The organism is Streptomyces sp. NPDC001922 (genome assembly GCF_042891165.1).
Lineage (GTDB): Bacteria > Actinomycetota > Actinomycetes > Streptomycetales > Streptomycetaceae > Streptomyces.
Genome location: NZ_JBIASV010000007.1, coordinates 52849 through 165868 on the forward strand (window position 1 = coordinate 52849; position 113020 = coordinate 165868).

The following is a 113020-nucleotide window of genomic DNA, read 5'->3' on the forward strand; positions in this document are numbered from 1 at the left end:
CGTTCCTCCCCCCACCGGCCCGGGGGCAACTCTCGGGTGGGGGGGGGGGGGCGGGGGGGGGGGGGGGGGGGGGGGGGGCCCCCGCCGCGCCGGGGGGGGGGGGCGGGGGGGGCCCCGCCCCCCCCCCCCCCGCGCCCGCAGGGTTTCCTGCGTTCCGCAGGAGGCTGGGGTCACCTCCGGGCTGCGGTGTCGGAGGGGAGTTCGGCGAAGCGGTCGCGATACGCGCTCGCGAAGCGGCCGAGGTGGGAGACGCCCCACCGGTAGGCGATCGTGCCGATGGGGTCGGCGGAGGCGAGGATGTCCTCACGGATCCGGTCGAGCCGCAGGTTGCGGACGTAGGACAGGGGCGAGAGGCCCAGCCGGTCGCGGAACGCCGAGCTGATGGTGCGAGGGCTGCAGTGGGCGGCCTGAGCGATGTCACTGAGGCTGATGTGCTCGGTGAGGTTCGCCTCGATGAACGCGAGGGCTGCGCGCACAGCACGCGGGTGGCCGGGTGGAGGACCCTCGCGCAGCTCGGCCGTGTGCGAGTGCGGCTGGGTCAGGAGCAGGGCGGTGACGATGGACCGCAACTGGCTGCGCTGTACGTCCGGGCGCTGGAAGAGGGGGTCTCCCGAGTCCAGCTGTTCGAGGAGGGAACGGACCAGTAGCCGCACCGCCCGGCCCTTGGGGGTGGCCAGGTCCAGGGCGAAGCCGAAGCGTATGGGGGACAGCGGCGGGTGCCCGGTCAATGCACTGAATTCCTGGTCGACCAGGGCGGCGTCGATGCGCAGTCCCAGGAACCGCGTCCGGCGGGCCTGTACGGGCCGCAACTCCTGGGAGTCTCCGGGGTTGACGACTCCCGCGGTCGACTCGTCCAAGGACGCCCGCAGGCTGCCGCGCGCTGCCGAGATCGCGCCGGAGACGCCGATGTTGACGAAGTAGGACCTGCGGCCCTCGGCCGAGGCGACGCGCACGTCGAGCGGCGAGGCGAAGTAGCCCACGGCGAAGTCGTCGGCGGCCACGCCGCGCAGTTCGTGATCGCCGCTGCACAGGCCGTCCAGCGGCGAGGTGGCGATGGAGCCGCCGAAGAGCAGCGTGGCGGCGTTCAGTAGGTCGACGGGGTTCCGGGATTTGCTGATGAGGTAGGCGCGCAGCGGCTCCGGCACGGCGTTCACCTCCCTTGGTGCGCCCGTCGCGGTGCTGTGGAGCGTATGGGGCGGGCGGCCCGAGTCCGGCGTCAGTGTCTCAGCCATGGTGGTCCGTCCTGTGCCCGGCCGGCGGTCCGGCATCCAGCAGGGACGAACAGGACGGTGCACGGCGCATCGGACCGAGGGGGGATCTTCTTCAGCGAGTTCTTCTGTGAGGTGCTCTGCGGTCGCGCTCACATCGGTGGGGCGACGAACAGCCCCGGGTCCACGTCGTTGTGGGACTTGGCGGCGATGAACTCGTCCATCTCGTCGGCCGTGCCCCACTGATCCGCGTTGGCGGGATCGCGCAGGTCGTAGAGGTGGGGGTGCCAGGTGTCCTCGTCCAGGATTTCCAGCTCGGTGGTGTACTCGACGGTGTTGCCGGCCCGGTCGAGGAAGTAGCTGAAGGAGTTGTCACCGGCACGGTGCCGCCCCGGCCCCCACAGCCGCTCGACGCCCGAGCGCCGCATCCGGCCGGTGCCGCGCATGAACGCGTCGATCCCGCGCATCTCGAAGGAGGCGTGGTGGAAGGCCGCGTGCGGCCCGCGCACGATGCCAAAGCTGTGGTGGAAGGTGTTGCACCGCAGAAACCACATGATCTCGCCGCCGCCCAGGCACATGGTGTCCGAGAGGCGGAACCCCAGGTGCCTGATGTACCAGGCAACCGTGGCCTCGGGGGTGGGAGAGTTCATCAGGACGTGGGAGAGGCGCACGGGGACCGGCTCGCGGGCCTCGATCCTGCGGTGCCGGCGCGCGGCGACGCCGGCGGAGACCTCCACCACGCGGCCCTCGTTGTCGAAGAAGCGCACCGCGTAGCCGGCCCCGGGTGTGTCCAACGGCTTCGGTTCGTGGACCAGCCGCACGCCCTGCGCGATCAGCTGTGCGGCCAGGGTGTCGACATCGCCGGCGCCCGCAGCGCCGAAGGCGATCAGGTCGGTGCGCTTGTGGGCGTCCTCGCGTAGTCGCACCACGTACTGCTCCGGGGAGCCTTCTGCTGCCAGGAACGAGACACCGGTGTCACCGGCGGTCTCCGTCAGCCCCCACAGCTCGGTGTAGAACCGACGCTGCTCGGCGAAGTTCGGCATGGCGACATCGATGTGCCGCAGGTGGGTGATCGGACTGCTGTTGTTCACGGTGAACTCCGGTTCATCTGCTCGAGGTGCTCGCGCGGCCGGTGCTGCGGCACAGGCGGGGTTCGGGGAGAGGCAGCGGGCATCTTCTCTCTCCCGGTCCATCGCGGGTCTCTCCATGTCCGACGCGCGAAGGGCGGACCGCCGGAACTCCCCCGTCTCGTTTGCTCATTTCGTGCCGGATGGTCACGCGGGCTCGGCCATGAGCCGGTGACCGGCATCGGTCAGCGGATGCGCTTCGCGATGGCGCCGCGCATGTTCCAGGCCGACGATCGCCACCGAGGTCTCCACGAGCGTTCGGCACCGCTGCCTGCGCCTCCTCACGAACGCCTCGAGCCCCGCCCCGACCGACCTGTGCCGCCCGAGCTCTTCGGCCAGCACGAGCCCGTCCTCGATGGCCAGAGCCGCGCCGCCGGCCATCTGCGGTGCGGGTGCGTGCGCGGCGTCACCGATGACGACGCAGTTGCCCCGGTTCCAGGCGCCCTCCAGGAACGCCGTCAGCACCGGGCGGCGCACCACCGACTCCGACGCGGACACCAGAGGGCGGATCTCCTCCACCCGGCCCGGGAAGGCCTCCAGTATCCGCCGCAGGCGCGGGGCGAGTTCGGCCTCGGGCAGGACGCTCTGCTCCACTCCGTTCTCCGTCAGGAACACGTACGCCTGGCCGGCCGAGATGGGCACGAGGCCCGCCGTGTCGGTCTTCCCGGCAAACCGGTGGATCCCGGTGGCCCATCGCGGGCGGGGCACCAGAGCCCGCCAGACCATCTGCCCGTGATAGTCGAGCGAGGCCTCGAGGCCCAGCAGACTCCGCGCCGATGAGCGGATCCCGTCCGCGCCCACCAACAGCGCGACCTGCCGGACTGTCCCGTCCGACAACTGCACGTGGACCAGCTCTCCCTCCTGGTCCACCGCCGTGACGGTCAGTCCCTGGTGGACGACTGCGCCGCGCTGTTCGGCCGCCGCGTGCAGGATGCGGTGCAGCACGGGGCGCGCGATGCCGGCCATCGCCGGTCGCCGCGCGCCGATGAGGCGCGGCAGCCGGATCCGGCGCGCGGGTTCGCCGTCCACGTCCACGTGCGTGATCCCGTTCATGCCGTAGCCCTCGGCCAGACAGTCGTCCGCGAGACCCAGCTCGGCCAGGGCACGCAGCGCGGGACCGGCCAGGCACAACCCCCAGCCGGAGGTCGCCGTTGACGGGTCGACCTCGGCGATCTCCACCTGCCATCCCGCGCCTGCCAGGGCAGCGGCCGCTGTCAGGCCGGCGATTCCCGCGCCCACGATCATGGCCGTACGCCCACCGCGACAGCTGTTCATGTACGCCTCCGGAGCATCTGATGTCTTCGAAACCGTAAGTTCCGTCGGCGCTCCGCCTTATCCGAATCAGGCGGCGACCATCCGCTGTCCGCAATCGTCTGCCTGACCGGCGACCGCATCCGGTGTGGAGGTGCCGAAGCCCAGCCTGTCCCGGTTCGGTCACCCGCGCTGCGGCGTGGACATCACTGAGCCGGCTTGCACTCCTCGGCGTAGCGGGCCGGCCCATCCGCGTCGTGTCCAGACTGTCCACCTTGGACCACAGCGGCCGGCTCGCGGCGTCGACGAGCAGCTTCCAGACGATGTCCGGCGAGGCGCCGGTGGTCACGGTGACGTCGTACCTGTGCATGGTGGAGGGCTCCTGTGAGGGGATGTGAGCACTGTCCCGGACGTCGGCGAACTCGTGTCGGACGGTGTTTCTCGAACCGGGGACCGTCCTGGGCGGATCAGCGGCCGGCCGCGCCGTCGATGAGTTCGCGCAGGATGTCCGCATGGCCTGCGTGCCGGCCGGTCTCCTCGATCATGTGAGTGAGTGCCCAGCGGACGCTGGGAGCGGGGCGGTCCGGCCGCAGCCGGGGGACCGGTGCGCCGAGATCGGTGCACCCGTCGAGAACGTCGTTCGCGCGCTCGACCGCGTCTCGGTAGCGGGCGACGACATCGGCCACGCTGTCCGCCGGTGCGGCTCGGAACGTCGCCTGCCAGTCGGTGACGTCGTCCCCGAGGAACATCGAGCGTTCGACGAACGTCAGGTGGTTGAGCAGGCCGAGCAGGTTCGTGCCCGACGGCACTGCGGCTGTTCGCACCTGCGGTTCGGGGGCGCCGTCGACCTTCGCGGCGATCGAGGTCCGGAGGTAGTCGAGGAATCCGCGCAGGACCTCGGTCTCGTCGTTTCCGGTCCGCGGCGGCGGGGTGTCGCGGCGGCCGTTGCGGGGCGTGGTGCTGGGCACCGTGGTCTCCCTGATCCTTTGTCGGGGGCGGGTGCCGGGCCGCTGTGTCAGGCGGTGCGGCGGATGAGGAGGACGTGGTCGGTGACCTCGGCGGTGCGCCCGTCCGGTCCGGTCGCGATCCGGTGGGGTGCGTAGGCCCGCTCGACCGTCCATGCCTGCGGCGCCAGGCCGATCTCCGCGGCGACTTCCAGCGGGCTCGGGTAGCGGATGTCGGGATCCTGGTCCCACGACCACGGCGCGGCCGAGCCGTGGTCGACGACCAGCAGCCGCCCGCCCGGGCGCAGTGCGTGCGCGGCCGAGCGCAGCACGGTTGCCCGGTCCAGGCCGAAGGGGGTGTGGAGGTAGTGGGCGCAGACCAGGTCGAAAGTCCCGGGCGGGAAAGTCGTGTCCAAGTCGGCCCGCACGGTGGTGACGCGGTCACCCAGGCCGTGCGAGCGGGCGAGGGCGGCGAGTCGCTCGACCGCCACGGCCGAGATGTCGACGGCGGTGACCTGCCACCCCAGGCGGGCGAGCCACAGCGCGTCGCCGCCGTTGCCGCATCCGAGGTCCAACGCGTCACCGGGCGGCAGGCCCGTCCCCGTCTCGGTGAGGCGGGTATTCGGCTGCGGGTCGTCGGCTGCCGGTCGGGCCGCGTAGACGCCCTCCCAGAAGGTGACCGCATCGGTGGTGCTCATCAAGGCTCCTTGTGTCGGGATGCGCTCAGTCTTGCCAGGCTCCTTACGGTCCGGCACGGAATCTTGCGGTTACGGCAAGATGGCCTGATGGATCGCAAGACGGACGACGACGTGCTCGACGCCGTGGGGCCGCGCCTTCGTGCGCTGCGTCGTGACCGCGGCATCACCCTCGCCGGCCTCGCGGCGACGACCGGCGTATCGGAGAGCACGCTGTCCCGGCTGGAGAGCGCTGCAAGGGGTGCGTGCGCACGTACGCACCGACCCTCATCGATCCGATCAGGCCGGGGGACGGCGGTGAACTCGGCGGGGATGCTGCGTGCGCGCCGGGGCCCCGGCCGCCTGGGGTGATGGCGGCCGGGGCCGGGTACCGCTCGGGCAACGGCGCTCGAACCGAGCGGAGTTCACGGACTGCGGGCAGGGGATGGATTTCCCGGTGGGCCGGCATGTGGCTGACGGCACCGATCACGCGGCGTGTACCGGGGCTATCGGGGCCCGTGGTTGGAGTGACGGGGCAGTGAGGAGGACGCGGCCCGCCATTGGTCCGGCTGGGCCTACTCCAGTGGCTTGGCTCGTGTCTCGGGGCCGGTGAGGACGAGCAGGGCGCCGACGAGCAGCAGAGCGATGTTGTAGCCGGTGAAGTAGTTCTGTGCGTTGTGGCTGGCGAGCCAGGTCTGAAGGTAGGGAGTGGTTCCTCCGAAGAGTGCCACGGCGATCGCGTAGGGGACGCCGGTGCCGGTGGTACGCACGTGGGTGGGGAACAGTTCGGCGAAGATCGCGGGCGCGATGGACGCGCACATCGCGGTGAAGAGCAGGGCGATGGTCATGGCCAGGCCGAGCTGCCAGACTTGGCCCGCTCGGGCCAGGAGCAGCAGGGGGTAGGCGAGCACTGCCATGCCCAGAGCGAAGATCAGCATATTGGGCCGGCGTCCGAGCCGGTCGGACAGCGATCCGCACAGCGGCAGCGCCGCGATGAAGATCAGGAGTGCGACCATCTCGGCGAGCAGCACTGCGGTCGAGTCCAGCTTCGTCACGCTGATGGCATAGGTGGGGGCAGCGGTGGTCCAGGCCTGGTAGGTCACCGTGAAGCCTGCGGTCAGGCCGATCACCCGCCCGGCAGCGGCACGGTTCTGCCAGATGCCGCGCAGCACGGACACGCGCTGCGGTGCCGCACTGCGGGAGGTGTGCTCCTTGTCGAAGGCGTGCGTCTCCGTGAGTTTGCGCCGCAGGAACAGGGCGTAGACGCCGAGCAGTCCGCCGATGACGAACGGTACCCGCCAGCCCCATGCCTCCAGGGCCTCCGTGCCGTACAGGGCCCCGAGGCCGGCGCCCAGCAGGGTGGCGATCAGTATGCCGCAGGCTCCGGAGACGTAGATGGCGCTGGTCCACCGGCCGCGGCGCTCGGGTGGGGCTGTCTCGGCGAGGTAGGTCTGGGAAGAGGGCAGTTCGCCGCCATGTGCCATGCCCTGTACGAGCCTGGCCAGGAGCAGAATCAGCGAGGCAACGGCGCCGACGCTCGCGTAGGTGGGGGCGATGCCTATCGCCAGGCTGCCCGCCGACCCCATGCTGATCGAGATCACCATGGCCAGGCGTCGGCCCTTGCGGTCGGCGAGCCGGCCGAAGACGAAGGCGCCGATCGGCCGCATCGCGAAGCCCACGGCGAAGATGGCCAGTGTGGACAGCAAGGCCGACAGTTCGTTGTCCGGATTGAAGAACTGCTCGGCGAAGAACGGCGCGAAGATGCCGTAGACGTGCCAGTCGTACCACTCGAGCGCATTGCCGATGCCGGTGCCGATGAGGGCACGCCGTTGTTCCCGGCTGGAGCGTCTGTGGCCCGGCTCGGTGACGGGCACCGGGCCGGTGGAGGGTGCGTAGGACAAGGGGGACCTCCAAGGTGAGCGACGGGGGGCGGTCAAGGTGAGCGACGGGGGCGGTCAGGAGGCGAGAGCCGGCACGGCTCCGCCGGCCGCCTGTGCCGACAGTCGGCGGGTGGCGAGATCGGTGTAGAGAGCGGCGCCGTCGCACAGCACGCCCTCGTCGAACTCCGCATACGGCGAGTGGTTGTTCGCCACGGTCGAGGGGTCTGCACCGGGCGGAGCGGCGCCCAGCATGACCAGGCTGCCGGGCACCTCGCCCAGGATGCGCGAGAAGTCCTCGGCGCCGGTGAGGGGGTGGGCCAGCGGCCGGAAGCGGTGCTCGCCGAAGGTCTCGGTGACGGTGGACCGGACGAAGGCGGTCTCACGCTCGTCGTTGACCGTCACCGGGTAGCGCTTGGTGAACTCGACCTCCGCCCGCAGACCGTGGGCGGCGGCGATCCGGCGTACGAGGGTCACCACCGCGTCCTGCATCCGGTTCTGCGCCCGGGTGGAGAACGTGCGCACGGTGCCCTCCAGCCGCACCGTTTCGGGGATCACGTTGCGGCGGGTGCCGGCGTGGAAGGAACCGATGGTCAGGACGACCGGGTCGAAGGGGTCGCAGGTTCGGGAGACCATGGTCTGCAGCGCGGTGACCATCTCGCAGGCCACAGGCACCGGGTCCTTGGCGCGGTGCGGCGCCGAGGCGTGTCCGCCGGCCCCGATGACGGTGACATCCACGTCGTTGGTCGCCGCCATGGTCGCACCACTGCGCGCCATGAAGACGCCCGAGGGAAAGTCGGTGGTGAACACGTGCAGTGCGTAGGCCGCGACCGGCCGGGGTCCCGCCGCCTCCAGGATGCCTTCGGCCAGCATCGCGCCGGCTCCGTCGCAACCCTCCTCGCCCGGCTGGAACATCAGCACCACGTCGCCGGCGAGGTCCCGCTGCCGCGCGGCGAGCAGATGGGCGGCACCGACCAGCATCGTGGTGTGCAGATCGTGGCCGCAGGCGTGCATGACGCCCGGTGTCGCGGAGGAGAATTCCAGACCGGTGCGCTCCGTCAACGACAGGGCGTCCATGTCCGCCCGGAGCAGCACCGCGGGTCCCGGACGCCCTCCGCGCAGCACTGCCGTGACCGAGGACAGCCGGCTGCCCGTGGAGATCTCCAGTGGCAGGCCGTCCAGCGCCCCCAGCACCTTCTCCTGGGTGCGCGGCAGGTTCAGCCCCACCTCGGGGTCGGTGTGCAGGCTGCGGCGCAGCCTGACCAGCTCATCGCGCAACGTAGTCGCATCCTCACAGGTCGCCATGACGGTGGGTGCACCTCCAGAGACTTGGGCATGGTGCCGAACGGCGGATGTCCCTAGAGTGGACAGACGCGCGACAGCAGCGCCGAAATCAGCGGGAACGTTCAGAGGGTGCGATCCAATGCACGATTCGTTCAGCCTCGACGAAACCGATCTGTCGCTGATCAATGTGATGCAGATAGCGCCGCGGGCCACCTGGACCGAAGTGGGAAAGGTGCTCGGCCTCCACTCGGCCACTGTGGCGCGGCGCTGGGAGCGCATGACCGAACAGGGCGTCGTCTGGGTGACCGCTTACCCGAACCTGGCGCTGTGGACCGAACAGTGCTGTCTGGCCTTCATCGAAGTCGACTGCCGGCCCACCGCCCGGAAGCAGGTGGTGGACGCGCTCGCCGGCGTGCCGCAGGTCGCCTCGGTCTCCCAGGTTGCCAGCGGCCGCGACCTGTTCCTTGTGGCCCTGTTCCCCGACCTTCAGGCGCTGTCGCGGTTCGTGCTGGACCATGTCAGCCTGCTGCCCGGCGTGCGCGGCACCCGCACCCGCACCGCAACCCGCTTCTACAGCGAAGGCAACAAGTGGCGGCTCCAGGCCCTCTCGCCCGACCAGCGCGCCCACCTGACCCGCCACAACCCGCAGACCTCTCCAGGAAGCCGGACGTCCTACGATCGGTTCCGCGATCTGCTGCTTCCCCTGTCGTCCGACGGCCGCCGGACAGCCGCCGAACTTGCCGCCCTCACCTCGACAACCGTGTCCACCACCCGCCGGCGCCTGGAACGCATGGTCCGAGAGGGCCTGGTGTCCTTCCGCTGTGAGGTGTCCGACATCATCAGCGGCTGGCCCGTGCACGCCTACTTCTGGGCTCGTGTCCCCGCCCACGAACTCGACGGGATCGCTCAGACGCTGCTGACCCTGCCGGAGATCAGGATGTGCGCCGCGATCACCGGAACGGACAACCTGCTCGTCATCGTCTGGCTGCGCTCCCTTGGCGACAGCCAGCGTCTGGAGACCGGACTCGCCGAACGGTTCCCCACACTGACACTGACCGAACGCGCCATCGTCCTGCGCATGAGCAAACGCATGGGCTGGCTTCTCGACGGCCACGGTCGACGCGTCAGCCCGGTGTCCGTCAATCCCTGGGCGGACATCCCCCACGGCACACCCAGCAACGCGAATCCGGACGAGCAGCCCGGACCGTAGGCAGCCCCGCTCCTCCGTCTACGCGTTGCCGCCATTGGTTGCACGGCATTCTCCGCCGTCCCCGACCACCCGGCCCGGTTCGTCCAGAACGCGATCGCCGCCGCCTCGGACACAGTGTGGGAGGCCCTCGAGAACGGCGCGTACATCTACGTCTGTGGTGACGGCCGCCGCATGGCACCGGCCGTACGCGAGGCGCTGGCCGCCATCCACCGGGCCCGCACCGGAAGCGACGACGACACCGCCCGGGAATGGCTCGCCCGGCTCGAGGCCGACGGACGCTACCAGCAGGACGTCTTCGCCTGACCCCTTCGGGGGCGACGGATTCATCACCGGGACCCGGCCCGCCTCGGCGCTGGGTACCGGAGGCCGGAGAGTCCGTCGTGACCTCGGCACGGTGGCTCGGAAACTCCTCGCCCGCGATCACCCGCGGTTACTATGCTCACTTCATGCCGGAGGCCGGATGCAGGGGGCGCACCGCCATCGACGGAATGCCCGGGAAGCAGGGAGAGCTGCATGCCATGCGAAACTCTCCAGATTCTCCCCAGGGGCCGTTGACGGGCGCTGTGCGCCACTGCACCCCTCCGAAGTCGATCGTGGATGGCAAGGCTGAAGAGACGGGTGGCCTGGGAAGTGCTTGCAGAGGTGACAGCGACTCGCTACGTCACGCCCTTGCGTGAGGGCGGTTCGCTTCCGGGGATCGTCGAGGCCGACGACCTCGGTACCTACGTCATGAAGTTCACCGGTGCCGGCCAGGGCCGCAAGACCCTGGTTGCCGAGGTGATCTGCGGCCTGCTCGGGCAGCGGCTCGGGCTGCGGGTCCCCGAGCTCGTGCAGATCCAGCTCGACCCGGTCATCGGCCTGGGTGAGCCGGACCAGGAGGTGCAGGAGCTGCTGAAGGCCAGCGGCGGCCTCAATCTCGGGATGGACTATCTGCCCGGCTCGCTCGGTTTCGATCCGCTCGCCTTCTCGGTGGACCCGGTGGAGGCCGGGCGGGTGGTCTGGTTCGACGCGCTGATCAACAACGTCGACCGCTCGTGGCGCAACCCCAATCTGCTGGTGTGGCACGGCGGGATGTGGCTCATCGACCACGGCGCCACGATGATCTGGCACCACAACTGGCCGTCCGCCCGGACCGCCGCCGTCAAGCCGTACGACGCCTCCGACCACGTCCTGGCCTCCTTCGGCCCGGACCTGGACGCCGCCGATGCCGAACTGGCCCCGCTGGTGACGGAGGAGCTGCTCACCGGTGCCGCGGCCGAAGTCCCCGACGTCTGGCTGGCCGACGAGCCCGGCTTCGACTCCCCGGACGCGGTGCGCCGGGCCTACGTCGAGGCACTGGCGGAGCGGGCCGCGGGCCTGCGTGACCGGATCGCCCTCGGCCCCCGGCCGGCCGAGCAGCCCTCGCAGGCTCCGGAGTGGCTGCGGGTCCGGGTCGATGGAAAGGCCGCACGGTGAACGGGCTCCACAACGGACGCGATGTCTTCGAGTACGCCCTGCTCCGGGTCGTCCCCCGGGTGGAGCGCGGTGAGCTGATCAACGCCGGTGTGGTGGTGTACTGCCGCGCCCGGTCCTGTGTCGTCGCCCGCACCCATCTGGACGAGGACCGGCTGCGGGCGCTGGATCCCACGGCCGACGTGTCCGCCGTCCGCGCCGCGCTGCACGCCGTCGAGGGCCTGTGCCGGGGCGGCGAGCACGCGGGCCAGGCGGGCGGGGACGACGCGGGGCGGCGGTTCCGCTGGCTGGTGGCGCCGCGCAGTACGGTCGTCCAGCCGGGTCCGGTGCACACCGGGCTGACCGCCGATCCGGAGGCGGAGGCCGAACGGCTCCTGGACGTGCTCGTCCGCTGAAGCGTCGGTCGGGCGGGTCCCTCGGTCCGCCCGACCGGTGGTCGGGGCCTGTGACATGGGGCGCGGCCGGTCATGGCCCGTTGACACCGGGTGCCACGGCTTCTAGCGTTTTGGCCGACCGACCTACTAAGCGGTTGCTCATCCGCAGCCGCTCCCGGACGGATCCGCATCCCAAGCGGCCCGAACGCGAGGAGAATCCGCATGTCCACCACCGAGCAGCGTGTCGCCGTCGTGACGGGCGGCGCCCGGGGCATCGGCCAGGCCACCGCCGTGCGCCTGGCCGAGGAAGGCCGCGCCGTCGCCGTACTGGACCTGGACGAGGCCGCCTGCAAGGACACCGTGGAGAAGATCACCGCGGCGGGCGGCAAGGCCCTCGCCGTCGGCTGCGACGTCTCCGACTCCGCCCAGGTCGAGGCCGCGGTCGCGCGGGTCGCGGAGGAGCTCGGCGCGCCCACCATCGTCGTCAACAACGCGGGGGTCCTCCGGGACAACCTGCTGTTCAAGATGAGCGACGCCGACTGGGACACCGTCATCAACGTGCATCTGCGCGGCGCCTTCCTGGTCACCCGCGCCTGCCAGAAGCACATGGTGGACGCCGGGTTCGGCCGGGTCGTCAACCTGTCCAGCAGCTCGGCCCTCGGCAACCGCGGCCAGGTCAACTACTCGGCGGCCAAGGCCGGTCTGCAGGGCTTCACCAAGACCCTCGCGATCGAGCTGGGCAAGTTCGGGATCACCGCCAACGCCGTCGCCCCCGGCTTCATCGCCACCGACATGACCGCCGCCACCGCCGCCCGCGTCGGCATGGGCTTCGAGGACTTCCAGGCCGCCGCCGCGAGCCAGATCCCGGTCCAGCGCGTCGGCACCCCCGGCGACATCGCCAACGCCATCGCCTTCTTCACCGGCGAGCAGGCCGGCTTCGTCTCCGGCCAGGTCCTGTACGTGGCCGGCGGCCCGCTCGACTGACGCCCGGACGCGCGGAGACACAGGAGACATCATGACTGCACCGCAGGACAGCGGGCGCGTCGCGCTCGTCACCGGAGCGAGCCGTGGCATCGGCTACGGCATCGCCGAGGCGCTGGTCGCCCGCGGCGACCGGGTCGCGATCACCGGCCGCAACGAGGACAGCCTCAAGGAGGCCGTCGAACGGCTCGGCGCGGACCGGGTGATCGGCATCGCCGGCAAGGCCCACGACGAGGCGCACCAGGCGGCCGCCGTGGAGCGCACCGTCGAGACGTTCGGCCGGCTCGACTACCTCGCCAACAACGCCGGGACCAACCCGGTGTTCGGCCCGATCGCGGATCTCGACCTCGGGGTGGCCCGCAAGGTCTTCGAGACCAATGTGATCTCGGCGCTCGGCTTCGCCCAGCAGGCCTGGAAGGCCTGGCAGAAGGAGAACGGCGGCGCGATCGTCAACATCGCGTCGGTGGCCGGCCTCTCGGCCTCCCCGTTCGTCGGCGCGTACGGCATCAGCAAGGCCGCGATGATCAACCTCACCCTGCAGCTGGCGCACGAGCTGTCGCCGGGCGTCCGGGTCAACGCCATCGCCCCGGCCGTGGTGAAGACCAAGTTCGCCCAGGCGCTCTACGAGGGCCGTGAGGAGGAGGTCACCGGGGCCTACCCGCTGGGCCGGCTCGGGCAGCCCGAGGACATCGGGGGCGCCGCGGAGTTCCTGCTCTCCGAGCGCTCCGGCTGGGTCACCGGCCAGACGCTCGTCGTCGACGGCGGGATCTTCCTCAACGCCGGGGTCGGCTGAGCCGGAGCCGTCCGCCGTGGTTCCCCGACGACGCCCCTTCCTCCCCGGGAGGGGCGTCGTCAGTGGTCGCCGGTAGGTTCTCCGGAGAAGAACGGATCACACCCCGGAGGTTGTTGACGTGACCGACATGCTGCCCGAGTCCTGGCGCGGCGTCCTCGGCGAGGAGCTGGACCGGCCCTACTTCACCGAGCTCCTCGACTTCGTCGAGAAGGAGCGGGCGAACGGTCCGGTCTACCCGCCGCGCGCCGAGGTCTTCGCGGCGCTGGAGGCCACCCCGTTCGACCGGGTGAAGGTCCTCGTCCTCGGGCAGGACCCGTACCACGGCGAGGGCCAGGGGCACGGTCTGTGCTTCTCGGTGCGGCCCGGGGTGAAGACCCCGCCCTCCCTGCGGAACATCTACAAGGAGATGCAGCAGGACCTCGGCCACCCGGTCCCCGACAACGGCTATCTGATGCCCTGGGCCGAGCAGGGCGTCCTGCTGCTCAACGCGGTGCTGACGGTCCGCGCCGGGGAGGCGAACTCGCACAAGGGCAAGGGCTGGGAGAAGTTCACGGACGCGGTGATCCGCGCCGTCTCGTCCCGGCCGGACCCGGCGGTCTTCGTCCTCTGGGGCAACTACGCCAAGAAGAAGCTCCCGCTGATCGACACCGAGCGGCACACCGTCGTGGAGGGCGCCCACCCCTCCCCGCTCTCCGCGAAGAAGTTCTTCGGCAGCCGCCCGTTCTCGCAGATCGACGCGGCGATCGCCGCGCAGGGCCACGCGCCGGTCGACTGGCGGGTCCCGGACCTGGGCTGACGCCGGCCTCGCCGGAGCGGCACGCGCCCGCCCCGGCGCCGTGACCGGGCGGGGCCGTCCGCACGGGCCTGCCCGCTCCGCCCCGGGCAGCCGGTCACCGGCCTGGCAGCGCTCCACGGGCGGGCGGGGCCCGGCCCTGAGAGCCTGGGGGCGGCGGCCGGGTGCGGCGGCCGGCGCCGTCCCGCAGCGGCTGCCGCCAGAGCGCGGGAGGTCAGATGGTCCGTGAGCAGCAGGGGGAGGCGTCCGAGGACGCCGTCCTGACCAGGATCGGGCAGACGGTCATGCTCCACCGCGCGGGCGACCGCGAGGAGGCGAGGAACCGCTTCGCCCAGCTGTGGGCGGAGATCGGGGAGGCCGGCGATCCGCTGCACCGCTGCACGCTGGCCCACTACATGGCCGACACCCAGGACGATCCGGCGGACGAGCTGGTCTGGGACGTCCGGGCGCTGCGCGCGGCCGACAGCCACGCCGGCTCCCGGTCCCCGTCCGCCTCCCGCACCGCCGTCGCCGTCCGTGCCTTCTATCCGTCGATCCACCTGAACCTGGCCGCGGACTATGTGAAGCTGCGCCGGCCCGAGGCCGCGCGCCGGGCGCTCCGCCGGGCCCGGGAGAGCGCCCGGGTGCTCGGCGACGACGAGTACGGCGACGGCGTCCGGGCGGCCATCGCGCGGCTGGAGCTACGGCTCGGCGGCTCCACCGGTGACCCGGCGCCGCCCGGCGGTCATCTGCCGTAGACCCTGCGGCAGATCCGGGCCTCCGGGCTGCCCGGCCGCCACTTGCCGTACGTCTCGCCGAGGTCGCACACATTGGCCGTGCGCGCCGGAGCGGGGATGCGGGTGTACCGGGGCGGCCTGGCGGGTGCCACGGGACCGGCGTCCCGCTGCCGGGGAACCGCGGGCCGCGGCCGGGCGTCGGGTCCCGGCCGCTCGGCACGCGGCACCGTGGCGGGCGGCTGCGTGCGCGGCGGGGGAGTGCGGAGCTTGCCGGTGGTGTGCCGGGTGGCCTCGGGCCGGATGCGCTCGATGCGGTCGACCGAGCGGGGCTCGGCGATCTGCGGCGCGGCGGACTCCGAGGCGGGCGACGGAACGGGCGGTTCCTTCACCGGATGCTGCCGGGGGACGGTGACGCAGCCCGCGAGGGCCGGGGAGGCGAGCAGGACCACTGCTGCGGTGAATCGGTGCACCCGGGGCATTTTGCTGCTCCCGGGTGCCGTTGGACAGCGATTCGCCCTCCGACTGCTCCGTTGGGGTGACGGGGTCACATTCCGGTGGAACCGTCGATCCGCTCGCGGATGAGGTCGGCGTGGCCGTTGTGCCGGGCGTACTCCTCGATCATGTGGACGTAGATCCAGCGCAGGGAGAAGGTCTTCCCGCTGTGGTGCTCCCCGGCCCCGATGTCGTCCAGCCCGCGCCCGGCGGCGGCCTCGCGGGCGCGTCCCATCTCCCGCTGCCAGATCTCCTGGGCCTCCTCCCAGCTGTCGTCCGGGGTGAGCCGGAGGTCGCGGTCCTGGTCCTCGTCGGTCCAGAAGAGCGGCTGCGCCGCGCCGGCCTCCCCGGCGAGGATGTTGCGGAACCAGTGCCGTTCGACGTCCGCCATGTGCCGGACCAGGCCCATCAAGGAGAGGATCGACGGCGGTGCGGAGGCCTCGCGCAGCTGCTTCTCGTCCAGGCCCGCACACTTGGCGGCGAGCGTCTCGCGGTGGAACTCCAACCAGCTCTCCAGCATGGTGCGTTCGTCGGCAACGGTGGGGGGCATGGTGCGTTCAGCAGTCGTCATGCGGGTCATCATGTCCGGGCGCCGGGGAGTGTGCCAGGGAATTACCCGCCACCGTGCCCGGCGTCGCCGAGCATGCCGCGCAGCAGTTCCCTGCAGCCGGCCCGGAGCTGGTCCGGGGTTACGTCCGCCGCGTGGTACGGGCCCGCCGCGCAGGCGAACATGACGCCGCGGCGCGCCTCGACGATCCCGTCGGCCCCGGCAGCCCCGCCCGGGTCACCACCGCCCGCGGCGAGTCCATCGAGGCCGGCCTCGTCGTGGGCGCCGACGGCATCCACTCCCTGGAGGTGGTGCGCCGCTCGGCACGGCTGCGCCGCGCCGTCAGCCTCGCCGCGCCGCCCGCCGTGGCGCTGCGGAGCGCGTTCGTCGCCACCGCCGACCGCCTGGGCGCCCGGTTGGCCCTGCGGGCCTTCGACGGCATCGCCGACTGGCGGCCGCCGGCGCCGACGTATGCTGCCGTCGGCGGGACGACACCGCCGGCGGACGGCGGGGACCCCGCACGGAACCGAGGTGAGCACAGGTGAAGGTCGGCTGCATCGGACTCGGCGACATCGCCCGGAAGGCGTATCTGCCGGTCCTCGGAGCCCGGCCCGGCCTGGAGCTCCATCTGCAGAGCCGCACCCCGGACACGCTGGAGCGGCTCGGAGCCGCCCACCGCATCCCCGGGGACCGGCTCCACCGCGACCTCGACGGGCTCCTCGCGGCCCGCCCCGACGCCGCGTTCGTGCACGCCCCGACCGCCGTCCACGCCGAGATCGTCGGCAGGCTGCTGGAGGCCGGGGTGCCCACCTACGTGGACAAGCCCATCGCCTACCACTACGCCGACACCGAGCGGATCGTCCGGCTCGCCCAGGAGCGCGGCGTCGGCCTGGCCGTCGGCTTCAACCGCCGCTACGCCCCCGGCTACGCCCAGTGCCGGGACCACCCGCGGGATCTCATCCTCATGCAGAAGAACCGGGTGGGGCTCGCCGAGGACCCGCGCACCGCGGTCCTCGACGACTTCATCCATGTCGTGGACACCCTCCGCTTCCTGCTGCCCGCCCCGGCCGAGCACATCGACGTGCGCGCCCGGGTGCGGGACGGCCTGCTGCACCACGTCGTGCTCCAGATGTCCGGCGCGGACTGCACCGCCATCGGCACCATGAACCGGATGAGCGGGTCGGCCGAGGAGATCCTCGAGGTCTCCGGGCAGGACACCAAGCGGGAGGTGCGCAACCTCGCCGAGGTCATCGACCACAAGGGCCAGCCGAGCGTCCGCCGCCGGGGCGACTGGGTGCCGGTGGCCCGGCAGCGCGGCATCGAACAGGCCGTCCTGGCCTTCCTCGACGCCGTCCGCACGGGTGCGCCGCTCACCGCCGAGGACGCGCTGCGGACCCATGAGCTGTGCGAGCGGGTGGTGACCCGGGCCCTGGAGCAGGCCTCCTGACCGAGCGTGCCACCTCGGCGGCGCCGTACAGCACGAGCGCCGCCACCGAGCCGTACACCACCCAGTCACCGAACCGGACGTACGGGCTGCGGCCGGTGGCCAGCGGCACGTCGTAGACCGCCGCCGTGCTGCTGTCGGTGCCCAGCCGGCCGCCCACCGGCTCACCGCCGGGGCCGTGCACCGCGCTCACCCCGGTCAGTGTCGCGTGCACCATCGGGCGCCAGGTCTCCGCCGCCCGCAGCGCGGCCAGCGAGGCGTGCTGCTCCGGTGCCCAGCTGTGCTGGAAGGTGGAGGTCGAGGACTGGGCCGTCAGCACCGACGCACCTTCCTTCACCAGATGCCGGCTCATGTCGGGGAACGCCGTCTCGAAGCAGATCAGCGGCCCGATCCGCAGCCCCGGGGCACCGGGCACCGTCATCACCACCGGAGCCGTGCCCCGGCGGCGGTCCTCGTCCGCGGCCTTGCCGACCGAGGTGGCCCAGCCCAGCAGCGACCGGGCGGGTATGTACTCGCCGAACGGCACCAGGCGCATCTTGTCGTACCGCCCGCCGGCCGGCCCGTCCGGGCCGAGCAGCACCGAGCTCTTGTAGATGCCCGGCCGGTCCGAGCGGGGCGCGTCCACGTTCACCAGCAGCGCCGCCCCGGTCTCGCGCGCGAGGGCCGTGAGCCGTCGCTGCAGGTCCGGGCGGTCGGTCAGATCGGTACCGACGCTGCTCTCGCCCCACACGATCAGATCCGCGTCACGGCCGGCCAGCTTCCGGGTCAGCGCCTCCTCCCGGTCGAAGCGGGCGTCCGGACTGCCGACCCCGTCCACCACCCCGGGCTGCACCAGCGCGATCCGCACCGTGCTCGTACGGTCCGGCAGCGGAGCCCAGGCCCACGCCGCCCCGGCGGCCGCCGCGCAGACCGCCACCCCGCACACGGCGGCCCGCCGGGCGGCGGGCAGGGCGATCAGCAGGGCGAGGGCCGTGTTCACCGCCACGATCAGGAAGCTCACCAGCCACACCCCGCCCAGCGAGGCGAGCCGCAGGGCGGCGGGCACCTGCCACTGGCTGGCGCCGAGCAGGCCCCACGGCCCGCCCAGGTTCTCCCAGGAGCGGACCAGCTCCACCATGAGCCAGCCGGACGGCACCAGCACCAGCGCCGCGGCCGCCCGCCACGGCCCGGGCGCGCCGCCCAGCAGCCGCCGGACGAGCAGCCCCCAGGGCAGCCACAGGGCGCCGAGCAGCAGCGCCACCACCAGGGTGAAGACGTGCAGGCTCGGCAACAGCCAGTGGTGCACCGCCAGCATGAAGCCGGCGCCGCCCAGCCAGCCGTCGAACGCCGCACGGCGGCCGGTCGGAGCGGAGCGGACCAGGAGCAGCCACGGCACCAGGGCGACCGGGGCGAGCCACCACAGGGACGGCTCGGGGAAGGCCAGTGCGGGCAGGGCGCCCGCCAGGGCCGCGACCGCGCCGCGCTGCCACGGCGAGGCCAGTGCCCGCCGCCACCGGTCGACCGACACGCGCATGTCGTGACTCCCTCGTGCTGGCCGTCAGTCCTGCGGCCCTGTGTTCGACCAGTGTGCGCGAGTACGACGATCAGCGACAGACGGCAGGGTCGCGCCGGGGCTCCGCGCGGCCGTTCCCTGGGGCCGGGCAGCGGAGCCGAGCAGCAGCCCCGGGCCGCCCGGCCGGTGCCGGGCGCCGACGGGGGTGCTCCGTCCCGCCGGTCCCCGCGGTGCGGCGGTCCGTGCCGGGCGCTCCGTGCCCGTACGGCCGGTGGGCCGCGGCCGGGGCCCGGCCGGGTGTCCGCGCCCGTACGGTCCGCGGATCGCGGCCGGGCCCCGCCGGGTCCCTACCGGCCGCGCGGGAGAACGGCGGAGAGGACACCGGGCAGCGGATACCAGTCGCTGGTGGCGAAGCTGGCATGGTCGGCGGCGAGCTCCGCGACGCGCGCCCGCGCCTGGGCCTCCGTGGGCCGCACGGCGTCGATCGCGGGCGCGACACCGTGCGCCCCGGACATGGTCACCAGATAGTGGTTCCGGTCGTACCAGGCGGTGTCGATGCCGGAGTCCGTCACATACGACGACGCGTCTCCGTCGAAGGTGACGAACCACGGGCGGATCGTCGTGTCCTTGTACCGGGTCCGCGGGTCACCGGCGGCGGCGTGGTGGACGGCCGGGAACGCGGTGGCGCGGGAGAAGGTGCCGGCGGCGGCCAGGTCCCGCAGGTGCTCCCCGTACTCGCGGTCGGTCCACAGCGAGTCGAACGGATTCTTCTCCTCGACGGTGCCGGGGATCAGCTCGATGAGGAACTTGCCCGCCAGTTCGGACCGGGACGGCCAGCCCTCGGCCCGCACCGCCTCGTCGAGGGTGGCGTGCCGGCCGAGCAGACCGGCGGGCCGGTAGAGCGCGTCGCCGAGCTGCGCGGAGACCAGCGCGTCGAACTCGGCGGGGCCCTTGCCGCGTTTGCTGTTGAAACCGTCCTTCATCTCGATCTTCAGCATGACCGGCCGGTGGCCGGGGTGCGCGTCGTGCCAGGCCTTCATGTCGGCCAGGCAGCCGTCCAGGCTCTGGTTGCGCGCCTTGGTGCGCAGTTCGGCCGCGGACCCGGCGTTCTCGCAATTGTTGTTGTTGCCCACCGGGTTCTGGTGCGAGACCCGCCACTTCTTGCTCAGCCCGTTCGTCCACACGTCGAACTCCAGCAGCCCGGCTCCGGAGTCCAACGCGTCGGCGAGATAGGGGTACTTGTCCTTCTCGTAGGCGTTGTGCACGCCCACCGTGGTGCTGGCGGAGTACGCCGGGTCACCGGCGCCGGACGGCCCTGCGGCGGCCGGACCGGCCGAGGCGAGGAGCCCCGCGGCCACCAGGGACGCGGTGGTGCCGGCCGTGCGAAGTGTGCGCATGCGATGCCACCTTCGGTGTGAGGGGGGTGGTGAAAGTGGCAGCAGCGTAAAGGAGTTGAGCGGTCGTCAGGAACCTTCGCGGTGCGGCCGGGAGTGCGCGGTGCCGGTGATGGTGCGAAAAATCCCTTGCTGTCCGGACCTGTTGTGACGATCATGAGCCGGTGCAAGCCGTTCACTGGACCGAAGGAGCCGAGCCCCGGTCCGCCTGCTGGCGGTCGGCGGCCGGAGCACCCCCGCCGCGGCGGGTGACCGTCGCGGACGACCGGATGCGGGCCGCGCTCGCCCACCGGCTGGCCTGCGAGGGCACCGCCCTGCTGTGGCGCGGGGACTTCCACAACGCGCGGCAGCTGCTGCGCGCGATGGGGCGCCGCATGGAGTCCCGGGGGCGCCGTGCCGCGGCGCCCCCGCCGGACCTCCCTCCGGCCGAGGCCTTCCGCCGGTACCGGCAGGAGCAGTCCCGGCGGGCGCGGGTCCTCGGCATGCTCCTGGTGCCGCTGGACCCCGGCTACGACATCCCGCTGCGCCGGGCGCCCGATGTGCGGCGGGCGTGTGCCGAGGCGTACGGGGAGCCGGGCACCGGCCCGTCGGTGGTGCCGCTGCGCGAGCTGCTCGGGCTGATCGGGGCCCACGAGTGGCGCCGCCGGGGCGTCGACGTTCCGGCGCTGGGCGACCGCATCCACCCGCACCACGGGGTGTTCTCGCCGGTGCGCGGCGAATACGTGCGGCTGGTGGCCGAAGCGCCGTTACCCGCGCGCACCCGGGCCTTCGACATCGGCACCGGGACGGGCGTGCTGGCCGCGGTGCTCGCCCGCCGCGGGGTGGAGCGGGTCGTCGCGACGGACCGGGACCCACGCGCCCTGGACTGCGCGCGCGAGAACCTGGCCCGGCTGGGCTGCGCGGACCGCACCGAGGTGCTGGAGGCGGACCTCTTCCCGTCCGGCCGGGCCCCGCTCGTCGTCTGCAACCCGCCGTGGCTGCCCGCCCGGACCGCAACCCCGCTCGAACACGCCGTCTACGACCCCGGGAGCCGGATGCTGCGCGGCTTTCTGAACGGGCTGACGGCGCACCTGGAGCCGGGCGGCGAGGGCTGGCTGATCATTTCGGACCTCGCCGAGCACCTGGAGCTGCGGACCCGCGCCGAACTGCTCGACGCGATCAGCGGCGCGGGCCTCGCGGTGGCGGGCCGCCTGGACGCCCGCCCCGTCCACCGGCGGGCGAGCGACCCCACGGATCCGCTGCACGCGGCGCGTGCGGCGGAGGTGACGTCGCTCTGGCGGCTCGTCGCCCGGTAGGGCCTGTCCGGACCGCAGGGCAGGCTGGACGGGTCGGACAGGCCCCAGCCCGCCGCGGGATGACCCCGCCCGTCCGTTACGGCCGCGGGTCCTCCCGCGGCGGGCTGTCGTCGTTGGCCCGCCGGAGGGTGCGCAGCGGAGCGCCGGGCCGCCACACCTGCACGACCAGCTCCTCTCCGTCGACGAAGGTCCGCACCACTTCGGTGAGGTCCGCCCGGAAGAGGTGGAACGGCCCGGGAGGCACCTCCACCTCCTCGGTGAAGCGGACCTTCACGTCGGGATCCGTCACCTCGACGGCACGGCCGCCGACCCGTACGTCACCCCCGCCCATCGAGGTGTCCGGCCCGGGGTTCGCCATCACCGCGAACCGCGGATCGCGGCGCAGGTCGAGGGCCTTGCGCGAGTCCGGCATCATGCCGAGCCACATCCCGCCGAAGCGGAATTCCACTTCGCTGCCGGAGGTGCGGGGGGAGCCGTCCCGGCGCACGGTGGCCAGGACATGGTGCTTGTGCTGCTGGAAGCGGGTGCGGACGGTCTCGGCGAAGCCGGGCTCCGCCGCCTGGAAGTCGGTCCAATCGGTCGTCATGGCTCCAGGATTGCCGGGATACCGGACATCTTCTGTCGTTGATTCGCGGCGAGTCCTCCGGGGGCTTCGGGCGAGTGCTCCCGCAGGGTGCCGGGGGCAGCCGAGCCGGGTGGACGGGCCCTCGTGCCACGGTGGGCGCCGGAACGCCCGCACGCTCGGGGAGCGCCGGAAAGCAGTCGCTTTCCCGCATATGAGCGACGATGCTGGGCCACATGCTGATCAGAGAAGCGACGTCGGACGACTGGCCCGCGATCTGGGCGTTCCTGCGGCCCATCGTCGCCGCCGGGGACACCTACACCTGGCCCCGGGACGTGAGCGAGGAGCAGGCCCGGGAGATGTGGTGCCTGGCCCCGCCGAACCGCACCGTGGTCGCCGTCGACCCCGACGGCACCGTCCTCGGCTCGGCCAAGATGAACCCCAACCACATGGGCCCCGCCTCGCACGTCGCGAGCGCGAGTTTCATGGTCGCCCCGGGCCACGCCGGACGGGGCGTGGGGCGGGCGCTGGGGGAGTACGTCCTGGACTGGGCGCGGGGGGCGGGGTACCGCTCGATGCAGTTCAACGCGGTCGTGGAGACCAACACCCGGGCGGTCGCGCTGTGGCGCTCCCTCGGTTTCGAGGTGGTGGGCACCCTGCCGGAGGCCTTCCGGCACCCCGAGAAGGGCTATGTGGGCCTGCACATCATGTACCGCCGCCTCTGACCGCCTCTGCCCCCTCCGATCGCCCGGCGCGAGGGCCGGCGGAGGTCCCGTCGCCGGTCCCCGCGGTCGGCCGGCGGGGCCGGTGACGACGGGAACGGAATGGGGCCGAGGCCCGTGCCGACGCCGGCCCGAGGCCCCCGCGCCGCGGGGCGGCGGCCCGGGCGAGGTCATCGGTTGACACGGTTCCGCGGTGAGCACACGATCGGGAGAGACCCGGGAGCAGAGCCGCCGGGCCCCGGCCGCAGGTGCGGGAACCTCGCCCGCAGCCGGGGAGTGGGCTTCGGGCTTCCGCGGATCCGGGTCCGGGGCGTTCCGCCACGGCGGGGCGGGCCTTCCAGAGGAGTGATGGCGATGACCACCCTGCAGCATTCCGCCCACGTCAGCGTCCACCTCACCGACTGCGCTCCCGAGGACGCGGACCTGGTGTTCGACGCCCTGCGGGCCGCCTTCCCGGCGCCCATGGACCGGGAGGCCGAGGAGCACTGCGTGAAGAGCCACACGCGGGCCAACCCGATGGTGTGGATCGGCACCTTCGACGTACGCCGCCACGGCGAGCCGGGGCCCCCGCCGGCACTGCACGGCACGGTCACCGCCGACCTCTTCGGGAGCGAGCGGGCCGTGCACGACATCCGGGAGTCCCTGGGCAGGGCGTTCGGGGTGACCGAGGAGGGCCACACCGTCCCCGGCGACCAAGAGGTGCAGCTGCGACTCGAACTGCGCGGCACCACCCGGCCGAGGCCGCACGCGGTCGCCGGCTGAGCGGACACCTCCTGCGACCCCGGCACGCTGCGACTTCGGCACGCCGCGACCCCGGCACCGGTGCCGGGGTCGCAGCAGGTGACACGCCTCGGACGCGGGGCGGCACCGACGGCGCCGTGTCCACGGCCCTGTGCCGGCGCCGCTCGACGAAGTGCCCCTGGGGAGGCGTCGTCGGCGCCGCATCAACGGACTGCGTCAACAGGCTCAACGGCCCTGCGCCAACGGGCTCAACGGCCCCGTGTCAACGCGGCCAGGGCACCCGCAGATGCTCCGGTGCTGCCGCGGTCCCGGGCAGGCCCGCCGGCACCCGCCGACGGGCCTCGGACGCGCTGCCCGGCCGGTCAGGGCAGCTGGAGGTAGGGGCTGCGCGGAATCGCGTTGGTGGTGGCCGGCACGCCGCGGATCCGCACCACGACGGTGTACCGGGCGTTCCTGGACGGGTTCGAGTGGTAGTCGAACCCCTTGATGTAGCGGTTCTTCACCCGGCCCCGCGGGCACCAGCGCCAGGCGTGCTTGTACACCCGGCTCCCCGAGCCCGCCTTGAGCAGGCTGAACTCCACCTGGCACCGGGGGTGACCGGCCTGCAGCCAGATCCGGGCCGAGGTGCGCAGCCAGCCGACGTAGGGGTCCTGCCGCTTGATGCACGACTTCCAGGAGACGTACTTCAGCGGGTCGTCGTGGACGTTGTGGTAGCTATAACAGCCGCCGTTGTGCCCTTCGGCCTGGGCCGCGGGGGCGAGGGACACCCCCGTCAGGGTGGTCGCCGCGCACAGCGCGGCGACCGTGGCGGTCCGGAAGATTTTCACGTGCTGAGCACCCCGTTCGTTCGTCCTGCTCCTGGGACGTCCCCCCTCCCCGGGTGGCCGGGGGAGCGGGGACGGACCTCATCCTTCCGGGGGTCCGCCGCCCTGTCGTGAGCACGGAGTCCACACCTGCTTGGCGATGCGTCCACGGGCGCCCGGCCATCGTTCGGCGGCTGCCACCGCGCGCTGCCGCATGCGCCGTGGCAGTTTGACGCCATGAAGGTGCTGCAGCCATGCCGTCGTTCCCCCGGCGGCCGCGGGAGGAGCTCCGCACCGGTGAGGGGTGTGCTGACCGTCTGCCTCTGCGGCGCTCTCCTCGCGGCGTGCTCGTCGGGGGAGAAGAAGCCTCCGACGCCGGATTCCGCCCGAGAGGCGCTCGAAGAGCGTCTGCGCGCCACCGAGCAGCGCCTTCCGGACGACGAGGTGCTTCCCGCCTTCCAGAAGCTCGCCGACGCCATGGCCACCGCCCGGGACGCCGGGGTGGACCAGGACGCCATCCTCGGCGAGGTGCTCGCTTCGCACGTCCGGCAGTGGAAGCGGCCCGGCGGCATGGCGGAGTCACAGGCGAACGACCGGGCGCTGGGCGAGCGGGCGCGGGCCGGTCAGGTGGTGACGGTCCCCGCTCCCACCGGGCAGAACGACAAGGCGCCCGGTGGAGCAGGTGGTGCCGGGGCGCGGCACCCGGGGCGGGCCGCCCAGCCGAGTCCGGGCGCGTCGCGGGAGGTCACGGCGATCTTCGGCAATGGGGTTCTCAACACGGGGCAGGAGGCCCAGGACGCCGCCACCGCACTCGGCGGTGCCGTCGGTCAGCAGGTCGACCAGGCCTACAACATCAGCGCGATGGACGCGGCTCTGCGCTTCGCCAACGGTCAGGCGATGGGCCGCGTGGTCAGGGACCAGCAGCAGATTCCGGAGGTCAAGAACTACATCGACATGCTGGTCCGGCGACAGGGCGTCCCCGCGGGCGGAACCGCCGAGGCGATGGGCGCGGACGTGTTCCTCAGGAAGCTGCCCGGACTGCTGTACCAGTACGGGGGAAACGAGGAGAAGGCCCAGGAGAACACGGCCTACCCCGCCCTGATGAAACAGGCGCGGGAGGCACTGCAGGCCGGGAAGCCGGTCATCCTCATCAGCCACAGCGAGGGCGGCTTCCCGGTCCGCCAGGCCAAGCACGACCTGGACAAGGAGATCGTGGCGGCGCGCGAGCGGGAAGGGCTGCCTTCCGCGCCCTCGCCGGTGGGGGCGCTCTACATCGCGCCACCTTTCGGGGGCGAGACCCGATCCTCGCTGGAACGTGACGACAGCAAGTACGTGCTGCTCCGCGGGGACGCCATCAACATCATCAGCCCGTTGCTCAGGTCCACCGTGGACTCCACCGGAAAGCAGCCCTCGGCGGACTCACTGGACCCCCGGGACGCCATCACCCTCCACCTGCTCAGCTCCTACCTGCAGAACGGCACCGAGTCACGAGCGCAGATCATCAAGGCCTTCAACGAGCTCAAGGCCCATGTCTGCAAGCAGCCGGCCGTGACCGGCCTGAAGAGCCGGACCGTCCGCCGGGCCGAGTGCCCGGAGCCCCCGTCGTCGCGCGCGCCGTCCGAGAGCACCCCGGGCGGGCCGTCGGGGAAGCCGTCCCCATCCGCTCCCGGCGACACGCCCGAGAGCACCCCGGGGCGTTCGCAGGAGGAGACCGGGGAGCCGCCGACCTCCGAGGAGACCTCCCGGACCCAGCAGCCGCAGACTCCGGGCACACCCGAGGAGCCCACCGGCGGGACACCCGAGCAGCCGCAGCACCCCCAGACCCACACGTCGTAGGCGGCCTGCCCGGCTCCCGGAGCCCCGCGCCCGGCCACCCCGGGTGGACGCGGCCGTTCCGCGGGCGGGCACGGGCTATGGGGCTCCACGGCCGGGCAGCGCGGCCTCGGCTCGGTGACCGGCTGACCGACACCGGGACATCTGCTGGACAGTCCCCGGGAGGCGGCGCGAGGCTGGGGCGGCGTGCCGCGCCCCGCGGGCGTCCCCGCTCGAAGAGAGGCATCAGCTCATGCAGACCCGCCGCATCGGTGACGTCGAGGTCAGTGCGATCGGCCTGGGCGCGATGCCCATGTCGGTGGAGGGCCGGCCCGGTGAGGAGCGCTCGCTGGCGACGATCCACGCGGCCCTGGACGCCGGGGTGACGCTCATCGACACCGCGGACGCCTACCAGCTGGGCACCGATGCGGTGGGACACAACGAGTCGCTGATCGCCAGGGCGCTGGCCGGGCACGCGCGCGGGGGTGAGGTCATGGTCGCCACCAAGGGCGGCCACGTGCGCCACCCGGACGGCTCCTGGACCCTGGACGGCACCCCGGAGCACCTCCGGCGGGCCTGCGAGGGCTCACTCCGGCGGCTCGGGGCCGAGGCCATCGACCTGTACCAGTTCCACCGGCCGGACCCGCGGGTGCCGTACGCCGAATCGATCGGGGCGTTCCGCGATCTGCTCGACGCGGGGAAGGTGCGGATGGTCGGGATCTCCAATGCCGGTCCGGAGCAGATCCGGCTGGCCGACGACATCCTGGGCGGCCGGCTGGCCGCCGTGCAGAACCAGTTCGCCCCCGACTTCCGCTCCAGTGAACCCGAGCTGGCGCTCTGTGCGCAGCGCGGCATCGCCTTCCTTCCCTGGCGTCCGCTGGGCGGGATCGCGCGGGCGGGGGAGCCCGGATCGCCCTACGCGCCGTTCGCGCGGGTCGCCGAGGCCCGCGGCGTCAGTCCGTACCGGGTCTGCCTGGCCTGGATGCTCGCCAAGTCGCCGGTCGTCGTGCCGATTCCGGGCGCCAGCCGGCCGGCGACCGTGCAGGACTCCGCCGCGGCGGCCGGCCTCGTGCTGGACGGAGCGGAGACGGCGCTGCTGGACGCCGCGGGCGACACCGGCTCCGGCGGGACGCGGTGACGGACCGGGCCCGCCGGAGCTGAGGGGTGAGGCCGTGACCGGGCAGGTGCTCAGGGCGTCACCGTGTAGGTGTTGAGCCGGTCCACGGCCGACTGGGCGGAACCCCGGTCGTAGTGGTCCACGGCCAGGAAGTTCGGCTTCTTCCGGGCGGCCGGGGCGCAGAAGTTCTCGGCCCGGTTCAGCAGCCGGCTGTTGTCCAGCGAGGCGGTGGCGGTGACGGGGACGTCCCGGAAGTGGTTCATCACGAAGAGCGGCCGGAACGCGCCGTCCTCCCGGGTGAGCGGAACGTTCAGGTCACCGCCGTACCAGCGGCTGTAACAGGCCCAGTTGGACGAGCCCACCCCCGGCCCCATCGACCAGTGGTTCTCGACCGTCCACTCCTGTTGGTAGAGCACCCCGAAGTCGCCGCGGGCCGGGCCTCCGGCGTCCTGCGCGCGGGTCCGGTCGGTGAAGATCAGCAACTGCTTGCCGCGCCGGGCGAGGTCCGCCATCCGCGGCCAGCCCTGTTGGTGGACGCCCTCCCGGTCCGGCCGGTAGAGCACGTCCGACAGGCCGTCGACCCGGTCCAGTTCGCCGCGCAGCACCTCCGCGGAGACGTAGTCCTCCAGGAACGCCGTGGCGAACTGCCCCGGGTTGCGGCGCAGGAAGTTCACGATGCGTTGCAGATCGACCCGGAGAGCGACCGGGCGGGAGACCAGCGTGCAGCTGTTGTGGCACAGGATCGCGCCGTCCGGCGTCTGATGGATGTCCAGCATGAAACCCCGGACCCCGTCCGCGAGTTGCTGCTCGATGCCGCGCTTCTGGTTGGGGAAGGCATTGACGATGGGCGGCGCGAACCCGCCGTCCACACCGTTCGCATAGGCGTTGTGCGCGGTGAGGAAGGTGACCTGGTCGAGGGTGCGCCGGTCGGCCGGCGGCATGGCGGCCGTGGGGAGCGGCGCCGGGGTGAGGAACCAGCGGGCGAGGTCCCCGTCGCCGCCGATGCGCGGCTGGTCCGGGTAGCTGCCGCCGCTGGGCCGCTCGCCGAGCGCGAGCCGGTTCCCGGTGCCGGGCACGGCGAGGGAGAACCGGCCGTTCCCGGCCGGTGCGATCTCCCAGCCGGCGTCCGCCCCGCCGCACGCGACGGTCACGGCCCGGTCGCCGCTCCGCCCGAGGCAGCGGGCCGGGTCGTCCGCGCTGCGCAGTTCATGGCGTCCACCGCTCACCGGAGCGACGTTCCACTGCTGGCGGTCCTCGTTGCCCTGCGGCCGGTGAAGGGCGATCGTGCCCCCGCTGTTGGAGGCGTTGAGCCCGTTGACCGCGCTCTGGACGTACACCGTCCCGGCCGGCGGGCCCGCCGGCCGGGCTGCCGCCCCCGGCGCCGTCATCAACGACGCGGCGGATACGGCCGCCACCGCCCCGCACACCGCTCGCAGTAAGCGCACACCGACTCCTTCGGTAGTTCGACGGGAACATGACACTCGATCGGGGGCCGGAGCGCCAGAGACCGGCACCGAAAACCCGGGACCGGGTGCCGGTGGCCGAGGTGCCGGAGACGGGGGCTCAGCCGATGCCGAACAGCCCGGCGGCGTTGTCGTGACACACCGCCCGCAGCCAGTCGTCGCCGAGGTCCAGCCGGGCGAGGGCGTCCAGGGCGTGGCCGTACGGGTAGGGGATGTTCGGGAAGTCGGTGCCGAGCAGGACGCGGTCCTGCAGTTCCCGCAGCCGCGGCAGCAGCCCGGCCGGGAACGGTGCGGTCTCCTCGCTGAAGTCCGTGAAGGCCATCGTGGTGTCCAGATGGACGGACGGATGGCGGTCGGCCAGATCCAGGAAGTCCCCGTACTCCGGCATGCCCATATGGGCCACCACGATCCGCAGCCGGGGGAAGCGGGCGAGCAGGGCGCCGACCGGGCCGGGCCCGGTGTGCGGGCCGGGAACGGGCCCCGAGCCGCAGTGCGTGACCACCGGGATGCCCGCGTCCTGGAGCAGCCCCCAGACGTCGTCCAGCAGCGGGTCGTTGGGGTCGTACGCCCCGACCTGGAGGTGGGACTTGAACACCCGGGCGCCCGCCTCGACCGCCTCGGCGGTGTAGCGGGCGGCGTCCGGCTCGGGGAAGAAGGTGGCGGTGTGCAGGCAGTCGGGGGTGCGGGCGGCGAAGCCGGCGGCCCAGCCGTTGAGCCACTCCGCCATCCCCGGCTTGTGCGGATAGACCATCATCGAGGTGAACGCGCGGACGCCGAACGACCGCAGCCGGGCCAGCCGTTCGTCCTCGTCGCCGCGGTAGGTGATCGGCCAGGGGCGGCCGGTCAGCGGCCCGGCCGCGTCGAAGTAGGCCCAGACCTTGGCCAGGACGCGCTCCGGCATGAAGTGCGTATGGACGTCGATCAGGCCGGGGAGCCCCAGCGCGCGGCGGAACGCCGTCACCCGCTCGGCCTCCCCGCCGTCCGCCGCCCCGCTGCCGGGAACGCCGCCGCTCCGGTGGCCGTCACGGGCCGCCGCGCCACCGGTGCCGCACTCCTGCACTGACTCTCCGGGACAACACACGTCCAGCCCCCCCCCTCTCGTCGGGTCGGGCCGACAGTCCGACCCCATGATCGGTCCGGAAGCCCGACCCCGGATCGGTCCGAAAGAGCCGACCCTAGAGGAGCCGTCGCGCCGAGCCGCCTCCCGGGTCCTGAGGTCTCAGCGGTCGCGGTGCCGCAGCCTGCCCAGCAGCCGCGGTCCCTCCTCGTACAGCAGCCGGCCGACGAGGGACCCGCCGAAGACGACGACCCCCACCCCGACCAGCCAGGACTGGATCACCAGCACCGTGCCGATCGGCCCGTAGCTGACCGCGTTGGAGGCGATCAGCGGGGAGAAGACCAGCCGGGAGAAGACCCGCAGCCCGAGCAGGCCGATCACGGTCGCCACCGCGCCCGGCAGCAGCGCACCCCAGCCCACCCGCCCGCCGAGCAGCAGCCGCTGGGACCACCAGAAGAAGAGCACCGCGCTCGTGACGGCGACGAGGAACCGCCAGAACGTCTCCGCCACCCCACCGGACGACTCGGGCTCCAGCGTGAAGTGCGCGGAGAGGAAGAGATAGCCGATCAGCATGGCGACCCACACCAGGTGCCGCCACATGGTGTGCCAGCGGGCCGGAGGCAGCTCCCACACCCGCTCGTACCCGGTCTGTACCGCCGACCCGAAGGTCAGACCGAACACGGCGAGAGCCGCGAGGCCGAACGCCGTGGTGGACTCCAGGGCCTGACGCGGCTTCGTGAACAGCTGCTCGACCTCCTGCTGCGCGCCCTTCGACACCCCCAGGCCGTCGCCCAGCCACTCCGCGAAACCCCGCCCGTTCGCCGGGTCCGCCGCGGCGACCACGATGAGCAGCGGCACCAGGGTGAGGAAGCCGAGAGCGGCGAACCCCATCGAACGCTGCATCAGCTCCAGCTCGCCGGCGTGCCGCCAGCCCCGCCCGGCGGGCGAGAGATGGAACGCCCGGTACAGGCGTTCGGTGAACGACCCGTGACCCGCGTCGCCGGGAGTCTTCTCGGGCATGAGTGTCGCTCACCTCCTCACGGTTCTCGGGGAGCCGGGTTCCGTCCGGAGCCCCCGAACGACGGCCGGGGGAGGGGCTGTGGGGGCGTCACGCAGGTACCGGGACACGGCGTTCAGGACGTGGCCGTCTGCTGCTCCGCCTCGCCGAAGCGGGCGAGGGCGAGTGCGCTGCCGATCGAGAGCACGAAGCCCAGGGCGGCCAGCGGGGCGTACCCGTGCCGGGTCGAGTCCCCGAGCCAGGCGACCCCGAACACCGCCGGCCCCACGCTCTCCCCGATCACCATGGCCGCCGTGGCCGCGGTCACCGACCCCGACTGCAGCGCGTCGACGAGGTACAGGAAGCCGGTGATCCCGGAGATGATCACGGTGTAGGTCGAGGGGTCGGTGAGCAGTTCGACGACGCCGAATCCGGGCAGCATCCGCACCCCCAGGGCGACGAGCCCGAAGCTCAGCCCGGCGATCAGCCCGAGGACGGCGGCCCGGTTGTGCTGGAGACGGCGCGACACCACCCAGCCCACCACCGCGAATCCGACCGACGCACACAGGGTGGCCAGCCGGAGCGTCTCGTCGCCGTCGCCCTTGCCCTCCCGGCCCGCCGCGACGGCCAGCAGCGCCAGGCCGCAGCACACGGTGACCACGGCGGTCCACTCGGTCCGGCGCAGACTGATGTGCAGGAACCGCGACGCCACGACGGCGGTCACCGCGAGGGACGAGGCGAGCGCCGCTTCGACCACGAAGATCGGCAGCGTGCGCAGGGACACCAGCTCCGCGGCGAATCCCAGCATGTCGAGTCCGATTCCGGCGATGAACGGCAGCCGCCGCACGGCCAGCAGCAGCGTGCTCACGCCGCTGCCGGAGGACTCGTCGGCAGCCATGCGCGCGCCCATGGCCTGCATCACCGTCGCGGTGCCCATGCAGACGGAGGCGCAGAGCGCGAACACCACTCCGACTCCCATGTGCCGACCGTAGAGCCATTGCCCCGGTGTGCGGCGGAGGCGGGGCGGTCGGCCCCCGCCACGCCACCCCGGCTGCGCGCCCCATCGCCGCGGTCCGCCCGGCCACCTGCGAACGGCCGCGGCCCCCGACAGCTGGCCAGGTCGCGGGGAACGCACCGCCGAACAGGGGTGCGCTTCCGGGGCGGTGGTGCTACAGTCCATGACTGTTAGAGCTTATAACGAAAGCGATTGGCCGTAACTCTGCGGTGGCGGTCACCGCGGACCGCAGGCGAGCGCGGGACGGGATGTCCCGCCCGGCCCGCACGCGGTCCGCCGGACGCGCCAGCCCGCCCCGACGAAGGAGACCCCATGTCCGCTGCCCGTGAAGAACTGCACGTCGTCCTCGGTTCGGGGCCGGCCGGAACTGCCCTGGCCGGGGAGCTCGTCCGCCGGGGCCACCCGGTCCGTCTGGTCGACCGCCGGGCCGAAGGCCCCGCCCTGCCGGGTGTCGAGCGGCGTGCCGCCGATGTCCGGGACCCCGGGCAGGCCCGGGCCGCGGTCGCGGGAGCCGCCGTCGTCCACCACTGCGTCAATGTCGCCTATCACCTGCAGACCGAACTGCTGCCCGGTATCCAGGAGGCGATCCTGGCCGCGGTCGAGGCCGAGGGCGCCAAGCTCGTGGTGCTCGACACCCTCTACCCGTACGGCAACACCGGGGGAGCGGTCATGACCGAGGACACCCCGTGGCGGGCCACCACCCGCAAGGGCCGGATGCGGGCCCGGCTGGACGAGAACTACCTCGCCGCGCACCGGGAGGGCCGGGCCCGCGTGGTCCTCGGCCGGGCGGCGGACTTCGTCGGCCCCGGGGTCCTCAACTCCACGCTCGGCGGCGCGGTGTTCCCCGGCGCGCTCACCGGTGGGGACGTCCTCGCCCTCGGCGACATCGACCTGCCGCACAGCCACACCTACATCGGTGACGTCGCCGTCGGCCTGGCCACCCTGGGTGAACGCGACGACGCCGACGGCCGGGTCTGGCACCTGCCCACCGCACCCGCCCGCACCACGCGGGAGATCCACGCCCTCATCGAGCAGCGGACCGGGCGCCCGCTGCGGACCGTGGTGCTGCCCGAGGCGCGGCCGTTCGGGCCGTTCGACGAGGTGTTCATGAACGAGTACGCCGAGCTCTTCTACCAGCACACCGAGCCACAGATCATGGACTCCTCCGCCTTCGAGGCCGCCTTCGGCGCGCGCCCGGTGCCGCTGGAGGACGCCCTGGACACCACACTCACCTGGTACCGCAGCCTGCTCGCCGAGGCCTGACAGGTGGTCGGGGCCTCACGGACGGCCGGGGACTGACGGAGGCCGGGGCGGCCGGGCCCGACCCGCGCGCCATCCGCGTCCGGCCACGGCCCGGCTGCCACCATGGTCGGTCCGGACACCCCACGGCCGGGTCCGGGTGGGCGGCCGGCGTCGGCCCACCGCGCGACGCCACCGGCCGCACGAGAGGAGAGCACCATGGCGGGCAACCGACCGGTCGCCGAGCTGGACGCCCGGTACAGCATCCCCGGCGCGGTCCCGACCCCGTGGGCGGAGGCCCTGGAGGGCCTGGAGAGCGCGGAGCTGTTCTGGCTGTCGACGGTACGCCCGGACGGACGCCCCCATGTCACCCCGCTGCTGGCCGTCTGGCTCGACGACGCGCTCTGCTTCTGCACCGGCACCGAGGAGCGCAAGGCGCGGAATCTCGCCCGGAACACCCGCTGTGCCCTCACCACCGGGTGCAACGCCCTGAACGAAGGCGTCGACCTGGTGGTCGAGGGCGAGGCCGTACAACTGGGCGACGACACCCGGCTGCGGCGCGTCGCCGACGCCTACGAGGCGAAGTACGGCAGCGAGTGGCACTTCGACGTCCGGGACGGGGCGTTCGTCGGCCAGGGCGGCCGGGCCCTGGTCTACGAGGTCGCCCCCGCGACGGTGTTCGCCTTCCGCAAGGGCGAGTACAGCCAGACCCGGTGGCGCTTCGAACGGGGTTGAGGAGCGGGGGCGGGGCCGGATCCGTCCCGTGCCCCCGCCGCGTCACATGTTGATCATGTGACCCGCCAGCCCGTGCACGGCTTCCTTCACCGCCTCGCCGAGCGTCGGGTGCCCGTGCACATTGCGGGCCACCTCATGGACGGTCAGGTCCCACTGCTGGGCCAGCGTCAGCTCCGGGAGGAGCTCCGTCACCTCGGGCCCGATGAGATGGGCGCCGAGGAGTTCCCCGTACCGGGCGTCGCTGAGGATCTTCACAAAGCCCGCGGTGTCGCCGAGACCGTGCGACTTGCCGTTCGCGGTGAAGGGGAACTTGGCCACCCGGACGTCGAACCCCTGCTCGCGCGCCTGCGTCTCCGTCCAGCCGAAGCTCGCGATCTGCGGCTGGCAGTAGGTGGCGCGCGGAATCATCACATAGTCGAGCTCCATGGTCTCGGCGCCCGCGATGGTCTCCGCCGCGACGATGCCCATCGCCTCCGCCGCGTGCGCGAGCATCAGCTTCGCCGTGACGTCGCCGATGGCGAAGATGTGCGGCACATTCGTGCGGCAGCGGGCGTCGACGTCGATCGCACCCCGCTCGGTCAGCCGGACCCCGGTGTTCTGCAGGCCGTAGCCGCCGACCCGCGGCTGGAAACCGATGGCCTGCAGCACCTTGTCGGCCTCCAGCGTCTGCCGCTGGCCCCCGGTGGTCACCATGACGCGGACCCGGTCCCCGGAGTCGTCGATCGCCTCCACCCGGGTGGAGGTCAGCACATTGATGCCCAGCTTGCGGAAGCGCTTCGCGAGCTCGGCCGAGACCTCCTCGTCCTCCAGCGGGACGATCCGGTCCAGGAACTCCACCAGGGTGACCTCGACCCCGTAGCTGCGCATCACATAGGCGAACTCGACGCCGATGGCGCCCGCGCCCGCGATCACGATGCTGCCGGGGAGCTCGGGGCTGAGGATCTGCTCCTCGTAGGTGACGACCCGTTCGCTCAGCGAGGTGCCGGGCAGCAGCTTCGTCGTCGCACCGGCCGCGATGATGCAGTGGTCGAAGGTGACGGACTCGGTGCCGCCGTCGGAGAGCGCGACCTGGAGGGTGCGGTCGTCCGTGAAGCTGCCCACGCCCTCGTACTTGGCGATCCCGTTCTTCTTCATCAGGTAGTGCACACCCTTGACGCGCCCGTCGGCCACCTTGCGGCTGCGGGTGTACGCCGCCTCGTAGTCGAAGGTGACCGTGCCGTCGACCCGGATGCCGAACGTCTTCGCCTCCTGGGTGAAGAGGTGCGCCAGTTCGGCGTTGCGCAGCAGGGCCTTGGACGGGATGCAGCCCACGTTCAGGCAGACGCCGCCCCAGTACCGCTCCTCGACGATCGCCGTGCTCAGGCCGAGTTGGGCGGCCCTGATCGCTGCCACGTATCCGCCGGGACCGGCCCCCAGAACCACCACGTCAAAGTGTGCGCTCATGACCGGCAGCCTATGCCGGACCGGTCATTTCCCGCCGGATCAGCGCGCAATCGGCGCATGCGAGCCACGTCACGTCCGTCGCGCCGCCGGATCGGGTGATCGCGGCGTGGCTGTCGGTGGCTCCTCGTACGGTGGTCCCCGGGTGAGGGCGCGGGGGCCGGCGCCCGGACGAAAGGGACAGAGGATGGAGCCGTTACGCAGGGTGCCGACGGACATGTTCCGGTTCGCGCCCGGCAGTCGGGCCGGACTGGAGGCAGTGGTTCTCCAGGTGCTGGCCACCGCCGCCGAGTGCCGGGGGACCGCGCTCGGGACGGACGCCATCCGGCAGACCGCGGGCGGCGGGGACGGCCCCGGCGCGGTGCCGGAGCCGGACCTCCTGGCAGCCCTCGACCGGCTCCGCGCGTGCGGGCTGCTGGAGCCCTGCGGGGAGGGGGAGGAGTACGAGCGTGACGCTGTCCGGTACGCCCCGACCCGGCAGGGGGAGGCGGCGATCGCCGGAGTCCGGCACGCCCTGGGCATGCCGGCCGTCACCGGCGCCCCGCGCCTCACGGTGCTCGACGCCGTCGCCGCCCGGCTGGACGAACTGGGCCGGCTCCTGGACGGGCCCGCCACAGCCGACGGCAGGATCCTCGCCGCCCTCACGGAGCTGGAGGAACACCTGGCGGCCCTGGACGACAACACCCGGGCGTTCCACGGCGAACCGCGGAGCCCGGTCCGGGCCGGCGGGGCGGGGCCGGCCGGCGTCCACACCTCACGGACTGCGACGCCGGCGCAGCTCCAGGAGTTCCTGACCGGTCTGGAGCAACGGGGGCCCGCGCTGGCGTCGGCCGTCGCCCGCATCGAGGAACGCGGCGTCGCCCTGCTCCACCGACGCGCCCTGCGCGGCGCGCAGCCGCCGCCGGGCGGTGAGGAGGGCGCAGCCGTCTGGCTGGAGCGGCGCCGCGAGCAATGGGAGCTGCTGCGGGCCTGGTTCCGGCCCGCCGACGGCACACCGGCCCGTATCGAGCGGCTGCGTGACACCGCCCGTCAGGCGGTCCTTACCCTGCTGCATATGCTCGACCGCATCACGGATCCACGCCGCCCCTCCGCCACCACCGTCCAGGACTTCCGGGAACTGGCCCGGTGGTTCGCCGCCGCGCCCGGCGAGGAGGAACTGCACCGGCTCTGGGCGACGGCCTTCGGCCTCACCTCCGCCCGCCACGCCCACCTCTGCCACCCCGACCCCGAGCTCATCTCCCCGGCCGAGAGCTGGGCCTCCGCCCAGCCCGTCGAAGTGTCGTCGCTGCTGCGCAGCAGCGGCCGGAGCGAGCGGTTCACCCGGACCGCCCGGGTGCGCGACGTGGCCGGCATCAAGGCGGCCCGCGCCGAACGCGCCCGGCACGAGCGGGCCGAACTCGAAGCGGCCTGGGACCTGCTGCGCACCGACGGGCCGGTCCGCCTCTCCGACTTCGGCGGGCTGGAGCACGGGGTGTTCGACCGGCTGCTCGACCTGCTCGGCCGCGCGCTCTCGACTCCTCCCGACAGCACCGGAGCCCGCCGCGGCAGCACCGGCGACGGACGTGTCGAGGTGGTGCTGCGGGAGGCGGCCGACGGCCGGACCGCGGTGCTGCGCACCCCCCTCGGCAGCCTGGAGGGCCCCGACTACCTCGTCGAGGTACGCCCGTCGGGCGGCGCGCCGGTACCGTCGCCGCGCACCGCCGGTGCCCCGGAGGCAGCGGAATGAGCAACCTCAGCAACCAACTCGTCGTCGCCGAGCGGGAGGACGTCGCCCGGGGCATCAAGGCCCTGCTGCGCACTCCCCTCGTCACCGGCCGGACCGACCCGGACGCCTTCGACGTGATCCGGCGCCGCCGGGAACCCCTCACCAAGTGGTTCGACTACCACTGCGGCTGGGCCCTCTCGGTGGAACCCCGGCGCGGCTACGCGCGCCTGCTGAAGGTGCGGCCCGACGCCGACGCGACCCGCCCCGCCCGGCGGCAGCGGGCGGGCCGGGCACCGTTCGACCGCCGTCGCTACGTCCTGCTGTGCCTGCTCGCCGCCGAGCTGCTGCCCGTACCGGTGATCACCATCGGCCTGCTCACCGAGCGGGTGGCGGCGGCGAGCTCCGCCGACCCCGCCCTCCCCGGCTTCGACCCCGCGCACCGGGCCGAGCGCCTGGCCTGTGCGGACGCCCTGGGCCTGCTGGAGTCCACCGGGGCGCTGGAAGCCGTGGACGGGGCCACCGAGAGCTTCGTGGACGACCCCGCGGCGCAGGTGCTCTACCGGGTGGACGCGACCCTGCTCGACCGGCTCCTCGCCGCCCCCGACAGCCCCTCCCGGGCCGCCGTCCCCGCCGACGAGGTGCCCCGCCGGTTCGACGAGCTGCTGGACGGGCTGGCAGGGGAGGGCCGCGGCTCCGCGGCGGAGCCCGGCAGCGGCCCCGCCGTCGGCGACGGGCCCCGGCGCACCGTGCGGCTGCGGCACGCCGTTCTCCGCCGGCTCTTCGACGACCCGGTGCTCTACCGCGACGAACTGACCGCGGACGAGAGCGACTTCCTCGCCTCACCGGCCGGCCGGCTCACCGTGCACCGGGCCGTGGAACAGGCCGGGTTCGTCCTGGAGGAGCGGGCCGAGGGCCTGCTGCTGATCGACCCGGACGCCATCGCCACCGACAGCACCTTCCCGGACGACTCCGGCACCGCCAACGTCGCCGCGCTGCTCCTGCTCGACCCCGTCGTGGCCTCCCCGCACGGCCGCAGCCGCGAGGAGCTCTACGGCGACACCGAGGAACTGCTGCGCCGCTTCCCGCGCTGGGCGAAGACCTTTTCGACGCCCGGTGGCGTCAACCGGCTCGTGGACGACGCCGTCCGCGTCCTGACCGACTTTGCGCTGGTCCGCCGCACGGAGGACCATCGGGTGACGGCACGTCCCGCCGCCGCCCGGTACCGCGGCACGGACCCCGCCTCCCCCGCAACCCACACCCCGGAAGGGGACCTTCGGTGAGCATCACGGAACTCCCCCGACCGGCGGCCGAGCCCGCGGACGGAACAGCCCCCGGGACCCCGGCCGGGTCCCGGTGGCAGCCGTCGCGGGCCGGCATCGTCAACGTCTGGCGCTACTACGACGAGACGTTCACCTTCCACGACGGGCGGCTGCTGCTGCGCGGGCCGAACGGCTCCGGCAAGTCCAAGGCCCTCGAGGTGCTGCTGCCCCACCTGTTCGACGCGAGCCTGCGCCCGCACCGGCTGTCCACCTTCGGCGGCTCCGAACGCACCATGCACTGGAACCTCATGGGTTCCGGAACCACCGGCAAGACCCGAGTCGGCTACGTGTGGCTGGAGTTCACCCGGGGGCGGGGCGAGGAGCGGTCCTGGTTCTGCTGCGGAGCACGGCTGCAGGCCAGCGCACACACCAGCGCCGTGCACGCCGACTACTTCACGACCACCCAGCGGATCGCCGTCGACGGCGGCCTGCCCCTGGTCAACGCGGCCGGGCAGCCGCTCACCCGGGCCGCACTGGCCGAAGCCCTCGCCGGACACGGCGAGGTCCACGAGAGCCCGGAGGGCTACCGCGACGCCGTCCGCGGCACCCTCTTCCCGCGTCTGAGCGAGCAGCGGTACGAAGCGCTCATCACCGCCCTGCTGCAACTGCGCACCCCCAAGCTCTCCGAACGCCTCGACCCCTCCCTGCTGTCGTCCCTGCTGTCCAAGGCCCTGCCGCCGCTCGGCACCGCCGAGGTCGCCGAACTGGCCGACGGGTTCGAGCAGCTCGACCAGGAGCGCGAGCAACTGCGCCGGCTCGACGAGGAAGTGGCCGCGGCCGACACCCTCGCCGCTCGGCAGCGCGACTACGCCCGGCGGGTGCTCCGTGGCGCGGCGTCCGGCCTGATCTCCGCCGACACCGAGCTGGAGAACCTCGCGCTGGTGGCCCGGCAGAGCGAGGAGAGCCACGACCGGGCGCGCGCCGAGCGGGACGCTGCGGAGCAGCGCAGAAAGGAGCTGACGGAGGCCGTCGAGCAGCTCGAAGCGGGCATCGACGGGCTGACGGACAGCGCGGAGTACCGCCGGGGCGGCGAGGCCGACCAGCTCCGCCGGCAGGCCGAGGAGGCCCGTGCCGACGCCGCGTGGCAGCGGCGGGAGGCCGACGCCGGCCTCGGGGAGAGCGGGAGCGACGAGCGGCTCGCCGAGGAGACGCAGCGGAGCGCCGCGGCCCGGGCCGCGGAGGTCGCGGCCGCGCTGGACGCCGTGCGGGAGGCCGCGCGGAGCGCCGGTCTGGAGCCGCTGTGCCCCGCCCTCGAAGCGGCCCTGGAGGCGCCCGGCTCGCCGGCCGCGCCGGGATCCGGGGCACCGGACGACGCGCCCGCGGAACCCGGCGGAAGCGCCGGGTCCGGTCCCGAGGGGACCGTGGCGGTGCCCGCGTCCACTCCGGAAGGGGCCGCCGAGCCGGCCGAGGAGCGCGCCCGGACGGCCCGCCGGCTGCTGCGGGACGCGGCGCGGGAGCGGTCCGCGCGGATCGCCGCCGTACGGCGCGCCGCCGACCGGCTCGACCGCGCCGTCACCGAACGCGCCACGGCCGAGGAGGAGTTGGAGGGTGCCCGGGAGCGGCTGGCCGAGGCGCACGGGGAGCGCGAGGAGTGCGACCGGGTCTACGACCGGGCGCTGGGCGAACAGGCCCAGCAGGTGCGGGAGTGGGCCGAGGGCTGCGCCGAGCTGCGCTTCGCCGACCTCGACGACCTGGTGGCCCACGCCGCGACCGAGAGCGCGGTGTCGGCCGGGACGGAGGAGGCCACCCGCACCGTGGAAGCGGAGCTGACCGCGAGCGAGACGGTGGCCCGGGCCGCCCTCCGGGACGCCCGGCAGGAGCGGGGGAGGCTGACCGCCGGTGTCGAACTCCTGGGCCGCCAGACGGATCTGCCGCCCACCGCGCCGGCCACCCGGACCGCCGTCCGGTCCACCATGGACGGCGCGCCCCTGTGGCGGCTGGTCGCCTTCCACGACGAGGTGCCCGACGGGGTCCGGGCGGGCGTCGAGGCGGCGCTCCAGGCCTGCGGCCTCCTGGACGCCTGGGTGGGCACCCACGGGGAGGTCACGGCGCCCGGCCACGACGTCCTGGCCCACCCGGAGTCCGTCACACCGGTCGACGGGCCGTCGCTGCTCGATGTGCTCCGGCCCGAGCCCGGCACCGCCGTCCCCACGGAGCGGGTCCGGCAGCTGCTCGCCGCCATCGCCCACGGCCCGGAGCTCCCCGCCGGACACCCGGTGGCCGTCGGCGCGGACGGCAGCTGGCGGCTGGCCGGGATGACCGGTACCTGGAGCAAGGAGGAGGCCGCCCACATCGGCGCCTCCGCCCGCGAGCGGACCCGCAGGCGGCGGATAGCGGAACTCCTCGAACGGCTCGACACGGTGACCGCGCTCATCGGTGAACTCGACGAGGAACTGCAGCAGCTTCAGCAGCGCCGGGAACGTCTCGCGGCGGACCGCAGGGCGCGCCCGAACCCCCGTCGGCTCCGGGCCGCGAAGCGCCGCTGGGACCGTGCGGAATCCCTCCTCTCCTCCCGCGACGACGCGGTCCGCGCCGCCGTCACCCGGCTGGAGGCCCGCGAGCAGGAGGTGGCCGGCGCCCTGCGCGCGCTCGGCTCGGCCGCCGAACCCCACGGCCTGCCCGCCGAGCAGGGCGCGCTGGACACCCTGGAGTCCGCCGTCGCGGCGCTGCAGGAGTCCGGCGACCGCTGGCTGGACGCCCAGATCCGGCTCCGGGACGGACTCCGGGCCGCCACGGACGCCCGCGACCGGGCCGGCCGGTCCCGGGTCCGCGCCGAGGAACACCTCGCCCGCGCCGAGGCCGCCGAGTCCCGGGCCCGCTCCCTGGCCGCCACGCTGGAGGCCGCGGAGAGCGCCGCCGGTGAGAGCCACGGCCGGGTCGCCGCGCGGATCGGCGAGTCGCGCGAAGCCCTGGCACTGGCCCGGCGCGAGACGGAGGAGCTCTCCGCCCACCTGGTGAACCTGGCGGAGCGGATCGGTGCCCTGGGGGTCACCACGGCCGAGGACATCGGCCGCCGCGACGCCGCCGTCGCCGTACGCGACGGTGCGGCCGACCACTTCCGGCAGCTGTGTCTGCTCGGCTTCGCGGAGGACGCCGACATCCCGCTGGCCTGCGCGGCCGACGACGGGATCCCCGCCCTCCTCGCGGCCGCCCAGGCCACCGCGGAGACCTGGCCGTCCCTGGCCCACGGGCCGGAGGAGACCACCGGGGAGCTGGGCCGGCTGACCGAGGCGCTGCACACCTGCCGGCCCTCCCTCGGGGCCCGTGCGGAACTCGGTCTGGAGACCCACGGCGCCACCGCGGTGCTCACCGCCGCGCTGGACGGGACGCCGATCGGCGCGGCCCGGCTCCACGCCGCGCTCATCGCCGAGCGGGAACAGCGCCGGGAGCACATCGGCACGGCCGAGCGGACGCTGTTCGAGACCGCCCTCGAGGGCGACGTCCGGCGCCATCTGGCAGCCCGGATACGGCAGGCCAACGAGCTGGTCGACACGATGAACGCCCATCTGGGCCGGGTGCGCACCGCCTCGGACGTGGCCGTCCGGCTGGTGTGGCAGGTCCACCCCGACCTGCCGCCGGACATCCGGACCGCCCGCGACCTGCTGCTGGCGGACCCGGCCACGATCGGCGAGACCGGCCGCGCCACCCTGCACGCGTTCCTGCGCAGCCGCATCGAGGAGGCCAAGGCCCGCAACACCGCCGCCACCTGGGAGGAGCAGCTCTCCGAAGTCCTGAACTACCCCGCCTGGCACCAGTTCGTCGTGGAGCTCGACCGCTCGAACGGCTCCGGCCGGCAATTGCTGACCAAGAAGCTGCACGGCGCGCTGTCCGGCGGGGAGAAGGCGATCGCGCTGCATCTGCCGCTGTTCGCCGCGGTGGCCGCGCACTACCAGGCCGTACCGGAGGCGCCCCGGCTGATCCTGCTGGACGAGGTCTTCGCGGGCGTCGACACCGCCAACCGCGGCCAGGTGTTCGGCCTCCTCGGGGCCCTCGACCTCGACCTGGTGCTCACCTCGGACCACGAGTGGTGCACCTACCGCGAGCTGGACGGCATCGCCGTCCACCAGCTGATCACCGGGGACGGCGACGACGCGGTGACCAGCGCCCGGTTCGTCTGGAGCGGCGGCGACCTCCGGCCCGAGGACCCGGCCGACGGGTGAGGCCCCCGCCGTGCGGCCCCGCCCCGGCGGCGAGCCGCACGGCACCGGCGTCCCACCCAGGTGAACGGCGTGGGTACCTGACCGGCCGCCGGCCTGTCCCCGCACGCGCCGGTGAGCCACCGGCTCTCCGGGCACCTGGCCTCCGGCGCACCGCGCGCCCCGGAACAGCAAAGGGCGCTCCCCCGAGGGGGAGCGCCCAGGGAGTGTCCTGCCGGATCACTCCTCGCTCTTGCTGATCTCCCAGAAGCGCGGCACGGTCGAGGCGTCGAGGCTCCACTCGATGCCGTAGATCCCCTTCTGGGCCACCGCGTACTGCTTGCCCTGCCACAGCGGCAGCACCGGCAGATCGTCCGCGACGATGGACTGTATCTCCGCGAACTTGTCCGCCGTGACCGGCCGGTTGGCCTCCAGCACGGTGTCCGGGATCAGGTCGTCGGTGATCCGCTTGGACTCGTAGTTGTTGGCGAGAACGCTCTTCTTGCTGAAGAACGGCGTGATGAAGATGTCCGGGTCCGGGTAGTCGGGCAGCCAGCCCCGCACGTAGACGCCGTACTTCCCGGCGCGCACGCCCTTGTCGTACTCGTCGAGCGGGACGCTCTTCACCTTGGCGTCGAAGAGGCCGCTCGCGTTGAGCTGCTGCGCGATCTCCTTGAAGGCCGGCACCGTGGCGGGCCCGAAGCGGACCGGCGTCGCCCACAGGGTCAGCTTGACCTTGCTGTTGATCCCCGCCTCGCGGAGCGCGGCGGCCGCCTTGTCGCGCTGCGGCCGGTCGCCGTACTTGTCGAAGTACGGCGTCTTGTGACCGGTGATGCCGGCCGGGATCACCGAGTACAGCGGCTCGGCGGTGCGCTGGTACACGTCACGGACCAGCGCGGTGCGGTCGACCAGGTGCGCGATGGCCTTGCGGACGCCCAGCTTCCCGGCGACCGGGTCCTTCATGTTGAAGACCATGTGCATCACTTCGGCGCTGGCGCCGTCGACGACCCTGACGTTCCCCCGGTTCTGGGTGGTCTTGGTCTCGAGCTCGTAGATGTCCTTCGCCGCGAGTCCGCGGTAGGCGAGGTCCACGGTGCCGCGCTGCACGGCGTGCTTGAGCGCCGCCTGGTCGCCGTGGAAGGACTTCAGCGTCATGCCGGAGTTCTTGGGCTCGGCCGAGCCCTTGTACTGCGGGTTGACCGAGAACTCGGCCTTCTTCCGGTTGAACGAGTCCAGCTTGTACACACCGGAACCGAAGATCTTGTTGTCCGTGCGCAGCCGGTCCGCGGGGTACTCCCGGTGGTCCACGATGGCCCCGGCGTTCGACGCGATCTTCATCGGGAACGTCGCGTCGGAGCTCCGGAGGCGGAAGACCACGGTCCTGTCGTCCGGGGTCTCGACGTTCTTGATCGACGACAGCAGGTACGCGGGGCCCTTGTCGTCGTTGATCCGCAGGGTGCGCTCGAAGGAGTACGCCACGTCCTCGGCGGTCATGCTGTTGCCGTTGCTGAACTTCAGGCCGTCCTTCAGCACGCAGCGGTACACCCGGCTGGCGCTGTCCGTGAAGCCGCAGCTCTTGGCGGCCTCGGGCTCGGGCGTGGTGCTGCCCCGCGGGAAGCTGATGAGCGACTGGAAGACGTTGTTGAACACCAACCAGGAGCCCACGTTGTAGCCGGAGGCCGGGTCGAGGGACTGCACCTCGTCGGTCGTCCCCATGATCACCGGTTCACCCGTGCCCGCCGCGTCCCCCTCGTCCGAACCGCAGCCCGAGAGCAGACCGGCGACGACACCCACTCCGAGCGAGCCGGCCAGCCACTGGTGACGTTTTCTCAACCGCACGTTCCTCACACTTTTCTCTGTCGGCCCACCAGGCGCCGCGGGGAGCCGGCCGCACCTGCCCCGGCCGGGCTCCCACAGCTGTCGCACCGGGGAGGAGTTGATCGCTCGCTCTTCGCCGCTGACGGCCGCCGCACGTGACGGCCACTGCGTACCCTTCCGCGGCGGGGACCCGGGGGCGCGCCGTCGCCGGCCGAACCCACGGTTGCCGGGGCCGCCGGCAGCGCCGTGGCCGGCAGCCCCCGGTGGGTCGGGGAGACCAGCACACTACGGATCCTGCCGCTCCGGAAGAGGGGCGGGACAGGTGTCCTTGGTGAAGAACGGATCGATGAAGTTATCGGTGTGTCCGGGGTAACCAGCCATACCGTAGTCCGCATCCTGACACCTCGGGTAAGCGGGGCGGAACAGTTCACGGCCACCGACCTCACGGTTATGACCCGGGTGCGCACAATGTCCGCAAACTGCAGTTGCGGTGGAGTGGCGACGGGGTTCTCCGTCACGGGAAGATCATCGCCGCGGCGCCGTCCGGGCGGCCGCGTCCCTGGAGGAAGGCAGAACTGTCCCCATGCCCTCAACGAGGACCCAGGTCGCCGTCGTCGGCGCCGGACCGGCGGGCCTGACCTTGGCAAACGTCCTGCGACGGAACGGAGTCGACTGTGTCCTGATCGAGGCAGCGAGCCGTTCCTTCATCGAGCGGCGCCCCCGTGCGGGCTTTCTCGAGGAATGGGCGGTGCGTGCCCTGGAGCGGCACGGTCTGGCCGGCCGGCTGCTGCGGACTGCGGAGCGCCACGGAGCGTGTGAATTCCGTTACGACGGGGCCCGGCATGCCTTCGCCTATGCGGAACTCACCGGTCGGCATCATTTCGTGTATCCGCAGCAGGAGTTGGTCACCGATCTCGTGGGGCATTTCGCCGACGACGGCGGTGATGTCCGCTTCGAAGTGCGGGACGTCGAATTGCACGACCTGCTCTCCGGGCAGCCCTCGGTCACCTGCACCGGCCCCGACGGCGAACGGCACCGGATCTCCTGCGACTACATCGCCGGGTGCGACGGGGCCCGCGGGGTGTCCCGGAGCCATCTGCCCGCCGACAGCACCGTCTTCGCCCAGCACGACTACGGCGTCGGCTGGCTCGCCGTGCTCGCCGAGGCGCCGCCGTCCGCGGACGGTGTGGTGTTCGGCATCCACCCCCGCGGCTTCGCCGCCCACATGGCCCGCAGCCCGCAGGTCACCCGCTTCTACCTGGAGTGCCCGCCGGGGGACGACGAGGCCGCCTGGCCGGACGAGCGGGTCTGGGAGGAGCTGCGGGCCCGGCTCGCCGTCCCCGGCGGGGAGCTCGCCGAGGGCCGCCTGATCGAGAAGCGGGTCCTCGACATGCACAACTACGTGGTGGCCCCGATGTCCCACGGCCGGCTGCACCTCGCCGGGGACGCCGCGCACCTCGTCGCCCCCATCGGCGCCAAGGGCATGAACCTCGCGCTGCACGACGCGCTGCTGCTCGCCGAGGCCTTCACCGCCCACTACGGGACGGGTGACGACACCGGGCTGGCCGGATATTCGGCCGCCGGTCTGCGGCGGGTCTGGCAGTACCAGGAGTTCTCGCAGTGGTTCTCCGAGCTGCTGCACGGGCCGACCGCCGGGTCCCGCGACGCCGACCCGTTCCGGGCGGGCGTCGCCGGGGCGCGGCTGCGGCGCCTGCTGGACTCCCCGGCAGCGGCCGCCGCGTTCGCCGAGCTCTACATCGGGCGGTACCCGGAGTACTGAGCCGGCGCCGCCGGTCCCGTCCGACCCCCGTCCGGGCGGTGACCGGCGGCGCGCGTCCGGGCCGGCCCGGACGCGGCCTCCTCAGACGCGGGGCTCCCAGCGGAACCAGCGCCGGAGGGCCAGCAGTCCGGCCCCGGTCCAGGCCAGGGCGGTCAGCGCCTGCCGCGCGGTTCCCGTCCCGGTGGCCTCGCCGGACCAGCCCGCACGGATCAGATCGGCCACCGGAGTCAGCGGCAGGAAGCGGCAGATCTCCTCCAGCGCGCCGGGCAGTGCATCCAGCGGCAGGAACAGCCCGGAGCCCGCCAGCAGCACGATCATGCCCGGCAGGACGACGACCTGCGCGCTCTCGGCCGTCCGCGCCAGCGTGGAGGTGAGGGCGGCCAGCGCCGCCATCATCACCACACCCAGCAGCACGCCCAGAACGGCGAGATGGGGCGCCTCGGGAACCGGCACATCGGCGACGACCGAGATGCCGACGGCCAGGGCCACGCACTGCGCGAGCGCCATCAGGACCATGGGCAGGGCGGAGCCGGCGAGGATCACCAGGTCCGACACCTCGCCGGTCCGCATCCGCTTGAGGAACAGCTCCTCCCGGCGGGCCGCGTAGACGCCCGGCAGCGCGCTGTACAGCGCCATGACCAGGACGATCCCGAACGACATCGCCATCAGCGACGGCCCCATGGCGTCCCCCGCGGCCGACTGCCCGAACGACTTGAGCGCGGGCTGGAACGCCAGCGTGAGCATGCCCGGCATGAACACCACGGTGAACAGATTCGTCCGGTTGCGGAACAGCAGCGTCAGTTCCGCGCGCCCCAGGGCGGCGAGATGTGCGGTGCTGGAGCTCATGACGCGGTGGCCTCCGTGCCGTCGGTGCCCTGGGCGATGTGCAGGAACGCCTCTTCGAGCGAGGCGGACCGGGCGTTCAGCCCGGCCAGGTCGATGCCCTTGTCCCGGGCCCAGATCAGGGTCTCGGTCGTGGTGTGCTGCAGATCCCGGGTGGACAGCCGGACGGCCCGGTCCGCCGCGCCGCTCACCGTGGCACCGAGGGCGGACGGTTCCGGCAGGTCCCCGACGCCGACGCCCGGCGGCAGCCGGAAGGAGAGCGTCGAGGGATGTTCGGCGACGATCTCGGACACCGTGCCGGAGGCGGCGATGGTGCCCGCGTGCATGATGGCCAGCCGGTCGGCGAGCCGCTCCGCCTCCTCCAGGTAGTGCGTGGTGAGGACGACCGTCGTGCCCCGGTCGCGCAGGCTCTGCAGGATGTCCCAGGTCTCGCGGCGGCCCTCGGGGTCCATGCCCGTCGTCGGCTCGTCGAGGAACAGCACCTCGGGGTCGCCGAGGGTCGCGAGCGCCAGATCCAGGCGCCGCTTCTCGCCACCGGAGAGGTTCTTGACGCGCACCCCCGCACGGTGGGTCAGCCCGACCGTCTCCAGGGCTTCGCCGGCCGGCCGGGGCCGGGAGGTGCACCCGGCCCACATCCGGACGGTCTCGGCGACGGTCAGATCGGCGGCGAAGCCGCCGTGCTGGAGCATCACACCGGTACGGGGCCGGGTCAGCGCACGGTCCCGGTGGGGGTCGTGCCCCAGCAGCCGCACGCTGCCCCCGGTGGGGGCGGCCAGGCCTTCGAGCAGTTCGACGGTGGAGGTCTTGCCCGCGCCGTTGGTGCCGAGCAGGGCGAAGAGTTCACCCTCGGCGACGGAGAAGGAAATGCCCCGGACGGCCTCGAAGCCCTTGCCGCCCGCGGGCCCGTACCGCCTCCGCAGACCGCTGACCTCGATGGCGTGAACATGGGATGTCATACCGGAATCCTGGCCGGACACCGGTACGGATCATGATGAGCTGTGTCATCGATCCCGATGACATTTGTCATGACCTCCCGGACCGGCCGGCCGCCGGAACGGGGTGTCCGGCGGATCCACTGCGGCCCGGATCACGCAGTGACGGGCGGTGGTGACAGGCCGGACCCACGGTGATCCGAGGGGTCACCGTGGCTGCTGCGGCGACGCGTCACCGGGATGCGGCGGTCCAGGACCGGCCCGCCTCGGACCGGCCCGCCTCGGACCGGCCCGCCTCGGACCGGCCCGCCTCGGACCGGCCCGCCTCGGACCGGCCCGCCTCGGACCGGCCCACTTCGGACCGGCCCGCCTCTGCCCGGACGGCCTCAGACCAGACGGCGGACCTGGACCACCGGGGACGGCGCCTGGTGCCCGCCGCTGGCGATCATCCGTACCTCGTCGCGGTCGCTGATCTCCGCCTGCACGATGCCGGTGTCGTCCGTGTAGACCGGGTGTCCGCCCGGGCCCTTCCGCTCGGTGCGGTGGACCACCACCACATCCTCCGCGACCGGGGTTGCGGAGCCCGGATGGACGAACACCAGCTCGTACTCATCGCGCTGCCCCATGACACCCTCCACTGTTGCGACCTCCCATGCACTGCATGGCTGTGTACCCAAAACAGTACATTTCATATCCTTTTTCATGTTGGCCGGGTGCGAGGCCGGCGCCGAGCGCAGGGTGCCGGCGGGCTCCCTCACCGGGCCCGCCGCCCTCCGCGTCCGCGCCCGGCGCAGGGCGCTCAGGCAACACAGGGTGCTCACCCGCCCACGCCGCGGAACAGCAGCACCACATCCGCGGCGGCGACCGCGATCGTCGCCAGGAACGGCGCCCGCGGCCGCACCCGCCCCAGCAGCGCCCCGCCCCCGGCCGTCAGCGTCGCCAGGGCGACCGTGAGGGCCCCGTACCGGCCGGGCCCGCCGGGCATCGCCTGCACCAGCAGTGCCGAGGCGGCCACCACCGGTACCGGGCCCAGCAGCCGGATCCCGGCCGGACCGAGGCGCTGCGGCCAGCCCCGTACCCCCGCCCTCAGGTCGTCCTCGATGTCCGGCAGCACATTCGCCAGGTGGGCGCCGACGCCGAGCAGTGCCGCCGCCACCACCAGCTGCCAGCGCGGCCCCGGGTGTCCCGGCAGCCCCAGGGTGACGAAGGCCGGCAGGCAGCCGAAGCCGACGGCGTACGGCAGCCACGACCAGGCGCCGGCCTTCAGCCGCAGGTTGTAGGTCCAGGCCGCGCCGACCCCGGTGAGATGCGCGGCCGTGGCCCAGAGCCCCGACGCCAGGGACAGCGGTACGCACAGCACGAACGCCACGACGGCCGCCGACCGCACCGTCGCCGCGGACACCGCGCCGGAGACCACCGGCTTGCGCCACCGTCCCGCGGCGGCGTCCCGGTGCGCGTCCACCGCGTCGTTGCACCAGCCGACCGACAACTGGCCCGCCAGCACCGCTCCCGCCACCAGCGCGCACCCGGCGCCGCTCCGGCCCGCACGCACCGACAGGGCCGTGGTCAGCAGCGTCACCGCCGCGGTGGGCAGCGGGTGACAGGCCCGCAGCAGTCCGCCCACCGCGCCGCTGGGGGCCGGGACGGCCGCTACGCCTGACGGGTCGTCGGAAGCCACCCCCGGATCGTACGGCCGTCCGCCGTTCCTTCCGCCGCCGGTCGTGGTGGTTCCTCCCGTCATACCGTGGATTGCCCCGGATGGGTGTGCGCAAGCATGGCCCGGGCTCTCCGGGGGCACCTCGATGAGGTCCCGACGACCGCCGCCCGACCGGGGAGCCGGATGAGCCGTATCGCCGCCGTACACGGAGTTCTGGCACCGCACCGTCATGAGCAGCGCGACATCACCGATCTGATGGCCCGCATCTGTCTGCCCGACGGCAACCGGGGAGTCCTCGACCGACTGCACACCAACGCGGGCGTCCGGACCCGGCACACCGTCCTGCCCCTCGACCGGTACGCCGCACTCGACGGCTTCGGCATGGTCAACGACGCGTTCATCGCCGCCGCGACGGAGCTCGGCGCCGAAGCGGTCGATGCCGCACTGCACGCCGCCCGCATCTCGCCCCGCGAGGTGGACCTGCTGCTCTTCACCTCGGTGACCGGCATCGCCGCGCCCTCCGTGGACGCCCGGCTGGTGGGGCGGCTGGGGCTGCGCCCCGATGTGAAGCGGCTGCCGCTCTTCGGCCTCGGCTGTGTCGCCGGCGCCGCCGGGATCGGCCGGCTGCACGACTACCTCCGTGGCTGGCCCGGCCACGTGGCCGTCCTGCTGTCCGTGGAACTGTGCTCACTGACCTTCCAGCGGCAGGACGCCACGCCGGCCGGACTGGTGGCCGCCGGGCTGTTCGGCGACGGCGCCGCGGCCCTCGTCGCCTGCGGAACCGACCGCCGCCCCAAGGGCCCGTGCCCCACCGTGGTGGCCACCCGCGGCCATCTGTACCCGGACACCGAGTCGGTGATGGGGTGGGACGTCACGGACACCGGATTCCGGGTGGTCCTCGACTCGACCGTCCCCGATGTCGTCCGCAAGCACCTCGCCGCCGACGTGGACGCCTTCCTCGGGGACCACGGCCTCACCCGGCGGGACGTCACCGCATGGGTGTGCCACCCGGGCGGCCCCCGGGTGCTGGAGGCCATGGCCGAGACCCTCGAACTGCCCGACGGCGCCCTCGACGTCACCTGGCGCTCCCTCGCCGCGGTGGGCAACCTCTCCTCCTCCTCGGTGCTGCACGTGCTGCGGGACACCCTGGCCGAGCGGCCGCCCCCGCCCGGCACCCCGGGGCTGCTGCTCGCACTGGGCCCCGGCTTCTGCTCCGAACTCGTCCTGCTGCGCTGGTGAAAGGGGCCGGACGTGATCTGGTACGCGGCACTGGTCCTCGCCGTGGCGGCCGAGCGGCTGGCCGAACTCGCCGTCGCCCGCCGCAACGCCCGCTGGAGCCGGGCGCGCGGCGGGGTGGAGTCGGGCCGGGGCCACTACCCGGTGATGACGCTGCTGCACACCGCCCTGCTGGCGGGCTGCCTCGCCGAAGTGCTGCTGGCGGAACGTCCGTACGTCCCCGCGCTGGGCGGGCCGATGCTCGCCGCGGTCGCCGGGGCGCAGGCGCTGCGGTGGTGGTGCATCGGCACGCTGGGGCCGCGCTGGAACACCCGGGTGATCGTGGTCCCGGGCCTGCCGCGGGTGACCGGGGGGCCGTACCGGTGGCTGCGGCACCCCAACTACGTGGCCGTGGCGGTCGAAGGGGCCGCCCTGCCGCTGGTGCACGGGGCCTGGATCACCGCGGCGGCCTTCACCGCCGGCAACGCCGTCCTGCTCGCCACCCGGATCGCCTGCGAGGACGCCGCCCTCGCGGCGGCCGCGCCCGCTCCGGGGGCGGCACCGGAGAAGGCCGTGGCGGCGGACGCCGGCGGGGGAGCGGCCGGGTGATCGATCTGCTGGTGGCGGGCGGCGGACCGGTCGGGCTCGCCGCCGCCGTGCACGCCGCGCTGGCCGGTCTGGAGACCGTGGTGATCGAGCCGCGCCCGGGCCCCGTCGACAAGGCGTGCGGCGAGGGGATCATGCCCGGCGGGGTGACATCGCTCCGGCACCTCGGGGTGGATCCGCCCGGCCGGGACCTGCGCGGCATCCGCTATGTCGACGGCCGCCGGTCGGCCGAGACCGCCTTCCGCGGGGCGGCCGGCCGGGGCGTACGGCGCACCGTCCTGCACGCCGCCCTGGCCGGGCGGGCGGCCGGGCTGGGCGTCCGGACCGTGGCGGAGGCCGTGCGCGAGGTCCGGCAGGGACCCGGCTGGGTGGAAGCGGCCGGCCGCCGGGCCCGCTGGATGATCGCGGCCGACGGCCTGCACTCCCCGGTCCGGCGGGCGCTCGGCCTCGGCCTCCCGGCGCGGGGCGGCACCCGCCGCTACGGCCTGCGCCGGCACTACGCGGTGGCCCCCTGGACGGACTTCGTGGAGGTTCACTGGTCGGGACTGGGGGAGGCGTACGTGACCCCGGTCGCCGACGACCTGGTCGGCGTCGCCGTTCTGAGCCCGGTCCGCTGCGACTACGCCACGCATCTCGCACGCTTCCCCCGGCTCGCCGCCGCGCTCCGCGGCGCACGTCCGGCGACGGGGGTGCGCGGCGCCGGGCCCATGCGCCAGCGGGTCCGGGGGCGCGTCGCGGGCCGGGTGCTGCTCGCCGGCGACGCGGCGGGGTACGTCGACGCGCTCACGGGGGAGGGCATCGCGCTCGGTCTGGCCTCGGCGGACGCGGCGGTGCGCTGCGTGACCGCGGGGCGCCCGCAGGACTACGAGGCGGCCTGGCGCCGGCTGTCGCTGCGGCACCGGATCATGACGGGGGCGCTGGTGCGCGCGGGCGGCCGGGCGGGCACCGCACGGCTGATCGTCCCGGCGGCGGCCGGGCTGCCGGCGCTGTTCGGAGCCGCCGTGCACGCCCTGCAGTGACGGGCCGGAGTGACGTCCGGCGGGGTGCGCGTCGCGAGCAGGTCCCGGCCCCCTCGGCTCAGTCGACCGGGTCCCGGACGACGATGTCGGCCCACAGTCGTCCACGCAGACCCTCTCCTCGCACCAGCGAACCGGCCCAACCGGCCTGCGGGTGAAAGTCATTGACAGGCCGGAGGGTGCATGGTGTAACTAACTTTCACCCCACGGCATCCGCGACGGCGAAGGGGTCCCCCATGACCACCTCCGTGCACGGGCCCGCCCAGGAGTCCGTCGGACGGCCCCGCTCCCGCCGTGCGCTGCTCGCGGGCGCGGCCGGAAACCTCATCGAGTGGTACGAGTTCGGCGTCTACGGCTACTTCGCGACCGTCATCGCCGCCACCTTCTTCACCCCGGACGGCGGCAGCAGCCTCGAAGGGCTCGTCGCCACCTATGCGTCCTTCGCACTGGCCTTCTTCTTCCGGCCCCTGGGGGCCGTGTTCTTCGGCCGGCTGGGCGACCGGATCGGCCGCCGCCCGGCGCTGGTGCTCGCCCTGCTGTTGATGACCGGCGCCACCACCCTGATCGGCCTCCTCCCGGACCGCGCCGCCATCGGCGCCGCCGCCCCCTGGCTGCTCACCCTGCTGCGGGTTCTGCAAGGGCTGTCCGCGGGAGGGGAGTTCGGCGGTGCGGTGTCGGTCCTGACGGAGTTCGCCCCGCCGGGGCGGCGCGGTCTGTACGGGGCCTGGCAGTCCTTCACCGTCGCGCTGGGGTTGCTGGCCGGGGCGGGGTCCGCGGCGCTGACGGCGACCGTGCTCTCTCCGGCCGCCCTCCACGCGTGGGGCTGGCGGGTGCCGTTCCTGCTGGCCCTGCCCCTCGGACTGGCCGCTCTCCGGCTGCGGCTGCGGCTGGAGGAGACCCCCGCCTTCCAGCGGGCCCGCGCGGCCTTCGTCACCGGGCCCGGCGGCACCGGCCCGGCGCCGGCCGCGGTCGCGCCGGACCCCCGTCGGCTCGCCGGGGCCGTCCTGCTCGGGGCCGGACGCACCATGGGCTGGGCCGCGGCCGGGTACACCTTCCTCGTCGTCATGCCCGGCTATCTGCAGAGCACCCTGCACACCACCTTCCACCAGGCTCTGGTCGCCACCGTCCTGGCCAACCTCGGCTTCGCGGCGGCCATCCTCCCGGCGGGGGCGCTCAGCGACCGGATCGGCCGCCGCGCGGTGATGACGGCCGGCGCCGCCCTGGCGGCCGTCCTCGCCTTCCCGCTGCTGAACCTGCTCCAGGACGCCGGGAGTTCCTCCCTGGCCAGGGGCGCCGCGGTGATCCTGGCCGGGGCCGTCGTCGGCCTCATGGCCGGCCCGGGACCGGCGATGCTCGCCGAGATGTTCCCGGTGACGGTCCGCTGCACCGGCCTCGGCCTGGCGTACTCGCTCGCCAACGCCGTGTTCTCCGGGTGCGCCGGGCTCCTCGTCACCGAACTGATCAAGCGGACCGGGAACATCGACATCCCTGCCTACTACGTGGTCGTCACCTGCGCCGTCAGCGTGGCGGCACTGCTCACCCTCCGCGGGGACGACCACCGCCGGCCCCTGCGCGACGAGCGGACCGCCGGATGACCGGGGGGTTCCGCCGCCGTGGAAGAAGACCGGACGCGACCCGGGTGATCGGGCTGATGTCGGGCACCTCCTGCGACGCGATCGACGCCGCGGCCGCCGAGCTGCGCTTCGACGGCGACACGCTCGTGCTGACCCCGCTGGGCATGGTCAGCGACCGCTACCCCGACGAACTGCGGGAGGCCCTGGCCGCGGCCCTGCCCCCGGCGGCGACCACACTCGCCGAGGTGTGCCGGCTCGACACCCTCATCGGCCGGGCGTTCGCCGGCGTCGCGGTCCGGGCCGACGCGGACCTGTGCGGCGGACGGGCCGAACTGGTCGTCTCCCACGGCCAGACCGTCTACCACTGGGCCGAGAACGGCCGGGTGCACGGCACCCTCCAGCTCGGCCGGTCCGCCTGGATCGCCGAGGCCACCGGCTGCCCGGTGGTCTCCGATCTGCGCGCCCGGGACGTGGCCGCCGGAGGCCAGGGCGCGCCGCTGGTGAGCATCGTCGACACCCTGTGGCTCCGCGGGCGCCCCGGCGTCCCGGCCGCCCTGAACCTGGGCGGCATCGCCAACCTCACCGTGGTCCCGCCGGACCGGGATCCCGTCGCCTTCGACACCGGCCCCGGCAACGCCCTCCTCGACGCGGCGGTGCGCCATTTCAGCAACGGCCGGAAGGAGTTCGACGAGGACGGCGCGACGGCCGCCCGGGGCCGGGTCGACCCGGCGCTGCTGCACCGGCTGCTCGACGAGCCGTACTACGCCCGCCCCGCGCCCAAGACCACCGGCCGGGAACTCTTCCATCTGCCGTATCTGCGGGCGGCGCTGGCCGGCTGCGGACCGCTCGCCGCCGAGGACGTCCTGGCCACCCTCACCCGGCTGACCGCCCGGACCGTCGCCGACGCCGTCCGGGCCGTGGGCGCGACCGAGGTGGTCGCCTCGGGCGGCGGCACCCGCAATCCGGTGCTGCTGGACACGATCCGTGCCGAACTCGGCGGAGTGCCGCTGTGCACCTCCGACGACCTGGGCCTGCCGTCCGCCGCCAAGGAGGCCTACGCCTTCGCGGTGCTCGGCCTGCTGACGGTCCACGGCCTGGCGGGCACCGTGCCGTCCTGCACCGGTGCCCGCCGCGCCGCCGTCCTGGGCTCGATCACCCCCGGCCGCCGCCCGCTCACCCTGCCGGAGCCCCGGGCGGGGGCGCCGGTCCGGCTGCGGATCACCGGGGCTCCGGGCGGCGGCGGACAGGGCGGTGGCGGGTCTGCCGGCTGAGAGCCGGCCGGGGCCGGGCCGGGAGTCCGCCGACGGGCGGCCGGCTGACGGGCGGTCGGCTGACGGGCGGCCGGTGCGTCACCGCCGCCCGTCGCCGTGAGCCCGGACCGGCGGCTCAGGTGGTCTGCGCCTGCTCGTAGAGGGTCTTGGCCTCGTCACCGAAGTACGGGCCGAACATCCGGTTCGGCAGGAAGGTGTAGCCGAAGCTGTTCACCGAGGCCTGCAGTCCGGTGCCCGCGGATTCGTTGAACGAGGTGAACCACGGACCGCCGCTCGAACCGCCGGTCATGTTGCAGCCCATGCCGTGGTCCTTGGAGAAGAGGAAGTCCTTGGAGGTGTTGCCGGCGCAGTAGGTGAGCTTGCTGCCGTCGTACGGCGCGGCCGCCGGGAAGCCGAAGGAGTACATGGCCTTGTTGTAGCCGCCGTTGAACTGGAGACCCTGCGCGCCGACGACATCGGTGAGCTTCCTGCCGTCCAGCGGACCGACCACCGCCGCGCCGACGTCGTAGTTGATGTCCTCACTGGCCACCCACTGCGGGGTGGACATGATCTTGGTCGCGGTCCAGGTGCCGTGCGGTGTCTGGCCGTCGTGGTAGCCGGGCACGAACACCCAGTTCGTGTGCCAGCTGCCCTGGTACTTGACACAGTGTCCGGCGGTGATGATCGTGCTGGCGTTCTTGCTGGTGACGGCGTTGCCGGAGCAGGAGGCGGTGCGCCCCTGGAAGGTGAAGAACACCCGCCCCGACGTCTTGACCACGGTGCCACTGCCCGTCCACGCCCCTCCGGCCTGCGGGAAGCCCTGGGCGCCGTGCGGGCGGAGGGTGGGGGCGACGGTCGTCGTCCGGCCGTGGCTCCCGGGTGCCCTGACGTCGCCGGGACGGACGCTGAGCAGGTCGAGCGGCCGGGCGTTCCGCATCCGCTCGGGGGTCCAGAAGGCGCGGACCTTCTCCTGCGCGGCCTTGGAGGCCGCGGCGGTGCGGGCGGTGGAGTCGACGGCCGTGGTGGCGGTGGCGGACTGCAGTCCTGTGGTGCACAGGGCGCCGACGGCCATCAGGATGCCGGCGGAGATACGGAGGGGACGTCTCACGCGTACTCCTTCTGCCAATCCCGCGCCGGGATGCCGCGCGCGGGCACTGTGGGGGCCGGGCCGCAAGGGTGTGCGGGCCGGGCAGATGAGGGGTGCGGATGCGCCGTGCTGATCGGCGGGACCGGTGCGCGGTACCGGGATGGGGTGGGGACGCATGGTCGGGATGCGTGGCGCTGATCTCGCGTGCCGGTGCGTGGTGCGTGGTGCGTGGGGGCAGAGTGCCACGGGACCGCAGAGTTGTCAGTGGCTTGTCAAGCAGCTGGCCGGATGTCGCCCCCGGATCCGGTGCGATCCCCCGATTCGCTTAAGTTGGTGGCCGGTTCGTAGGGGTCTCGGGAACGCGACGGCGGCCCGGGGCCCGCCCGGACACGGCGCAGATGACCGACGACCGGGGCGGCGGGGCCGTTCCCGGAGAACCCACACGACGGGATGCCATGACCGACGCGATGTTCCGCAGCTTCTCCGTCGCTGGTGACGGCGAGCACCTCGACGGCGTGGAGACCCGGCCCTCCGGCCCCGAGTCGCCGTCCACCGTGGTGCTCCTGCACGGCGCGGGGACGAGTGACAAGGAGCGCCTCACCGCTCTGCTGGCCGACTTCTCGGCCCGCGGGCACCGTGCACTCGCCTTCGACTTCTCGGGACACGGGGGCAGTTCGGGCACCCTGCCGGAGCTGAGTCTGCGACGCCGCTTCACCCAGGCGGAGACGGTGATCGGCCGACGGGTGCCCGCCGGTCACGACCTGGTGCTGATCGGGTTCAGCATGAGCGGTCAGACCGTCGCCGACCTGGCGCGGCACTACGGCCGCCGGGTCACCGCCATCGGCCTCTGCGCCCCCGCCGTGTACGCGCGGCGGGCCTGGCCCGTGCGGTTCGACGCGGGCTTCACCGACATCATCCGGACACCGGACAGCTGGCGTGACTCCACCGCCCTCGACACCCTCCGCACGTTCCCGGCCCGAGCGGTGCTGGCCGTGCCGGCCGTCGACGCGGTGATCCCGCCGGCCGTGACCGGTGCCGTCGCCGAGGCGCTGGCCACCCGGTCGCGGTTCACCCACCTGACGTTCCCCGACGCCGACCACCGGCTGGCGCGGTGGTTCCGGGACCACGCCGAGCACCGCCGTCGTTTCGTCGACGCGGTCCTGGCGCCGCGGGAGGGCCCGGTGGACGGTGACGCGGACGGGGTCCGGGCGGCGCCGCTCGGCCGACGGCCCGCGTCACCGGGCTGACGGGCCGTCCCGCACCGCGCCCTGCGGCCGTCATGCGCCGCGCCGGTGCCGCCCTCCGGCCGTCCCGTCTCCGTTGTGTGGCACAACACCCGTCCGACGGCGGGGAGTTCCGGCAGCTTCACCCCCCCCCGGAACGCCCGGCCGGTCAGGCGGTGAGCTCGTCGCGGACCTCGCGGAACGCCGCGACCGCGCGCCGGACGTCCTCCGGCGAGTGCGCGGCCGACAGCTGGACCCGGATGCGCGCCTTGCCCTGCGGAACCACCGGGTAGGAGAAGGCGATCACATAGATCCCCCGCTCCAGCAGCGCCGCCGCCATGCGTCCGGCCAGCGCGGCATCGCCGATCATGACCGGGGTGATGGGGTGCTCGCCGGGCAGGATGTCGAAGCCCGCGGCCGACATCTCGCTGCGGAACAGCTTGGTGTTCTCCTGCAGCCGCGCCCGGCGGTCGTCGGAGGCCGCCAGCAGGTCGAGCACCTTCAGCGAGGCGCCGACGATGGACGGGGCCAGCGAGTTGGAGAAGAGGTACGGGCGGGAGCGCTGCCGGAGCAGTTCCACGATCTCGGCCCGCGCGGCGACGTAGCCGCCGCTGGCGCCGCCGAGCGCCTTGCCGAGGGTGCCGGTGATGATGTCCACCCGGTCGGTGACGCCGAAGAGCGCCGGGGTGCCGCGCCCGCCCTCGCCGGTGAAGCCGACGGCGTGCGAATCGTCCACCATGACCAGGGCGTTGTAGCGGTCGGCGAGGTCGCAGATCTCGTCCAGCGGCGCGATGTACCCGTCCATGGAGAACACGCCGTCGGTGACGATCAGCTTGTGCCGGGCGTCGCCGGCCTCCTTGAGGCAGCGCTCCAGGTCGGCCATGTCGCGGTTGCGGTAGCGGAACCGGGCGGCCTTGGAGAGCCGGATCCCGTCGATGATGCTCGCGTGGTTCAGCTCGTCGGAGATGACGCAGTCCTGCGCGGCGAGCAGCGTCTCGAACACTCCGCCGTTGGCGTCGAAGCAGGAGCTGTAGAGGATCGTGTCCTCCATGCCGAGGAACTGCGAGATCCGGGCCTCGAGTTCCTTGTGCGGCTCCTGCGTGCCGCAGATGAAGCGGACCGAGGCCATGCCGAAGCCCCAGTCGTCGAGCGCCTGCTTCGCGGCGGCGATCACCTCGGGGTGGTCGGCGAGGTCGAGGTAGTTGTTGGAACAGAAGTTGACGACCGTGCCGTCGCCGACGGTGATGCTCGCCGTCTGCGGGCTGGAGATGACGCGCTCGGGCTTGTACAGCCCGGCCTCGCGGATCTGGTCCAGCTCGGCGCGCAGACTGTCGCGCATGCTGTCGAACACGGGGGGCTCCTCGGATGCGTGGTGGATGGCTGCTGGAGTCAAGGACCCTTTAGGGGAGGACGGGGCGCGTCCAGTCGATGACGACCTTGCCGCACTGGCCGGAGCGCGCCGTCGCGAACGCCTCCGCGTGCTGCTCGAAGCCGAACCGGTGGGTGATGAGCGGCGACAGGTCGAGGCCGCTCTGCAGCATGACGGACATGGCGTACCAGGTCTCGTACATCTCGCGGCCGTAGATGCCGCGCAGGGTCAGCATGCGGGTGACGACGGTCGCCATGTCGAGCGACACCTGCTCGGCGGGCAGCCCCAGTACGGCGATGCGGCCGCCCGGGCTCATCGCGGCGACCATGTCGCCGAGGGCGTCGGCCCGGCCCGACATCTCCATGCCGATGTCGAAGCCCTCGCTCATGCCGAGCTGGGGCATGACGTCGGTGATGCGCGTGGCGCCCACGTTGACCGTCGTGACCGGACACAGCTTGCGGACCAGGTCCAGCCGGTGGTCGCTGACGTCGGTGATCACCACATTGCGGGCCCCGGCGTGCCGGGCGACCGCGGCGGCCATCATCCCGATGGGCCCGGCGCCGGTGATCAGCACGTCCTCGTTGAGCACGGGGAACGACAGGGCGGTGTGGACCGCGTTGCCGAACGGGTCGAAGATCGCGGCGATGTCCGGGTCCACCTCGTGCCGGTGCACCCAGACGTTGGACTCGGGGAGCTTCACGTACTCGGCGAAGGCCCCGTCGGTGTGCACGCCCAGGCCGATGGTGCGGATGCACAGGTGCCGCCGGCCGCCCATGCAGTTGCGGCACTTGCCGCACACCAGGTGGCCTTCGCCGCTGACGGTGTCGCCGGGCTTCACGTCCTTCACGGCGGAGCCGGTGCGGACGACCTCGCCGACGAATTCGTGGCCGAGCACCCGGGGGGCACTCACGGTGCGTGCCGCCCAGTCGTCCCAGCTGTCGATGTGCAGGTCCGTGCCGCAGATCCCGGTCCGGAGCACCTTGATCAGTACGTCCTCCGGACCCACCTCGGGAGTGGGCACGTCGGTGAGTGCCAGGCCGGGTCCGGCTGTCGTCTTCATCAGTGCTTTCACAAGTGCTTACTCTGCTGACCCGGCTCTGTGAAGTCCATCGCTATTATCTCAGGCATCCTGTGAAGGAAAACTTCACAGGGCTCTGGGATGATGGACCCGTGATCGACCCCCGCAGACTCCGTGTGCTGCGCGCCCTCGCCGACCACGGCACCGTGACGGCGGCCGCGCAGGCCCTCTATCTGTCGCCGTCCGCGGTCTCCCAGCAGCTCGCCGCACTGGAGGCCGAGGTCGGCCACAGCCTGCTGGAGCGGCGCGGACGGGCCGTCGGCCTGACGGCGACCGGCACGATTCTCGCGGCCCACGCGGGACGGATCGCCGAACAGCTGGAGCGGGCCGAAGCCGATCTGGCCGCCGTGTCCGAGGGGGTCGCCGGGGAGGTGACGGTCGCGGCGTTCGCCACCGCGATCACCGAGGTGGTGACCCCGGCGGTGGCCGCCCTCCGGGACCGGGCCCCGGGGGTGCACATCCGCGTCCGGGACGCCGAGGGCCACGCCAGTCTGCGGCTGCTCGTGGACGGTGAGGTGGACGTCGCGGTGGCGGTGCAGCACCGGGACACGCTCGCTCCCGGTGAGGACCAGGTCCTGCGCCAGTCGCTCTACGCCGAGCCCTTCGACGTCGTGCTGCCGCCCGGCCACCCCGCGGGGCGCGCGTCGGAGATCGGGCTGGCCGCGCTCTCCGGCGACCCGTGGATCACTCCGTGGCCGGGGAACCCGGTCCACGACGTGGTGCTGCACGCCTGTGAGGAGGCGGGTTTCACCCCTCGTGTGGAGTGCGTGTCCGACGACTTCCGCGCCGTCTGCGCGCTGGTCGCGGTGGGGTCGGGGGTCGCGCTGGTGCCCCGGTCGGCGCTGCGCGGCATCGACCGCTACGGCGCTGTGGTCCGGCCGGTCGGCGGCCGCCCGCCGATACGCCGGGTGTTCACCGCCGTCCGCCGGGGCAGCGAGACGCATCCGCTGCTGGAACTCGCCCTGGCGGAGCTGCGGACCCAGGCCGAGGCAGGCTTCCGGGCCGATGAGGGCGGCTGATCCGCCGGGTGGTCACCCCGAGCGTTCGGCGATCAGCACCCCCAGGCCGTCCAGGATGCGCCGGAGTCCGAACTCCAGTGCCTGGTCGCGCTCCCCGGGCCCCGACACCGAGGCCAGTGCGGCGGTGAGGGCCGGGTAGTCCTCGCCGTGGTCCCGCATCAACGCGCCGAGCAGGGTGGCGAGCCGGGCCTCCGGGGCTCCGTCCGGCCCCGCGGCGCGCGCCTGCTGGGCGATGCCGCGGACGTGACCGGAGAGCAGGACGACCGCGTCCATCCGTTCGGCGCCGGTGAGGCCGGTGCCGTCCAGGGCGGCGATCGCCCGTTCCATCCAGGCCAGTTCCCCGGGGCCCATGACCCGCGGGCCGACGGTGGCGTCCAGCAGCCAGGGGTGCTCCCGGAAGACGGCGGCCAGTCCGTGGGCCCAGTCGCCGAGGCGCTCCCGCCAGCCGCTGTCCGGGCGGTCCTGGGGCGGTGCGGTGCCGATCGCGCTCTCCACCATCAGGGCGATCAGCTCCGCCTTGCCCGGCACGTACCGGTAGAGCGACATCTTGGTGAAGTCGAGCAGCCCGGCGACCCGTTGCATCGACACCGCGGACAGCCCCTCCCGGTCCGCGAGTTCCACTCCGGCGCGGGCGATGCGGTCCAGGCTGAGGGCCGGTTTCGGGCCCCGTGAGGGCTTGGGGCGGGGCCCCCAGAGCAGTCGTACGCCCTCGCTCAGGTCGTCGTTCATCCGCCGCTCCCGTCCCGGAGTCCTGTCGTCGGTGTTGCCTCGCACAGAAACTGTGTCTACCGTACACAACAAGAATCAGTGTCCTTGGGACACAGTTATGGGGGAGTGGTGTGCATGAGGGGGACCGTTCTGATCTCCGGCGCGGGCATCGCCGGTCCGGCGCTGGCCCACTGGCTGGGCCGGTACGGATTCCGGCCCACGGTGGTCGAGGTGGCGCCCGCGCTGCGCGGCGGCGGGCAGGCCGTCGACTTCCGCGGCGCGACCCAGCTCACCGTGCTGGATCGCATGGGGGTGCTGCCCGCGCTGCGCCGCATCCGGACCGGCGGCAGCCCGATGTGCTTCGTCGACGAGAGCGGCCGGCAACGGCTGCACCTCCCGGCCGAGTTCGCCGGAGGCGACCTCGAAGTGCTCCGCGGCGACCTGTCCCGGGTGCTGTACGAGCACAGCCTGCCGGCCACCGCGTACCTCTTCGGTGACACGGTCACCGGTCTCACCGAGACCGCGGACGGGGTGGACGTCCGCTTCCGGCACGCCGCGCCGCGCCGGTTCGACCTGGTCATCGGGGCGGACGGGCTGCACTCCCGGGTGCGCCGGCTCGCCTTCGGACCCGAGGAGCGGTACGTCCGGCACCTCGGGTACCACGCCGCCACCTGGCCGGTGCCCGACTGGCCGCACCCCGGCCCGGGGTCGGTGGGCCTCAATGTGCCGGGCCGGCTCGCCAGTGCCGGCGGCCACCACCGTGAGCCGGGGCGGGCCGGCGCCTTCGTCGTCTTCGCCGCACCCCGGCTCGCCGGGCACCGGCACGACCCCGGCCGGCAGAAGGCCCTGATCGCCGAGGCGTTCGCGGGTCTGGGGTGGGAGGTGCCGCGGCTCCTGGCCGCGCTGCGGGAGGCGCCCGAGCTGTACTTCGACTCGATCAGCCGGGTGGACATGGACACCTGGTCCACCGGGCGGATCTGTCTCGTCGGGGACGCGGCCTGCGGCGCCACCCTCGGCGGCATGGGCACCGGGACCGCCGTGGTGGCCGCCCATGTGCTGGCGGGTGAACTCGCGCTGGCCGGCGGCGACCACCGCACGGCCTTCACCCGGTACGAGAACCGGCTGCGCGCCTACGCCCGGCGCTGTCAGGAGGGCGGCGACCGGGCCGGCCCCTTCCTCGCGCCCCGGACCGCGGCGGGCATCCGGCTGCGCAACACCCTGCTGAGCCGGCGCTCCGTCCTGAACTGGATGCTGCGGCAGGGGAAGCGGGTCAGCTCCCTCGACCTCCCCGACTACGGAGCCCTGAACGACTGCGGAGCCCTGAACGACTGCGGAGCCGTGAACGACTGCGGAGCCCTGAACGGCTACCGAGTGCCGAACGTCTGCCGAGCCCTGCCCGGTCACGAAGCCCGGACCGAGTACGGAGCCCCGCCCGGCCGCGGGAGCCTCCCCGCCGACGGTGCCACCGCGAGCGGCCCGGCCGGCGGCCATCTGCCGACGTCGTGACGGGGCACGTCCGGACTCCGGCAGCGGAGACGGGGGAGAGGGGCTGGTGACGCCCCTGGACCCGTCTCCGCCCGGCGGTCTCAGACGATGCCCTCCGCGATCTCCGCCTGCTCGCGGCTGGTTCCGTAGGCGGCCGGGGTGCCGTACGAGCGGCGAGCCAGGAACCACCACACGGTGGCGAGCACCAGCACCACGGCCAGCGCGATCGAGGCGTAGTTCATCGACGCGACCGTCACCGGCGCGGACTGCGGCAGACAGAACAGCACCGTCACGAACGCCACCCACACCACGGCCACCCAGCCCACCGGCCTGCTCCACCGGCCCAGATGCCAGGGTCCCGGCACGAACCGGTCCCCGGCGCGCAGCTTCAGGAAGATGGGGATCGCATAGGCCGGGGTGATGCCGATGACGTTGATCGCCGTCACCGCGCCGTAGGCGGTGGCCGAGTACAGCGACGGCAGGGCGAGCAGGCAGGCCACCGAGACCGACAGCCACACCGCGAGGACCGGGGTCTGGGTGCGCCCGCTGACCCGCCGCCAGAGGGCCGAGCCCGGCAGCGCGTTGTCCCGGCTGAAGGCGAACACCATCCGGCTGGCCGCCGCCACCTCCGCGTTGCCGCAGAACAGCTGCGCCACGATGACGAGCAGCAGCAGGGCGGTGGCGCCGCCGGTGCCGAGGGCGTCGAGCAGGATCTGCGCGGGCGGTACGCCGGTCTCGCTGTTCTGCGTCCCGGCGTAGTCCTGGATGGCGAACGTCAGCCCCGCCAGCAGCACGAACCCCGCGATCCACGACACCCAGATGGCGCGCACGATGCCGCGGGCGGCGGAGACCGACGCGTTGGACGTCTCCTCCGACAGGTGCGCCGACGCGTCGTAGCCGGAGAAGGTGTACTGCGCCAGGAGCAGCCCGATCGCCGCGACGTAGACCGGGTTGGACCAGCCCGTGTCGTTGACGAACTCGGTGAACACGAACTCCGGCGACCGGTGGTGCGACGGCACGATCACCAGCGCGCCGACGATCACCGCGACACCGGCCAGGTGCCACCACACGCTGATCGAGTTCAGCACGCTGACCAGCCGCACCCCGAAGAGGTTCAGCACGGCGTGCAGCAGCAGGATGCAGATGAAGACGACCATGGTCGACCCCGGGGTGGGATCGAAGCCCCACTGGAGGTTCAGCAGCGCGCCGGTGAACAGCGCCGCGCCGTAGTCGATCGCGGCGATCGCGCCCAGCAGCCCGAGCAGGTTGAGCCAGCCGGTGTACCAGCCCCAGGTGCGGCCGCCGAGCCGGTCCGCCATGTAGTAGAGCGCGCCGGACGTCGGGTACGCGCTGGTCACCTCGGCCAGCGCCAGGCCCACGAACAGCACGAAGATCCCGACGCCCGCCCAGCCCCACAGCATCACCGCCGGGCCGCCGGTGTTCAGCCCGAAGCCGTAGAGCGTCATGCAGCCGGACAGGATCGAGATGACGGAGAAGCTGATGGCGAAGTTGCCGAAGCCTCCCATGCGGCGGGCCAGAACCGGCTGGTAGCCGAGCTCCCGCAGCCGTTGTTCCTCGTCCCGCTGCGGGGCCTGGTCCGTGGCTGACCATGCCGTGCGCGGCATCGGTGCACCTCCGTGGGTCGGTGGGATGGGGCCGGGCCGGTGGACCCGGCCGGAGCGCGGGGCCGTCGGGGAGTCCGCAGCCCGTGGGCCGGGCCCGTCGGGGGCGGGCCGGCGGTTCATCGGTGCGGATCCGGGGCGCCGCCGGCAGCGAGGCAGCGGGCGCGGGCCCGGAGGAACAGCTCCTGAGCGGGCTCGGTACCGCCCGGCTCCGGAGTGCGGTACGCCCAGGGCAGGGCGGTGCAGTAGGGCCCCAGTGCGTGGAACACCCGGGCCGCGTCACCGAATTGCAGGGCGCCCCACAGGGCGTGGGCGAGATGGTTGAGATCCAGCAGGGAGCAGGCTTCCGGCGTCGTCCGGTCGAACCAGCCGTGCAGGGCCCGTCGGGCGTCCCGGGTCGCGTCCTCCGCGACCCAGTGGAGATCGAGCGCCTTCTCGTGGCCCTGTTCCATCCGGTAGCGCTCGACCCGGACGTACAGCGGCAGCGCCAGCAACGGCGATCCCTCGGGAGCGGAGGAGGCCGCCCACTGGGCGAACGCGACCGCCTCCGACAGCGAACGGTGCGCCTGCCGCACGCAGTAGAACTGCAGCATCCGGTGGTGCGCCTCCCGGTTGCCCGGGTCGCGCCGGCCGGCCTCCGCCAACAGCCCCCAGGGGCCCGGGAAGAGCATCGGGCCCGGCGGCGGAACGCGGTGCTCCGGCGACTGCTGCTCCGGATCGAGCCGTGCCAGGGCCAGCAGGCACACCCAGGGCACCGGGTCGTCCGGCGCGGTGTGCGCCGTCACCCGGCAGCTCTCCCAGGCCTCCTGCCACAGCTCGCCGGTGCGCGGATGGCCCTCCCGGTGGGCGCGGAGCGTCCGCTCCACCGCCACCCGGGCCTGCATCACCGCCGCGGCGACGCTGCGCGGTTCCTCCGAGCGCCACGCCTGCACCACATCGGACCCGGCGGCTCCGGCGGCCAGGACCTGGGTCCGCTGCGTCCACAGGGCCCAGGTGGGCGTGTCGGCCAGCAGATTCCGCATCGACAGCCAGCGCCCGGCGCGGAGGTCGTCCATGGCGACCCGGAGCGCGGTGTCGTGGCCGGCCGGGTGGTACACCGGACGGAACTCACCCTCGGGCATCCGCCTGCGCCCTTCCCGTGCGGGCCGCTGTGCCGCGCGGGCTCAGCACCGGTGTCCACCGCCGGAGATGCGCGCCGCCGGGCAGCGCCCGGCGCTCAGGGGCCGGGAGCGCCCCGCCCCGCGCGCCGGCCCGGGGCGCGGCGGAGGTCTGTCGGCCGCGGTCCCCGGCGGGCCGGAGGACGGGGCCGCTCCCCGCGGCGCCGGGCAGGCGGCCCGGGGGCGGCGTCCGCCCCCGGCCGGAGGCCTGAACAGGTCGGGGCGGTCCGCTAATCCACTGCTGCGGTCGGTCGGCGGTGCGATCGTCATGGGCCCTCAGGGACGGTGTGGGGGTGGGACGGATCCGGTGCCCGGCGCCCCCGGCACTGCCGCCGTGGACCCGGGAGGCCGAACCGCCCCGCTGGCGTCCTGCTGTTGCACGGCGGTCAGTGTAGGTCCGTTCACCAGTGCGGGGGAGCCTTAGTGATCTTCATCGATATCTTCGCTGTGGAACCATTTCGCAGCGCCGTCAACGCCGCCCCGACCGGCGTGCATTGCGGGCACCGGCGGGCCATCGGCGCGGGGACGGGGCGTCCTTGACGCCGCTCCGGGAGCTGATCCACGCTTGCGGTGATCCGGTCGTGGGCGCCTCTCACGGCGCCTCGGGAACGCACACGTCTGCCGCCGGACGCATCCGAGAGACCCGCCAGGGGAATTCCGCCAGGGAATTCCGAGAGAAGAAGAAGCGAACCATGCCGGCTGCCGAGCTCCGTCCCCGCACAGCGACCGCAACGGCCCCACCGGGGACCTCCGCCGAGCCCGGCGCGTTACCGCGGTGCGCGAACCGCGGCGCCGGGGAGCCCCGATGACCGGGCGCGTCCTCGCCGTCGACCAGGGCACCTCGGGCACGAAGGCACTCGTCCTCTGCCCGGAGCGCGGGGTGATCGGCAGCGGTGCGGCCCCGGTGCGGCCCCGCCACCGGCCCGGCGGCGTGGTCGAGGCCGACCCGGCCGAGCTGCTCTCCTCCGTCGTCGACGCCGGGCGGCGGGCCCTGGCGGACGCCGGCGAACCGGTCGACGCGGTCGGCCTGGCCAACCAGGGGGAGACGGTGCTGGCCTGGGACCCCGCCACCGGCACCCCGCTCACCGACGCCGTCGTCTGGCAGGACCGCCGCGCGGAGACCGTCTGCCACGACCTCGCGGAGCACGCCGAGTCGCTGCGCGCCCGCACCGGACTGCCCCTCGACCCGTACTTCGCCGGGCCGAAGATGGCCTGGATCCGTCGCAGCCTGACCCGCGCGGGCACCGTCACCACCAGCGACGTGTGGCTGATCCACCAGCTGACCGGCGCGTTCGTGACGGACGCCGCCACCGCGGGCCGCACCCAGCTCCTCGACCTCGACCGCGTCGACTGGTCACCGGAGGCCCTGGACATCTTCGGGCTCGCCGGCGAGCGGCTGCCGCGGATCGTCGACGCGGACGGCCCCGTCGGCACCACCACCGCGTTCGGCGCCGAGATACCGCTCACCGGGCTGCTCGTCGACCAGCAGGCGGCGCTGCTCGCCCAGCACGTGACCGGACCGTCCACGGCCAAGTGCACTTACGGCACCGGGGCGTTCCTGCTGGCGCCGACCGGCCCCCGCCCCAGCCGGGGCACCGGCGGCCTGGTCAGCTGTGTCGCCTGGCGGCTCGGCGGGCGCACCGAGTACTGCCTCGACGGGCAGGTCTGCACCGCGGCCTCCGCGGTCCGCTGGCTCACCGACCTCGGCGTCGTCTCCGGAGCCGGGGACCTCGACCCGGTCGGCTCCGCCGTACCGGACACCGGCGGCGTCACCTTCGTCCCGGCCCTCGCCGGACTCGCGGCGCCCTGGTGGCGCAGCGACGTGCGGGGCTCGGTGACCGGCCTCGGCCTGGACACCACCGCCGGGCATCTGGTGCGCGCACTCTGCGAAGGGATCGCCGCGCAGGTCGCCGAGCTCGCCGACGCCGTCGCCGCCGACCGGGGAACACCCCTGGACGCCCTGCGGGTCGACGGCGGCCTCACCCGCTCCGCGTTGCTCATGCAGACCCAGGCCGACCTGCTGCAACTCCCCGTCGAGGTGTCCGCCGTGCCGGATGTGACGGCGCTGGGCGTGGGGGCGGTCGCCCGGATGGGACTGGAGCCGGGCCTGCCACTCCACCGGGCCCTCCCGCGGCGGGCACCGGCCACCGTCTACGCACCACGGATCGGCGCCGACCGGGCCGCCGAACGCCGGAGCGCCTTCCGGGCGGCGGTGGCCGCACTGCTGGACGGCCCCGCACCACCCGCCGCACCGCACTGACCCGCCGCGCTCGCCACCGGGGGGAAGTCCGTCAACGCAAGCCAGCGCACCGGAAGCCCGACGGGTCCGCCGCGGACCACCCCGCCGAACCGCCGGAGCAGCCGGCTCCCCGCGGAACGCGGCCCCTGGAAACAGCCCACCCGATCGCAGCCCTCCGATCGCAGCCTCGCTGAGCAAAGGACGCGCATGAGCGTGACGACCACCGGCCCGCTGCCGGACGAGGTGCACGACGTGGTCATCATCGGCGCCGGAGTGGTCGGCGCGGCCATCGCCCGTGAACTGGCCCGCTACCGGCTGCGCATCGCCGTCGTCGAGGCCTCGGACGACATCGGCAATGGCACCTCGAAGGCCAACACCGCCATCCTGCACACCGGGTTCGACGCCACCCCCGGCACCCTGGAGGCCCGGCTGGTCCGCGACGGCCACCGGCGGCTGACCGGATACGCCGCGGAGGTCGGCATCCCGGTGGAGCGGCTCGGTGCCCTGCTCGTCGCCTGGGACGACGAGCAGCTCGCCGCGCTGCCCGCACTCGCCGCCAAGGCCGCGCGCAACGGCTGCCACGACACCCGGCTCATCGGCGCGGAGGAACTGCGCCGCCGCGAGCCGCACCTCGGGCCGGGAGCCCTCGGTGCCCTGGACGTGCCCGGCGAGAGCATCATCTGCCCCTGGACGACGACGCTCGCCTACGCCACCCAGGCCGTCCGCAGCGGAGCCGGTCTGCACCTCAACTGCCGGGTGGACACGGTCACCACGAGCACCGCGGGCCACCAGGAACTCGGCACCGCGCGCGGGGTGCTGCGCACCCGCCATCTGGTCAACGCCGCCGGTCTGCACGCCGACGCCATCGACCGGATGTGCGGCCACGACGACTTCACCGTGACGCCGCGGCGCGGCCAGCTCATGGTGTTCGACACGTTCGCCCGCGCCCTCGTCGACCACATCCTGCTGCCCGTGCCCACCGCACGCGGCAAGGGGGTGCTGGTCACGCCGACCGTGTACGGCAACGTCCTGCTGGGACCGACCGCGGAGGACCTCGACGACAAGACGGCCACCGGAACGTCGGCCGACGGGCTGGCGTTCCTGCGGGAGCGCGGCGCACGGATCCTGCCCGCCCTGCTCGACGAGGAGATCACCGCGGTCTACGCCGGACTGCGCGCCGCCACCGGGCAGGAGGACTACCGGATCCGGGCGCACCCCGGGGAGCGCCGGGTCACCGTCGGCGGCATCCGCTCCACCGGCCTCACCGCCTCGATGGCGATCGCCGCGCACGTGGTGGAACTGCTCGCCGCGACCGGCCTGGGCCTGGGCACCGCCCACGAGCCGGCGCCGCTGCGGATGCCGAACATCGGCGAGGCCTTCCCCCGCCCGTACCAGCGCGCCGAACTGATCGCCGCCGACCCGGAGTACGGCACCCTGGTCTGCCACTGCGAGCGGGTGTCCCGGGGCGAGATCCGCGACGCCCTCGCAGGGACGGTCCCGCCCGGCTCGGTCGCCGGGCTCCGGCGCCGCACCCGGGCCATGAGCGGCAGGTGCCAGGGCTACCACTGCGGCGCCGCCGTGCACGCGCTGTTCGCCCGGGGCGGCGGCCCGGGCGCAGTCCCCGCCGTCCCCGCCTCTCCGGACTCCCCGGACTCCCCGCGAACGAGGACCCCGTCATGACGGCCGACCCGCCTCCCGCCCTTGCCGGAGCGTCACCCATCGCCGGAGTGTCGCCCACCGCCGCCGGTCCGCTCCGGCGCAGCGTCGACGTCCTGGTCATCGGCGCCGGGCCGGCCGGGCTGACCGCGGCCGCCCGGCTCGCCGCCGCGGGCGCCGGACGGGTGGAGGTCGTCGACCGGGAGCCGTACGCAGGTGGGCTCACCCGCCACTGCCCTCACCGCGGGTTCGGCGTGAGCGACCTGCACCGGCTGCTGACCGGCCCGGACTACGCCCGGCACCTGGCCGACGCGGCCGTACGCGCCGGCGCCGTCCTGCGCACCGGGGCCGGCGTCACCGGCTGGGCGGGCCCGCTCACCGCGGCCGTCACCGGCCCGGCCGGACTCGAACGCCTCACGGCACGGGCCGTCGTCCTCGCCACCGGTGCCCGGGAACGGCCCCGCAGCGCACGGCTGGTGCCCGGCACCCGCCCCGCGGGCGTCCTCACCAACGGCCAGGTCCTGCGGTCCCTGCACGGTGGACTGCGGTCCCCGCACGGTGGACATCGCGGCACGGTCGGCCGCCGCGCCGTCGTCGTCGGCGCCGGGCCGTCCGGCCGTGCCACGGCGCTCGCCCTGGGCCGGGCCGGGACCGAGGTGGCCGCGCTCGTCACCGGCCTGCCGCGCCACCGGTCCTCCTGGGCACAGACCCTCCCCGCCCTTCCGGACCGGGGGATCCCGCTGCTCGCGGACACCACGGTGACCGGACTCCACGGCCGGGACCGGGTGGAGGCCGTCGGGCTCCGGCACCGCGACGGCCGGGCCATGACGCTCCGCTGCGACACGGTGGTGTTCACCGGCGACTGGATCCCCGACCACGAACTCGCCCGCACCGGCGGCATATCCCTCGCACCCGGCTCCCGCGGGCCGTCCGCCGACACCGCGTTCCGCACCTCCGAGCCCAAGGTCTTCGCGGTGGGCACGCTGCTGCGCCCCGGCGAGTCCGCCGGTACCGCCGCCCGGGACGGCGCGCTCGTCGCGGAGCCCGTGCTGCGCCACCTGGCCGGCGGGGGGTGGCCGCCCGCCCCGGTGCCCGTGCTGGCCGAGGCACCGCTCGCCTGGGTCACCCCCGACCGGATCGGCCCCGTGAACTCCCTTGCCGCGCACGGGAGGTTCAGCCTGGAACCGGCGGAAGTGCTCGTCCGGCCACGGCTGATCGTCCGGCAGGACGGCCGGACGCTGCACCGGCAGCGGGTGTGGGAGACCGCCGTGCCCGGACGGCCGGTGCGGCTCTCCGCGGCATGGTGCGCACGGGCCGCGGCCCACGGGGGCCCGGTGCTCGTCTCCGTCGCGTGAACGGTGGCCTGCGGGGGACGGACGGGAGACCGAGGCGGCGTCTGCCTTCGGAGACGGCCCCGCCCGGCCGCCCGGCACCGCTCACCGCCCCGAGATGACCCCCGCCAGCCGGGCGAACGCGGAGGTGTGCGCCAGGCCGGCGCTCTCCCGCCGGTCCGCGGCCCGGAACAGGGCGTGGATCAGATGAACCCCCGCCCACCGCAGCGGCTCCGGCTCCCAGGGCCGCACCTGCCGCCCGACCCAGGGCAGCGCGGTCAGTTCGGTGTCCTGCCGCAGCAGGAGGTCCCGCAGCGTGCGGCCCGCCAGGTTGGACGTCGTCACCCCACTGCCCACGTACCCTCCGGCCCAGCCCAGACCGGTGGTGTGGTCCAGCCGGACCGTGGAACACCAGTCCCGCGGCACGCCCAGGACACCGCACCAGGCGTGCTCCACCGCGGAGTCCGCGGCGGGCGGGAAGAGCGTGACGAGCGCGCGCCACAGGGCGTCCACGGTCTGCGGCCGGGTGACGCCCCCGGTGTCCGTGCGCGAACCGAAGCGGTACGGAACTCCCCGGCCGCCGAGGGCGATCCGGCCGTCCGCGGTGCGCTGGGCGTAGATGTAGGCGTGGGCCGTGTCGCCGAGCACCTCCCGGTTCCGCCAGCCGATCCGCTCCCACACCGTGTCGGGCAGCGGCTCGGTGACGATCATCGAGCTGTTCATCGGCAGCCACTGACGGCGCAGTCCGGCGATGCTCGCGCTGAACCCCTCCGTCGCCCGGATCACATAGTCGGCGGTCACCCTGCCCCGGTCGGTGCGGGCGACGGCCCGCCCTCCGGCGTTGCGGGGGAGGATCTCGGTGACCGTGGTGCCCTCCAGGATGTCGACTCCGCGGGCGGCCACCGCCCGTGCCAGCCCCGAGGCCAGCGCCGCGGGCTGGACGGCGGCGGCGTGCGGCGTCCAGGCGGCCGCCGACGCCCCCGCCACGGCCACCCGCTCCGCCCGTTCCGTCGCGTCGAGCAGCCGCAGGTCCTCCTCGGCGAAGCCCCAGTCGCGCTGTTCCTCGACAGCGGCCAGCAGCCGCGCCTGCTGCGCGGGGCCGACCGCGACGCGCAGCATGCCGCCCTTGTGGATGCCCGCGTCGATGCCCTCGGTGTGCGCCACGGCGATCACCTCGTCGACGGACCGGAACAGGGTGCGCTGCATCTCCCGCACCGCGGCCCGGCCGTGCTGCGCGGCGTAGCGCTCCCGGGCCCCGGCGAAGCCGTGGTAGAGCCAGCCGCCGTTCCGCCCGGAGGCGCCGAATCCCGCGAACTCCCGCTCCAGCACGGCGATCCGCAGACCGGGCCGGTCCCGCGCGAGGTAGTACGCGGTCCACAGGCCGGTGTAGCCGCCGCCGACGATCGCCACGTCGTAGTCGCGGTCCCCGGGGAGGGCGGGCCGGCGCCCGGGCGGGCCGCCGTCCCGGTACCAGAAGGAGACGCCGCCGTTGACGAATCCGTCCGCCAAGGGTGCCGTACGAGGAGTGGTCCGGCCGTGGTTCATCCGAGGGGCCCCGCATTCCCGGTGGTCGCAGACCGTTCAGGGTAGGCGGTACCGGGCCGGACGGAACACCCCCGTCGGTGCCGGGCCGGCCGGACACCCCGTCGGTGCCGGACGGCGGAGGAACGGCGACCGCTCCGGCCTGCCGCACCCCGGGCGGGCGCGGTTCCCCACGGAGGCGGTTCACACCGGGGCGGTTCCCGCAGGGCAACGAGCGGCGCAGCTCACGGGCTCGCGCCCTGGGCGGGCTGATCGCGCTCTGACAGAATGCGGGTGTTCACGAGGCGGCGGACCCCGGGAAGCCGGTGCGAATCCGGCACGGTCCCGCCACTGTGACCGGGGAGCCGCTTCGAACGGCGGTGTGCCGCACGGCGCACCGCGCCGGGACGGGCCGCTCCTCGGGAGTCAGACACCGGACTGCCGCCTTCAGCACCGACCAGGGGACGCGGATCCCCCGGAGGAGGCATGCCATGTCCCGGTTCCCGGGGTCACTGCGCGTCCGGACCATCGCGGCGGCTCTGCTGCTGCTCCCGCTCACCGGCTGCGGCCTCGCGCCCACGGACGACCGGCCCGCCGGCCGTTCCGCCGCCGCGAAGGGCTTCCCGTACACGGTCACCAACTGCGGTGTGAAGACCACGTTCACGGCTCCGCCGAAGCGGGCCGTCACCCTGAACCAGCACGCCACCGAGGTCATGCTCGCCCTGGGCCTGGAGAAGCGCCTGGCCGGCACCGCCTACCTCGACGACCGGGTGCTGCCCCGCTTCCGGGACGCCTACCGGGGCGTCGACGTCCTGGCCGACAAGTACCCCTCGTACGAGAAGCTGCTCGCCGCCGGACCCGACTTCGTCTACGGCGGCTACGCCAGCGCCTTCGACAGGAGCGAGGGCCGGGACCGCGGTTCGCTGGAGAAGAGCGGGGTGCACACCCGGCTCAACATCGAGAGCTGCGGCCGCGGTCCGGTGCGGGTGGACCGGCTGCGTCAGGAGATCCGCGAGACCGCGCGCACCTTCGGCGTCCCCGAGCGGGCCGACGCCCTCCTGGCCCGCCAGGACAAGCAACTCGCGGCCACGGCGAAGCGGTTGAAGGGCGCGGACCGGCCCTCCGTCCTCGTCTACGACAGCGGCGACAGCGCGGCATTCACCGCGGGCGGCAAGGGCATCGGCAACGAGATCGTCCGCCTCGCCGGCGGCCGGAACGTCTTCGCCGACCTCGACCGCACCTTCGGCGACGTCTCCTGGGAGAAGGTCGTCCAGCGGCGCCCCGAAGTGATCGTGATCTACGACTACGGCGGCACCCCGGTGGCGGCCAAGAAGAAGCGGCTGCTCCGCGACCCGGCGCTCGCCGACGTTCCGGCGATCCGGAACAAGCGCTTCGCGGTGCTGCCGCTGTCCTCCGCCGTGCTCGGCGTGCGGGTGCCCGAGGCGGTCGACTCGCTGGCCCGGCAGCTCCACCCCGGACACGGCGGTTAGCGCGGTGCTCCGCCGAATACCGCGGACCCCGGCGGGGCGGCTCCGCTGCTCCCTCGTCCTCGCCGGCCTCGCGGCCGTGTTCGCCGCGGCGGCGGTCGCCGGGCTCGCCCTGGGCCCCGTCCGGATCCCCGCCGGGGATGTGCTGCGCATCCTCGCCGGGGACACCGGGGCCGGCCCGTTCACCACGATCGTGCGCGACGTCCGGCTGCCGCGGGTCCTGCTCGGCGCCGTCGTCGGCGCCGGACTCGCCGTCGTCGGGACCGTTCTCCAGGCCCTGGTCCGCAACCCGGTGGCCGACCCCTTCCTCCTCGGCATCTCCTCGGGCGCCTCGACCGGCGCGGTGCTCGTGGTGGTGCTCGGTCTCGGCGCGGGGGCGACGTCCTTCGCCCTGCCGGCCGGTGCCTTCGTGGGATCGCTCGGCGCCCTCGTCGCCGTCTACGCCATGGCCCGCCGCGGCGGGACGATGACCACCGGCCGGCTGGTCCTCGCCGGGGTGGCCGTGCAGTACATCCTCTCCGCCCTCACCAGCCTGGTGCTCGTCACGGCCGCCGAGGCCGAACACCTGCGGGCCGTGCTGTTCTGGACCCTCGGCGGTCTCGGCGGCGCCCGCTGGGACGCACTGCTCCTGCCCGCGGTCGCCCTCGCCGTCGGTACCGCCGTGCTGATGGCGCTGGCCCGGCCGCTCGACCTGCTACTCGTCGGCGAGGAGGGGGCCACCGTCCTGGGGCTGGACACCGGGCGGTTCCGGGCGGCGGTGTTCGTCCTCGCCTCGCTGGTCACCGGGGTTCTCGTGGCCGTCAGCGGAGCCATCGGCTTCGTCGGCCTGGTGGTGCCGCACGCCGCCCGGATGGCCGTCGGGGCCGGACACCGCGCCCTGCTCCCGGTGTCGGCCCTCGGTGGCGCCGCCTTCCTGGTCCTCGCCGATCTGCTGGCCCGGACCGTCGCCGCCCCGGCCGAGGTTCCCGTGGGCGTGCTCACCGCCCTGGCCGGCGGCCCCTGCTTCCTGTGGCTGCTGCGGCGCACCTCTCGTACCGAAGGGATCACCGGATGAGCGCCCGGACTCCGGCGCCCGCGGAACTGCGGGCCGAGGCCGTCTCCTTCCGCGTCGGCGGCGCCCCCGACGGGCGTCCCATCCTGGACTCCGTCGACATCGAGGCCCGCACGGGGGAGACCGTCGGCCTCGTCGGCCCCAACGGCAGCGGCAAGACGACCCTGCTGCGGTGTGTCTACGGCACCCTGCGGCCCACGGCGGGCCGCATCTTCCTCGACGGCCGGGACATGGCGGAGCTCGGCACCAAACGCCGGGCCCGGCGCATTGCCACCGTTCCCCAGGACGCCGGTGCCGTCTTCGGGCTGACGGTCCGCGACATGGTCGCCATGGGCAGGTCCCCGCACAAGCGCTTCTGGGAGACCGACACCGCCGACGACACCGCCCGGGTGCGGGACGCCCTGGCCCGGGTAGGCGCGGACGGCCTGGCGGACCGGCACGTCGAGGAACTCTCCGGCGGCGAGCGCCAACGCGCCCTCGTCGCACGGGCCCTGGCCCAGGACCCGTCGCTGCTCGTCCTGGACGAGCCCACCAACCACCTCGACATCCGGCACCAGTTGGAGGTCCTCTCCCTGGTCCGCGCCCTCGGCACCACGAACCTCCTGGCGCTGCACGACCTCAACCTCGCCGCGTACTACTGCGACCGGATCCACGTACTGGCCGAGGGCCGGGTGGTGGCCTGCGGTCCGCCCGCGGAGGTGCTGACGGAGGACATGCTGGCCGAGGTCTACGGGGTGCGCGCGGAGGTGGGCGTCCACCCGGTGACCGGCGCACCGACGGTGCTCTACCTGCCGCCGGAGGCCGAACACCGGGCCGGCGGCCGGGAGACGGACCGGGGCGGGAGAGCCGCGCCGGTCACCGGTATGCGGCGTACTCCCGCGTCGGGGGCTGCCACGGGCGGGCAGGCGTGAGCGCCGTGCCCGGGCCGGCCGCCGGTGATGCCGGTGACACCGCGCCTGGGGCAGCCGCCGGTGACGCCGCGCCCGGCGGAGCCGTCAGTGCTGCCGGTGACGCGAGTGACGCCTCGGCGGGGGACCCGGCCGACGCCGCCGTGCCCGATGCCCCGGCCGGCGCCGGCCGGACCGGGGCCGACGCCCTGCGCGGGACCGGCATGACCGGAGCCGACGCCCCGTCCGGTGCCACGGCCGGCATGACCGGTCCGCCGGCTCCGGAAGCGGCCGCGCACGGCCCGCGCTACGCCCTGGGCCACGGCCCGCAGGCCACCGGCCCGGACCTGCTGCCCGCGGACCGGCTGCTGGACCCCGGGAGCCCGGAGCTGGACCGGCTGCTGACCAGCGAGTACGAGGGGAGCGGCCACCGCACGGCCCACGCCGCGGCGCTGACCCTGATCGCCGTCTACGCGGGCCGGGTCACCGCGGCGGCGGTGCTCCAATGGGCCCTGGACGGACGGGTTCCGGACCTGCGGGCGGAGAACGTCCTGGTGCGGCCGTCGGGGCACGGCATCGGCGGCGTGTGGCTGCGCCGGAACCGGATGCTGACCGGGGCGGCGACAGCGGCCCGGCCGGCGACGGCGGCCCGGCCGGGTGCGGGGTCCGCGGAGGTGACACCGGCTCCGCCCTGCGGACACGTTCACGCGTCTGCCGGAGACCGGACGTCCGCCACCTGCCCGGCGTGCTTCCGGGCCGCCACCCTGCCGCTGCTCCACCGGGCCGTCCTGGACGACCACTTGCTGCCGTTCGCGGATGCCCTGCACCGGCGCACCCGGGCCGGGCTGCGCCAGTTGCGCGGCGGGGTGGCTCACGGCTGCGCCACCGCGCTCTGTGCCTCGCAGGCCGATCCGGACGAACTGGCGCTGCGCTGGGACGAGTTCAGTGCGACCGCGCCCGGCGGCATCGGGCACCTCGGGGAGGTGGCACAGGTGCGGCGGCCCGACGGAACCCCGCGACTCGTCTATCTCCGGCGCACCTGCTGTCTGTACTACACCAGCGCCGAGGCGGTCCGCTGCGCGAGCTGCTGCCTGACCGGCCGGGCGGAACGGCTGCGTGCGTACGCCGCCGGAACATGACCGCGCACCGACCACGCACGGACCACGCGGCGGGCGCCGTCGCCTGCGCCGCGGGGTCCCGGTCGGGCTTGAGGGCCGGCAGGGCGACGATGCCCGCCACGGTCGCGGTGGTGGCCAGGGCTGCGCGGTTCGTCATGGGATCTCCCTCGGGTGGGGTGCGGCGGCCCGGGAGGGCCGGTACGCGGGTCGGAAGACTCGTGGTTCAGAAGGCGAAGGACTCGTGGTGGACGCGGTGCCGGGGCACGCCCGCCGCCCGCAGCGCCTCCTTGGCGGCGGCGGTCATCCCGGGCGGGCCGCAGAGATACACGTCGTGCGAGGCGGGGTCGGTGACCACCCGGCGCAGGGTGTCCGCCGTCAGCGGCAGGGCGTGCCCGGTGGGCCGGTCGACCGCCTCGGCGGTACTCCGGGCCGGGGGCGGCCGGGGGCCTGAGCGCGGGACGCGGCGCAGCGGGGACGGCAAGGACACCGGGCCCGGGCCCGCCCGGCCGGCACCTCCGCCGCGCATCCGGGGGCATTCCACCGGCGGACGCACCCCGACCGGGTGTGTCCCGGACTTCCGGCGGGAGACCGGGGCGGCGACGAGACATGCATGACCGGGACGGAACGTCCGCGCGCGACGAAAGGTACCCGCCCATGACCCACCCCGACCGGCGCTCCGCACTGCGGCTGTTCGTTCTCTCGGGGTCGTCCCGGGCTGGATCGGTGAACGCCCGGCTGGCGGCCCTGGTCGCCGCGCTCGTGACCCGGGCCGGAGTCACGGCCGACCTCGCCCGGCTCCGGGACTTCCCCATGCCCGCCTACGACGGGGATCACGAGGCAGCCGACGGCCCGCCCGAGGGCGCCGCAGCGCTCCGTGACCGTATCGAGGCCGCCCAGGCGCTGGTCATCGCCTCGCCCGAGTACAACGCGTCTCTGCCGGGCGCGCTGAAGAACGCCGTCGACTGGGTGTCGCGGTTCCGGCCGCAGCCGTTCAAGAACAAGCAGGCGCTGCTCGTCTCGGCGTCACCGTCCATGGTGGGCGGCAACCGGGGGTTGTGGGCCCTGCGCGTCCCCCTGGAGCACCTCGGGGCCCGGGTCTACCCCGACATGTTCAGCCTCGCCCGGGCCCACCAGGGCTTCGACGAGGACGGCGGACTGAAGGACAGGGACCTTCAGGCGCGGCTGTCCGACACCGTGGACTCCTTCCTCGACCTGGTCGAGGCGGACACGCTGTACCCCTGTCTGCAGCACCGCTGGTACGAGTTTCTCGGGGACCGGACGAGCGCCCCCGTCACCCAGCGCGCCGAGTGACGCCACTGCCCGCGCCCCGCGGAGTACTCACCGACCGTCCGATGCTTCCCGGCCGGACCCGCCCTGTGCGGTGCCACCGTCGTGGCCGGCGCCCCGCCCTGCCCGTTCCGTGCAGGTCACGGGTGGCGGCGCACCCGGTGTGCGACCAGGGGGATGCGGGCCCCGGCGGTGTCCGGACGTTCCCCGGTCAGTAGAGTCGGCACGCCCCCACAGGGCCCAGCCCTGCCCGATTCTCCGAGGTGTCCCCGGCGTGAGCTCCGATCTGTCCGCCCCGTCCGAACCGACCCGCCCCGTGACCGTCGTGGGCATCGGAGCGGACGGCTGGAACGGCCTCCCCGCGGCCTCCCGGCGGGCGCTGGCCGAGGCCGGGGTACTGATCGGCGGCCCGCGTCAGCTGGACCTGCTGCCCGCGGAGTGCACCGGTGAGCGGGTGGCCTGGCCCTCGCCCCTGCGCCCCGCCGTCCCGGGGCTGATCGCCGCCCACCGGGAACGCGGCATCGCGGTCCTGGCCAGCGGCGATCCGATGTTCTTCGGCATCGGCCGGGCCCTGGCGGAGGAGCTGGGGCCGGACCGGCTGCGGGTCCTGCCGCACCCGTCGTCCGTCTCCCACGCATGCGCCCGGCTCGGCTGGCCGCTCGACGAGACCGAGGTCATCAGCCTGGTGGGCCGCCCCGCCGCCGCCCTGACCGCGGCGCTCCACCCCCGCCGCCGGCTGCTGGTGCTCAGCGCCGGTGCGGACACCCCCGCCGAGGTGGCCGCGCTGCTCACCGCGCGGGGCTTCGGTCCCAGCGGGATGCAGGTGCTCGAACAGCTCGGCGGGGAGCGGGAGAACCGCACCGAGGGGCGGGCCGACACCTGGCGGCACCCGCCCGGCGATCCGCTCAATGTGATCGCGGTGGAGTGCCGGCGGGCGGACGGCGCCGCGCGGCTGGGCACCGTGCCCGGGCTGCCGGACACGGCGTACGAGCACGACGGCCAGCTGACCAAGCGCCATGTACGGGCGGCGACGCTCGCCGCACTCGCCCCCGCACCCGGCGAACTGCTGTGGGACATCGGCGGCGGCTCCGGCAGCATCGCCGTCGAGTGGATGCGGGCGCACCGCACCTGCCGTGCCGTCACCGTCGAGCGCGACCCCGTACGGGCCGAACGCATCGGGCGCAACGCCGAGGCCCTCGGCGTCCCCGCGCTGCGCGTCGTCACCGGCGCGGCTCCGGCCGCCCTGGCCGGACTGCCCGTGCCGGACGCGGTGTTCGTGGGCGGCGGCCTCACCGCCCCGGGCCTGCTGGAGGCGGCCTGGGCGGCCCTGCCGCCCGGCGGACGGCTGGTCGTCAACACCGTGACGCTGGAGTCCGAGGCGCTGCTCACCCAGTGGTACCGGCGGCACGGCGGGGAACTGGTCCGCCTCGCGGTGGCCCACGCGGTACCGGTGGGCGGCTTCACCGGGTGGCGGCAGGCGATGCCGGTCACCCAGTGGGCAGCCGTCAAGCCCGGGGCCGCCGATGACCCGGCCGGCCCCGACCCGGCCGGAGCCGACCCGGCCGGCGCCGGCGAGGACCGGGTGCAGGCCCGGCCCGAGCCGTCGGGCCCGCCCGAACCGTCCGGCCCCCGCGATCCGGCCGGCCCGGGCGAACCGCCCCCCGCGCCCGCCCCGCCCGGAGCAGCCGAAGCAGCCGGCCCAGCCGAAGTAGCCGAAGCAGCCGCCCCAGCCGACCCGTCCGACCGAGGAGAACGACGATGACGGTGTACTTCATCGGTGCCGGGCCCGGCGCCGCCGACCTGATCACGCTGCGCGGCCAGCGCACCCTGGCGTCCTGTCAGGTCTGCCTCTACGCGGGCAGCCTGGTGCCCAGGGAACTCCTCGCGGAGTGCCCGCCCGGCGCCCGCCTCATCGACACCGCGCGGCTCGACCTGGACCGGATCACCGCCGAGCTGGTGCGCGCCCACGAGGAGGGGCACGACGTGGCGCGGCTGCACTCCGGCGACCCGTCGGTGTTCAGCGCGGTCGCCGAGCAGATGCGCAGGCTGGACGCGGCCGGGGTGCCGTACGAAGTCGTGCCCGGGGTGCCCGCGTTCGCCGCCGCGGCCGCCGCCCTGAAGCGGGAACTCACCGTGCCGACGGTCGGTCAGACGGTGGTGCTCACCCGGATCGCCCAGCAGGCGACCCCGATGCCGGAGGGCGAGGACCTGGCGACCCTGGGCCGCAGCCGGGCGCTGCTCGTCCTGCACCTCGCGGCCCGCTATGTGGACCGGGTCGTGGCGGAACTGCTGCCGCACTACGGCGCCGACTGCCCGGCCGCCGTGGTGGCGATGGCCAGCCGCCCGGACGAACTGGTCCTGCGCGGGCGGCTCGACGGCATCGCCGCGCAGGTCAAGGAGGCCGGTGTGGTGCGCACCGCCGTGATCCTGGTGGGGCGGACGCTGGGCGCCGAGCAGTTCCGGGACAGCCACCTCTACTCGGCCGACCGCGACCGGGCGCACCCGCCGTGCGACGCCACCGGGGACACCGACACCGTCGGGGCCACGGAGACCACCGGCACCACCGCGTCGCCGTAACGGCATCCGGGAGGAGGAGGCACCCGGTCCTCCTGCCGCGTCCCCTCGGCGAGGCAGGCAGCGCGGCGGGGGCGCTGGTCCGGGCACGGCGCCGGCCCTGGTCGCAGGCCGGTCCCGGGACCAGCCGCCCGGCCCGCCCTCCCGGTGCCCCACCGCGACGGACGACGCCCGGCCGGCCGGGACAGCCCGTCCCGGCCCGGCGAGCAGGCCGCCGATCCGGCCGGTCAGCGCCCGGCCGGCCCCTGGGGCGCGGCGCGTCCGACGATGGTGCCCGCCCGGTCGATGCAGATGACGTCGACCGCGATCGGCTCCCCGCGCAGCACGCCGAGGGCCGTGTCCCGGGCGGCGGCGGCGACCAGGTCGCCCAGCGGTACGTCCCGGGCGGCGCACAGCTGGAGCGCCTCCAGCCCGGTGTTGGCCCCGGCCACGGCCGCCGCCAGCTCCTCGCCGGCCCCGCCCCGCCGGGCGAGCCCGGCGAGAAAGCCCTTGTCCACCTGGGAACGAGAGGAGTGGAGGTCGAGGTGGCCCGCAGCGAGCTTGGACAGCTTGGCGAAGCCCCCGGCGACGGTCAGCCGCGGCACGGGGTGGCGGCGCAGGTACTTCAGCACCGCTCCGGCGAAGTCGCCCATGTCGAGCAGCGCGTCCTCGGGCAGGCCGTGCACGGCGACGGCGACCTTCTCCGACGTCGAACCGGTGCAGCCCGCCACATGGGTGCGCCCCGCGGCGCGCGCCACGTCGATGCCGCGCCGGATGCTGTCGATCCAGGCGGAGCAGGAGTACGGCACGACGACGCCGGTCGTCCCCAGGATGGACAGCCCGCCCAGGATGCCCAGCCGCGGGTTCCAGGTGCTGCGGGCGATCTCCTCGCCGTGGTCGACGGATATCTCGATCTCGGCGTCCGCCCCGGGCCGGCCGTGCCGGGCGGCGACCTCGGACAGGTGGTCGCGCATCAGCTGCCGGGGCACCGGGTTGACCGCGGGCTCGCCCACCGGCAGCGGCAGACCGGGCCGGGTGACCGTGCCCACCCCGGGGCCCGCGCGGAACGTCACCCCGCTGCCGGCCGGCCGGATCCGTACCGTGGCCCTGACCAGCGCGCCGTGCGTCACATCGGGGTCGTCCCCGGCGTCCTTCACCACCCCGGCCATGGCCGCGTCCCCGGTCAGCTCCTCGGTGGCGAGGGCGAACGCCGGTCGCTGCCCCTTGGGCAGGGTGATCGTCACCGGGTCGGGGAACTCGCCGCCGAGCAAGGCGGTGTACGCGGCGGTGGCCGCCGCCGTCGCGCAGGCGCCGGTGGTCCAGCCGGAGCGCAGTCCGGTGCGTTCCAGCTGTGCGCCGCGGCCGGACGCGCCCGGCTCAGCCACGGTGCACCCGGCCCGGGCCGGACGATGTCAGTGCGCGGGACCGGGACGTCACCGGGCCCCCGACCACGGAGGAGCAGGCGATGAGCGGGACACGGCATGTGCTGGTGCTGGGCGGCACCACCGAGGCGCGCCGGCTGGCGGAGGAACTCGCCGGGGACCCGGCGCTGCGGGTGACCAGCTCCCTCGCGGGCCGGGTCGCCGAGCCGCGCCGGCCCGCCGGGGAGGTGCGGATCGGCGGGTTCGGCGGTCCCGCGGGCCTGGCCCGCTGGCTGCGCGAGCACCGGGTGGACGCGCTCATCGATGCCACCCATCCTTTCGCCGGCACGATCAGTTTCAACGCGGCGGAGGCCGCCGCCGCGGTCCATGTTCCCCTGCTCGCCCTGCGCCGTCCCGGCTGGGTGGCCGGTCCGGGCGACCACTGGCACCCGGTGGACTCCCTGGCCGGGGCGGCCGAGCTGCTCCCCGGCCTGGGGGAGCGGGTGTTCCTCACCACCGGCCGGATGGGGCTCGCCGCCTTCGCCCGCCTGGACCGGCTGTGGTTCCTGGTGCGCTCGGTCGACGCCCCCGAGCCGCCGCAGCCGGCCCGGATGGAGGTGCTGCTCGACCGGGGGCCGTTCACCGTCGAGGGGGAGGCCGAGCTGCTGCGCCGGCACCGCATCGACGTGGTGGTGACCAAGGACAGCGGGGGCCGGGCGACGGCCGCCAAGCTCACCGCCGCCCGTGACGCCGGGATCCCGGTGGTCGTGGTCCGCCGCCCGCCGGTGCCCGGGGGCGTTCCGGTCGCCGAGGACCCGGCCGCGGCCGTGACCTGGCTGCGGAACACCCTCGGCTGAGGCAGGCCCGCGGACGGCGCACGTCCCCGGACCGAGGCCCCGGCCCGAAGGGCGCGCCCGGGACCGGGCGCGCCCATGGGGTGACGGTTCGTCAGCCCTTCGGGTAGCGCCGGGGCGTCCAGACGATCTCCTGGCCGTTCCCGCGCCGTACCGTCCGGGTCTGCGACGAGCCGACCAGCAGGATCGTGCGCATGTCGACGTCGTCCGGGTCGAGATCGGCCAGCCGGACGATCCGTACGCTCTCCTCCGGGCCGCCGACGTCCCGGCCGAGTACCACCGGCGTGTCGGGGGCGCGGTGCTCCAGCAGCAGCTCGCGGGCCTTGCCCACCTGCCAGATCCGGCTGCGCGAACCGGGGTTGTAGAGCGCCAGCACCAGGTCGGCCGCCGCGGCCGACCGCAGCCGCTCGGCGATGACCTCCCACGGCTTGAGCCGGTCGGAGAGGGAGACCACCGCGTAGTCGTGGCCGAGCGGGGCACCGGCGCGCGAAGCCGCCGCGTGCGCGGCGGTCATGCCGGGCAGCACCCGCACCGGGACCTCGCGGTACGGGTCCTCCGAGGCGGCCTCCAGCACGGCCGTCGCCATGGCGAACACCCCGGGGTCGCCGGAGGAGACGACGGCGACCCGCCGCCCCTGCCTGGCGAGGTCGAGCGCGAACTCCGCGCGCTCCGCCTCCACCTTGTTGTCCGACGCGTGCCGCCGCTGCCCGGGGCGCGCCGGAACCCGGTCCAGATAGGTGGTGTAGCCGACCAGGTCCTGGGCGGCGGCCAGTTCGCCGCGGGCCTCCGGCGTGAGCCACAGCGGGCCCGCCGGGCCGAGGCCCACCACGACCACCTCGCCCTGACCGTCCTGCGGCGCGTCGGCCGCCGGGGCGGCGGCGGGCGCGGGGTCCGCGGCGGGGACGCCGATCCGGCTGGGCAGCACGGCCACCGCGAAGTACGGCACGGACTCCGGGTCGACCTCGGCCATCGGCGCGGTGCGCTCGGCGGCCATGGTGGCGCGCTCGACGTACGCCGCGTCCGTCAGCCGCCCGGACCGCTCCAGGGCGCGCCGCACGGTCGGGAAGGTGCGGCCGAGCTTCATCACGGCGGCCGAGTCCGTGGCGGCGAGCCGGGCCGTCAGCTCCTCCTCGGGCAGCGTGCCCGGCAGGATCGTCAGCACCTCCTCGCCCTCCACCAGCGGCTTGCCGATCCGGGCCGCGGCGGCGCTCACCGAGGTGACCCCGGGCACGACCTCCGTCGGATAGCGGTCGGCGAGCCGCTTGTGCATGTGCATGTAGGAGCCGTAGAAGAGCGGATCGCCCTCCGCCAGCACCGCCACGGTCCGGCCCGCGTCCAGGTGCGCGGCCAGCCGGGCGGCCGCCTCGGCGTAGAACGCGTCCATCGCGCCCTGGTAGCCACCGGGGTGATCGGTGGTCTCCGTCGTCACCGGGTAGACCAGCGGCTCCTCGATGTGGTCGGGGCGCAGATGCCGTTCGGCGATGGAGCGCGCGATGCTCCGCCCGTGCCGGGCGCTGTGATAGGCGACGACATCGGCCTCGGCGATGACCTCCACGGCCCGTACGGTCATCAGGGAGGGGTCCCCGGGGCCGAGGCCCACTCCGTAGAGCCGGCCCGTGCGCCCGTCCTGCTGGTCGCTCACTCTTCCTCGCTCGCAATCGCGTTGACGGCTGCGGCGGCGATGGCGCTGCCGCCCCGCCGGCCCCGGACGATCAGGTGGTCGAGGCCCGCCGGGTGGCCGGCCAGGGCGTCCTTGGACTCGGCCGCGCCGATGAAGCCGACCGGAACGCCGATGACCGCGGCCGGGCGCGGCGCCCCCTCCTCGATCATCTCCAGCAGCCGGAACAGGGCGGTGGGCGCGTTGCCGACGGCTATCACCGCGCCCTCCATCCGGTCCCGCCACAGCTCCAGGGCGGCGGCGCTGCGCGTGGTGCCCATCCGGGCGGCCAGCTCCGGCACCCCGGGGTCGGACAGGGTGCAGATCACCTCGTTGCGGGCGGGCAGCCGCTTGCGGGTGACCCCGCTGGCGACCATGGCGACGTCGCAGAGGATCGGCGCCCCGGCGTGCAGCGCGGTGCGGGCGCGGGACACCACCTCGGGTGTGTAGCCGAGGTCCTTGACGAGGTCGACCATCCCGCAGGCGTGGATCATCCGCACCGCGACCTGGCTGACGTCCGGGGGCAGCGCCCCGAGGTCCGCCTCGGCGCGGATCGTCGCAAAGGACTGGCGGTAGATGGCCGCGCCGTCCTTCTCGTAGTCGAACACTGTGTCCTCGTTCATGTCGTTCCGCGTGCCGCCGCCACCGCGCCGGCCGTCTGGTCTGCTGCCGCTTCCGTGCCCGTGCCGCCGGCGGGTCCGCCCCGGACGGTCACCCGGTAGCCGCTGCCGGTGGCCAGCACGTCCACCCAGTGGCCCTGCGGGTGACCGCACCGGCGCTCGCACCCCGACCAGTACACGGGCAGCCGACCGGGGTTGCCGCTCCCGCTGCCCGCCACGGCCGCCGCGGCGTCGGCGCGCACGTCCGCCAGGGACTTGGCGCACCCCGGCCGGCCGGTGCAGGCGCCCACCCCCTGCCACGGGGACCCGGGTCCGGTGACGAATCCGGCCTGCTCCAGGGCGTCGAGACCGGCCGCCGCCGCACCGGGCGGGAGACCGGGCAGCACGATGCCGCGCCAGGGTGTCACACGCGCTTCCGCAGGTCCGCCGCGGGCGGCCGTGACGCCGAGCAGCCGCCACTGCGCCGCGGACAGCCGCCCCAGCGGCGCGAGGACGGAGAGCGAACAGCGGCCGTCCGGGCCGTGGATCACCCCGGTCGCGGGCGGAGCACCGTGCGCCGGGGGCTCCTCGACGGGCTGCGCGTCGATGCCCTCGCGGGCCAGCCGGCCGTGCACCCGGGCCGGCAGCGCGTCGGCCGGGGGCAGCTCCCGCACCCGCCAGACCCGGCCGCCCGCCGCCCCGGCCGCGTCCAGGAACTCCTCGGCGGCCAGCACGGCGGCGCGCGGCCCGTCGGCCGCGGCGATGCGCAGCCCCGGGCCGTCCCCGTCGAGGTGGAGCACGGCGCTCCCGTGCTCCGCTGCGATCAATGTCACGTCCGGGCCCAGCGCGGCGACATCCCCGCGCCCGTCGTCCACGGCGAAGAGGAAACGCCCGGAAAGCATGGCGGTGTCCGGGTTCGCGCACACCCGGTCGTCCAGCTCGCGGACCCACGGCCGGACGTCCGCGTGCCCCGCCCCGTCCAGTCCGGACAGCGGTGAGGCGACGATGTTGCGCACCCGCTCGTGCCGTTCCGAGGGCAGCAGCTCCGCGTCCCGCAGCCGGCGGGCGAGTTCGGCGCCGTCATCGGCGGCCAGTCCCCGCAGTTGCACGTTGCCGCGGGAGGTGAGGTCCAGGTTCCCGTCCCCCAGCTCCTCCGACACCTGTGCCAGGACATCGAGCTGACGGCACGTCAAAAGACCGGCGGGCAGCCGGATCCGCGCCAGCGAACCGTCGTCCGCGGTGTGCAGGCGCAGCGCGCCGGGACAGGCGTCCCCGCCCCCGCGAGCGGGCGGTCCGGCCCTCCGTGCGCTGGTCGCGGGTGTGAGAGGCATGGCGCGGAGCATACCGACCCTCCCCACGGGTGTATGTACCGCCGGTGAGCGGCAGCCCTTACTATGCTCACGGCGGTCCAACCGGAACCGCCGGACGCCAGCGACGGCGCCAGGGGAGGAAGCCGGTGCGAGTCCGGCGCGGTCCCGCCACTGTGACCGCGGCACAGCCGCGTGAGCCAGGAACTCCCGCCGTCCTCCACCGCCCGGGGCGCGGACCCCGAGGAAGGCCGCTGCTGCATGCGCACACGCCCCCACCGCACCCCTGACGCCACCACCGATGCCCTGGGGAGCGCCGCATGATCCTGCTGCTGTCGACGTCCGACACCGACCTGCTCAGCGCCCGCGCGAGCGACGGCCCGGTCCCGTACCGGCTCGCCAATCCGGCGCGGCTCGCGCTGGACGACCTGCCCGCTCTGCTGGACGGCGTCGACCTCGTCGTCGTCCGGCTGCTCGGCGGCCTGCGGGCCTGGCAGGAGGGGCTCGACACGCTTCTCGCCGGGCCGCGGCCGGTCGTCGTGCTCACCGGCGAACAGGCGCCGGACGCCCAGCTGATGGAGGCGTCCACCGTCCCCATCGGCATCGCCGCCGAGGCCCACGCCTACCTCGCGCACGGCGGGCCCGCCAACCTCGAACAGCTCGGCCGGTTCCTCTCGGACACCGTGCTGCTCACCGGGCACGGCTTCGAGCCGCCCGCCGCCGCCCCCACCTGGGGCCCGCTGGAGCGCACCCCGCGGGCGGACGCCACCGGCCCCGTCGTCGCGGTGCTCTACTACCGGGCGCACCACATGAGCGGCAACACCGCCTTCGTGGAAGCCCTGTCCACCGCCGTCGAGGACGCCGGCGGGCGCCCGCTGCCGCTGTTCGTGGCCTCGCTGCGCGCCCCCGAGCCGGAGCTGATCGAGGCCCTCGGCGCGGCCGACGCCGTGATCACCACCGTCCTCGCCGCGGGCGGCACCCGCCCCGCCGACGCCTCCGCCGGGGGCGACGACGAGGCGTGGGACGCCGGCGCGCTCGCCGCCCTCGACGTGCCCATCCTCCAGGCGCTGTGCCTCACCGGACCGCGCACCGCCTGGGAGGAGAACGACGAGGGCCTCTCGCCGCTCGACGCCGCCACCCAGGTCGCCGTCCCCGAGTTCGACGGGCGCCTCATCACCGTGCCGTTCTCCTTCAAGGAGGTGGACGAGGACGGGCTGCCCGCCTACGTGGCCGACCCCGAACGCGCCGCGCGCGTCGCCGGCATCGCCGTGCGCCACGCCCGGCTGCGCCATGTCCCGGCCGCCGGCAAGCGCCTCGCCCTGGTGCTGTCCGCGTACCCCACCAAGCACGCCCGGATCGGCAACGCGGTCGGTCTCGACACCCCCGCCAGCGCCGTCGCCCTGCTGCGCCGGCTGCGCGCCGAGGGCTACGACCTCGGCCCCGAGGACGGCCCGGACGCGCTGCCCGGCCTCGCCTCCGGCGTCGGCGACGACCTCATCTACGCCCTGATCGAGGCCGGCGGCCACGACCAGGACTGGCTCACCGAGGAGCAGCTCACCCGCAACCCGGTCCGCATCCCGGCCGCCGACTACCGGCGCTGGTACGGGCAGTTGCCGCAGGAGCTGCGGGACGCCGTCGAGGAGCACTGGGGCCCGCCGCCCGGCAGCATGTTCGTCGACACCAGCCGCGACCCCGAGGGCGAGATCGTGCTCGCCGCGCTCCGCCGCGGCAATCTGCTCGTCCTCATCCAGCCGCCGCGCGGCTTCGGCGAGAACCCGGTCGCGATCTACCACGACCCGGACCTGCCGCCCTCGCACCACTACCTGGCCGCCTACCGCTGGATCGCCGCCGCGCAGGAGGACGGCGGCTTCGGCGCCGACGCCATGGTGCACCTCGGCAAGCACGGCAACCTGGAGTGGCTGCCGGGCAAGAACGCCGGGCTCTCCGCGGCCTGCGGGCCGGACGCCGCCCTCGGCGACCTGCCGCTGATCTACCCGTTCCTGGTCAACGACCCGGGCGAGGGAACCCAGGCCAAGCGCCGGGTGCACGCGACGCTGGTCGACCACCTCGTCCCGCCGATGGCCCGCGCCGACAGCTACGGCGACATCGCGCGGCTGGAGCAGCTGCTCGACGAGTACGCGGCCATCTCGTCCATGGACCCGGCGAAGCTGCCCGCCATCCGCGCCCAGATCTGGACCCTGATCCAGGCCGCCCGGCTCGACCACGACCTGGGCCTGGAGGAGCGTCCGGAGGACGACGGCTTCGACGACTTCCTGCTGCACGTCGACGGCTGGCTGTGCGAGGTCAAGGACGCCCAGATCCGCGACGGTCTGCACGTCCTCGGCCAGGCCCCCGGCGGCCCGGAGCGGGTCAACCTGGTGCTCGCCATCCTGCGCGCCCGGCAGATCTGGGGCGGCACGTCCGCACTCCCCGGTCTGCGCGAGGCCCTCGGCCTGGACGAGTCCGCCGCCACCCGCACCGGCGCCGACGACGCGGAGGAGCGCGCCCGCGCCCTCGTCCAGGCCATGGAGGACGCCGGCTGGGACCCGGCGGCCACCGAGAAGGTCTGCCTCGGCCTGCCCGAGGAGCAGCGCGAGGGCGTCACCGCGATCCTGGACTTCGCCGCCCGCGAGGTCGTGCCGCGGCTGGCGTCCACCACCGACGAGATCGACCACGCGGTGCACGCCCTGGCCGGCGGCTTCGTGCCGGCGGGCCCCTCCGGATCGCCGCTGCGTGGCCTGGTCAACGTGCTGCCGACGGGCCGCAACTTCTACTCCGTCGACCCGAAGGCCGTCCCCAGCCGGCTGGCCTGGGAGACCGGACAGGCCCTCGCCGACTCGCTGCTGGAGCGCTACCGCACGGACAACGGTGACTGGCCGCGGTCCGTGGGCCTCTCCCTGTGGGGCACCAGCGCGATGCGCACCTCCGGCGACGACGTGGCCGAGGCCCTCGCCCTGCTGGGCATCCGCCCGGTGTGGGACGAGGCGTCCCGCCGCGTCACCGGCCTGGAGCCGGTCCCGCTCGAACAGCTGGGCCGCCCCCGGATCGATGTCACCCTGCGCATCAGCGGCTTCTTCCGGGACGCCTTCCCGCATGTGATCGGGCTGCTGGACGACGCGGTGCGGCTCGCCGCCTCCCTGGAGGAGAGCGACGACGACAACTTCGTCCGCGCGCACACCCGGGCCGACCTCGCCGAGCACGGCGACGAACGCCGGGCCACCACCCGGATCTTCGGCTCCCGGCCGGGGACCTACGGCGCCGGACTGCTCCAGCTCATCGACAGCCGCGACTGGCGCACCGACGCCGACCTGGCCGAGGTGTACACGGTCTGGGGCGGCTTCGCCTACGGCCGGGAGCTCGAAGGCCGCCCGGCGCGCGAGGAGATGGAGACGGCGTACCGGCGGATCGCGGTGGCGGCCAAGAACACCGACACCCGCGAGCACGACATCGCCGACTCCGACGACTACTTCCAGTACCACGGCGGCATGGTCGCCACCGTGCGCGCTCTCAAGGGCACCGCCCCCGAGGCGTACATCGGTGACAGCACCCGGCCGGAGACCGTGCGGACCCGGACCCTGGTGGAGGAGACCTCCCGGGTGTTCCGCGCCCGCGTGGTCAACCCCCGCTGGATCGAGGCGATGCGCCGGCACGGCTACAAGGGTGCCTTCGAACTCGCCGCCACCGTCGACTACCTCTTCGGCTACGACGCCACCACCGGCGTGGTCGCCGACTGGATGTACGACAAGCTCGCGCAGACCTATGTGCTCGACCCGGAGAACCGCGCGTTCCTCCAGGAGGCCAACCCCTGGGCGCTGCACGGCATGGCGGAGCGGCTGCTGGAGGCCGAGAGCCGGGGCATGTGGGCCAAGCCCGACCCCGCGGTGCTCGACGAGCTGCGCCAGGTGTTCCTGGAGACCGAGGGCGACCTCGAGGGCGGCGACGACTGACCGTTCCACCGTCCCCGCGGATCCGCCCCGCCCGGCCCTCCCGCCGGCGCGGGGCGGATCCGCCGGGGATGTGAGTACCCCTCAGGACATGTCCTCCCACGGGTACACTCGGGAGGACATGCAGGCGCTTGAGGGGAGGTCGCCGGGCATGAACGCAGCCGCGTCAGGTGACACCTCCGGGGTGTGGCTCGCCCGTACGGTGTGGAGCCTCCTGGAGGAGAAGTACGGCCGTGGGAACGTGCCGTCGGTCCGGAAGCTCACCCAGTGCATCCGGGAGGCGAACGGCGGTGCCACCATCTCGCACGGCCACGTCCACAACATCCTGAACGGTGACGCGACCAACATCACCGACAAGACGCGGGACATGCTGGCCGGCTTCTTCGGGCTGCCGCCCTCGTACTTCGTCCCCGTGACCGCCGCTCCGTGCGACGGGGGCGGGCGGCTGGACGAGGCCCTGGCGTACCGCTTCGCCCTGCTGCGGCCGGAGGAGCTCGAAGCCATCGAGCGGGCGCTCCGCCTGGTCAGGGAACGGGCGGCCGAGGGGGCCGCTCCCACGGCGGCGGCCGCTCCCCACCCTTCGCGCGGCGAGGCCTGACGGCCGGGACCGGCCGGCCCGGTCACCTCTTCCGTCCTTTCGTCTTCCGACTGTCCATCAACTGTCCAATGAACTTGACGCAGGTGGACGCCTCGCCTAGCGTTGCCTCGTCAGCGCACCTCGGACCCCGGACCGGCTCGAAACCACCGGCACCCGGGTGCGCCTGCCTTCGGGTGAACCGACCGAGGAGCCGCGGATCGAACCGCCGGCGCCGCTGCGTCGGGGCGGGCGAGGACCGTGAGCCGCCTGCCACCCGATCAGGAATGTCGGTTCCCCGAACGCACGGGGGTTGTTCGGGGAACCGCTGCCTCTTTCCGCACCTTTCTGTCACGGCGAAGACCGCCGTGCCCGGCTTCCCGCCTTCGCCGAGCCGGCGGCCCTGCCCGGGTCCTCTCCCCGCGCCGCGAACCGCCCGTGCCGCCGCCATTCCGCTGAGCTGACCACCCGTCAGGACATAATGCGCCGGATGGCCCGTCACCCCGCCCGGAGTGCCCCGTTCCACTGGATCTTCGGAGATCAGCTCGGCCCGCACTTCGCGCCGCCGGACACCACCCTCGTCATGATCGAGTCCCGTGCCGTGCTGCGCCGCCGCCGCTTCCACCGGGCCAAGGCCCATCTGCTGCTCTCCGCCATGCGTCACCGCGCCGCCGAACTCGGCGACACCGTGCGCTACATCAAGGCCGACACCTACCGGGAAGGGCTGCGCCGGGCCGTGGGCGACGCCCGGGTGACGGTCCACCACCCCACCTCGCACGCCGCCCTCGCCCTGGTGAACTCCCTGGACCAGGCCGATGTGCTGCCGCCGCGCGGCTTTCTCGTCCCCCGGGAGGAATTCGCCCGGTGGGCGGAGGGCACGCGCGGCTCGGGACTGCGGCTGGAGGACTTCTACCGCACGGTGCGCCGCGGCCACGATCTGCTGATGGACGGGGACCGGCCCGCCGGCGGCCGGTGGAACCTCGACACCGACAACCGGGAGCCCCCGCCCCGCGGCGCCTCCGCCCTGCCGGTGCCCCGCCCGTACCGTCCGCGCGAGGACGCCATCGACGACGAGGTCCGCGCCGACCTCGACCGGTGGGAGCGGGCCGGGGAGGTCTCCTTCGTCGGCCGGGACGGCCCGCGGACCTTCCCCGCCGACCGCGCCGAGGCCCGCCGGGCCCTGCGCGCCTTCGTCGAACGGCGCCTGCCCACCTTCGGCCGGTGGGAGGACGCCATGCTCGCCGACGACTGGGCCATGAGCCACAGCCTGCTCTCCGCCCCGCTCAACCTCGGGCTGCTCACCCCCGACGAGTGCCTGGCCGTCGCCGAGCGCGCCTACCGCTCCGGGGACGCACCGCTCAACGCGGTCGAAGGCTTCGTCCGGCAGATCGCCGGCTGGCGCGAATACGTCTGGCAGGTGTACTGGCACTTCGGCCCCCGGTACCGGGAGCGCAACGCGCTGCGCCACCACCGGCCGCTGCCCGGCTGGTTCACCGAGCTGGACGCGGACGCCGTCACCGCGCGCTGCCTGGCCGGCGTCCTCGCCGAGGTCCGCGACCGCGGCTGGGTGCACCACATCCCCCGGCTGATGGTGCTCGGCAACTGGGCGCTGCAGCGGGGCTGGCACCCGGACCGGGTCACCGACTGGTTCCACCGCAGCTTCGTCGACGGCTACGACTGGGTGATGGTGCCGAACGTCATCGGGATGTCCCAGTACGCCGACGGCGGCCGGATGACCACCAAGCCCTATGTCTGCGGCGGTCCCTACATCAACCGAATGAGCGACTTCTGCGGGCCCTGCGCCTACCGGCCCGGCGAGCGCACCGGGGACACCGGCTGCCCGTACTCCGCGGGGTACTGGTGGTTCCTCGACCGGCACCGCTCGGAGCTGGCCGGCAACGCCCGGATGCGGCAGCCGTTGCGCGGGCTGGACCGGCTCGCCGACCTGCCCGAGGTGGTCCGCCGGGAGCGCGCCCGCGGAGACCGTCCGCCGTGACGTCCCCGTAGCCCGCGGCCGGAGCGCTCCTCGTGGCGGGCCCGGGAACCAACGACCGTCAGGCCGCCTGCCGGATGCGCTGCTGGTCCTGGACGGCGGGATGAAGCCGGAGCGCCTGGTCCTCAACGCCATCGTGCTCTGGACGCCCCGTTGCACCGACGCCGCCGTCGCCCAGCTCCAGGCCGAGGGCAACGAGATCCGCGAGATCCGCGAGGAGGACATCACCCGGCTCTCCCCGCTCGAGCACCGCAACCTGAACCTGTTCGGCCGCTACAGCTTCACCGCCCTCACGCGGCGGCCACCGTCGCCTGCCACGCGCCCGGGCGTTTGCCTGTGGCCTTGTGGAAGAACACCGAGAAGTTGGATGCGTCGGAGAAGCCGAGTATGTCGGCACAGCGGGCGGCGGTGAGGCGGTCGTGTGCGAGGAGCCGTTTGGCTTCCAGGGTGATCCGTTCGACGATGTACGCCTTCGCGGTGCGGCCGGTGGCCTGCTGCACCGCTCGTGAGAGGGTGCGGGGCGCGTATCCCAGCGCACGGGCGTAGTAGCCGGCGTCGTGGTGTTGCCGGAAGTGCGCTTCGACGCTGGAGCGGAACAACCGGAACACCGGATGTGTGAGCCGTGCTTCGGCGTGCGGTGGGTGCAGCCGGGTGATGAGCGCGGAGAGCAGGATTTCGGGCAGCCCCGTCGAGGAGTCACTGGGTGGGGCGGATGCTTCGAGGAGGAGATGGCTGCGCGCCGTGTCGACGAAGGGCCAGTCGGCGTCGGGGATGCTCCAGTGCGCGGCCAGGTCCGGGGAGGCGACGAGTTCTCGGGTGGTGTGGGTGACCGGCGCGGTCGGCACGAACAGCACGAGGTGCCCTGCCACTTCGGTGATGTCGTCCCACCGGTGCACCGCGCCGGGGGGAATCCACACCGCGGACCGATCTTGGAGCGGGTGGAGGTGGAAATCGACCGTGACTGAGCCGGGTCCGGCGTCGATGACGGCAAGGACGTGGAAGTCGGCGCGTTGCGTGCCGGCGTCGTTCAGCTCGCGAAGGCGGCCGAACGTCATCGTCTCGACCGAGGCGGCGCGGCGTCCTGCGGGCTGGTAGGTCATCTGCCGGATCACGCTCACGTGTCCAGTTTTCACCATCGGGCGACCAGTCACGCCGATGCCCCGTCCGGGTGCAGAAGTTTCAATGAATACAGAGGGCAATCGCCTACGGCATCGACCGGAAGAGCCATCATGAACACGACGCAGCAGACGCTTCTGCCCGCTTACGACCATCGGCCGGGGACCGGGCCGACTCTGGTGTTCCTGCACTATTGGGGTGGTTCTGCCCGCACCTGGGACCTCGTCGTCGACCGGCTGGCGGGCCGTGCCGTGCTCACGGTCGACTTCCGCGGGTGGAGCCGGTCGAGCGCTCTGCCCGGTCCCTATACGCTCGGTCAGCTCGCCGACGACACGCTCGCCGTGCTCGCGGATGCGGGGGTCACCGACTACGTCCTGGTGGGGCATTCGATGGGGGGTAAGGTCGCACAGCTGGTCGCGGCCACCCGGCCCGCCGGCTTGCGCGGCATCGTTCTCGTCGGCTCCGGCCCGGCGAAGCCCGCCGCACAGGTCACTCCCGAGTACCAGGAAGCCCTGTCGCACGCCTACGACTCCGCCGAGTCCGTGGCCGGGGCACGGGATCACATCCTCACCGCGACCGAGCTGCCCGCTCCGGTCAAGGCGCAGATCGTGACCGATTCGCGGACCGTCACCGACGCCGCCCGCACCGAGTGGCCGCAGCGCGGCATCGCGCAGGACATCACCGAGCACACGCGCATGGTCAGCGTGCCCGCTCTCGTCGTCGCCGGAGAACACGACCAGGTGGAGCCCGTCGGCGTGCTCCGCGACAACCTGGTGCCCTACCTCTCCCAAGCCGACTTCGTGGTGGTCCCCCACACCGGTCACCTGATCCCGCTGGAAGCCCCAGCCGACCTCGTCGACGCCATCACCGCATTCGCGCCGGCAGCCTGACCGTCCCCGCGGCCCGACGGCGGGCTGTGCCCCTGATCACCCGCCCACAGGGCCGGGACAGGCCCTGCCGCGTTGCAACGCGTCGACTCACCGTGATTGACGCCTTCTTCGACCTCGCCGAGCCGTCATCACCGTACGTAGTCCGATCCGCCAAGCATGGAGGACTCACCGCTGGAACGCGCGCCCTTACCTGCGCCCCTGAGCAGACGCCCTATCTGCCTATCTGCGCGAGTTCTAAGCCCCCGCCTGTTCGGGCCGCCCTGGTTTCGGCCGTCAGGCCGCCTGCCGGACCGTCGCTTCGGGGGCCGTGACCTCGGGCGCCGTGACCTCGGGAACCGTCGTGCCGGAGGCCGCCGCTCCGGCGGTGGCCGGGATCTCCCGGACCCGGTACAGCCAGGCGATGTCCCGCCCGAAGGACCAGACCAGCAGCGCCAGCGCCGTCAGGACCACCGCGAACGCCGCGGCCCGCGGCAGGACATCGGCCGCCGCCACCACCAGGGCGATCCCCTGCGAGGCGGCCACCGCCTTGCGGGCCGTGCTCGGCGGCAGCGCCCCGTTCAGCCAGGGCAGCACCCGGGCCGCGGCGACGAACGCGTACCGCATGGCGCCGATCAGCAGCACCCACGGCCCCAGCGCCGTCGCGACATGCACACTGAGCACCAGGATCAGGAACGCGTCGACCTCCATGTCGAAGCGCGCGCCGAGCGGGGTCGCCGTCCCGGTGCGCCGGGCGACCTGGCCGTCCACTCCGTCGAGGATCAGCGCCACCGTCGCCAGGGCGACCAGCACCGCCACCGACGGCTGCCGCACGAAGGAGTCCGCCACCAGCGCGGTCACACCCCCCACCAGGATCGCGCGGGCCAGCGTGACGCCGTTGGCCGGTCCGAACGACCGGGTCCACGACCGGCGCAGGGCACGGGTGAGCACCACCCAGGTGGACACCGCGAAGACCGCCCCGGTGAGCCAGCCCGCCGGACCCAGTCCGACCGCTGTCCAGAGCAGTCCCAGCAGGACCAGCTGCGCGCCCATTCCCGTGGTGGTCTCCCGGTGGAACACCGGGGTGCCGTAGCCCTCGTAGACGGCCATGGGCCTCCTCCCGTTGTGTGACAAGCTGCGTGAGGGCCGCGTATCGTGACCGCGCCCTCGTCACGACGTACGTACGTGAGCCAGTGCCCGACTGTTCAGGAGGATGTCGATGCAGCGCACAGCACGCGCCTTCTGGCTCCGGTCTCCCGGCCACGGCGAGATCCGGCCGGCCCCCCTCACCGGGCCCGCCGCCGGCGAGGTCCTGGTGCGGACGCGGTACTCCGGGGTGAGCCGCGGTACCGAGACGCTGGTCTTCCGCGGCGGGGTGCCCGAGAGCCAGCACGCCACGATGCGCGCCCCCTTCCAGGACGGCGACTTCCCCGGGCCGGTCAAGTACGGCTACCTCAACGTCGGTCTCGTCGAGGAGGGGCCGCCCGGGCTGCTCGGCCGTACGGTCTTCTCCCTCTACCCGCACCAGACCCGCTTCGTGGTCCCGGCGAGCGCCGTGACCCCCGTCCCGGACACCGTACCCGCGCACCGGGCCGTGCTGGCCGGAACGGTCGAGACCGCGGTGAACGCCCTGTGGGACGCCGCCCCGATGATCGGCGACCGGATCGCCGTGGTCGGCGCGGGCATGGTGGGGTGCAGCGTCGCCGCACTCCTGAACCGGTACCCCGGCGTCCGGGTCCAGCTCGTCGACGCCGACCCGGCGAAGGCCGCCATCGCCAAGGCCCTCGGCGTGGACTTCGTCCTCCCCGAGGAGGCCGCGGACGGCCTCGACCTCGTGGTGCACGCCAGCGCCACCGAGGCCGGCCTCGCCCGCTCCCTCGAACTCCTCGACCCGGACGGCACGGTCCTGGAGATGAGCTGGTACGGCGACCGCCGGGTCAGCCTGCCGCTCGGCGAGGCCTTCCACTCCCGCCGCCTCGTCGTGCGCAGCAGCCAGGTCGGGGCGGTGTCCCCGGCGCGGCGCTCCCGCCGCACCTACGCCGACCGGCTCGCGCTCTCCCTCGACCTGCTCGCCGACCCGGCGTTCGACGCGCTGATCACCGGGGAGTGCGCCTTCGACGAGCTGCCCGCGGTCATGCCGCGGCTCGCCTCCGGCGACCTCCCGGCGCTATGCCACCGCGTGCGGTACGACGACGCGGAGCATCCGGTCTGAGCAGGAGCGCGGCCCCGTCCGTACTCATCAGCACACGCACCGACCCGGGCCCGGACCACGGACCCGGGTGAGCCACCCGTGCCCCGCCCAGGGGCACAGAACCCCGGAGGGGCATCCGTTGTTCAGCGTCACCGTCCGCGACCACTTCATGGTCGCCCACAGCTTCCGCGGTGAGGTCTTCGGCCCGGCGCAGCGCCTGCACGGAGCGACCTTCATCGTGGACGCCTCGTTCCGCCGCGCCGAACTCGACGCCGACAACATCGTGGTCGACATGGGACTGGCCGGCCAGGAGCTCGCCGCCGTACTCGGTGACCTCAACTACCGCAACCTCGACGACGAACCCGACTTCACCGGGATCAACACCTCCACCGAGGCCCTGGCCAAGGTCGTCGCCGACCGGCTGGCCGACCGCGTCCACGCCGGCGCGCTCGGCGAAGGGGCGCGCGGGCTCGACGGCATCACGGTCACCCTGCACGAGTCGCACGTCGCCTGGGCGAGTTACGAGCGCCCGCTGTGAACGGCGCCGGCCCCGCGACCGACGACGCGCGCACGGTGCACGTCGTCATGCCCGGGGGCGTCGACGACCCGGCCGCCCCCAGCGGCGGCAACACCTACGACCGCCGGATCTGCCAGGACCTGCCCGCGGCCGGCTGGCAGGTCCGCGAGCACACCGTCCCGGGAACCTGGCCGCAGGCCGGAACCGCCGCGCGCCGGGACCTGTCACGGCTGCTCGCGGACCTCCCGGACGGCGCCGTCGTCCTCCTCGACGGCCTCGTGGCCTGCGGCGTCCCCGACATCGTCGGCCCCGAGGCCCAACGGCTGCGGCCGGCGGTCCTGGTGCACCTGCCGCTCGGCGACGAGACCGGGCTCGCCCCCGCGCTGGCCGCGGACCTCGACGCCCGGGAGCGCGGTACCCTACGCGCCGTCCCGGCGGTCGTGGCCACCAGCACCTGGGCCGGCCGCCGGCTGGTGGCCCACCACGGGCTCGACGCCGCCCGGGTCCATGTCGCCGCCCCCGGCGTCGACCTCGCGCCCGAGGCGCCCGGCACCGACGGCGGCACCCGGCTGCTCTGCGTCGCCGCCGTCACCCCGCGCAAGGGGCAGCACCGGCTCGCCGAGGCCCTGGCCGCCGTCGCCGACCTGCCCTGGACCTGCGACTGCGTCGGCAGCGTGCAGCAACACCTCGCGCACGTCGCCCGGCTGCGCGAACTCATCGAGGAACACGGCCTCCAGGAGCGGCTGCGGCTCGTCGGGCCGCGCTCCGGCCCCGAACTCGACGCCTGCTACGCCGCCGCCGACCTGCTGGTCCTCCCGTCCTACGCCGAGACCTACGGCATGGTCGTGACCGAGGCCCTGGCCCGCGGCACCCCCGTGCTGGCCACCGCCGTGGACGGCCTCCCGGAGGCCGTCGGCCGGGCGCCCGACGGCACCGTGCCGGGCATCCTCGTGCCGCCGGGCGACCGGGCCGCGCTCACCGAGGCGCTCCGCCGCTGGCTGGAGGAGCCCGGTCTGCGCCGCCGGCTGCGCGACGCCGCCCGGCAGCGGCGCAGCACGCTGGAAGGGTGGGACAGCACCGCGAACCGTCTCGCCGGAGTGCTGGAACAGCTTCGACAGGAGCCCCGGAGGGCCGCATGAGCACCACCGACACCACGACACCCCACACCCCGCGGGACGCCTCTGCTGTGCACCCCGCGGACGGACTCGACGACGACACCACGCGCTACGCCCCGGAGTGGCTGCAGTTGCGGGAGCCCGCGGACGCCGCCGCCCGCGCTGCAGCGCTCCTCGGCCCGCTCCGGGACCACCTGGCGTCCGGCCGACGGGATGCGGAGGACGGGGCGCAGGTCGTCCGCGACCTCGGCTGCGGCACCGGCTCCATGGGCCGCTGGCTCGCCCCGCGCCTGCCCGGTGCCCAGCACTGGATCCTGCACGACCACGACCCCGAACTGCTCGCCCGGGCCGCCGCGTCGGCACCCGCCGGTGCGGCCGACGGCAGCCCCGTCACCGTGGCCACCGCGTGCGGTCCGATCGCCGGCCTGACGGCGGAGGCCCTGGCGGGCACCTCGCTCGTCACCGCCTCCGCGCTGCTCGACGTGCTCACCCCCGACGAGCTGCACCGGCTCGTCGCCGCCTGCACCGGCGCCGGGTGCCCGGCCCTGCTGGCGCTCTCCGTCGCCGGCCGCGTGGAGATCACCCCCGCCGACCCGCTGGACGCGGAGATCGCCGACGCGTTCAACGCCCACCAGCGGCGCGAGGAGTTGCTGGGGCCGGACGCCGTCGCCGCCGCCACCGAGGCCTTCGAAGCGGCGGGCGCGACGGTACGGGTCGCCACGAGCCCCTGGCAGCTGGGACCCGACGCGTCCGCGCTCGCGGCGGAGTGGCTCCGCGGCTGGGTCGCCGCCGCCTGCGAGCAGCGCCCGGAGCTCACCGACCGCGCGGAGGAGTATCTGCGGCGCCGCCTGGCGGCGTGCGCGGCGGGGGAGTTGCGGGTGGTGGTGCACCACAGCGACCTGCTCGCCCTGCCCCCGGCGGCCGCGTGATGTCGCGTACCGCACGGGAACGGCTCCGCACCCTCGCCGGCGTGGCCATCCTCGCGGTGCTGCTGTGGCGGCTGGGGACCGGTGCGTTCCTCGACGGACTGCGCAGGATCGACGGCCCGGCCCTGCTGGCGTCCGTCGCCCTCGGCGTGCTCACCACCGTCTGCAGCGCCTGGCGCTGGTGCCTGGTCGCCCGGGGGCTGGAGCTGCGGCTGCCGCTGGGCCGGGCCGTCGCGGACTACTACCGGGCGCTGTTCCTCAACGCGGCGCTGCCCGGCGGTGTCCTCGGCGATGTGCACCGCGCCGTCCGGCACGGGCAGCACGCCGGCGACCTCGGGCGGGGGGTGCGCGCGGTGGTCCTCGAACGGGCCGCGGGCCAGGTGGCGCTGGTCGCCGTCGGGGCCGCCGTGGTGCTGACCCCGCTGTCCCCGGCGTCCGCGGCCGTCCGGCACGCACTGACCACCCCCGGCGCCGTCGTGACACTCGCCGTGCTGGGCGCGGCCGGCGCCGCGGCGGCCCTGTGGCTGCGCGGACGGCCCGGCACCTCCCGCCGGAGCCGGGCCGTCCGCGCCGTGCTGACCGAGGCGCGCCGGGCGCTGCTCGCCCGCGACCTCTGGCCCGGTGTGGTCGTCTCCTCGCTGGCGGTGCTCGCGGGACACCTCGGCATGTTCGTCCTCGCCGCCCGCGTCGCCGGGTCGCAGGCGTCCGTCGCGGCCCTGCTGCCCCTGGCGGTGCTGGCACTGCTCGCCATGGCCCTGCCGCTGAACGTCGGCGGCTGGGGGCCGCGGGAGGGCGTCACCGCCTGGGCGTTCGGGGCCGCCGGACTAGGCGCGGCTCAGGGGCTGACCGTCTCCGTGGTGTACGGCGTGCTGGCCTTCGCCGCGAGCCTGCCCGGCGTCGGCGTGCTCGCCGGCCCGTTCGTCGCCCGGCTGCGGCGGGAGCGCCCGCAGATCGAGTTCGAAGAGCGTGTCCTCGCCGAGAGCGGCGCGGCGCACCGGCGGGCGTAGCGCATCGCGCATCACCGGCGTGCCGGGGAAGCGGAGCCCCGGTATGCCGTCCCCCAGCAGCACCGGAGCCATGGTCACGAAGAGGCGGTCCAGCGCGCGCTCGTGCAGGAAGCGGGAGACGGTGACGCCACCGCCCTCGATCAGCACCCGGCCGAGACCGCGCCGGGCGAGGGCCTCGACCAGGCGGCGGGGAGCGAACGCGGCGCGGTCCGGCAGGGTCAGCACCTCGACTCCGTCCGGCACGGTGCGCTCCTGCACGCGGCCGGCACCGGCCACCCACAGGGTGGGTGCGGCACCGTCGGTGAACACCCGGCGCCGCAGCGGCACCCGGCCGTCCGGGTCGAGCACCACCCGCACCGGGCTCACCCCGGTGCAGGCCCGCACGGTGAGCTGCGGATCGTCGGCCACCGCCGTCCCGGCGCCGACGACCACCGCGTCGACCAGGGCCCGCAGCCGGTGCAGATGACAGCGGTCCTCCTCGCCGGTGACGTAGTCGGCGTCGCCGGTGCGGGTGGCGATGAACCCGTCGAGGCTCTGCCCGAGCTGGGCGACGGCGAGCCGCGGCCCGCCCAGGCACAGCGGCAGATACCGGTCGGCCAGCAGCGCCGCCTCCGGCGAGGCGTCCTGCCCCCAGCGCAGAGTGCCGTTCCCGTCCGGGACCAGCCCGGCGGCCTCGGCGTCCGCCGCGGTGCGGACCCCGCGGAGCCGGTCCCAGGCGGTCCCGGCGTCGAGCGGGGTGCCGCCGCGGCGCTCCTCGGCGGGGCCGGTCATCGGGTCACCTGCCGGGGACGGACCGGCCGGGGGACGACGGCGGAGTCGGTCGAACGGGTCATGGGCGCCTTTCGTCACGGGAGGGGGTGCCGCGGTACGGCCGCGGCGTCTCTCCCCTCTGTCGGGGCATGTCCGTCGGAGCATGCGGAATGCATCCTGTCACCGGCGGCCCGCGGGCCTCGCCGAAAGGGACGGGACGGGGGGAATGTCTGCTATGCGGTGAGAAGCGTGAGGTACTCGTCGAAGGAATCGACGAGACCGGCCAGCAACTCCTTTCCCTTCTCCGCGGACGCCAGGGAAGGACGGCCGATCACTCCGGACTCCGTATAGGCAGCCATACCGAGACTGAGCAGATGCCGGCGGTCGTCGGCAAGACAGTCCGCCGATTCATAGCCGCTTCCGACCAGTTCCGGATGTGCGTGCAGCAGGATGGACGTCTCCAGTTCTCCCGCGTGCATATCACTGTGCGAGGACGTCTGTACACCGGCCCGGTTCCGCGCGGCATCCCAGTCCGCGGGTCCCGGGAAAAGTGCCATGCGGGTGCCACTGCCGGCAGATTCCTGAACCACGTTACGGAGTACGTAATTCCCGCCGTGAGCGTTCAACAGAATCAAGGATCCGATGCCGGACCGCCGCAGCGAGGCCGCGATGTCCCCCACGACGGCGTGCAGGGTGGCGGCCGAGATGCTCACCGTGCCCGGCCAGTCCGCGTGCTCGTGGGAGCAGGAGACGGTCACCGGAGGCAGGTGCAACACCGGGTACGCTGCGGCGATCTCCCGTGCGATGGTGCAGGCGATGACCGTGTCGGTCGCCAGCGGGAGGTAGGCGCCGTGCTGCTCGAAGCTGCCGACGGGCAGGACCGCGACGGCCGGCCGCTGCTCCCGGACCTCCTCGGTGGTGCTCTGCGGCAGCAGGCCGGAGGCCCTGTCGTGCGTTCCCGAACCGCTCATGTCTTTCCGGCCTTTCGTTCTTTGCGCTGCGGGTGCCGCCGCCGGGCGGCCAGAATGAACGGGCGCAACCGGCCTTTCCGAACGCGCCCGCAGGAGTACCCTACGCGGACCTGCCGGAACGTCGGCCGAACTGGATGGCGGGGGTGCTTCGTTGGCGTTCTTATGGCATTGTTCGCCTACACAGCTGAGCGATTACCGGCAGAGGTAGGATCCCGCCATGACAGTTAGTGATGTCGTGTTCGACGGCAGTACTCGGCCGCAAGGCGCCGAGCGCGTGGTAAATGTCCGACTGCCTACCGTGCACGGCGATTTTCTCGCTATAGGCTATCTGGACCGAGCGAGCGGGGAAGAACAAGTCGCGCTCGTATACGGCGATGTGGAGGGAGGGGAGGGGGTTCTCACCCGCGTGCATTCGGAGTGCCTCACCGGCGACGGCTTCGGGTCCACGCATTGCGAGTGCGGCGACCAGCTCACCGCGGCGCTGCGCGCCATCGCCGCCGAGGGACGGGGCATCCTCGTCTACCTCCGCGGCCACGAGGGGCGGGGCATCGGCCTGTTGGCCAAGCTCCAGGCGATGAAGCTGCAGAGCGAGGGCCTGGACACCGTCGAGGCCAATCTCGCCCTCGGGCTCCCGGTCGACGCCCGCGACTACCGGGTGGCCGCGGACATGCTGCACGACCTCGATGTGCGGTCCGTGCGGCTGCTGTCGAACAACCCGCTGAAGCGCGAGGCGCTGCTGCGCCACGGCGTCAAGATCGCCGAACAGGTGCCGCTGCTGATGCCGCCCTCCGAGGAGAACATCCGCTACCTGCGGGCCAAGCGGGAGCGCCTGGAGCACTATCTGCCGCACCTGGACGGCGTGGCCGAGTGACCCCGCGGCGTGCGAGGCCCCGCCGGCCGGCGCAGGGCCTGCCCCGGACCTGCCGGTCCGGGGCGCCGCCGCGCGCGGTCAGCCCGTGATGCTCTGCCGGAACCGGAAGAGATCCCCGGGGTCGTAGGCGTGCTTCACCTCGGTGAGCCGCGGATAGTTGCCGCCGTAGTAGGCCCGCTTCCAGTCCCGCAGCGCCGGATCGATGAAGTTCTGGTAGGCGTACCCGTTGTCGTACGGTTCCAGGGCGTGGTTCAGGGCGTTCAGCCAGGCGAGGTTCGCGCGGACCAGGGACGGTGGATCCTGCTCCGCCCAGGTCGTCTCGGTGGCGAGCAGGAAGCGGGCCGAGCGGTGCCAGAACGCCGTCTCCCGGGGACCGGTGTCGCCGATGGCCCCGCCCCAGGCGAACATCGCCATGCCCGCCCCGTCCGGGTTCGAACTGCCGGGCCAGACGTCGACGGCGTCGACGAACGCCTCGACGCCTCGCTCGGGCAGCGGGCGGTCGAGGTACCGCGAGCTCACGGCGTACCGGCCGCTGGGGACACTGTGGTAGAAGAAGTCCTTCGCCTGCCAGAAGGTCCGGTTCTCGATCAGCACCCGCTGCGGCCGTGCGGCACGCAGCACCGGGTCGAGCAGCTCCCGGAGTTCGTCCGCCGGACCGAAGTACTGCCCGAGCGCGGACAGGGTCCGCCGGGACCGGATCTCCTTCCGGGTCCGGCCGGCGGCCCCGCCGCCGATCCGGCAGGAGAAGGCGTTCGGCGCCGCCATGACCAGGGCCTGGACGGCGGCGAACGCAGCCGGCACGTCCTCCCAGTCCCAGTCGAGCTGATACACCGACACCCGGTCGACCGGGGTCGTACGGAAGGTGAACTCGGTGTTGATGCCGAAGTTCCCGCCGCCTCCGCCCCGGCACGCCCAGAACAGATCGGAGTGCCGGACCGCGTCGCTCTCCAGCAGATTGCCCGCGGCCGTCACCACCGTGGTCCGGAGCAGACTGTCGCAGGTCAGGCCCAGCATCCGGGAACTGAAGCCGAAACCGCCGCCCAGGGTCAGCCCGCTGATCCCCACCGTGGGGCAGCGCCCCGCCGAAAGGGCCGCGCCGAACGGCTGCAGGGCGTTGTAGAGATCGGTGTTCCGGGCTCCCGCACCGACCGTGACGGTGCCCTCCCGCCGGTCCACCCGGACCCGGTCGAGCTGGCCCAGATCCACCAGCAGCCCGGTGGTGGCGGAGTATCCGCCGTAGCTGTGGCCCCCGGAGCGGGCGGCCAGGTGCACCCCGGTCCGCGCCGCCCAGAGGACGGCCGTCCGGACATCGCGGGCGGTGTGGCAGACCGCCACGCCCGCCGGCCGCTTCGCGTCGTAGCGCAGATTCTGCGGGTGCCCCCACGTGTTGTAGCCGTCGTCCTCCGGCCGGATGAGCGTCCCCGTCAGCGACCGGTTCAACTCCTCCCACGCGGAGTCGGGAACCGTCCCGCGCGGAGCGGCCTGGACCAGCCCGCCGAAACCGGCGAACGGGGAGCCCGCCACGCCCGTCACCGCCGTGGCGGTGACCGCACCGCCCTGGAGTACCCGTCGTCGGCTGACCGGCCGCATTTGCCCACCCACCTCACAGCGTGACCATCGATGCGGGAGCAGTCTCCCGGCTCGCTCCCGCCGCGACGGGCGAGCCACGGCCTGCCGGCCGGACATCACCCGATCGACGAACGGCCGTCTCCTGAGCGGCGGACGGCCGCACCGATCATCGGCCCGGAAACCAGGCCTCGCGGAGCCGGGCCCCGAGGAGCCGGGCCCCACGGAGCCGGACGTCAAGGAGCCGGGCCCCCGGAGTCGGACGTCCAGGAGCCGGGCCGCCCGTACGCGCATCGGCGGAACGAGCGGCCCGAGTCCCATCGGCCCGTCGGCGGGCCCGGGTTACTGCTCCCTGCGGCTCCGCAGCCCCCGGACCAGCAGCACGACCAGCACGGCCGCCACGATCCCGGCCAGCAGCAGACCGTCCGGGACGGCGGTCCCGACCCGCTGTGCCCACCGCTCGGCCTCGTAGGAGTCGTCCACGCCGAGCAGTCCGGGCAGTGCGGACGTGCCGTCGTACACCAGGAAGACCGTGCCCAGCAGGATGAAGAAGGCTCCCGACAGCAGGGACGTGGTGTGCAGTTCCAGCCGCCCGACGCGCAGCGGGCGACCCCGCAGCCAGCGGCGACGGCCCAGGTCGAAGCGCTCCCAGAGCAGCGCCAGCAGGAACAGCGGCATCGCCATGCCGAGCGCGTACACCGCCAGCAGCGCACCGCCGTACGCCGGACTGCCGTGCACCGCCGCCACGGTCAGCACGCTGCCGAGGATGGGTCCCGCGCAGAAACCCGCCAGCCCGTAGACCGCGCCGAGCGCGTAGACGGACAGCGCGGTCGTCGGCCGGATCCGCCCGGACGCGGCCTGCAGCCTCCGGGACGCGAAGCCCAGCCCCAGGATCTGGGCGGCGCCGAGGGCGATGATCAGCCAGCCGCCCGCGGTGACCAACTGGTCCCGGTGCCCGTAGAAGAGCCGCCCGGCCAGCGAACCCGCGGCACCCAGCGGCACCAGCGTCGTCGCCAGCCCCAGGTAGAAGATGCCGGTCCGGGCCAGCAGCCGGGACGCCGAGTCGATCGAGTAGGCGAAGAACGCGGGCAGCAGCAGGGCGCTGCACGGGCTCAGCAGCGCCAGCAGCCCGCCGAGGAACGCCGCGAGGTAGCCGATGTCGGTCACTTCCCAGCCGCCTTCCGGCCCGCCGCCTCCCGCGCCGCGTCGATCGCCTGGGCGAACGCCTCCGGCGGCTGGGCCCCGGCGATGGGATGCCCGTTGACCAGGAACGACGGCGTGCTGGAGGCGCCGAGCCGGTAGCCCTCCTGCTGGTCGCGGCGCACGGCCTTCCGCGCCGCCGCGCTGTCGAGGTCGTTCCGGAACCGCTTCAGGTCGTCCACGCCCGCCTCGCGGGCCAGCGCGTCGAGCCGCTCCGCGCCGAAGCCCTTGGCCTTGGAGTCCTCATCCGCGTAGGCCGCCTTGTGGAACTCCCAGAACCGGCCCTGCCGGCCGGCTGCCCAGGAGGCGCGCGCGGCCCGCTCGGAGGCCTTGCCGAAGATGGGCAGATTGCGCCACTCGATGCGGAGCACACCGCGGTCGACGTACTTCTTCACCAGGCCGGGTTCGGTGTCGCGGGCGAACTTCCCGCAGAACGAGCAGCCGAAGTCCGCGTACTCGATCATGACCACGGGAGCGTCCGCGCGGCCCTGCGCCAGCTTGTCGCCGGGGTCGCGGCGGGCCAGCTTCGCCAGTTGGGCATAGGTGTCCGCCTCGGACCCGGAGGATCCGGCAGTGTCGGAAGCAGCGTCGCCGGCGCCGCCGCCGTCCGGCGAGCCGGTGGCGAACTGGGACAGAAAGCCGAGCAGCAGCGCGGCGAACGCGACACCGATGCCGATGACGATGCCGCGCCGGGAGGTCTTGCGACCGGAGGGGGTGGCCGGAGCCATATGAGGATCTCCTCAGGGGTGCAGGACGGAGCACGCGAGCGCTGAGCGCCGCGCGCACCGGGAAAGTACGGGGGACGAAGGCACGGGCGGGGGCCGCCCGGCGTCGTCTACACCCGTAGCACCGAGAGTTCGACCGGGGTGGGCGCGGTGAGCGGCGCGGCGGTCACGGCCGGCCGGGTGTGCACCACGCTCAGCACGGTCCGGCAGTCGGGCGAGGGCCGTTCCGCCAGCAGCGACACATGGTCGTACGAGGGGACGCTGCGGGGCGGCACGGCGGGCTGGGAGCCGGTGTCCCGGTCCCGTTCCTGACAGCCCGGTGCGCCGGAGCCGTCGAGTCCGGTGGCGTCGTCGATGCGGGTGGAGTCGTCGGCATCGGTGCGGAACGGGGCCGTTGCCGGAGCCGCGCGCTCGTGCGCCGCGGCCCGGGGGCCGTGGCGGCGTGCATCGCCGTCCGGTGACGGCTGTTGGAGATCCTCCGGAAGGCGGTCGGCCCACTGGTCCGGGGCCACCCCGCCGTCCTCGCCCCCGCCCCTGTCTGCGTCGGCCGGGTCGCTGCCGACCCGCGGTGCGAAGGCCGGGACCGCAGTGGCCGGGACCGCAGTGGCCGGGCCCGCGGCGGTCGGAGCTGTGCCGGCCGGGGCTGCGTCGACCGGGGCTGCGGCGGCCTGTTGGGGGCCGACCGGTAGCCACGGCTTGCACAGCAGCACCCCGGTCAGCGCCAGCAGCACACCCACGACGACGGCGGTCGCGCGCCGTCGTGCCGGGGTGGTGCTCATGAGCCGTCCTCGTCCAGGGGGAATTGCTCCGGAATGCTACCGACTCCCGCCCGGCGGGGGCACGAGCGGGTCCCCGGCAACGCTTCGGTCCCGTCCCGGACGCTGCTCCTGCCCCGGCGCGACGAAGCGGCGCACCGCGTCGGTGACGGCCGCCCGGTGCGCCGCCAGCCGTGCCCCCTCCCAGGGCGTCCCGGATCCGGTGGCCGCCGGTGCGACCGCCGTGGTGAACGAGGCCTGGGCGACGGCCAGCACCATGGCGAGGACATCGGCCGGATCGTGCGCCGGGTCGATCCGGCCCGTTCGCTGCGCCGCGGTCACGGCGGCGATCTTCTTCCGGTACGCCTCGGTCCCCGTCTCCGCGGCCCCGGGGCGCTCCAGCTGCTTCCAGGTGATCAGGCGCATCAGATCGGGGTGCGCCACCAGGTGATCGAAGATCGCGCCGGCGTATCCGGGCAGGTCGTCGGCGTCGAAGGGCACCGACTCCGCTCCCAGACGGGTTCGCCGAGCGTGAGACCGGTCTCGTCGGCGAGCCCGGCGGGGCAGGGGAAACGGTCGAGGGAGATCAGGGTGCGGCCCGGGCGGCGGCCCTGGCGCCGCACACCCTCGGTGTAGCTGGCCAGGGAGAGCGGCTGCTCCAGTTTGGGGCCCGCGACGACCGTCCCCCGCCCCATCCGCCGCAGCCGCCCTTCGAGGAGCAGATCGCGCAGTGCCTGCCGCACGGTCTCGCGCGAGACCGCGTACTGCACGGAGAGGTCGCGCTCGGTCGGCAGGGTCTGCCCTTCACCCAGCTCGTCGATGAGCGTGCTCAGCCGGGTCTTGACGGCGTAGTACTTCGGTACGCGTCCGTGCTCGGGGATGCCCGACCGCACGGGGGCGCCGGGCGACTGGTCGTTGGGGTAGTCCACGCAAGGATCGTCGCAGATGCGCACGAGCGGCCGATTCGGCGGGCGACCGTCGCCGTGCCGGGACCTCTCGCGCACCTACAGCCGGTCCTGGATCTCGTCGCGGGGCGTCACCACGGTCAGCCGCTCCGGATGCTCCGAGGTCCACTGCCCCGCCCCGTGCTCAGGCCGCAACACCCACAGCGCGCCACCGCGCACGTCCGTGACGACACCGCACCGGTCGGCGTCCTCGTCCTGGACCGGGTCGCCCACCCAGGGGGTCCGCCGCACGACGCTCATCCCCGTCCCTCGACGTCCGCCCACACGACCTTGCCCCACTGCCGCTCGTCCGTGCCCCAGGCGGCCGCCAGTGCCGCCACGAGGAACAGGCCGCGCCCGCCCTCTTCGCCGTTCCCGGGGGCCCGCGGTACGGGCCGCGCACGGGAGAAGTCCGCGACGGCCACCCGGACGGTTCGCACGGCGGTGCGCTCGACCATCACACGGATGCTCTCGCGCCGCGCGTGCCGGACGGCGTTGGACACCAGCTCGGAGACGATCACAGCGCCGTCCTCGGCCACGTCGTCCAGGCCCCAGGCGGCCAGTGCGACGCGCACCAGGCGCCGGGCGGTGGCGGCGCTCCCGGGCTCGCGCGGCAGGGTCTCGCTGTATCCGGGGTGTCCGGTCGCGCGGGAGGTGGTGGTCACGTTCATCAGGAACCCTCGTCAGTGATCGGGCGGTGCGGCCCGCCCCGACGGGGGCGGGCACGGGCCACTCCGGCCGGCCGCCGAGCTGTCCCTTCGACGGCGGCCTGTCACTCAGTGAACGACGGACTGTGACGGACTGTGAGGAAAGGTCGCTGCGACGTGCAGTGCGGGAAACCGGAAATTTCATGGCCGGTCCGGCGCCGTGGTCCCGGCCACCTCGCTACCGTGAAGACGTGCAGGCGAACGAGCAGTTGGCGGCCGGGCTCGATGAAGCGGGTCTGACACAGGTCGAGTTGGCGGAGGCCGTGAACGACTACCTTCGGTCCCTCGGCAGGGAAGGCGCCGTGAGCGACCGCACGGTGCGCCACTGGCTGACCGGAAAGACCCGCTGGCCCCACCCTCGGCAGCGCGAAGCACTGGAGGCCGTATTCGGCCGTACCGCCGAGGTGCTGGGCTTCACCCCTCCGGCGGGCCGACCGAGCCCTACCAGGACGGAGGACCCTGTGCACCGCAGGAACTTCCTGACCGCCACCACCGGGGTCACGGCAGCAGCCGTGCCCCTGGTCGCGGCCCGGCCCTACGCAGTCGGCACCACCGACGTGATGCGCCTCCGCAGTGGCCTGGACGCCCTGACGGCGTTGGACGCCGCCAGAGGAGGTCACGAGGCACTGGAACGGGCCGCGCTCGCGGGTGCCGCCGAGGCGCTGGACCTCCAGAAGCGGGCGGCCTCCCAACGGATCCGACAGCGCCTGTTCAGTGTGGCCGCCGAATTCACGACTGCCGCGGCATGGTCGGCCGTGGATGCTCGCCGGAGCGACCGCGCACAGGGCCACCTGAACCGGGCGCTGTACCTGGCGGGCATGGCACAGGATTCCATCGCGGAGCTGGATGTGTGGAACCTGTACGCCATGGCAGCTGGGCAGCAGCGGGACCATGCCCGAGCGGTGAGCGCTGCGCAAGCCGCCCAGGCGACAGCCGTAACCCGCCGGGACCCGCTGTTCGCTTCCCTCGCCCACGCGCGCACGGCCATCGGGTACTCCAACGCCGGGGACAGACGAGGAGCTCTGAGGTCGCTGGGGTGCGCCGAAGAGGCGTTGGGCAAGGCATCTGCGGATACTCCACGGCCTTCCTGGGTGGCGTTCTACGGTCCCGCCGAGCTGCTGGCGATCACAGCCATCGTGCGTGACCGCACCGGGGACGCTGCCGGGGCTGAGGCTGCGTCACACCGTGCTTTGGCGGCCATCCCGGAGAGGTTCCGCCGGAACCGCGCGTTGGCCACCCTGCAACTTGCCCTGACCCAGCTTCATCAACGGGACATCGACCAGGCATGCGCCACTGCGGAACGGGTGTTCGTGTTGATGGAGGGCGCCACTCTGCCAGGCCGCATGAGGTCGCGCTTGGGGGACTTCTGCCGCGACTTGATCACGCTTTCGCCGCACTCCGGCACCGCGCGGGAGTGGAAGGACCGCTACCGATCGGAATGGAGTCAGGCTCGATGACCTCAGCCTTGGAGCTGCGCCATTTCAGCCACCACGACGTGCCGCAGAACCGGCAGACATTGATCGATGTACACGCCGATGTCTACGCGGCTGAGATGGACGAGTTCAACCAGCGGTTTGCCTGGTTCGTGGATCACTGGGGCGGCCACCCGGACTTCGCCTGCGTCATCGCGTACGACGGCAATGAGGTGGCGGGCTTCGCCTACGGTGCCCCTGGTACCGAGGGCCGCGAGTGGTGGCGGGAGCACGTGGATCCGGCGCCGGAAAGGGGGCGCACGTTCCACTTCTCGGAGCTGATGGTGCGTGAGCGGTGGCGGAAGACGGGTGCGGCCGGGCGGCTGCACCGGGCGCTGATGGAGGCCCGGACCGAACACCTCGCCGCGCTGCTGGTGGATGTGACGCACCCGAAGGTCCAAGTGCTGTACGAGTCCTGGGGGTACCGGAAGGTGGGGGAGGACCAGCCGTTCCCGGACTCCCCGGTGTTCGCCGTGATGCTCGTGGACCTGCCGCTGATCTGAGCAGAGGCTTCTCGGTCCGCCCAGGGTCCTGGAGGGCAGGCCACGACAAGCGGTCACCGTCGCTTGGCGAGGCCGATCCGAGAAGGGGGCGTGCCGCGTCGTTCGTGTTCCTGAGCATCCGGCGTGCGGGCCGCCGGCCTGCGGCGTGATGCGCTCGGCCAGGAACACCCCGCCGGTGCTCCGGCGGTTGGGCGTCAGACGCAGGAAGGACACCGGACTGGGTGCGGTCACGCTGGTCAGCGCGGCAGCGTGGGCAAGGATGCCGGCGCTGACCGGGCGCCGGTGGGACAGTCGTCCGGGGCGCCGCGGGTCGTACAGAGCGGGGCGCCGGAGCCGACGACCGGTCTCCTGACGGTCCCGGTGCGGGGGCGAGGCGAGGTCATGTCTTCCTCGGTACAGACACCGCCGCAGCCATCGTCATCCGGCTCCGCTCATGGCCGGCCGGACAGAACCTAGTCCGCCCTGCCCGTCGCTGCCACCGTCACTCCCAGGCCGATCATCGCGCAGCCGCCCGCCCCGCCGACCATGGAGAGACGACGGTCCGAGCGGGCGAACCAGGAACGGGCTGCCGAGGCACCCAGGCCCCAGAGAGTGTCCGTGATCATGCCGATGCCCACCGGGACCAGGCCCAACACCATCATCTGGGAGGGAACGTGGCCCGCGGCGTGGTCCACGAACTGGGGCAGTACCGCCGCGAAGAAGACGAGGCCCTTGGGGTTGGTGACGCCCACGAAAATGCCGTCCAGGACTGTGCGGAGATCACTGCGATGCTCGCCCGCGGGCGCCTCGAAGTTCGCCGCGCGCATCTCCTTGCGGTGGCGGAACGCCTGCACGCCGAGAAGGACGAGATAGGCCGCGCCGGCCAGCTTCACGCCCATGAATACCGCCGCCGAGGTCTCCACCAGCGCGCCGAGGCCCCACGCCACGGCGACCACCAGGACGTACGAGCCGATCAGGTTGCCGAGAACTGTCGCGAGCGCGGTACGGCGGCCGTGTGCGAGAGCCCTGCCGATCACGAACAGCACGCTCGGCCCCGGTATCACGATCACCAGTAGCGACATCGTCGCGAACGCGAGGATGCTCTCCGTGGACACCATGTGTCCGTCACCTCCTGGAATGGCTGCCGACGGCTCATTCAAACAGACGATGGAATACCGGCTCCAGGCTCACCCACATGCTGATATGTGATGCTGCGAGCTGCGAGCCGGCGAGCCGAAGCGCCCGGCGAGTGCTGCCGGCGGTGACGAGGCACCCGGAGATCAGGACGATCGTCGAGGCCCTGGACCTCGTCCAGGGCTGTGGCGGCGAAGCCGGTCAGCCCAGGACGGCATGGAGGACCGGAGCGGCTCCTCCGGTCCCGCGGTCCGCGGGCGGTGCCGGACACCAGGGCATCCGGCACCACCCTCCGGCCGGGCCCCGGTCAGGACTCCGTGGTCGTCGCCGGCAGCCCGTCCCGGACCTCGCGGGCCGCAGCGACCAGGTTCTCCAGTGACGCCCGGACCTCCGCCCAGCCGCGGGTCTTCAGCCCGCAGTCCGGGTTGACCCAGAGCCGTCCGGCCGGGATCGCGTCGAGTCCCCGGCGGAGCAGGCCCGCCGCCTCCGCCACGTCCGGGACGCGGGGCGAGTGGATGTCGTAGACGCCCGGCCCGACCTCCCGCGGGTAGCCCGCGGCGGCGAGCTCCCCGGCGACCTGCATATGGGAGCGGGCGGCCTCCAGGCTGATCACATCGGCGTCCAGGTCGTCGATGG

At 73.9% G+C, this 113020-nt stretch carries 100 protein-coding genes, 4 pseudogenes and 2 riboswitches (1 of these 106 cut by a window edge); of the genes and pseudogenes, 55 read left to right on the top strand and 49 right to left on the bottom strand.

The features are described from left to right. Window positions 1-170: 170 nt before the first annotated feature. From ACFYYR_RS14070 to ACFYYR_RS14080, 3 genes are all read right to left on the bottom strand, one after another. A complete protein-coding gene (locus ACFYYR_RS14070) occupies window positions 171-1232 on the bottom strand; it encodes an AraC family transcriptional regulator (protein ID WP_388851552.1) in 1062 nt (353 codons plus the stop codon). Window positions 1233-1360: 128 nt separating this feature from the next. Further along, on the bottom strand, window positions 1361-2251 hold the full coding sequence (locus tag ACFYYR_RS14075) for a VOC family protein (RefSeq protein ID WP_388852500.1): 891 nt from the start codon (window positions 2249-2251) through the stop codon (window positions 1361-1363). 231 nt (window positions 2252-2482) lie between these two features. Further along, window positions 2483-3610, bottom strand: coding sequence for an FAD-dependent monooxygenase (locus ACFYYR_RS14080; protein WP_388851555.1), 1128 nt, complete (start codon window positions 3608-3610; stop codon window positions 2483-2485). A gap of 233 nt (window positions 3611-3843) precedes the next feature. Here ACFYYR_RS14080 and ACFYYR_RS14085 point away from each other — a divergent pair, with 233 nt between their 5' ends. Further along, a complete protein-coding gene (locus ACFYYR_RS14085; RefSeq protein WP_388851558.1) occupies window positions 3844-3984 on the top strand; it encodes a hypothetical protein in 141 nt (46 codons plus the stop codon). Window positions 3985-4053: 69 nt separating this feature from the next. Here ACFYYR_RS14085 and ACFYYR_RS14090 read toward each other — a convergent pair whose 3' ends face one another. Together ACFYYR_RS14090 and ACFYYR_RS14095 are read right to left on the bottom strand one after the other, a co-directional pair. Continuing rightward, on the bottom strand, window positions 4054-4554 hold the full coding sequence (locus ACFYYR_RS14090) for a DinB family protein (RefSeq protein WP_388851561.1): 501 nt from the start codon (window positions 4552-4554) through the stop codon (window positions 4054-4056). A 47-nt stretch (window positions 4555-4601) separates the two neighbouring features. Continuing rightward, complete coding sequence (locus tag ACFYYR_RS14095; RefSeq protein WP_388851564.1) at window positions 4602-5228, bottom strand: class I SAM-dependent methyltransferase; 627 nt, start codon at window positions 5226-5228, stop codon at window positions 4602-4604. Between the two features lie 87 nt (window positions 5229-5315). Here ACFYYR_RS14095 and ACFYYR_RS14100 point away from each other — a divergent pair. Beyond that, a pseudogene (locus tag ACFYYR_RS14100) lies at window positions 5316-5465 on the top strand (helix-turn-helix domain-containing protein); the annotation flags it as partial. Between the two features lie 314 nt (window positions 5466-5779). Here the strand turns inward: ACFYYR_RS14100 and ACFYYR_RS14105 are convergent. After that, on the bottom strand, window positions 5780-7105 hold the full coding sequence (locus tag ACFYYR_RS14105; protein ID WP_388851567.1) for an MFS transporter: 1326 nt from the start codon (window positions 7103-7105) through the stop codon (window positions 5780-5782). A 54-nt stretch (window positions 7106-7159) separates the two neighbouring features. Continuing rightward, window positions 7160-8386: a M20 family metallopeptidase gene (locus ACFYYR_RS14110; RefSeq protein ID WP_388851570.1), complete on the bottom strand. Its 1227-nt coding sequence runs from the start codon at window positions 8384-8386 to the stop codon at window positions 7160-7162. Between the two features lie 118 nt (window positions 8387-8504). On the opposite strand from ACFYYR_RS14110, the gene ACFYYR_RS14115 reads away from it, so the two are divergent. From ACFYYR_RS14115 to ACFYYR_RS14150, 8 genes are all read left to right on the top strand, one after another. After that, the gene (locus ACFYYR_RS14115) at window positions 8505-9575 is read left to right on the top strand and encodes an Lrp/AsnC family transcriptional regulator (protein ID WP_388851573.1); all 1071 of its coding nucleotides are present in this window, start codon (window positions 8505-8507) and stop codon (window positions 9573-9575) included. Window positions 9576-9689: 114 nt separating this feature from the next. Continuing rightward, window positions 9690-9878 carry a hypothetical protein gene (locus ACFYYR_RS14120; RefSeq protein WP_388851576.1) on the top strand — a complete coding sequence of 63 codons (189 nt, stop codon included), beginning with the start codon at window positions 9690-9692 and terminating at the stop codon, window positions 9876-9878. Between the two features lie 327 nt (window positions 9879-10205). Then, complete coding sequence (locus ACFYYR_RS14125) at window positions 10206-11030, top strand: HipA family kinase (protein ID WP_388852503.1); 825 nt, start codon at window positions 10206-10208, stop codon at window positions 11028-11030. Next, the gene (locus ACFYYR_RS14130) at window positions 11027-11422 is read left to right on the top strand and encodes a DUF3037 domain-containing protein (RefSeq protein ID WP_388851579.1); all 396 of its coding nucleotides are present in this window, start codon (window positions 11027-11029) and stop codon (window positions 11420-11422) included. The genes ACFYYR_RS14125 and ACFYYR_RS14130 overlap by 4 nt, the downstream gene beginning before the upstream one ends. A gap of 201 nt (window positions 11423-11623) precedes the next feature. Continuing rightward, window positions 11624-12385 (top strand): 3-oxoacyl-ACP reductase FabG, encoded by a 762-nt coding sequence (gene fabG / locus ACFYYR_RS14135; RefSeq protein WP_388851582.1) that lies wholly within the window; start codon window positions 11624-11626, stop codon window positions 12383-12385. Between the two features lie 31 nt (window positions 12386-12416). Further along, a complete protein-coding gene (locus ACFYYR_RS14140) occupies window positions 12417-13175 on the top strand; it encodes an SDR family oxidoreductase (protein ID WP_388851585.1) in 759 nt (252 codons plus the stop codon). A 127-nt stretch (window positions 13176-13302) separates the two neighbouring features. Continuing rightward, window positions 13303-13971 carry a uracil-DNA glycosylase gene (gene ung, locus ACFYYR_RS14145; protein WP_388852506.1) on the top strand — a complete coding sequence of 223 codons (669 nt, stop codon included), beginning with the start codon at window positions 13303-13305 and terminating at the stop codon, window positions 13969-13971. A gap of 215 nt (window positions 13972-14186) precedes the next feature. Beyond that, window positions 14187-14705: a hypothetical protein gene (locus ACFYYR_RS14150; RefSeq protein ID WP_388851588.1), complete on the top strand. Its 519-nt coding sequence runs from the start codon at window positions 14187-14189 to the stop codon at window positions 14703-14705. Here ACFYYR_RS14150 and ACFYYR_RS14155 read toward each other — a convergent pair. Next, entirely contained in the window at window positions 14693-15154 is a 462-nt protein-coding gene (locus ACFYYR_RS14155) for a hypothetical protein (protein ID WP_388851591.1), read from the bottom strand. The two genes, ACFYYR_RS14150 and ACFYYR_RS14155, sit on opposite strands and share 13 nt — an antisense overlap. A gap of 74 nt (window positions 15155-15228) precedes the next feature. Beyond that, window positions 15229-15756 (bottom strand): DinB family protein, encoded by a 528-nt coding sequence (locus tag ACFYYR_RS14160; RefSeq protein WP_388852509.1) that lies wholly within the window; start codon window positions 15754-15756, stop codon window positions 15229-15231. A 44-nt stretch (window positions 15757-15800) separates the two neighbouring features. Here ACFYYR_RS14160 and ACFYYR_RS14165 point away from each other — a divergent pair, with 44 nt between their 5' ends. Together ACFYYR_RS14165 and ACFYYR_RS14170 are read left to right on the top strand one after the other, a co-directional pair. Beyond that, window positions 15801-16268: a hypothetical protein gene (locus ACFYYR_RS14165; protein WP_388851593.1), complete on the top strand. Its 468-nt coding sequence runs from the start codon at window positions 15801-15803 to the stop codon at window positions 16266-16268. Then, window positions 16265-17170 carry a Gfo/Idh/MocA family protein gene (locus tag ACFYYR_RS14170; protein ID WP_388851596.1) on the top strand — a complete coding sequence of 302 codons (906 nt, stop codon included), beginning with the start codon at window positions 16265-16267 and terminating at the stop codon, window positions 17168-17170. Before ACFYYR_RS14165 ends, ACFYYR_RS14170 begins: the two co-directional genes overlap by 4 nt. Here ACFYYR_RS14170 and lnt read toward each other — a convergent pair. Further along, a complete protein-coding gene (gene lnt / locus ACFYYR_RS14175; RefSeq protein ID WP_388851599.1) occupies window positions 17094-18680 on the bottom strand; it encodes an apolipoprotein N-acyltransferase in 1587 nt (528 codons plus the stop codon). The two genes, ACFYYR_RS14170 and lnt, sit on opposite strands and share 77 nt — an antisense overlap. A 326-nt stretch (window positions 18681-19006) precedes the next feature. Next, window positions 19007-20056, bottom strand: a complete 1050-nt coding sequence (locus ACFYYR_RS14180; protein WP_388851602.1) for a phosphatidylinositol-specific phospholipase C domain-containing protein — start codon at window positions 20054-20056, stop codon at window positions 19007-19009. Between the two features lie 161 nt (window positions 20057-20217). Here ACFYYR_RS14180 and ACFYYR_RS14185 point away from each other — a divergent pair, with 161 nt between their 5' ends. Further along, window positions 20218-21348, top strand: a complete 1131-nt coding sequence (locus ACFYYR_RS14185) for a methyltransferase (RefSeq protein WP_388851605.1) — start codon at window positions 20218-20220, stop codon at window positions 21346-21348. 76 nt (window positions 21349-21424) lie between these two features. Here the strand turns inward: ACFYYR_RS14185 and ACFYYR_RS14190 are convergent, their stop codons facing one another. After that, window positions 21425-21934, bottom strand: coding sequence for a pyridoxamine 5'-phosphate oxidase family protein (locus ACFYYR_RS14190; RefSeq protein ID WP_388851608.1), 510 nt, complete (start codon window positions 21932-21934; stop codon window positions 21425-21427). A gap of 212 nt (window positions 21935-22146) precedes the next feature. On the opposite strand from ACFYYR_RS14190, the gene ACFYYR_RS14195 reads away from it, so the two are divergent. After that, entirely contained in the window at window positions 22147-22635 is a 489-nt protein-coding gene (locus ACFYYR_RS14195) for a GNAT family N-acetyltransferase (protein WP_388851611.1), read from the top strand. 351 nt (window positions 22636-22986) lie between these two features. Next, the gene (locus ACFYYR_RS14200; RefSeq protein ID WP_388851614.1) at window positions 22987-23394 is read left to right on the top strand and encodes a hypothetical protein; all 408 of its coding nucleotides are present in this window, start codon (window positions 22987-22989) and stop codon (window positions 23392-23394) included. Window positions 23395-23735: 341 nt separating this feature from the next. Here ACFYYR_RS14200 and ACFYYR_RS14205 read toward each other — a convergent pair whose 3' ends face one another. Further along, entirely contained in the window at window positions 23736-24200 is a 465-nt protein-coding gene (locus ACFYYR_RS14205; RefSeq protein WP_388851617.1) for a hypothetical protein, read from the bottom strand. Window positions 24201-24473: 273 nt separating this feature from the next. On the opposite strand from ACFYYR_RS14205, the gene ACFYYR_RS14210 reads away from it, so the two are divergent. Beyond that, window positions 24474-26012, top strand: a complete 1539-nt coding sequence (locus ACFYYR_RS14210; RefSeq protein ID WP_388851620.1) for a hypothetical protein — start codon at window positions 24474-24476, stop codon at window positions 26010-26012. A 229-nt stretch (window positions 26013-26241) separates the two neighbouring features. Further along, on the top strand, window positions 26242-27126 hold the full coding sequence (locus tag ACFYYR_RS14215) for an aldo/keto reductase (RefSeq protein ID WP_388851623.1): 885 nt from the start codon (window positions 26242-26244) through the stop codon (window positions 27124-27126). Between the two features lie 50 nt (window positions 27127-27176). Here the strand turns inward: ACFYYR_RS14215 and ACFYYR_RS14220 are convergent, their stop codons facing one another. The 4 genes from ACFYYR_RS14220 to ACFYYR_RS14235 all read right to left on the bottom strand — a co-directional run bounded on the left by ACFYYR_RS14220 (window position 27177) and on the right by ACFYYR_RS14235 (window position 31601). Further along, window positions 27177-28550, bottom strand: a complete 1374-nt coding sequence (locus ACFYYR_RS14220) for a phospholipase (protein ID WP_388851625.1) — start codon at window positions 28548-28550, stop codon at window positions 27177-27179. A gap of 118 nt (window positions 28551-28668) precedes the next feature. After that, window positions 28669-29628, bottom strand: coding sequence for an amidohydrolase family protein (locus ACFYYR_RS14225; protein ID WP_388851628.1), 960 nt, complete (start codon window positions 29626-29628; stop codon window positions 28669-28671). Between the two features lie 159 nt (window positions 29629-29787). Beyond that, window positions 29788-30645: a YhjD/YihY/BrkB family envelope integrity protein gene (locus tag ACFYYR_RS14230; protein ID WP_388851631.1), complete on the bottom strand. Its 858-nt coding sequence runs from the start codon at window positions 30643-30645 to the stop codon at window positions 29788-29790. A 113-nt stretch (window positions 30646-30758) separates the two neighbouring features. Beyond that, complete coding sequence (locus ACFYYR_RS14235) at window positions 30759-31601, bottom strand: DMT family transporter (protein ID WP_388851634.1); 843 nt, start codon at window positions 31599-31601, stop codon at window positions 30759-30761. A gap of 348 nt (window positions 31602-31949) precedes the next feature. On the opposite strand from ACFYYR_RS14235, the gene ACFYYR_RS14240 reads away from it, so the two are divergent. Both ACFYYR_RS14240 and ACFYYR_RS14245 read left to right on the top strand, forming a co-directional pair. Beyond that, window positions 31950-32900: an NAD-dependent epimerase/dehydratase family protein gene (locus ACFYYR_RS14240; protein ID WP_388851637.1), complete on the top strand. Its 951-nt coding sequence runs from the start codon at window positions 31950-31952 to the stop codon at window positions 32898-32900. 195 nt (window positions 32901-33095) lie between these two features. After that, window positions 33096-33611: a pyridoxamine 5'-phosphate oxidase family protein gene (locus ACFYYR_RS14245; protein ID WP_388851640.1), complete on the top strand. Its 516-nt coding sequence runs from the start codon at window positions 33096-33098 to the stop codon at window positions 33609-33611. A gap of 42 nt (window positions 33612-33653) precedes the next feature. On the opposite strand, the gene lpdA is transcribed toward ACFYYR_RS14245, so the two are convergent. Next, the gene (gene lpdA, locus ACFYYR_RS14250; protein WP_388851643.1) at window positions 33654-35054 is read right to left on the bottom strand and encodes a dihydrolipoyl dehydrogenase; all 1401 of its coding nucleotides are present in this window, start codon (window positions 35052-35054) and stop codon (window positions 33654-33656) included. 202 nt (window positions 35055-35256) lie between these two features. On the opposite strand from lpdA, the gene ACFYYR_RS14255 reads away from it, so the two are divergent. Genes ACFYYR_RS14255 through ACFYYR_RS14265 form a run of 3 tightly spaced genes read left to right on the top strand, consistent with a single transcriptional unit; the run spans window position 35257 to window position 42235 of the window. Then, window positions 35257-36777, top strand: a complete 1521-nt coding sequence (locus ACFYYR_RS14255) for a TIGR02677 family protein (RefSeq protein WP_388851646.1) — start codon at window positions 35257-35259, stop codon at window positions 36775-36777. Beyond that, the gene (locus ACFYYR_RS14260; protein WP_388851649.1) at window positions 36774-38036 is read left to right on the top strand and encodes a TIGR02678 family protein; all 1263 of its coding nucleotides are present in this window, start codon (window positions 36774-36776) and stop codon (window positions 38034-38036) included. Before ACFYYR_RS14255 ends, ACFYYR_RS14260 begins: the two co-directional genes overlap by 4 nt. Next, the gene (locus tag ACFYYR_RS14265) at window positions 38033-42235 is read left to right on the top strand and encodes a TIGR02680 family protein (RefSeq protein ID WP_388851652.1); all 4203 of its coding nucleotides are present in this window, start codon (window positions 38033-38035) and stop codon (window positions 42233-42235) included. Before ACFYYR_RS14260 ends, ACFYYR_RS14265 begins: the two co-directional genes overlap by 4 nt. Window positions 42236-42451: 216 nt before the next feature. Here ACFYYR_RS14265 and ACFYYR_RS14270 read toward each other — a convergent pair whose 3' ends face one another. Then, window positions 42452-44044 (bottom strand): ABC transporter substrate-binding protein, encoded by a 1593-nt coding sequence (locus tag ACFYYR_RS14270; protein WP_388851655.1) that lies wholly within the window; start codon window positions 44042-44044, stop codon window positions 42452-42454. A 568-nt stretch (window positions 44045-44612) separates the two neighbouring features. Here ACFYYR_RS14270 and ACFYYR_RS14275 point away from each other — a divergent pair. Continuing rightward, a complete protein-coding gene (locus ACFYYR_RS14275; protein WP_388851658.1) occupies window positions 44613-45809 on the top strand; it encodes a 4-hydroxybenzoate 3-monooxygenase in 1197 nt (398 codons plus the stop codon). Window positions 45810-45890: 81 nt separating this feature from the next. Here ACFYYR_RS14275 and ACFYYR_RS14280 read toward each other — a convergent pair whose 3' ends face one another. The 4 genes from ACFYYR_RS14280 to ACFYYR_RS14295 all read right to left on the bottom strand — a co-directional run bounded on the left by ACFYYR_RS14280 (window position 45891) and on the right by ACFYYR_RS14295 (window position 49262). Continuing rightward, window positions 45891-46655 carry an ABC transporter permease gene (locus ACFYYR_RS14280; protein WP_388851661.1) on the bottom strand — a complete coding sequence of 255 codons (765 nt, stop codon included), beginning with the start codon at window positions 46653-46655 and terminating at the stop codon, window positions 45891-45893. Then, window positions 46652-47608, bottom strand: coding sequence for an ABC transporter ATP-binding protein (locus ACFYYR_RS14285; RefSeq protein ID WP_388851664.1), 957 nt, complete (start codon window positions 47606-47608; stop codon window positions 46652-46654). The genes ACFYYR_RS14280 and ACFYYR_RS14285 overlap by 4 nt, the downstream gene beginning before the upstream one ends. Before the next feature lie 362 nt (window positions 47609-47970). Further along, window positions 47971-48210, bottom strand: a complete 240-nt coding sequence (locus ACFYYR_RS14290; protein WP_388851667.1) for a DUF6296 family protein — start codon at window positions 48208-48210, stop codon at window positions 47971-47973. 191 nt (window positions 48211-48401) lie between these two features. Beyond that, entirely contained in the window at window positions 48402-49262 is an 861-nt protein-coding gene (locus tag ACFYYR_RS14295; RefSeq protein WP_388851670.1) for a UbiA family prenyltransferase, read from the bottom strand. A gap of 162 nt (window positions 49263-49424) precedes the next feature. On the opposite strand from ACFYYR_RS14295, the gene ACFYYR_RS14300 reads away from it, so the two are divergent. The 5 genes from ACFYYR_RS14300 (at window position 49425) to ACFYYR_RS14320 (ending at window position 54923) form a co-directional block, all read left to right on the top strand. Beyond that, the gene (locus tag ACFYYR_RS14300) at window positions 49425-50480 is read left to right on the top strand and encodes a type III polyketide synthase (protein WP_388851673.1); all 1056 of its coding nucleotides are present in this window, start codon (window positions 49425-49427) and stop codon (window positions 50478-50480) included. Window positions 50481-50492: 12 nt separating this feature from the next. Further along, window positions 50493-51065, top strand: a complete 573-nt coding sequence (locus tag ACFYYR_RS14305) for an isoprenylcysteine carboxyl methyltransferase family protein (protein ID WP_388851676.1) — start codon at window positions 50493-50495, stop codon at window positions 51063-51065. Next, window positions 51062-52081, top strand: a complete 1020-nt coding sequence (locus tag ACFYYR_RS14310) for an NAD(P)/FAD-dependent oxidoreductase (protein WP_388851679.1) — start codon at window positions 51062-51064, stop codon at window positions 52079-52081. Before ACFYYR_RS14305 ends, ACFYYR_RS14310 begins: the two co-directional genes overlap by 4 nt. A 233-nt stretch (window positions 52082-52314) precedes the next feature. Continuing rightward, window positions 52315-53673 (top strand): MFS transporter, encoded by a 1359-nt coding sequence (locus tag ACFYYR_RS14315; protein ID WP_388851682.1) that lies wholly within the window; start codon window positions 52315-52317, stop codon window positions 53671-53673. Continuing rightward, window positions 53670-54923, top strand: a complete 1254-nt coding sequence (locus tag ACFYYR_RS14320; protein WP_388851685.1) for an anhydro-N-acetylmuramic acid kinase — start codon at window positions 53670-53672, stop codon at window positions 54921-54923. Before ACFYYR_RS14315 ends, ACFYYR_RS14320 begins: the two co-directional genes overlap by 4 nt. Window positions 54924-55038: 115 nt before the next feature. Here the strand turns inward: ACFYYR_RS14320 and ACFYYR_RS14325 are convergent, their stop codons facing one another. Next, entirely contained in the window at window positions 55039-55974 is a 936-nt protein-coding gene (locus ACFYYR_RS14325; protein ID WP_388852512.1) for a trypsin-like serine peptidase, read from the bottom strand. Between the two features lie 470 nt (window positions 55975-56444). Here ACFYYR_RS14325 and ACFYYR_RS14330 point away from each other — a divergent pair, with 470 nt between their 5' ends. Then, window positions 56445-57236, top strand: coding sequence for an alpha/beta hydrolase (locus ACFYYR_RS14330; RefSeq protein WP_388851689.1), 792 nt, complete (start codon window positions 56445-56447; stop codon window positions 57234-57236). Between the two features lie 145 nt (window positions 57237-57381). Here ACFYYR_RS14330 and ACFYYR_RS14335 read toward each other — a convergent pair whose 3' ends face one another. Together ACFYYR_RS14335 and tdh are read right to left on the bottom strand one after the other, a co-directional pair. Further along, window positions 57382-58563, bottom strand: a complete 1182-nt coding sequence (locus tag ACFYYR_RS14335) for a glycine C-acetyltransferase (protein WP_388851692.1) — start codon at window positions 58561-58563, stop codon at window positions 57382-57384. 49 nt (window positions 58564-58612) lie between these two features. Next, the gene (gene tdh / locus ACFYYR_RS14340) at window positions 58613-59653 is read right to left on the bottom strand and encodes an L-threonine 3-dehydrogenase (protein ID WP_388851695.1); all 1041 of its coding nucleotides are present in this window, start codon (window positions 59651-59653) and stop codon (window positions 58613-58615) included. 98 nt (window positions 59654-59751) lie between these two features. Between tdh and ACFYYR_RS14345 the strand changes: the two genes are divergently transcribed. Next, window positions 59752-60678 (top strand): LysR family transcriptional regulator, encoded by a 927-nt coding sequence (locus ACFYYR_RS14345; RefSeq protein ID WP_388851698.1) that lies wholly within the window; start codon window positions 59752-59754, stop codon window positions 60676-60678. A gap of 12 nt (window positions 60679-60690) precedes the next feature. Here ACFYYR_RS14345 and ACFYYR_RS14350 read toward each other — a convergent pair whose 3' ends face one another. Beyond that, window positions 60691-61407: a TetR/AcrR family transcriptional regulator gene (locus tag ACFYYR_RS14350; protein WP_388851702.1), complete on the bottom strand. Its 717-nt coding sequence runs from the start codon at window positions 61405-61407 to the stop codon at window positions 60691-60693. A 114-nt stretch (window positions 61408-61521) separates the two neighbouring features. On the opposite strand from ACFYYR_RS14350, the gene ACFYYR_RS14355 reads away from it, so the two are divergent. Further along, window positions 61522-62892, top strand: a complete 1371-nt coding sequence (locus ACFYYR_RS14355) for an FAD-dependent monooxygenase (protein WP_388851706.1) — start codon at window positions 61522-61524, stop codon at window positions 62890-62892. An 80-nt stretch (window positions 62893-62972) separates the two neighbouring features. Here the strand turns inward: ACFYYR_RS14355 and ACFYYR_RS14360 are convergent, their stop codons facing one another. After that, window positions 62973-64496, bottom strand: a complete 1524-nt coding sequence (locus ACFYYR_RS14360; RefSeq protein ID WP_388851709.1) for an amino acid permease — start codon at window positions 64494-64496, stop codon at window positions 62973-62975. Between the two features lie 116 nt (window positions 64497-64612). Beyond that, window positions 64613-65614: a hypothetical protein gene (locus tag ACFYYR_RS14365; RefSeq protein WP_388851712.1), complete on the bottom strand. Its 1002-nt coding sequence runs from the start codon at window positions 65612-65614 to the stop codon at window positions 64613-64615. An 841-nt stretch (window positions 65615-66455) separates the two neighbouring features. Between ACFYYR_RS14365 and ACFYYR_RS14370 the strand changes: the two genes are divergently transcribed. The 3 genes from ACFYYR_RS14370 (at window position 66456) to ACFYYR_RS14380 (ending at window position 70900) form a co-directional block, all read left to right on the top strand. Next, a complete protein-coding gene (locus tag ACFYYR_RS14370) occupies window positions 66456-67910 on the top strand; it encodes an FGGY family carbohydrate kinase (RefSeq protein WP_388851715.1) in 1455 nt (484 codons plus the stop codon). A 186-nt stretch (window positions 67911-68096) separates the two neighbouring features. Continuing rightward, complete coding sequence (locus ACFYYR_RS14375) at window positions 68097-69569, top strand: NAD(P)/FAD-dependent oxidoreductase (protein ID WP_388851718.1); 1473 nt, start codon at window positions 68097-68099, stop codon at window positions 69567-69569. After that, window positions 69566-70900: an NAD(P)/FAD-dependent oxidoreductase gene (locus ACFYYR_RS14380; RefSeq protein WP_388851721.1), complete on the top strand. Its 1335-nt coding sequence runs from the start codon at window positions 69566-69568 to the stop codon at window positions 70898-70900. The genes ACFYYR_RS14375 and ACFYYR_RS14380 overlap by 4 nt, the downstream gene beginning before the upstream one ends. 81 nt (window positions 70901-70981) lie before the next feature. Here ACFYYR_RS14380 and ACFYYR_RS14385 read toward each other — a convergent pair whose 3' ends face one another. Beyond that, window positions 70982-72421 carry an NAD(P)/FAD-dependent oxidoreductase gene (locus ACFYYR_RS14385; protein WP_388851724.1) on the bottom strand — a complete coding sequence of 480 codons (1440 nt, stop codon included), beginning with the start codon at window positions 72419-72421 and terminating at the stop codon, window positions 70982-70984. Window positions 72422-72672: 251 nt separating this feature from the next. Next, a riboswitch (cobalamin riboswitch) is annotated at window positions 72673-72854 on the top strand. Window positions 72855-72888: 34 nt separating this feature from the next. Here ACFYYR_RS14385 and ACFYYR_RS14390 point away from each other — a divergent pair. The 4 genes from ACFYYR_RS14390 to ACFYYR_RS14405 all read left to right on the top strand — a co-directional run bounded on the left by ACFYYR_RS14390 (window position 72889) and on the right by ACFYYR_RS14405 (window position 76961). After that, complete coding sequence (locus ACFYYR_RS14390) at window positions 72889-73887, top strand: ABC transporter substrate-binding protein (RefSeq protein WP_388851726.1); 999 nt, start codon at window positions 72889-72891, stop codon at window positions 73885-73887. A gap of 76 nt (window positions 73888-73963) precedes the next feature. Further along, window positions 73964-74938: a FecCD family ABC transporter permease gene (locus tag ACFYYR_RS14395; protein ID WP_388852515.1), complete on the top strand. Its 975-nt coding sequence runs from the start codon at window positions 73964-73966 to the stop codon at window positions 74936-74938. Further along, window positions 74935-75846 (top strand): ABC transporter ATP-binding protein, encoded by a 912-nt coding sequence (locus tag ACFYYR_RS14400; RefSeq protein ID WP_388851729.1) that lies wholly within the window; start codon window positions 74935-74937, stop codon window positions 75844-75846. The genes ACFYYR_RS14395 and ACFYYR_RS14400 overlap by 4 nt, the downstream gene beginning before the upstream one ends. Beyond that, window positions 75843-76961: a (2Fe-2S)-binding protein gene (locus ACFYYR_RS14405; protein ID WP_388851732.1), complete on the top strand. Its 1119-nt coding sequence runs from the start codon at window positions 75843-75845 to the stop codon at window positions 76959-76961. Before ACFYYR_RS14400 ends, ACFYYR_RS14405 begins: the two co-directional genes overlap by 4 nt. A 202-nt stretch (window positions 76962-77163) precedes the next feature. Here ACFYYR_RS14405 and ACFYYR_RS14410 read toward each other — a convergent pair whose 3' ends face one another. Beyond that, window positions 77164-77427, bottom strand: a complete 264-nt coding sequence (locus tag ACFYYR_RS14410; protein WP_388851735.1) for a hypothetical protein — start codon at window positions 77425-77427, stop codon at window positions 77164-77166. Between the two features lie 167 nt (window positions 77428-77594). Here ACFYYR_RS14410 and ACFYYR_RS14415 point away from each other — a divergent pair, with 167 nt between their 5' ends. The 3 genes from ACFYYR_RS14415 (at window position 77595) to cobM (ending at window position 80804) form a co-directional block, all read left to right on the top strand. After that, a complete protein-coding gene (locus tag ACFYYR_RS14415) occupies window positions 77595-78251 on the top strand; it encodes an NADPH-dependent FMN reductase (RefSeq protein WP_388851738.1) in 657 nt (218 codons plus the stop codon). Window positions 78252-78501: 250 nt separating this feature from the next. After that, entirely contained in the window at window positions 78502-79989 is a 1488-nt protein-coding gene (gene cbiE / locus ACFYYR_RS14420; protein WP_388851741.1) for a precorrin-6y C5,15-methyltransferase (decarboxylating) subunit CbiE, read from the top strand. Then, a complete protein-coding gene (gene cobM / locus ACFYYR_RS14425; RefSeq protein WP_388851744.1) occupies window positions 79986-80804 on the top strand; it encodes a precorrin-4 C(11)-methyltransferase in 819 nt (272 codons plus the stop codon). Before cbiE ends, cobM begins: the two co-directional genes overlap by 4 nt. Before the next feature lie 224 nt (window positions 80805-81028). Here cobM and ACFYYR_RS14430 read toward each other — a convergent pair whose 3' ends face one another. Next, window positions 81029-82165 carry a cobalt-precorrin-5B (C(1))-methyltransferase gene (locus tag ACFYYR_RS14430; RefSeq protein ID WP_388851747.1) on the bottom strand — a complete coding sequence of 379 codons (1137 nt, stop codon included), beginning with the start codon at window positions 82163-82165 and terminating at the stop codon, window positions 81029-81031. A gap of 80 nt (window positions 82166-82245) precedes the next feature. On the opposite strand from ACFYYR_RS14430, the gene ACFYYR_RS14435 reads away from it, so the two are divergent. Next, complete coding sequence (locus ACFYYR_RS14435) at window positions 82246-82998, top strand: cobalt-precorrin-6A reductase (RefSeq protein ID WP_388851750.1); 753 nt, start codon at window positions 82246-82248, stop codon at window positions 82996-82998. Between the two features lie 91 nt (window positions 82999-83089). Here the strand turns inward: ACFYYR_RS14435 and ACFYYR_RS14440 are convergent, their stop codons facing one another. The 3 genes from ACFYYR_RS14440 to cobG are packed head-to-tail and all read right to left on the bottom strand — an operon-like array spanning window position 83090 to window position 86582. Beyond that, complete coding sequence (locus ACFYYR_RS14440) at window positions 83090-84637, bottom strand: precorrin-2 C(20)-methyltransferase (protein WP_388851753.1); 1548 nt, start codon at window positions 84635-84637, stop codon at window positions 83090-83092. Next, a complete protein-coding gene (locus tag ACFYYR_RS14445; RefSeq protein ID WP_388851756.1) occupies window positions 84634-85275 on the bottom strand; it encodes a precorrin-8X methylmutase in 642 nt (213 codons plus the stop codon). The genes ACFYYR_RS14440 and ACFYYR_RS14445 overlap by 4 nt, the downstream gene beginning before the upstream one ends. Further along, entirely contained in the window at window positions 85272-86582 is a 1311-nt protein-coding gene (cobG, locus tag ACFYYR_RS14450; protein ID WP_388851759.1) for a precorrin-3B synthase, read from the bottom strand. Before cobG ends, ACFYYR_RS14445 begins: the two co-directional genes overlap by 4 nt. A 115-nt stretch (window positions 86583-86697) precedes the next feature. Further along, window positions 86698-86768: riboswitch (cobalamin riboswitch) on the top strand. Window positions 86769-86878: 110 nt separating this feature from the next. Here cobG and cobN point away from each other — a divergent pair. From cobN to ACFYYR_RS14470, 4 genes and pseudogenes are all read left to right on the top strand, one after another. After that, on the top strand, window positions 86879-90505 hold the full coding sequence (gene cobN / locus ACFYYR_RS14455) for a cobaltochelatase subunit CobN (protein ID WP_388851762.1): 3627 nt from the start codon (window positions 86879-86881) through the stop codon (window positions 90503-90505). A gap of 148 nt (window positions 90506-90653) precedes the next feature. Continuing rightward, window positions 90654-91100: a hypothetical protein gene (locus ACFYYR_RS14460; protein WP_388851765.1), complete on the top strand. Its 447-nt coding sequence runs from the start codon at window positions 90654-90656 to the stop codon at window positions 91098-91100. 466 nt (window positions 91101-91566) lie between these two features. Then, window positions 91567-93072, top strand: coding sequence for a cryptochrome/photolyase family protein (locus ACFYYR_RS14465; RefSeq protein WP_388851768.1), 1506 nt, complete (start codon window positions 91567-91569; stop codon window positions 93070-93072). A 115-nt stretch (window positions 93073-93187) separates the two neighbouring features. Further along, window positions 93188-93394 (top strand): annotated as a pseudogene (locus ACFYYR_RS14470) (Tn3 family transposase); the annotation flags it as partial. Here ACFYYR_RS14470 and ACFYYR_RS14475 read toward each other — a convergent pair. Next, entirely contained in the window at window positions 93360-94187 is an 828-nt protein-coding gene (locus ACFYYR_RS14475; RefSeq protein ID WP_388851770.1) for a helix-turn-helix domain-containing protein, read from the bottom strand. The pseudogene ACFYYR_RS14470 and the gene ACFYYR_RS14475 overlap by 35 nt on opposite strands. A gap of 111 nt (window positions 94188-94298) precedes the next feature. On the opposite strand from ACFYYR_RS14475, the gene ACFYYR_RS14480 reads away from it, so the two are divergent. Continuing rightward, window positions 94299-95075, top strand: coding sequence for an alpha/beta fold hydrolase (locus ACFYYR_RS14480; protein ID WP_388851773.1), 777 nt, complete (start codon window positions 94299-94301; stop codon window positions 95073-95075). A gap of 273 nt (window positions 95076-95348) precedes the next feature. Here ACFYYR_RS14480 and ACFYYR_RS14485 read toward each other — a convergent pair whose 3' ends face one another. Then, window positions 95349-96161, bottom strand: coding sequence for a CDP-alcohol phosphatidyltransferase family protein (locus ACFYYR_RS14485; protein WP_388851776.1), 813 nt, complete (start codon window positions 96159-96161; stop codon window positions 95349-95351). 109 nt (window positions 96162-96270) lie between these two features. On the opposite strand from ACFYYR_RS14485, the gene ACFYYR_RS14490 reads away from it, so the two are divergent. The 5 genes from ACFYYR_RS14490 (at window position 96271) to ACFYYR_RS14510 (ending at window position 100807) form a co-directional block, all read left to right on the top strand. Further along, entirely contained in the window at window positions 96271-97263 is a 993-nt protein-coding gene (locus ACFYYR_RS14490; protein WP_388851779.1) for a zinc-binding alcohol dehydrogenase, read from the top strand. A gap of 118 nt (window positions 97264-97381) precedes the next feature. Continuing rightward, window positions 97382-97780, top strand: a complete 399-nt coding sequence (locus ACFYYR_RS14495; protein ID WP_351513029.1) for a 6-carboxytetrahydropterin synthase — start codon at window positions 97382-97384, stop codon at window positions 97778-97780. Between the two features lie 47 nt (window positions 97781-97827). After that, a complete protein-coding gene (locus ACFYYR_RS14500; RefSeq protein ID WP_388852518.1) occupies window positions 97828-98898 on the top strand; it encodes a glycosyltransferase family 4 protein in 1071 nt (356 codons plus the stop codon). Continuing rightward, window positions 98895-99803, top strand: a complete 909-nt coding sequence (locus tag ACFYYR_RS14505; protein WP_388851782.1) for a methyltransferase domain-containing protein — start codon at window positions 98895-98897, stop codon at window positions 99801-99803. The genes ACFYYR_RS14500 and ACFYYR_RS14505 overlap by 4 nt, the downstream gene beginning before the upstream one ends. Beyond that, window positions 99803-100807 (top strand): lysylphosphatidylglycerol synthase transmembrane domain-containing protein, encoded by a 1005-nt coding sequence (locus ACFYYR_RS14510; RefSeq protein ID WP_388851785.1) that lies wholly within the window; start codon window positions 99803-99805, stop codon window positions 100805-100807. The genes ACFYYR_RS14505 and ACFYYR_RS14510 overlap by 1 nt, the downstream gene beginning before the upstream one ends. Before the next feature lie 108 nt (window positions 100808-100915). Here ACFYYR_RS14510 and ACFYYR_RS14515 read toward each other — a convergent pair. Then, a pseudogene (locus tag ACFYYR_RS14515) lies at window positions 100916-101722 on the bottom strand (RibD family protein); the annotation flags it as partial. Window positions 101723-101790: 68 nt separating this feature from the next. Beyond that, on the bottom strand, window positions 101791-102528 hold the full coding sequence (locus ACFYYR_RS14520; protein ID WP_388851789.1) for a creatininase family protein: 738 nt from the start codon (window positions 102526-102528) through the stop codon (window positions 101791-101793). Between the two features lie 217 nt (window positions 102529-102745). Here ACFYYR_RS14520 and ribA point away from each other — a divergent pair, with 217 nt between their 5' ends. After that, the gene (gene ribA / locus ACFYYR_RS14525; protein ID WP_388851791.1) at window positions 102746-103399 is read left to right on the top strand and encodes a GTP cyclohydrolase II; all 654 of its coding nucleotides are present in this window, start codon (window positions 102746-102748) and stop codon (window positions 103397-103399) included. Window positions 103400-103477: 78 nt separating this feature from the next. On the opposite strand, the gene ACFYYR_RS14530 is transcribed toward ribA, so the two are convergent. The 8 genes and pseudogenes from ACFYYR_RS14530 to ACFYYR_RS14565 all read right to left on the bottom strand — a co-directional run bounded on the left by ACFYYR_RS14530 (window position 103478) and on the right by ACFYYR_RS14565 (window position 109260). Beyond that, on the bottom strand, window positions 103478-104989 hold the full coding sequence (locus ACFYYR_RS14530; RefSeq protein WP_388851794.1) for an FAD-binding protein: 1512 nt from the start codon (window positions 104987-104989) through the stop codon (window positions 103478-103480). Window positions 104990-105307: 318 nt separating this feature from the next. Next, window positions 105308-106132: a cytochrome c biogenesis CcdA family protein gene (locus ACFYYR_RS14535; protein WP_388851798.1), complete on the bottom strand. Its 825-nt coding sequence runs from the start codon at window positions 106130-106132 to the stop codon at window positions 105308-105310. Beyond that, window positions 106129-106893: a DsbA family protein gene (locus ACFYYR_RS14540; protein ID WP_388851801.1), complete on the bottom strand. Its 765-nt coding sequence runs from the start codon at window positions 106891-106893 to the stop codon at window positions 106129-106131. The genes ACFYYR_RS14535 and ACFYYR_RS14540 overlap by 4 nt, the downstream gene beginning before the upstream one ends. 107 nt (window positions 106894-107000) lie before the next feature. Next, window positions 107001-107669, bottom strand: coding sequence for a hypothetical protein (locus ACFYYR_RS14545; RefSeq protein WP_388851804.1), 669 nt, complete (start codon window positions 107667-107669; stop codon window positions 107001-107003). A gap of 36 nt (window positions 107670-107705) precedes the next feature. After that, on the bottom strand, window positions 107706-108146 hold the full coding sequence (locus ACFYYR_RS14550) for a transcriptional regulator (protein WP_388851807.1): 441 nt from the start codon (window positions 108144-108146) through the stop codon (window positions 107706-107708). Continuing rightward, window positions 108146-108574: pseudogene (locus ACFYYR_RS14555) on the bottom strand (GntR family transcriptional regulator); the annotation flags it as partial. The pseudogene ACFYYR_RS14555 and the gene ACFYYR_RS14550, both read right to left, overlap by 1 nt. Window positions 108575-108649: 75 nt before the next feature. Then, complete coding sequence (locus tag ACFYYR_RS14560) at window positions 108650-108850, bottom strand: hypothetical protein (RefSeq protein WP_388851810.1); 201 nt, start codon at window positions 108848-108850, stop codon at window positions 108650-108652. Then, a complete protein-coding gene (locus tag ACFYYR_RS14565; protein ID WP_388851813.1) occupies window positions 108847-109260 on the bottom strand; it encodes an ATP-binding protein in 414 nt (137 codons plus the stop codon). The genes ACFYYR_RS14560 and ACFYYR_RS14565 overlap by 4 nt, the downstream gene beginning before the upstream one ends. Before the next feature lie 227 nt (window positions 109261-109487). Between ACFYYR_RS14565 and ACFYYR_RS14570 the strand changes: the two genes are divergently transcribed. Continuing rightward, window positions 109488-110753, top strand: coding sequence for an XRE family transcriptional regulator (locus ACFYYR_RS14570; RefSeq protein WP_388851815.1), 1266 nt, complete (start codon window positions 109488-109490; stop codon window positions 110751-110753). Continuing rightward, window positions 110750-111271 (top strand): GNAT family N-acetyltransferase, encoded by a 522-nt coding sequence (locus tag ACFYYR_RS14575; RefSeq protein ID WP_388851817.1) that lies wholly within the window; start codon window positions 110750-110752, stop codon window positions 111269-111271. The genes ACFYYR_RS14570 and ACFYYR_RS14575 overlap by 4 nt, the downstream gene beginning before the upstream one ends. A gap of 452 nt (window positions 111272-111723) precedes the next feature. Here the strand turns inward: ACFYYR_RS14575 and ACFYYR_RS14580 are convergent, their stop codons facing one another. Next, the gene (locus tag ACFYYR_RS14580; protein ID WP_388851819.1) at window positions 111724-112368 is read right to left on the bottom strand and encodes a LysE family translocator; all 645 of its coding nucleotides are present in this window, start codon (window positions 112366-112368) and stop codon (window positions 111724-111726) included. Window positions 112369-112691: 323 nt separating this feature from the next. Continuing rightward, a protein-coding gene (gene metE / locus ACFYYR_RS14585; protein ID WP_388851823.1) for a 5-methyltetrahydropteroyltriglutamate--homocysteine S-methyltransferase crosses the window boundary here: on the bottom strand, window positions 112692-113020 show its 3' end. 2002 nt of this gene lie beyond the right edge of the window; the window shows 329 of its 2331 coding nt (coding positions 2003-2331); its start codon lies off the right edge, out of view; it ends in the stop codon at window positions 112692-112694.

Coding starts and splice junctions, on each gene's coding strand:
- ACFYYR_RS14070 (WP_388851552.1), bottom strand. CDS start 1,232: ATGGCTGAGACACTGACGCCGGACTCGGGCCGCCCGCCCCATACGCTC.
- ACFYYR_RS14075 (WP_388852500.1), bottom strand. CDS start 2,251: ATGCCGAACTTCGCCGAGCAGCGTCGGTTCTACACCGAGCTGTGGGGG.
- ACFYYR_RS14080 (WP_388851555.1), bottom strand. CDS start 3,610: ATGAACAGCTGTCGCGGTGGGCGTACGGCCATGATCGTGGGCGCGGGA.
- ACFYYR_RS14095 (WP_388851564.1), bottom strand. CDS start 5,228: ATGAGCACCACCGATGCGGTCACCTTCTGGGAGGGCGTCTACGCGGCC.
- ACFYYR_RS14110 (WP_388851570.1), bottom strand. CDS start 8,386: ATGGCGACCTGTGAGGATGCGACTACGTTGCGCGATGAGCTGGTCAGG.
- ACFYYR_RS14115 (WP_388851573.1), top strand. CDS start 8,505: ATGCACGATTCGTTCAGCCTCGACGAAACCGATCTGTCGCTGATCAAT.
- fabG (WP_388851582.1), top strand. CDS start 11,624: ATGTCCACCACCGAGCAGCGTGTCGCCGTCGTGACGGGCGGCGCCCGG.
- ACFYYR_RS14140 (WP_388851585.1), top strand. CDS start 12,417: ATGACTGCACCGCAGGACAGCGGGCGCGTCGCGCTCGTCACCGGAGCG.
- ung (WP_388852506.1), top strand. CDS start 13,303: ATGCTGCCCGAGTCCTGGCGCGGCGTCCTCGGCGAGGAGCTGGACCGG.
- ACFYYR_RS14150 (WP_388851588.1), top strand. CDS start 14,187: ATGGTCCGTGAGCAGCAGGGGGAGGCGTCCGAGGACGCCGTCCTGACC.
- ACFYYR_RS14160 (WP_388852509.1), bottom strand. CDS start 15,756: ATGACCCGCATGACGACTGCTGAACGCACCATGCCCCCCACCGTTGCC.
- lnt (WP_388851599.1), bottom strand. CDS start 18,680: ATGCGCGTGTCGGTCGACCGGTGGCGGCGGGCACTGGCCTCGCCGTGG.
- ACFYYR_RS14180 (WP_388851602.1), bottom strand. CDS start 20,056: ATGCGCACACTTCGCACGGCCGGCACCACCGCGTCCCTGGTGGCCGCG.
- ACFYYR_RS14190 (WP_388851608.1), bottom strand. CDS start 21,934: ATGACGACCGATTGGACCGACTTCCAGGCGGCGGAGCCCGGCTTCGCC.
- ACFYYR_RS14195 (WP_388851611.1), top strand. CDS start 22,147: ATGCTGATCAGAGAAGCGACGTCGGACGACTGGCCCGCGATCTGGGCG.
- ACFYYR_RS14200 (WP_388851614.1), top strand. CDS start 22,987: ATGACCACCCTGCAGCATTCCGCCCACGTCAGCGTCCACCTCACCGAC.
- ACFYYR_RS14215 (WP_388851623.1), top strand. CDS start 26,242: ATGCAGACCCGCCGCATCGGTGACGTCGAGGTCAGTGCGATCGGCCTG.
- ACFYYR_RS14230 (WP_388851631.1), bottom strand. CDS start 30,645: ATGCCCGAGAAGACTCCCGGCGACGCGGGTCACGGGTCGTTCACCGAA.
- ACFYYR_RS14235 (WP_388851634.1), bottom strand. CDS start 31,601: ATGGGAGTCGGAGTGGTGTTCGCGCTCTGCGCCTCCGTCTGCATGGGC.
- ACFYYR_RS14240 (WP_388851637.1), top strand. CDS start 31,950: ATGTCCGCTGCCCGTGAAGAACTGCACGTCGTCCTCGGTTCGGGGCCG.
- ACFYYR_RS14245 (WP_388851640.1), top strand. CDS start 33,096: ATGGCGGGCAACCGACCGGTCGCCGAGCTGGACGCCCGGTACAGCATC.
- lpdA (WP_388851643.1), bottom strand. CDS start 35,054: ATGAGCGCACACTTTGACGTGGTGGTTCTGGGGGCCGGTCCCGGCGGA.
- ACFYYR_RS14260 (WP_388851649.1), top strand. CDS start 36,774: ATGAGCAACCTCAGCAACCAACTCGTCGTCGCCGAGCGGGAGGACGTC.
- ACFYYR_RS14275 (WP_388851658.1), top strand. CDS start 44,613: ATGCCCTCAACGAGGACCCAGGTCGCCGTCGTCGGCGCCGGACCGGCG.
- ACFYYR_RS14280 (WP_388851661.1), bottom strand. CDS start 46,655: ATGAGCTCCAGCACCGCACATCTCGCCGCCCTGGGGCGCGCGGAACTG.
- ACFYYR_RS14285 (WP_388851664.1), bottom strand. CDS start 47,608: ATGACATCCCATGTTCACGCCATCGAGGTCAGCGGTCTGCGGAGGCGG.
- ACFYYR_RS14290 (WP_388851667.1), bottom strand. CDS start 48,210: ATGGGGCAGCGCGATGAGTACGAGCTGGTGTTCGTCCATCCGGGCTCC.
- ACFYYR_RS14300 (WP_388851673.1), top strand. CDS start 49,425: ATGAGCCGTATCGCCGCCGTACACGGAGTTCTGGCACCGCACCGTCAT.
- ACFYYR_RS14315 (WP_388851682.1), top strand. CDS start 52,315: ATGACCACCTCCGTGCACGGGCCCGCCCAGGAGTCCGTCGGACGGCCC.
- ACFYYR_RS14320 (WP_388851685.1), top strand. CDS start 53,670: ATGACCGGGGGGTTCCGCCGCCGTGGAAGAAGACCGGACGCGACCCGG.
- ACFYYR_RS14325 (WP_388852512.1), bottom strand. CDS start 55,974: ATGGCCGTCGGCGCCCTGTGCACCACAGGACTGCAGTCCGCCACCGCC.
- ACFYYR_RS14330 (WP_388851689.1), top strand. CDS start 56,445: ATGACCGACGCGATGTTCCGCAGCTTCTCCGTCGCTGGTGACGGCGAG.
- ACFYYR_RS14350 (WP_388851702.1), bottom strand. CDS start 61,407: ATGAACGACGACCTGAGCGAGGGCGTACGACTGCTCTGGGGGCCCCGC.
- ACFYYR_RS14355 (WP_388851706.1), top strand. CDS start 61,522: ATGAGGGGGACCGTTCTGATCTCCGGCGCGGGCATCGCCGGTCCGGCG.
- ACFYYR_RS14360 (WP_388851709.1), bottom strand. CDS start 64,496: ATGCCGCGCACGGCATGGTCAGCCACGGACCAGGCCCCGCAGCGGGAC.
- ACFYYR_RS14365 (WP_388851712.1), bottom strand. CDS start 65,614: ATGCCCGAGGGTGAGTTCCGTCCGGTGTACCACCCGGCCGGCCACGAC.
- ACFYYR_RS14370 (WP_388851715.1), top strand. CDS start 66,456: ATGACCGGGCGCGTCCTCGCCGTCGACCAGGGCACCTCGGGCACGAAG.
- ACFYYR_RS14375 (WP_388851718.1), top strand. CDS start 68,097: ATGAGCGTGACGACCACCGGCCCGCTGCCGGACGAGGTGCACGACGTG.
- ACFYYR_RS14380 (WP_388851721.1), top strand. CDS start 69,566: ATGACGGCCGACCCGCCTCCCGCCCTTGCCGGAGCGTCACCCATCGCC.
- ACFYYR_RS14385 (WP_388851724.1), bottom strand. CDS start 72,421: ATGAACCACGGCCGGACCACTCCTCGTACGGCACCCTTGGCGGACGGA.
- ACFYYR_RS14390 (WP_388851726.1), top strand. CDS start 72,889: ATGTCCCGGTTCCCGGGGTCACTGCGCGTCCGGACCATCGCGGCGGCT.
- ACFYYR_RS14400 (WP_388851729.1), top strand. CDS start 74,935: ATGAGCGCCCGGACTCCGGCGCCCGCGGAACTGCGGGCCGAGGCCGTC.
- ACFYYR_RS14415 (WP_388851738.1), top strand. CDS start 77,595: ATGACCCACCCCGACCGGCGCTCCGCACTGCGGCTGTTCGTTCTCTCG.
- cobM (WP_388851744.1), top strand. CDS start 79,986: ATGACGGTGTACTTCATCGGTGCCGGGCCCGGCGCCGCCGACCTGATC.
- ACFYYR_RS14435 (WP_388851750.1), top strand. CDS start 82,246: ATGAGCGGGACACGGCATGTGCTGGTGCTGGGCGGCACCACCGAGGCG.
- ACFYYR_RS14445 (WP_388851756.1), bottom strand. CDS start 85,275: ATGAACGAGGACACAGTGTTCGACTACGAGAAGGACGGCGCGGCCATC.
- cobG (WP_388851759.1), bottom strand. CDS start 86,582: ATGCCTCTCACACCCGCGACCAGCGCACGGAGGGCCGGACCGCCCGCT.
- cobN (WP_388851762.1), top strand. CDS start 86,879: ATGATCCTGCTGCTGTCGACGTCCGACACCGACCTGCTCAGCGCCCGC.
- ACFYYR_RS14460 (WP_388851765.1), top strand. CDS start 90,654: ATGAACGCAGCCGCGTCAGGTGACACCTCCGGGGTGTGGCTCGCCCGT.
- ACFYYR_RS14465 (WP_388851768.1), top strand. CDS start 91,567: ATGGCCCGTCACCCCGCCCGGAGTGCCCCGTTCCACTGGATCTTCGGA.
- ACFYYR_RS14480 (WP_388851773.1), top strand. CDS start 94,299: ATGAACACGACGCAGCAGACGCTTCTGCCCGCTTACGACCATCGGCCG.
- ACFYYR_RS14485 (WP_388851776.1), bottom strand. CDS start 96,161: ATGGCCGTCTACGAGGGCTACGGCACCCCGGTGTTCCACCGGGAGACC.
- ACFYYR_RS14490 (WP_388851779.1), top strand. CDS start 96,271: ATGCAGCGCACAGCACGCGCCTTCTGGCTCCGGTCTCCCGGCCACGGC.
- ACFYYR_RS14500 (WP_388852518.1), top strand. CDS start 97,828: ATGCCCGGGGGCGTCGACGACCCGGCCGCCCCCAGCGGCGGCAACACC.
- ACFYYR_RS14505 (WP_388851782.1), top strand. CDS start 98,895: ATGAGCACCACCGACACCACGACACCCCACACCCCGCGGGACGCCTCT.
- ACFYYR_RS14510 (WP_388851785.1), top strand. CDS start 99,803: ATGTCGCGTACCGCACGGGAACGGCTCCGCACCCTCGCCGGCGTGGCC.
- ACFYYR_RS14520 (WP_388851789.1), bottom strand. CDS start 102,528: ATGAGCGGTTCGGGAACGCACGACAGGGCCTCCGGCCTGCTGCCGCAG.
- ribA (WP_388851791.1), top strand. CDS start 102,746: ATGACAGTTAGTGATGTCGTGTTCGACGGCAGTACTCGGCCGCAAGGC.
- ACFYYR_RS14530 (WP_388851794.1), bottom strand. CDS start 104,989: ATGCGGCCGGTCAGCCGACGACGGGTACTCCAGGGCGGTGCGGTCACC.
- ACFYYR_RS14540 (WP_388851801.1), bottom strand. CDS start 106,893: ATGGCTCCGGCCACCCCCTCCGGTCGCAAGACCTCCCGGCGCGGCATC.
- ACFYYR_RS14545 (WP_388851804.1), bottom strand. CDS start 107,669: ATGAGCACCACCCCGGCACGACGGCGCGCGACCGCCGTCGTCGTGGGT.
- ACFYYR_RS14560 (WP_388851810.1), bottom strand. CDS start 108,850: ATGAGCGTCGTGCGGCGGACCCCCTGGGTGGGCGACCCGGTCCAGGAC.
- ACFYYR_RS14565 (WP_388851813.1), bottom strand. CDS start 109,260: ATGAACGTGACCACCACCTCCCGCGCGACCGGACACCCCGGATACAGC.
- ACFYYR_RS14575 (WP_388851817.1), top strand. CDS start 110,750: ATGACCTCAGCCTTGGAGCTGCGCCATTTCAGCCACCACGACGTGCCG.
- ACFYYR_RS14580 (WP_388851819.1), bottom strand. CDS start 112,368: ATGGTGTCCACGGAGAGCATCCTCGCGTTCGCGACGATGTCGCTACTG.